Genomic DNA, 114607 nt, shown 5'->3' on the forward strand with positions numbered 1-114607 from the left:
TGAGCGTGACTGGCTCAAAAAAAATCTGCATTGTTTGGACTTAAAGGTTAAGTGTAATATGATAGAGCCTAATCATAGTTAACCACTCTGCACTGCAAGTGCAGAGCTTAATATTACGGCATGAATGCCTCATGTATGTACTAACTTAAAAGTTAGAAACTATTTGTGTATGGCTCATTTAGAAAGTGTCACAACACAAAAAGAATATATCTGTGAAGTGTAAGATTTTGTTAAAAAATATCTTATCTTATCTTTTCTTGATAAGATATTTAAAATTTATGTTGAAACGACGCACTGCAAGTGCGGGGTTTTTCTCCCAAAGTGGGACAATAAATTAACAATTATACAACAGTGTAAGTTGTTGGGTAGTAGTAGGTCAACCTACTACTATCAACCTACTGGTATTAGTGAACAAGAACTTAAGATCATGGCAATAATTGATGAGACCTATACTATGCATCCATATTATGGTATGCGACGGATGGCTAAATATTTACAAGCCCAAGGTTTTTCGGTAGGTCGTAAAGCTGTTAGACGTTACTACCAAATAATGGGTCTTGAAGCTGTTTATCCTAAAATGAATTTGAGTAAAAGAAATCAGGCACATAAAATATATCCTTATTTACTAAAAGGATTAGACATAGTATTGCCAAACCATGTTTGGAGTGCAGATATAAGTGTGCCGTGCCAAGCGGCTTGAGAGATGAAGGTAGGTCCTTCGCAGTCGATTTACAGGAATAGGCTGCAAACCACTGCATGCGGCAATTGTTTAAGGGCATTGACAAACGCTCAAAAGAAGTGGACAATGCCAATTAAAGATTGGTCAGTTGCCTTGAATCAATTTGCCATACTTTGTGGTACTGATGACCAAAAATGGGCAAATGTCGATCAAAGATGGACTAACTCTGACATCATACTTACACAATCTTTCTGATAGACCTCTTAAAAAATAATACAGGCTCAATTGATGCACGAACATTTTTTAGTTAGTCTCCCCGTCAAAAGTGCTAAAAATTAAGAAAAATTCAAAATTTAATACCTTAGCCAAAAATTCTTGTATAAAATTTGAGAGTTTAATTTTTTTGATTTAAATTTTTGGTACAAAAAGATGATTTTTAGAGAATTTTTGCATGATGATTTATTAACGATTTTGTAATTATTTGATTATTTTTTTACTGACTAATTTCTATGTAGAAAAATTTGTTTTGAGTAAATGATTCGCAATACACCGTAAGTTCAATCCTACAGCGGAAATTAACGGATTAATGACATCTCCTATTACCCCTTTCAGGTAGTTTCTGCCAACTCTACCATAACTTTTAAGAGGTTCTGTCGCATATGTTGGACAATAGAAAAAAGATTGATATAATGATCTAAAAAAGATGTTAATACCAATTGCAATAATTAACGCAGTGTTATAAAATGGTTTTTTAACTGATAAAAGGTAATCAAATAGCTAGGTTAATATTACCGCAAGGTTTTGAAGGTCATGATTTTATAAAAATGATGAAACATGAGCCGCATGGTCGAAATCGTATACGTTTATTGGCGATGTATCACCTTCAATTAGGCAAATCTTTTAAAGCCATATCTGAAATAGTGAAGTCACACTGGAAAACTGTGCAATCATGGCTCAGAAGATTTAGGAATCATGGTTTTGAAGGATTATTTGAATCACAAAGAAGCGGTGCCCCTAGGAAGATTAACACTATACAAGAGTCTGCTCTTTTTGATAAAATCAATACGCTCAGTGAAAGTAAAACTGGTGGGTATATAACTGGAAAGGAGTTACATATCATGTTACTTGAGGAATATGGTGCTAAATGTGCTTTAAAAACAGTCTACAATACTATGCACCGCCTTGGTTTTAGCTGGATTACTTCTCGTTCAATGCATCCAAAGTCAAATCAAGAGACTCAAAATACATATAAAAAAACTTTCCAGATATGTTAACAGAATTATTACCAAAAAATATCGATAGATGTAAAGTTGATATATGGTCTCAAGATGAAACTCGAGTTGGGCAACAAGGTAGCTTAACTCGTATATGGGCTAAGCGTGGCACTAGACCCCGTAAAGTTCGGCAACAGCAATTCATTTCAACATATATTTATGGAGCTGCTTGCCATGATACAGGAGAAGCTTTTGCATTAATTTTACCATATGCAAACACACAGGCAATGAATAAATTCTTAGAAGACCTTTCTCGCAGTATTCAAGGCAACCGACATATAGCTTTACTAACGGATAATGCAGGTTGGCACACAGCCAAAAAACTAACTGTGCCAAGCAATATCACTTTGATACCGCTTCCGCCCTATGCACCGGAACTTAATGCAATGGAACAAGTTTGGGAATGGATCAAGAATCATTACTTGTCTAACCAATGTTATGGTGTATATGAAGATATCGTCACTATGGCTTGTTACGCTTGGAATCAACTTGCTCATAATGTAGATTTAGTAAAATCAATTATGTATAGAGACTGGATAAATACACCGTGTTAATTATTGCAATTGGTATAAGATGTTTCGTATTACTGCAAGATTATTATCATATTTCAAAGGATTTTGTTCTTCACCAGAAGTTAACCACTCTGCACTGCAAGTGCAGAGCTTAATATTACGGCATGAATGCCTAATTTATGTACTAACTTAAAAGTTAGAAACTATTTGTGTATGGCTCATTTAGAAAGTGTCACAACACAAAAAGAATATATCTGTGAAGTGTAAGATTTTGTTAAAAAATATCTTATCTTTTCTTGATAAGATATTTAAAATTTATGTTGAAACGACGCACTGCAAGTGCGGGGTTTTTCTCCCAAAGTGGGACAATAAAATAATTGAAGCAAAAAATAAATAGAGCTTTGCTTTAAGTATCTTTAAAGGATGGATTATATAACTAAGATAAGCTAGCATAACTATTCCAAATAAGTCTACTAAAGATACCCAAAAATTTTGGTTTATAACCTCATTAGGCGAAAAACCACATTTTTGTTTTAATATGTCCCCACAATATATATAAACGAACTCAATAACAACCAGCTGAAGCTGGTGGGTTGATATCTAGACTGGAAGTCGCTATTACTCTAAAGAGATATTACTAATGCCTGTGCTATCTCTCTGATCCTAATTCTTATAAGTTACCCTGCAATACTTTTGTAGCGATATTTAGTGATCCAAACAACATGAAAGCGATGGTAAAATACAGTGTGGCTAGTCTTGTTATAATCTGTCATATATGATATTTTAATATACATGAAGAGCTTGCTCTTATGTATATTAAAATATCATATATTCAAGTTATAGTGAATTGAAATATTAGAACAAGGACTGAAGTCTTTCCCAGCTGAAGCTGGGGGTTTTAACCAAAAAGGTGACTATAAAAGCAAGGAGGTCTAGCACATTGAATTAAAAAATATGCGATTGAAGTTGAAATTGCCACTGGTTGGTTGATAATTTCTTCATTCAGCTTGTTAAATTCAATTTTATTGTCTATAAACCTATTTTTTAACATTTTTTTCTTATTCATGAATTCATTGGCTTCTTTTAAACTAGTTCTAGCAACAGAACCAATTAACGCAATGCCAGCCCCAACCCAAAAAGCTGTACGCCAGCTGAATGCATTCTGATAAATATGTGTACTAGTAAAAATTGAAGCAACTCCAAGTGCTGCTGTTGTTCCTACAGCTGAAAATACAGTTATTAAGGCAACTAATGAATATTGAATAGGTGGGCTTGAACTTTCAGTTAAATAAATTTCTGCTCCTCGTGCTTCAGCAGTTGCTGCCAAACCTTGTATCATACGACAAGTTACAAGTATCCAAGACGCACTAATCCCTATTTGAGCATAAGTCGGTACAGTTGCAATAATAACACACGAAATACCCATCAAAAAAGTAGTTATAATTACGACAGTCTTTCTACCTAAATAATCGCCAATATAACCAAACAATAATGCTCCAAAAGGTCTTAATATGTAAGTGGAAGAAAAGGCAGCAGCCGAAAGCAATGAAGTGGTAAAAGGATCATATTTGGGAAAGAATAATTCATTTAGTAATACTGCTAAATGTACATAAAGCATCAGATCAAAATACTCTAGGAACGTCCCTATTGAAAGTAATCCCACATCAATCCCACACCTACATATTGGGCTGGTGGGTTAATCGTTTCAGTTATATAAAGCTGTGCTCCTGTTATTTCTCCCATAGAAGATATGCCTTGCACGATACGGCAGATGGTCAATATCCAAGCTGCCACACTGCCTATCTGAGCATAGGTAGGGAGATTAGCTATAACAAGACAGGATGCAGACATCATGAAAGTTGTGATAATAACAGTAAATTTACGTCCTATATTATCGCCTAACCAACCAAATATTAACGCACCAACTGGCCGAAAAACAAATGTAGCGCAAAAGGCAAAAGACATCATTAAAGAGGTGGAGTGAGAATCAGTAGGTTCAAAAAATAACTCATTAAGAAACGCCGCCATATGAACATACGTCAATTTGGGATAAGGATATTGTGAACATGTAGATTAAAATCAAATTTTGTTGAAGGTTTATTTTTCTTTAATGAGTAAGCAACAAGAGTAGATAATATATGGACAAAGGAATTTATTGGTGATCTATGTCTAGTATGTTCAAGGTTCATTTTATTTTTTAGATAATCAAAAACTGTTTCAATTAAGTTACGCTTTCGAAGTAAGATTTTTTCTTTCAAATCCATTAATTTATTTTCCATATTCTTCTTAATTCCATGAATCATTTTTAAGCCTCTTTCATATAAATTTAAGAACAAATTTTGCTTAATATAACCTTTATCAGCTGCTATAATTCCAGTTAATCTTTTTGTTAACTCCGGTACTGGAACCCTATCATCTACATTGCCTTTGGTCACTTTTAATGCCATAAACTCCCCTTTATTATTGATTATTACATGTAATTTAAAACCATAAAAATACCCCATAGAGGATTTACTATGTTTGGCTAATCCTTTGTATACTTGCAGCAAAACTGCGTAACACTATCTAATTTTTTTGCTAGTATGAATTTATTGTCCCACTTTGGGAGAAAAACCCCGCACTTGCAGTGCGTCGTTTCAACATAAATTTTAAATATCTTATCAAGAAAAGAAAAGATAAGATAAGATATTTTTTAACAAAATCTTACACTTCACAGATATATTCTTTTTGTGTTGTGACACTTTCTAAATGAGCCATACACAAATAGTTTCTAACTTTTAAGTTAGTACATACATGAGGCATTCATGCCGTAATATTAAGCTCTGCACTTGCAGTGCAGAGTGGTTAACTGTATAAATTTGGGTTTCTACTATGCAAATATCACCGATTAATCAAAACTTACGCTATGTTTTATGATAAGTGGCTTTGTACTGAGATATTATTAAAATTCTTTACTATGAAAAAATGGCTTTCAGCCAAGGTTTTTAGTCATACTTGAGATAACATAGCGTAAGTTTTGTAATAAAAACTAGTTGAAAAAGTACCAGTTATATTATAACATTTGAAATATTAATAATAATGATAATTAATCAAATGAAAAAACCAAAAGTAGCGACCTTAAGTGCTGAAGAACGAGAAGAACTAATACAACATGTCAAGGAAAGTTCATTAACGGGAGATGAACAGCAAACGATAGTAGAACTTGTGAAATTTTGTAATGAGCTAATAGACAAGCTAGCATCATCAAATATCAGTATAAATAAGCTTAAGGAAATGCTGATTGGTTTTAAGGCAGATAACAAAAAAAAGATAGTTCAGATTCATTAAAAGAACCGCCAAGTGAATCTGATAACGGGAATGGTGGTAATGAAGAAGAGTGCGATAAGCCCAAAAAGATAGATCGTAGTAATTGGCAAGGTAAATATGGGTTTGATGATTATAAGGATGCGAATACCAGCTATTTAACTCCTGAGAATTTTTGTAGTGGTGATAGCTGTCCTCACTGTTGTAATGGCAAACTATATAATAGTGAAGCTAGAAAATTGCTACAATTTACAGGTAATGTGATCTGTCAACAGTTTTCCGGACAGTTTGTTTAGGCACATTTTTGCATTTTCTCGTATTGTACAGGTGATAGATAGTCATTAGTTGAATGCATCCTTATACGATTATAAAATACTTCTATATATTCAAATATGGCATATTTTGCTTCCTCCCTAGTTTTAAATTTATATTGATAAATTAGTTCTGTTTTTATAGTGTGAAAAAAGCTTTCAGCAACAGCATTATCCCAACAATTTCCTTTACCGCTCATACTCTGTATAATACCATGTTGTTTTGTAAGTTTTGAATGGCTATCAGAACAATATTGACTACCTCTATCAGTATGCCAAATAAGTCCTTTAGGTGGTTTACGTTGCCATATTGCCATTAGCAGAGCATTATTAACTAAATCAGCTTTCATGTTACTATTCATTGACCACCCTATAATTTTCCTAGAAAATAGATCAATAACGGTTGCTAAGTACAGCCAACCTTCTTCAGTTGGAACATATGTGATGTCCCCAACCCAATAACAATTAGCAGCATAGACCTTGAACTTTCTATCCAATAAATTAGGAGCAACTTGCTTATTATGACTAGAATCAGTAGTTGCTTTAAATTTATGGAAACTGGACTGATTTTTCAAGACAAATTTTTCACTAATTTTGTTTCCCATTTTACATAATTTTTAAGCTGCATTTTGTAAGTAATCAAGATACACGTTCATCGGTTTTTTATAACCAATACTTGAATGGAATCTTTGATTGTTATATTTATCCATGTATTTATCAATACCATCTTTAAGTTCTGCGATATTTTTAAAATCATTTATAAATATACAATTATATTTTAAAGTTCTAAAAAATCTTTCAATCACAATATTATCAATGCTTCTACCCTTACCGTTCATTGAGATTTGTATATTATTCTCTTTTAGAATTCCCGTATGCTCATGTCCAGTATATTGACTACCCTGATCACTATTGAATATTTGTGGTGCAGGGTATTTATTCAGTGCATCTTTTAATACATCGGTTACAAGTGATGCATCCATAGAATTAGATACTTTATAACTTAGTATTGCCTTACTATGCCAATCTATAATCGCCACAAGATACATAAATCCTCCGTTAGTTCTAATATAAGTAATGTCACCACTCCACACTTGATTAACATAAGGTACATGAATAGTTCTATTCGTTCCTGATTTGTGCCAGTACGGCTCAAGCAAATAGCTATAAATTTTATGTTGACCATCCTTCACAAAAGTAGATTGCTTTTTATGAGGATGAATAGCTTCTATACCCATTATTCCCATATATTTAAGCACCCTATCTCTGCCCACATTAAAGCCGTCTTCCAATAATTGTTTGTATATATAACGATAACCATACTCAGGGTTATCCGTATATATTTCATCTATTCTATTTAAAATATCAAGATTATATAAGCTCATTACTTTAGCTTTATAATATACTCCAGATCTGCTTATCTTTAATAGTTCACATTGCCTTGTCTTTGCTAACGTACTCAGCTTGGGGTCGACAAGACTTTTCTTATTTGATAAGTCCAAGCTGTTTAGCTTTCCCACCGCCCAGTCCCTCTCGACTGTAGCCTTACCTAATGCTTTTGCAAGTTCATCGTTTTGATTCTTAAGTTCACTAATCTGCCCTTTGTACTCACTAACAGCTTTTGCTGGCTCAAATGCCAATGACGCATTATCTAAAAATTGTCGTTTCCAGTTTTGCATAGTTTTAGCCGTTACTTCATATTTGACCGATAACTGACCTATTGTTGATTCTTCTTTTAACATCTCTAATACTATTTTAGTTTTTGCTTCTGCACTAAAATTTTTAATTTGTTTTTTACCCATTTGTTTCTCTTTAATTTTATTTATTATTCTATACTTATTGAGAAACAAAAATACCTGCTTCTTTGTCTAATTTTTTCAGTCCATTATAATGTTTGCTTTTACATACTAAACCAGCTTCATTCATTAGCCTTGCAATCCGCTTCCGACTAACAATTATACCGTGTCTAGATAGTTCCTTTTTAATGGGTCTAGATCCATAATTCCTTCTACCTTCTTGAAAAATTGTTTTAATCTTACAGGTTAAAGCATTATCTTCTTTGTCCCTATTGCATTCAGGGGTAGTTAACCATTCATAATAGCCACTACGTGATACTTTCATAAATTTGCACATAATCGCAGTTGAAAAATCACCTTTATGCTTCTTTATCCATGCGTACTTTATTGGGACTCTTTCGCAAAGTACGCGGCAGCCTTTTTTAATAGATCACGCTCCTGCGTTACCCTAGCTAAATCTTTCTTTAATCTTTTTAATTCATCATAGAGATGTTCATCTGTTCGCATTATTGATTCTTTAGGTTTGGAATATTTATCTACCCAAGTATATAGAGTATTTCTAGTAATACCTAACTCTTTAGCTGTTTGTGACACAGGTCGCTTGGACTCAATTGCTAATTTAACTGCTGACTCTTTAAATTCAGCCGGATAAACCTTTGGTTTGCTATTAGTCATTTTTGTACTTCCTTTCTGTTAATATTGTCTCCTATTAACTGTCCGGAAAACTATAACCACATCAATGCTCCAATTACAGTCAACAGATATGTAAAGAAAACGCTACGTTGTAATGCTTGTGATTATATAGTTATGAACAATAAAAATATCAACAAATGGACAAATAGTAGCAGAAGTGCAATAGTGTTACAAAAGACCTATGGTACTCCTTTCTACCGTTTATCTAGGCTGCAAAGTTTAAGTGGTGTTCCTGTGGCATATAGCTCGCTCTGGCAACAATATTTAGATGTTTGGCAAGAAGGTGGTGGAGCTGAAATTTACGGGGTATTATTGGAAATGGCTGCCGAATGTAGTTCACTGAACCTTGATGATACTAGAGCTAGGATTTTAGAAATTACTATAGCCAATAAGAAATTACGTACTCAAAATAAGAAAGGACGCAGCTGTTATACTACTACAATATGTGCTAAGACTGCAAATAATGAGGTGATAGTTTTATATTTTACCGGTAATAGGCATGGTGGAGAAAATATAGGTAACGTACTAAAGAATCGTAAGAATAGAACAGATTCTATCCAATTAATGACTGACGCAAGTAACAATAATAACCCGGTATTATCAGAAGCAGATCAAGAATTACTGGCAATAATAGTGATGATCAATTGTTTGTCACATGGTCAGAGAAAATTTACAGAGAATGAACTATATTACCCTGAAGAATGCGGATATTTTCTCAAACAAACACGAGGGATTTACCACAATGAACATCAATGTAAAGAGATGAGTCCTGAAGAAAAACTTGGGTATCATCAGGAACATAGCAGTAAATATATAGAAAACATATATAACAAAATAGACGAATTATTTAACGACAAGAAAGTTGAGCCTAATAGTAGGCTTGGACAAGCTATGAAAGAAACTGGACTGATTTTTCAAGACAAATTTTTCACTAATTTTGTTTCCCATTTTACATAATTTTTAAGCTGCATTTTGTAAGTAATCAAGATACACGTTCATCGGTTTTTTATAACCAATACTTGAATGGAATCTTTGATTGTTATATTTATCCATGTATTTATCAATACCATCTTTAAGTTCTGCGATATTTTTAAAATCATTTATAAATATACAATTATATTTTAAAGTTCTAAAAAATCTTTCAATCACAATATTATCAATGCTTCTACCCTTACCGTTCATTGAGATTTGTATATTATTCTCTTTTAGAATTCCCGTATGCTCATGTCCAGTATATTGACTACCCTGATCACTATTGAATATTTGTGGTGCAGGGTATTTATTCAGTGCATCTTTTAATACATCGGTTACAAGTGATGCATCCATAGAATTAGATACTTTATAACTTAGTATTGCCTTACTATGCCAATCTATAATCGCCACAAGATACATAAATCCTCCGTTAGTTCTAATATAAGTAATGTCACCACTCCACACTTGATTAACATAAGGTACATGAATAGTTCTATTCGTTCCTGATTTGTGCCAGTACGGCTCAAGCAAATAGCTATAAATTTTATGTTGACCATCCTTCACAGAAGTAGATTGCTTTTTATGAGGATGAATAGCTTCTATACCCATTATTCCCATATATTTAAGCACCCTATCTCTGCCCACATTAAAGCCGTCTTCCAATAATTGTTTGTATATATAACGATAACCATACTCAGGGTTATCCGTATATATTTCATCTATTCTATTTAAAATATCAAGATTATATAAGCTCATTACTTTAGCTTTATAATATACTCCAGATCTGCTTATCTTTAATAGTTCACATTGCCTTGTCTTTGCTAACGTACTCAGCTTGGGGTCGACAAGACTTTTCTTATTTGATAAGTCCAAGCTGTTTAGCTTTCCCACCGCCCAGTCCCTCTCGACTGTAGCCTTACCTAATGCTTTTGCAAGTTCATCGTTTTGATTCTTAAGTTCACTAATCTGCCCTTTGTACTCACTAACAGCTTTTGCTGGCTCAAATGCCAATGACGCATTATCTAAAAATTGTCGTTTCCAGTTTTGCATAGTTTTAGCCGTTACTTCATATTTGACCGATAACTGACCTATTGTTGATTCTTCTTTTAACATCTCTAATACTATTTTAGTTTTTGCTTCTGCACTAAAATTTTTAATTTGTTTTTTACCCATTTGTTTCTCTTTAATTTTATTTATTATTCTATACTTATTGAGAAACAAAAATACCTGCTTCTTTGTCTAATTTTTTCAGTCCATTATAGTGTTAAAAAATTAATTATTACTTGAATTTTTGGTAGGAATAATATAACTTACTTGAGTTAATAAGTTATTTAATAATATTGAAGCTTATAAAAATTAGTCAAGTATATGAAATGAAAGGAAGATAATGGATAATTTACACCAAGAGTTAAATAATTTAAAAATAGCTCAGGTTAAAAAATCAAAAATTTATGACTTTTTAAATTCTATAACAATGGTAGATATTAGTGACAAAATTCTTATAGATGTAATACCCAATGAACAAGAAGGTAACAAAATAGTAACATTAGGACGCCCCCCTGTTTTGGGTAGTTCAAAAAAACAAATGCGTCATGTTACACCATATGCATTTATAGATCATCTAGTAAAATCAAAAATCTTAGATCCAAGTATTCCACAAGAACGAAAGTTAAAAGCTTTTTTAGAACCTTTGAGGATGTTTGCATCAGAGCAACTAGGATTAAGTTTAGGTAATACGGATTATCAAAGCATACAACAAAAATTAAAAACTAATAAAGATGTTTATCATATCATATCAAAATCAAAAATACAAAAAGAGCAGGATATAAATATTTAATAGATAACGAAAAATTAGTCAAAACTATACTAGATAAAAAATTCTTTGGTCAAGTTAAAATAAAAGACTTTGAGACTAATTATACGAAAAACATCCAAAAGTTTGTTGACTATTCTATAGATATCTTACAACAAGCAATTAAAGATGAAAATACTATCAGTATTGCTTGTGAAGCTATAGGCAGACTTACACTCACAATATTTAACCAAAGAATTTACACAGCTTTTCCTGAAGAGGGAAATACTGTACCTTATGAAATTCGTTTATATGATACTGTAGCCGGAGCCAAAGACCCTAAGAACTCAAATTTTCAAGTCCTAACACAAGGTGAAGTAGTAGAGCTGCAAGAGATATATACAAAGAATCCTAAAATAAGAATTGTTAATAATGAAGGCGATAAAATTAAAAAAGTTATCAATGCTTTAGAAATAATTAATATAATTATTACATTATGTAATCGTGATGTAAATAAACCAGTCATTGAGGATCAAATAAATGAATATAAGAAATATGATTCAATAATCAAGATTAAAAAAGAATCTCTATTGATATTAGAGAAATATAATCAAGAATTCTCTACAGATGATATAGATGAACTTGTAACTCAAGGAGAAATTCTAGAGAGAGACCCGCTTTATTATCATATAGCAAAACATTTATATTATGCCTTTGATTTCAAATCCTTGGAAGATAAAGTACTTGTACCAAAAAATTTATCAGATCATAATATAACTCATGTAATCAAGGTATTTCCTTCAGCAGAAGGAGACATGCAAGCAACTTATTGTATCAAAAATGGTGATAAGTATAGGGAAGACCAAATAAACAGTGCAGTAGGTTATAATAAGAAAGCTGTATTCCGCACAGAGGAACCAAATCAATTGCTACTTATAAAAAAAGTCATAGATCATGTTTATATATCTGTACTACTGTTTTCTTCATTTATAGTTGGATTTAAAAATAGTGATGTAAATTATCCTAAAGCTATATTAGACGCTTTCTCTGAATTAATAGCACTAGATTACTCCATGGATGAAGATTCCAAAAATGATTTCTTAAACAATATTTATGTAGAATCAAATCAAATAAAAATCTTTCAAGATCTTGGTGCAGCAAATATTTCATTACTTACTACCAGTGGAGAAGTAGAATCAGCAGCATTATACGGAGAGGATATTGACTTTTTTAATTAATAAGTAATATTTATATAATAACTTTAACGAGATTTATCATGAAAAAAAATTCGAATATATATCTGCAATGGATGGATTTGTACATTTTTTGGTGGAATCAACAGATACAGGTAAGTTAGATAGAATAAAAAGTTGGATACAGAAACACTTAATTGATAAAAATCCGGATATTAGTAAAGAAGAAAAAAGTGCCTTTTTTGAAGCAGAGGAAGGGGTATTATACCAATTGCAATAATTAACGCAGTGTTATAAAATGGGTTTTTAACTGATAAAAGGTAATCAAATAGCTAGGTTAATATTACCGCAAGGTTTTGAAGGTCATGATTTTATAAAAATGATGAAACATGAGCCGCATGGTCGAAATCGTATACGTTTATTGGCGATGTATCACCTTCAATTAGGCAAATCTTTTAAAGCCATATCTGCAATAGTGAAGTCACACTGGAAAACTGTGCAATCATGGCTCAGAAGATTTAGGAATCATGGTTTTGAAGGATTATTTGAATCACAAAGAAGCGGTGCCCCTAGGAAGATTAACACTATACAAGAGTCTGCTCTTTTTGATAAAATCAATACGCTCAGTGAAAGTAAAACTGGTGGGTATATAACTGGAAAGGAGTTACATATCATGTTACTTGAGGAATATGGTGCTAAATGTGCGTTAAAAACAGTCTACAATACTATGCACCGCCTTGGTTTTAGCTGGATTACTTCTCGTTCAATGCATCCAAAGTCAAATCAAGAGACTCAAAATACATATAAAAAAACTTTCCAGATATGTTAACAGAATTATTACCAAAAAATATCGATAGATGTAAAGTTGATATATGGTCTCAGGATGAAACTCGAGTTGGGCAACAAGGTAGCTTAACTCGTATATGGGCTAAGCGTGGCACTAGACCCCGTAAAGTTCGGCAACAGCAATTCATTTCAACATATATTTATGGAGCTGCTTGCCATGATACAGGAGAAGCTTTTGCATTAATTTTACCATATGCAAACACACAGGCAATGAATAAATTCTTAGAAGACCTTTCTCGCAGTATTCAAGGCAACCGACATATAGCTTTACTAACGGATAATGCAGGTTGGCACACAGCCAAAAAACTAACTGTGCCAAGCAATATCACTTTGATACCGCTTCCGCCCTATGCACCGGAACTTAATGCAATGGAACAAGTTTGGGAATGGATCAAGAATCATTACTTGTCTAACCAATGTTATGGTGTATATGAAGATATCGTCACTATGGCTTGTTACGCTTGGAATCAACTTGCTCATAATGTAGATTTAGTAAAATCAATTATGTATAGAGACTGGATAAATACACCGTGTTAATTATTGCAATTGGTATTAGAAGGATTCCTTAGAAAAGGTGAAATACGTAAATTTCAAGATTTACTCGAAGTATTTAATGACTTTACTAAAGATAATAGTAATTTTAAAAAATTAGAATTTAAAGTGTTTACTGATGCTATTAGAGGGAGTAGAGAATTTGTTGTAAAACATAGTGAATATCATGATACTATAAAAAGTATACTAAACTCATTTGGTACTATACATGAAGGAAATCAGAAGTTAACAACTAGATTTGAAGAAGTAATTTCCTTACTGGGTGAATTAAATTCAAGTAGTCATTTAGATTTAGGTGAGGGCAGTAGTATCTCTTGATAATGCATATAGAATTAAGATGATCTAACTTCAAGGTTGTATGATTAATGCGACATAATTACAATTAATAAAAGCTAAAGGTACATATAAACTGATAAAAAAGTATATCTACTCAGCTTGTATCCAGGTAGGTTAGCGGTGACAGGGGAAGCCATCTGAAAAATTTTGAGTTTTGTCATACTATGAAGTAGTTAAGACGGGTTGTTGAAAAAGTCTAAAATGATTAAAAAATATAAACTTTTGGTTTAATAGGGTCTATCAGAAAGATTGTGTAAGTATGATATCAGAGTTAGTCCATCTTTGATCAACATTTGCCCATTTTGGCCCACCGTAACAGAACGTGCGAAAAGCGAAATCCAACACCTGTATCTCTAATCGTAATGCACTATTGACGGTAGCTACTTTTTACACATTTTGTATCTTAATTAAAATTGTCAATTACCTACAATCCCTTATATCCATTGGTTTTACAACTAATATTTAAACTTAGTCACCTTTTAAAAATTCCCCTCTCTTTTTATAGCTAAAAGTATCCTTTTTTATTTTGTGTTTTCTACTTTCATATTGGAAAGTCATTTATAACCTTATTGTACGTCCTTTGAGCATCAGTTATCGATAGCTTAGAATATATCTCTAAAGATTGCCTAGATTCATGACCAGAATAAGGTTGTATCAAAGCATCATCAATCCCTTGCTTTTTCATCCAAGTAAATAGAAAATGTCTTAATTTATGAGGAGTTATAGTATGATTCATATTGGCTTGTTGAGTATAAGTCATTAGAATCTTCCGAATGCCATCATTAATGCGTATCTGACACTTATTAAGCTCGACATCATCTGCTTTAATTTTTACCAACTCACCTACTCTAACTCCAGTATATAGCATTGTTTTTATTATTATCATGTGCTTTATATTTTGGGTATCCCACACTACATCGTAATATTTTTTTATCTCTTCATCTGAAATACTAGAGTGGCTACTTTTTATCAAATAAAACCTAGATAATACTTAGCAATCAATTGACAAACTAGGCTAAAATACATAGTGTGTCAATCACCAAAATAAAAACGTTACTTTTTGCTGTGAAAAATATTAAATTTAGAGCTAGCTTTTTGCTAACTCAATAACAACCAGCTGAAGCTGGTGGGTTGATATCTAGACTGGAAGTCACTATTACTCTAAAGAGATATTACTAACGCCTGTGCATTATCTCTCTGATCCTAACTCTTAGGTTACCCTGCAGTATTTTATAGCGATATTTAGTGATTCAAACAACATTAAAGCGATGGTAAAATACAGTGTGGCTAGTCTTGTTAAAATATCATATGTTCAAGTTATAGTGAATTGAAATATTAGAACAAGGACTAAAGTCTTTCCCAGCTGAAGCTGGGGGTTTTAACCAAAAAGGTGACTATAAAATAAGGATATCAATTTATGTAACGTTGAAGATTATTAGGGTTACAGAGAAATAAGGCTTTAAATTAGAGAAGGGCTATACAAAAAAATACCCTCTTCTGAAAAGCCTATCGGTATTATGGATATAAGGTATACTTTTCGCTTTTCGCACGTTCTGTTACGGTGGGCCTATTTCTCACAAACCCATGAAAATTACCTTAAGGCTGTATCCCTTGATCTAAAAGGGTTTCAAGGCTTCAGCAACTCATCAGTTAACAATCAATTCATCTTCTGTAAACGGCGTAGATAAAGCTCTATAGACCATTTGCGAGAAATTTCGTACCTTCCTGCAAAGACCCCCATATAGTAGTTTGTGAGTTTTATGTTATATGTTATAATGAGTAACATGTAAAACTAATTATAATGCTCAAATTTATGTCTATTACTAAGTTTCTCGATCCTAAAAATGATATTGCCTTTCGCCGTATATTTGGTTCTGAGAAGAATAAAGATATTCTTATTCATTTCATTAATGATGTGCTGGAGCTTAAAGGTAGTGATAGAATCAAAGAAGTAACATTTTTACCTACTATTCAAGAACCAGAGATTGCTTCAAAGAAGCAAAGTATAGTAGATGTATTATGCAAAGATGAAAATGGAGTGCAGCTAATTATTGAGATGCAGGTATCTCCACAAGAAGGCTTTGAGAAGAGAGCTCAGTATTATGCGGCTAAAGCCTATTCACGGCAGTTAAATAAAGGTAAGGAAGAAGGGGCTAGATATATAGATTTAAAGTCGGTAATATTTATTGCTATCAGTGATAATATTATTTTTAAAGATAAAGTGTTCTATAAGTCTGATCATATTATTTTGGATAAAGATAGCTATTCTCATGATTTAAAGGATTTTTCCTTTACTTTTATAGAGCTACCAAAGTTTAAAATCACAGATATAAATTTACTAACTAATATAATAGAGAAATGGTGTTATTTTTTTAAACATGCTAATGAAACTAGTGAATCAGATTTACGTAAGATCATAGGTTCTGATCAAGTGATAGAAAGAGCATATGAAGAATTAAACCAGTTTAATTGGACGGAAGAAGAATTGCTAACTTATGAGCAAGAGACTAAACGTATTATGGATAATAAGGCATCTGAGGATTACCTGATAAAAACTGCTAAAGCCGAAGGTAAATCTGAAGGTATCCAAATAGGTGAAACTAGAGGTATGCAGATTGGTAGAAAAGAGGAAAAATATGAAATAGCAAAAAATATGTTCTCTAATAATTACTCTATCCCTGAAATCTCTCGTATTACCGGTTTATCTATTCAGGAGATCAACAATCTGCTTAAATCCTAGTTCTGTAGTCAAAGGGGTAAGCCCTTTGACCTTGAGTTATTTTAAGAAATCTTTTACTATGGTGCATATGGTAAAATTAAGGTTGTTTGTGCTTAAATTTTATCTGCTTCCCTCAAACATTTGTCTTAAATCACTACTTGTGTTACAAAGTAGTTAAATTACCTTAGTGATTTTGATTTTATCAATACTTATTTGTAATTTAATCTTTCTTCTAAAAAATATCATCTGATTTAGAGCGTTTTTAAAGTAGTAAGTTTATACATTAACAAATCTATGTAAAACCGATATCCATTCTAAAAACAGTCTTATTTTGCTTTTTTCTTCTATTGAATTAAGAAAAAAATAAATAAAAGTTAAAAAAACCTATCAAAATTGGTATAACCACAAAAATAATTGCCTTAAGTTTCCTAGCAGATTCTTCCCGATCCAGTCAATTTTCTCTTTCTTCTTCTCTTTCAACTTGATCAGCAATATCTTTATCTAAATAATCTGCTAGCATTTTTTAACTTGGGTAAAAATTTCTACAACTGCTTTAAACTTAGCATAATATTGGCATATTACCAAACGTTTTATTTATAAAACTTATTTTTTAGGAAACGGTAATTTCCCTGTTAAAAATTCTATAGCCAGCTCCATATCATCTTTTGCTAAAATTTTATTAATAGTTAAGTCTTTACACTTATCTATTATAACCTGAGTTTGACGTAAGAAAGAACATTTAAAAATTAAGAAGGGAGGGATTATAAAGTTCTCTAATAATAATGACAAAATTGGAGAATATATTATGATCCCTCTTACGGAGATTTTCTGCTTAATTGATGATTTTTGCAAGCATTTTGATACGGAGCGAAATAAATATATATTACCAAATCCTAACCGTAAGCGTAAAGTGGGCTGCAGTATAGGACTCTCAGAGATTATTACTATTATAGTAATGTTTCACTTGAGTCACTACCGTACCTTTAAAGATTTTTATTTATGCTGCCTATGCCAAAGTTATAGAAAGGAATTTCCAAAACTTGTGAGCTATAGTCGTTTTGTTCAGTTAATGCCAATGAGCTTCATGCCCATGGTGTTACTGCTAAAAAGCCTAACAGGAAAACAAACTGGTCAATATTATATCGACTCTACTAAACTTCCTGCTTGCCATAATTTAAGAATTAATAGACATAAAGTATTCAAAGACATAGCAAAAAGAGGTAAGACTTCCACTGGGTGGTTCTTTGGCTGTAAGCTACATATTGTCATTAACAGTTGCGGAGAGATTATGAGTTTTTCTTTAACTCCTGGAAATGTCGATGATAGAGCAGTGGTGGAAAATTTAGTAGATAAATTACAAGGCTGGCTTTTTGGTGATCGTGGGTATATCAGTAAAAAACTCACTCAATCCCTTGCTAATCAAGGTTTAGAACTAATAACAAAAATTAAAAGTAATATGAAAGAAAGAATAATAGATCCTATTAAAAAGCAGTTTTTAAATAAAAGGCACATTATTGAAACCATTAATGATCAATTGAAAAACCTTTTTCATATAGACCATACAAGGCATAGATCTGTTATGAATTTTCAAACTAATGTATTAGCTGGGCTACTTGCCTATGTTTTCAAACCTAATAAAATTTCTGTAGCTTTTGGAAAATTAAACAATCTCAACCTTCATCTTGCATCAAACTGAGGTTATATTAAAAGTATAAAGAACAAGAAGAAAGTAGAGTACTTATTTGAGTCAAATTGGAATAAACCTTATTCTGAGCGTGGTATTCGGAAGATTCTAATGACTTATACTCAACAAGCCAATATGAATCATACTATAACTCCTCATAAATTAAGACATTTTCTATTTACTTGGATGAAAAAGCAAGGGATTGATGATGCTTTGATACAACCTTATTCTGGTCATGAATCTAGGCAATCTTTAGAGATATATTCTAAGCTATCGATAACTGATGCTCAAAGGACGTACAATAAGGTTATAAATAACTTTCCAATATGAAAGTAGAAAACACAAAATAAAAAAGGATACTTTTAGCTATAAAAAGAGAGGGGAATTTTTAAAAGGTGACTAAGTTTAAATATTAGTTGTAAAACCAATGGATATAAGGGGTTGTAGATAATTGACAATTTTAATTAAGACAGGAGTTTCGCACTTAGCAAAAAATATGTTAATCTAGCAAGAAAGAGTTTTAGTTAAGCATGGCAAGATCAAAATGTAGCAAAGACTTATATAAATCATTTTTACAAGCAAGTAGCGTAAGATATAGTGGTAAAGCATTATCTGAAGTAAGTCCAATAAACCTATCTCATGATAGTGCAAGTCGATGGTTAAATAGTAAGGATTTCCGCCCTAGCGGGATCTACAGAGAAGTGTCAAAATATATTGATAGGGAAGCTTCTTGTTTATTAGTGGGAGATGACACGTTATTGTCAAAGCAATACAGTAAGAAAATTGAGCTTGTACATTATCAATATTCTGGAGCTGTACATGATGTTATACCTGGTATAGGGATGGTCAACTTACTGCATTACAATGCTAAAACTGATCAATCTACCCCTGTAGATTATAGAATATATGATAAAGAAACTGATGGAAAAACAAAGAATGAGCATTTTTGTGATATGCTTACTTTAGCTAAGGAAAGAGGGATCAATCCTGATGCAGTAGTAATGGATGCGTGGTATAGCGGTTTGGAGAATTTGAAACATATACGTAATTTAGGTTGGACATGGGTTAGTAACCTAAGAAAAAATAGAAAAGTTAATCATAATGTTAGCTTAGAAAGTTTAGAGATTCCTGATGAGGGACTAAAAATTCACCTACGTGGATACGGTTGGGTTACGGTATTTAAGTTTGTGGCAAAAAATGGTCGCATTGATTACATAACAACTAACTTAGAAAATCCAACACGTGAACAAATAGAGAAAATTGTTAAGGCACGGTGGTCTATAGAAGTTTATCATCGAGAATTAAAACAAACTTGTGGTATTGAACGCTGTCAGGCACGCACGGGTCGAGCTCAGAGAAATCATATTTGCCTTGCCGTATTTGCTTGGCTCGATATGAACAAAAGGAGGATAAATGAAAAAATTACTTTATATCAACAAACTTGGGAAGTTATAAAAACATCAATTCAGAACAACATTAGATGCCTTTTAGCTGATTCGCAATTTTGCTAACTGCGAAACTCCTGTAAGATACAAAATGTGTAAAAAGTAGCTAGTCTGTCCGGCAAAACTCTATAAGTCTTATAGATAATAGGGTTTAATGGCAGAAAATAATAAAGAAATCCATAAGAAAATGTTAAAATATGCTAATAAACCTTATGGATTTCAGTCAATATGCCAATAGAAAATATTATCAAATCACAAAAACAAGGAAAACTTTTTGGTTATAAATTAAAAGAAGAATTAAACTCAAATAATAAGCTATATAAATTAAGAGAATTAATAAATTGGTCTGGTCTAGAAAAATGGTTATCAAAAAATGTTTCTATTAAGGAAACTGGACTGATTTTTCAAGACAAATTTTTCACTAATTTTGTTTCCCATTTTACATAATTTTTAAGCTGCATTTTGTAAGTAATCAAGATACACGTTCATCGGTTTTTTATAACCAATACTTGAATGGAATCTTTGATTGTTATATTTATCCATGTATTTATCAATACCATCTTTAAGTTCTGCGATATTTTTAAAATCATTTATAAATATACAATTATATTTTAAAGTTCTAAAAAATCTTTCAATCACAATATTATCAATGCTTCTACCCTTACCGTTCATTGAGATTTGTATATTATTCTCTTTTAGAATTCCCGTATGCTCATGTCCAGTATATTGACTACCCTGATCACTATTGAATATTTGTGGTGCAGGGTATTTATTCAGTGCATCTTTTAATACATCGGTTACAAGTGATGCATCCATAGAATTAGATACTTTATAACTTAGTATTGCCTTACTATGCCAATCTATAATCGCCACAAGATACATAAATCCTCCGTTAGTTCTAATATAAGTAATGTCACCACTCCACACTTGATTAACATAAGGTACATGAATAGTTCTATTCGTTCCTGATTTGTGCCAGTACGGCTCAAGCAAATAGCTATAAATTTTATGTTGACCATCCTTCACAAAAGTAGATTGCTTTTTATGAGGATGAATAGCTTCTATACCCATTATTCCCATATATTTAAGCACCCTATCTCTGCCCACATTAAAGCCGTCTTCCAATAATTGTTTGTATATATAACGATAACCATACTCAGGGTTATCCGTATATATTTCATCTATTCTATTTAAAATATCAAGATTATATAAGCTCATTACTTTAGCTTTATAATATACTCCAGATCTGCTTATCTTTAATAGTTCACATTGCCTTGTCTTTGCTAACGTACTCAGCTTGGGGTCGACAAGACTTTTCTTATTTGATAAGTCCAAGCTGTTTAGCTTTCCCACCGCCCAGTCCCTCTCGACTGTAGCCTTACCTAATGCTTTTGCAAGTTCATCGTTTTGATTCTTAAGTTCACTAATCTGCCCTTTGTACTCACTAACAGCTTTTGCTGGCTCAAATGCCAATGACGCATTATCTAAAAATTGTCGTTTCCAGTTTTGCATAGTTTTAGCCGTTACTTCATATTTGACCGATAACTGACCTATTGTTGATTCTTCTTTTAACATCTCTAATACTATTTTAGTTTTTGCTTCTGCACTAAAATTTTTAATTTGTTTTTTACCCATTTGTTTCTCTTTAATTTTATTTATTATTCTATACTTATTGAGAAACAAAAATACCTGCTTCTTTGTCTAATTTTTTCAGTCCATTATAAAATATTGGATAAATAATAAAGAAGGTTTGACCCAATTTTTAAAAATCCCAGTTAGCAATCTTGATAATAATTGGGCTGAGAGATCACTGCGTACCATTATTTTACAAAGGAAGAATTCATTATTCTTTAAAACAATCAATAGTGCTGAGATACATAGTGGTCTGTATAGTATAGTAAAGACTTGTAGTGAGAACGAGATCAATGCCTTTAAATATTTAAATTGGCTACAAGAGCAGAGTAGCAAAGCAAAGAAGCGTCCTGCGAATTATACGCCTTTTGCCTATGCAAGATATATGAATAATACGGAATTAATCGAGACAGCAGCTTAAACGACAGGAAGCCAATCATTAGAGAATTTGGCAGAACTAGGATCACCATTATGAATAAGAATGTGTAAGGTTCTATAACAAATTTGATAAGATGAATTATCAGATGGGAAAAGTTTTGCGGTAAATTTACCTTTGGATAGGCGTTTAGAGCATAGCCAAAAGCCTTGACCGTCAAAGGACAAAATTTTAATGGCAGTTCTGTTTTTATTATAGAATAAAAACAAGGAACCATTAAGAGGGTCAGAAGAAAGTTTTTGTCTACAAACAGCGATTAAGCCATCGATACCCTTGCGAAAATCGATGGCAATAGTGGCAACAAAAATAACTGACGCCGGGGTTAGTTGCAGCATAAAAATGTCTGAATTATGGTTTTTGGTTCTAGTGTTTGGATAATAAGTTTGGTACCATTTGGTTTAATAATGTGACAAGTATAGTGATTTTGTTTGGGGGCAGCTACAGGATCGGTATCTATAGAATTTAATAGTTGAAATGGGAGAAAATTAATATTTTGTTGTAGAGCTTGATTTGAAGTTGAGACAGGAGAAGTTTTGAGGGTAGGCTCATGGGCTTTTTTAATTGAACTGATTGTTGCTTTATTAATATTAAGATGTTTAGCTATCTCTTGGTAAGAATAATGATGGAGTAATTGGTAAACTAATTCCTTTAGATGGTTTGGTATAGGATCAAACTTATTAGTTTTAGTTTGACGCCAGGCTTTAAATTGCTGAGCTACTTGCTCAATAGTAATTGATGGTATTTGCATAGTATGAAACCCAAATGTATAAAAAATTCATACTAGCAAAAACATTAGATAAAGTTATGCAGTTTTGCTGCAGGTATACAATCCTTTAAAAACTTTATTGCTATAACGCCTTTTATTGTGACAAGCTTTAATCGTTGTAGAGTCAATAAACTCAATAACAACCAGCTGAAGCTGGTGGGTTGATATCTAGACTGGAAGTCGCTAATTACTCTAAAGAGATATTACTAATGCCTGTGCTATCTCTCTGATCCTAATTCTTATAAGTTACCCTGCAATACTTTTGTAGCGATATTTAGTGATCCAAACAACATGAAAGCGATGGTAAAATACAGTGTGGCTAGTCTTGTTATAATCTGTCATATATGATATTTTAATATACATGAAGAGCTTGCTCTTATGTATATTAAAATATCATATATTCAAGTTATAGTGAATTGAAATATTAGAACAAGGACTGAAGTCTTTCCCAGCTGAAGCTGGGGGTTTTAACCAAAAAGGTGACTATAAAAGGAGGGCTATAAATGTTTTCTTACTAACCTTTTCTTTCCAAATAGGATTTTTGTCTAAAGTATTGGTATCTGTATTAGTTCGTGCAAATATTGTTTTTATTCGACGTTTAGCATCAGCAAATTCAGGCGTTTCTCGCAAGGTTGTTCTAGCAATAGAACCAATCAACGCTACTATTGCCCCAATCCAAAATGCTATACGCCAATTAAAACCAAAAGAGGTAACAAGTGTTGGCACACCTAAAGCAGCCATACCTCCTAAGGCAGAAAAAGCTACTATTAATTCCACACTTGCATATTGGGCTGGCGGGTTGATTGTTTCCGTTATATAAAGTTCAGCCCCTACTACTTCGGTCATAGAAGACATACCTTACACAATGCGGCAGATTGTTACTATCCAAGAAGCTGCAACCCCTATTTGAGCATAGGTAGGAATATTAGCCATGACAAGACATGATGCAGCCATCATAAAAGTTGTGATGATAACGGTAGATTTACGTCCTATATTATCACCTAACCAACCAAATATTAATGCACCTACAGGCAGAAAAACACATGTAGTACAAAAGGCAAAAGATGTTATTAAATAGCTTGTATGAGAATCAGTGTTTTCAAAAAAAATCTCATTAAGAAGTACTGCCATATGAACATATAACATAAAGTCAAAAAATTCTAAGAAAGTACCTATAGAAAGTAACCCTATAACTTGTTTTTGTTCTTTAGTGAGGAGTCAATCATTTAATTTGTGTAAGTTCATTTTTTATTTTCCAATAAATCATATTTAAAATCTCCACAAAGTATTTCAAATTGATTTAAAGCTAAAGACCAATCTTTAATAGGCATGGTCCATTTTTTGGCTGCATTTTGTAGGGATAAAAATATTATTTTTTGAATTGACTTATCATCTGGAAACACCCCCTTATTTTTGATAATTTTTCTAATTTGACGATTTACAGATTCTATAGTGTTAGTAGTATAAATTACCTTTCTGATCTCTTCAGGAAAGGCAAAAAACGGTATTATCCCAGACCAATTACGTTGCCAAATATCAGAAATTACCGGATATTTTTTATCCCATTTTACACCAAATTGCTGAAGTTTTAAACGTGCCATTTCGTCATTATTAGCTGTATAAATTTGTTTTAGATCTGATGTGACCTCTTTTAAATCTTTATATGACACATACTTTACTGAATTGCGAACCATATGTACAATACATAATTGTACTATAGTACTCGGGAATACACTGCTTATAGCTTCTGGAAAGCCCTTTAAACCATCCACACAAGCAACATAAATTTGTTCAATTCCTCGATTCTTTAACTCAGTAACTACTTGCATCCAAAATTTAGCACCTTCATTTTTGCCTATCCAAATGCCAAGTAACTCCTTTTTCCCTTCTATATTTACAGCAAGTGCTAAATATACTGCTTTATTTATTACTATGTGATTGTCTCTAGATTTTACATAGATACAGTCCAAGTATAATATTGGATACACCCTATCTAAACAACGATTTTGCCACCTAGTTACTTCTTCTATCACCCCATCTGTTATGGTGGATATCAAGTCACCAGATACATCAGTTTGATATATTTCTTCTAAATGCCCTCGGATCTCGCTGACTGTCATACTGCGACCATAAAGGGATATCACTTTCTCATCAAATCCATTAAATCTCCTCAGCCCTTTTGGTATTAATTGAGGATTATACTCTCCTTCCCGATCTCTTGGTACTTCTACTGTCAGCTTACGACCATCCCCATCAATTACTGTCTTCTCATAGCTACCATTACGACGATTATTATCTACTTTTGGCATCTTGCTATGTTTTGAATATCCTAATTCATGATCCAACTCACTTGCTAATATTTTCTCAACTATTTGCTTCTTTAGCTGTTGAAATAAACCATCTCGACCAAATAACTCCGATGGATCTGCTTTTGATAATAATTCTTCTACTAGCTGATTACTGATGTCTAATGTATCTTTATCTGTATCTAATTTTTTAGCCATAATTCCTCCTTGCTTGCTTAAGTTACTTTTTTTACAGTAATCTCTTACTGCTTTCTTTGCAACTTACACAAACTATAGGACAGACTCTTAGTGAGATGAGTTTGGGGATAGATAACCCTGCCATCTGCTCGTACAAATTTACTCATATTAGTGTTTAAACCCTTAAGTTATATTGTCTAGAGTTGTATATAATTGTGTTAAAAAAACCCCTATAGCAATTGGCATAGGGGATGACGATTTATAGAATTGATACTACATAATTTCACAACAATAAAGCTTAGTACTTCCAGCTAGTACGGTATCTGCTTCCGAGTCAGACGTATCAGGACAAGTTTCGTACGAAGTATCATGCCGGGAAGAAGATGCCCCGTATGCGGCTTCATCCAAAATCGGTTCAACATAGTGGGCAAATGATTTCATGTCACAACCACGGCTTTCAATTGAGTCGCAATAAGAATGACCTGAACCTTTTTTTACAACATGATCAAAAGCTTTTGCTCTAGCCATTATTTCTTCCCAAGTGACATCTCTACCTGCTACTTCCTTTTCATGCTTTTTTATCTCTACTATGCACTTATCCGCTAGTTTCTGAGTTTCCTTTGAGATATCCTCATCCTCAGCCAATTCAACTGATTTTTGATCACCAAGTTTAACACCAATGGACATAGTTAAATCGACTAGAGACTCATCTTGGGTAACACCATAACCATTTATTAAACTCATCGTCAAATAAAAAGCAGTCTCTTTTACGCCTATTAGCAAGTTTAAAAATAAATCCCACGCTGTGTCTCGACTACAATCTGCAAGGGCTTTTTCTTCCGGACTAAGGGCATGGAATGACGGACGCTCCTCATTTATCCTGTCCTCCTCATAGCCTGCTTGAATTTCTGCAAAGTTGCCTTTATCGACATAGGTTTTAGTTAGATAACCATTGATAGTCTTAAGATCTTTTTCTGTTTTAGGTAGATCAACCCTTTCAAATTTAAATTTCATAATTATTTCTCCTTATTTTTAAGTTATTCCTTTGCCCTTATTAGCAAGTCTTTGTAATCTTTGACTAGTTATATTTTTCTTTTCGGTAGGAAGTGTTTGATCTTTTTGGACAGGTTTTTCATCACGAGTTTTCTCTAGTGCTTCCCTAATTCCCTTTGTTTGCAGTAACGCTTCTTTACTCAACTGTTTTTCCTGTTTTGTTTCTTGGTCATGAACCGCTAAATTAGCTGGAGTATTTATATTTTTAGTTTCAGTAATAGGATTTGATGCTTCTTGACTCAGCTGTTTTTCTTGTTGTGTTTCTTGATCATGAACCGCTAAATTAGCCGGAGTATTTATATCTTTAGTTGTAGTAGCAGGAGTTTGTTCTTGTGATGTATGTGTATCAATGATTAACTCTTTGTCTAGCCCTACCTTTTTTACTATTTCATGCAACTCATGCAATCCCTTATGCTCAGGATTTTCTTGCAACTCTTCTTTATAATCTTCTACGTGATTTTTAAAGTGTTTTCTTACTCGCCTTTTCCATAGGTTAGGATCTTGCTCTACTAATTTCTTAAAATCTTCTCTTTCACTATCTCTTTCCTTTATAGCATGTTCGGTTTTTTTTAAAGCAACAACTTTATGTTCTTTGATTGCTTGTGTATGCTCATCATTCTCTTTTTCCAAGGTTTTTTTCGTATGCTTGTCAGGACTATTCTCTAGTTTTACCAAATTCTCTGCAATTTTGTCTTCTCTATATTTAATAGAGGCTTTTGCTTCTTTTCTTATTTGATAGACTAACTTATAAGCATCACTTTCTTGTTTATCTTCTTCTTTGGCGGCTTTTCTCTCTTGGTAATTTGCATATTCACCAGCAAGTATTCTCTTTTGTTCAGCAGTTAAAGAAGAGGGTTTCTCCAGCCCTTGTTTTCGAAGATTACGATTTTTAGTTAATTGTTTATGGAAATCCTCAGAGATTGCATCATACTCTTTGACATGTTTTCTTAACTCTGCCTCTCTTGCTTCATTGGCTACTCTTTGGGCTTTTGCTAATGTCTCCGCTAAACGCTCTTGTTCCTCTCTATTTTGGCTATCTCTATCTTGAGCTATTTCATTTTCATAAAATTTAACTTTAGATTCTGCTGATGCTAATAACTCAGATATATTAAAGTCTATGCCTAACTCGCTAGCCCTTGAAAACAAACTACCAGCATTAGCTAACATTGTAATTAACAATGTTCTTGATGTAACCTGATCTATTCGAGTTTTAAGGTCGTTAAATTCTTGCCTTAAAGCTGCTTTCTCTTTATCAAAATCATCAGACATTTTATATTTTGCCATGCTATTAGGTTGATTTACGTTGCCATAATTTAATTAGAATCAATTCTAAAATATTAGTCAACTTATTTTTAATAAAAATTAATTATTTTTTATAATATAAACAATATCCAATATTCTACTTACATAACTAATATTAGTTCTGATATTTAACATTCTTTGATCTTAAGCCTATATTTTTACCACTCTCTCTTTTCCCCCTTCTAATTTGTTTATAGAATTGTGATATTGTTACAACCAAGATTTATTATTTCAATTTTCTATATTATTTTTTCTTGCTATCGTTCAACCAAATCATAATATCTATTAGTATTAGTTAACCACTCTGCACTGCAAGTGCAGAGCTTAATATTACGGCATGAATGCCTCATGTATGTACTAACTTAAAAGTTAGAAACTATTTGTGTATGGCTCATTTAGAAAGTGTCACAACACAAAAAGAATATATCTGTGAAGTGTAAGATTTTGTTAAAAAATATCTTATCTTATCTTTTCTTATCTTTTCTTGATAAGATATTTAAAATTTATGTTGAAACGACGCACTGCAAGTGCGGGGTTTTTCTCCCAAAGTGGGACAATAAAGAAGAATTTGGTAATGCTACAAGAATATTTAAAGTTTTGAATCTGACTAAAAACACTTTACCAAGAGCTGATCTTATTTTTTCACGAGATTTACTAGTACACCTAAATTTTGAAGATGCATTTAAAGTAATAGCTAATTTTAAAAAATCAGGTGCTACTTATCTATTAACAACAACATTTGTAAATAGAGGGTTAAATGAGGAGCTTAAAGAAACTTTTTGGCGTGTTTTAAACTTGCAACAACCACCGTTTAATTTTCCAAAACCAATTTTATTAGTGAATGAGGGTTGTACAGAAGCTGGGGGTTTATATTCTGATAAAAGCTTAGGACTTTGGTTATTAAAGGATATCTCATTATACCCCAATTCGGGATAAGAATTAGTTAATTCTTATCCCGAATTGCCTTTAATATAAGGAAAAATGCATTCTTAAAACGATTTTGTGAATGCATTTTAAAGCTTTCTAAAGCTAAAAACATGATTTTAAAATTAAAATACCCTGATGAATAAATACAGTTTAGACAAGTCATGTGAGGTGTTTCAATGAGCAATAGCATCTTTTACCCAAAGGTTTCACTTGTTATTCCCGTTTACAACGGTACTAATTATATGCGTGAAGCGATAGATAGTGCAGTTGCTCAGACTTATAAAAATTTAGAAATTTTAGTTGTTAATGATGGATCAAATGATAATGGTGAAACGGAACGTATAGCTTTATCTTATGGTAACAAGATTCGTTATTTTTCCAAACCAAACGGTGGGGTAGCTTCAGCCTTAAATTTGGCAATTAAAGAAATGAAAGGAGAGTCTTTTTCGTGGCTTAGTCATGATGATGTTTACAATCCAAATAAAATTGAACATCAAATTAATATACTTAATACTCTTCCCAATCGTAATACGATTATTTATGGAGGGCATGAGGTTATAGATCATAACTCTAAGTCACTGTATTTTATGAGACTAGATAAAATATTATCAGTAGAAAAATGTAATATCCCATTATTCCCTCTTATGCGAGGATTAATTCATGGATGTACTCTTTTAATACCAATAAAATATTTCCGTGAAATTGGTACTTTTGATGAAACATTATTAACTACCCAAGATTATGCACTTTGGTTTGAGTTTTTACGGATAGCACCTATTCATTTTGATGATCGTATTTTAATTAAAAGTCGCACTCATCTAGATCAAGGAACCCATAAAATTGCTAGCCACATGAATGAATGTAATGAATTATGGTCTAGGTTTCTCAGAAGGTTAACTTTAGAAGAAATGACTATAATGGAAGGATCACCTTATTTATTGTCCCACTTTGGGAGAAAAACCCCGCACTTGCAGTGCGTCGTTTCAACATAAATTTTAAATATCTTATCAAGAAAAGATAGGATATTTTTTAACAAAATCTTACACTTCACAGATATATTTTTTTGTGTTGTGACACTTTCTAAATGAGCCATACACAAATAGTTTCTAACTTTTAAGTTAGTACATACATGAGGCATTCATGCCGTATTAAGCTCTGCACTTGCAGTGCAGAGTGGTTAACTGTCCCACTTTGGGAGAAAAACCCCGCACTTGCAGTGCGTCGTTTCAACATAAATTTTAAATATCTTATCAAGAAAAGATAAGATATTTTTTTAACAAAATCTTACACTTCACAGATATATTCTTTTTGTGTTGTGACACTTTTTAAATGTACTAGTGTTTTTCTTGCAAATGCTTCTTGTTATCAAGCATCCGAACTAGCTAAGTCAATGGCTAAGGATATCTTAACCGATATTAAGGATATCTTAACCGATACAGGAGTTTCGCAGTTAGCAAAATTGCGAATCAGCTAAAAGGCATCTAATGTTGTTCTGAATTGATGTTTTTATAACTTCCCAAGTTTGTTGATATAAAGTAATTTTTTCATTTATCCTCCTTTTGTTCATATCGAGCCAAGCAAATACGGCAAGGCAAATATGATTTCTCTGAGCTCGACCCGTGCGTGCCTGACAGCGTTCAATACCACAAGTTTGTTTTAATTCTCGATGATAAACTTCTATAGACCACCGTGCCTTAACAATTTTCTCTATTTGTTCACGTGTTGGATTTTCTAAGTTAGTTGTTATGTAATCAATGCGACCATTTTTTGCCACAAACTTAAATACCGTAACCCAACCGTATCCACGTAGGTGAATTTTTAGTCCCTCATCAGGAATCTCTAAACTTTCTAAGCTAACATTATGATTAACTTTTCTATTTTTTCTTAGGTTACTAACCCATGTCCAACCTAAATTACGTATATGTTTCAAATTCTCCAAACCGCTATACCACGCATCCATTACTACTGCATCAGGATTGATCCCTCTTTCCTTAGCTAAAGTAAGCATATCACAAACATGCTCATTCTTTGTTTTTCCATCAGTTTCTTTATCATATATTCTATAATCTACAGGGGTAGATTGATCAGTTTTAGCATTGTAATGCAGTAAGTTGACCATCCCTATACCAGGTATAACATCATGTACAGCTCCAGAATATTGATAATGTACAAGCTCAATTTTCTTACTGTATTGCTTTGACAATAACGTGTCATCTCCCACTAATAAACAAGAAGCTTCCCTATCAATATATTTTGACACTTCTCTGTAGATCCCGCTAGGGCGGAAATCCTTACTATTTAACCATCGACTTGCACTATCATGAGATAGGTTTATTGGACTTACTTCAGATAATGCTTTACCACTATATCTTACGCTACTTGCTTGTAAAAATGATTTATATAAGTCTTTGCTACATTTTGATCTTGCCATGCTTAACTAAAACTCTTTCTTGCTAGATTAACATATTTTTTGCTAAGTGCGAAACTCCTGAATATTTATCATATCCTAAATGATTATTCATCTCTGACTGCAATGCCTTCTCTACAAGCCGTTTGGTTAATTGTTTTAATAAACCATCCTCTTTAAGTAATGTTGATATATCTGTATCATTATTTATTAATAAATCTATCGCTTGATTCATTGCTTCATTTTGTTTTTGGTGCATTATAATTTCTCCTTTTGTTATATTATATTTTTATATAACCTTTGAAAAATTTACACACTTATTTGTACAGAGCTAAATAAATTAATGGATTTGAAAGAAAAAATCTTACTTCGAAAGCGTAACTTAATTGAAACAGTTTTTGATTATCTAAAAAATAAAATGAACCTTGAACATACTAGACATAGATCACCAATAAATTCCTTTGTCCATATATTATCTACTCTTGTTGCTTACTCATTAAAGAAAAATAAACCTTCAACAAAATTTGATTTTAATCTACATGTTCACAATATCCTTATCCTGAATTGACGTAAGACCGTAATATTTTGTCTCTTTATTCAGGGCTCTATTTAATCTAACTCTTTCCATATTGATTATTTACACTCCTAAACCAGTTTTTACTGCTATTACCGTTAACCCCCGACATAATGCACCTTTACCAAAACCAAGCATTCTATCCCGAAGATCACCTTGTTGTTGCATCATCGCTCCTATAGCACCTGTTATAAAAATACCTACTGGATAGTAATCGTTAATCATCTTCTTTACCGGTTCAGTAGCCGCCTTCATCCCAGCATCAAGATCAATAGCCGTATACACATCAATGTTACTTAGTAACATAGGAGCAAGGTAAATTCCGGTCTTTAAAACTGAATAAATATTGCTATGATAATTTGTAGATTTTTTTTTGCATAATTTATATTCCCTCAATTGTGATTATTGATTTTCATAACTTTTAATATTGACCTATTAATTAATCTTCTTCGATTATCATGTTCTCTCTTCTTTTATTGTCCCACTTTGGGAGAAAAACCCTGCACTTGCAGTGCATCGTTTTAACATATAATATGTAGAAATGCAGTATTATAAGAAAACAAGTCATACAATATACGACTGTACCTATCATATAGTTTGGGTAACGAAGTATAGATATAAAGTATTAATAGGAGATATTGGGAGACGCACCAAAGATCTAGTACAGGAGATATGTAAAGATAATGGAGTTGAAATAATAAGAGGCAAGGTTGCCGCTAATCACGTGCATATATATGTATCAATACCTCCATATCAAAGTGTTAGCAAGCTGGTACAATATTTGAAGGGTAAGAGTTCTAGAAAGATTGTATACTTGCAGCAAAACTGCGTAACACTATCTAATTTTTTTGCTAGTATGAATTTATTGTATAAATTTGGGTTTCTACTATGCAAATATCACCGATTAATCAAAACTTACGCTATGTTTTATGATAAGTGGCTTTGTACTGAGATATTATTAAAATTCTTTACTATGAAAAAATGGCTTTCAGCCAAGGTTTTTAGTCATACTTGAGATAACATAGCGTAAGTTTTGTAGTTAACCACTCTGCACTGCAAGTGCAGAGCTTAATATTACGGCATGAATGCCTCATGTATGTACTAACTTAAAAGTTAGAAACTATTTGTGTATGGCTCATTTAGAAAGTGTCACAACACAAAAAGAATATATCTGTGAAGTGTAAGATTTTGTTAAAAAATATCTTATCTTATCTTTTCTTGATAAGATATTTAAAATTTATGTTGAAACGACGCACTGCAAGTGCGGGGTTTTTCTCCCAAAGTGGGACAATAAAAACTAGTTGAAAAAGTACCAATTATATTATAACATTTGAAATATTAATAATAATGATAATTAATCAAATGAAAAAACCAAAAGTAGCGACCTTAAGTGCTGAAGAACGAGAAGAACTAATACAACATGTCAAGGAAAGTTCATTAACGGGAGATGAACAGCAAACGATAGTAGAACTTGTGAAATTTTGTAATGAGCTAATAGACAAGCTAGCATCATCAAATATCAGTATAAATAAGCTTAAGGAAATGCTGATTGGTTTTAAGGCAGATAACAAAAAAAAGATAGTTCAGATTCATTAAAAGAACCGCCAAGTGAATCTGATAACGGGAATGGTGGTAATGAAGAAGAGTGCGATAAGCCCAAAAAGATAGATCGTAGTAATTGGCAAGGTAAATATGGGTTTGATGATTATAAGGATGCGAATACCAGCTATTTAACTCCTGAGAATTTTTGTAGTGGTGATAGCTGTCCTCACTGTTGTAATGGCAAACTATATAATAGTGAAGCTAGAAAATTGCTACAATTTACAGGTAATGCTCCAATTACAGTCAACAGATATGTAAAGAAAACGCTACGTTGTAATGCTTGTGATTATATAGTTATGAACAATAAAAATATCAACAAATGGACAAATAGTAGCAGAAGTGCAATAGTGTTACAAAAGACCTATGGTACTCCTTTCTACCGTTTATCTAGGCTGCAAAGTTTAAGTGGTGTTCCTGTGGCATATAGCTCGCTCTGGCAACAATATTTAGATGTTTGGCAAGAAGGTGGTGGAGCTGAAATTTACGGGGTATTATTGGAAATGGCTGCCGAATGTAGTTCACTGAACCTTGATGATACTAGAGCTAGGATTTTAGAAATTACTATAGCCAATAAGAAATTACGTACTCAAAATAAGAAAGGACGCAGCTGTTATACTACTACAATATGTGCTAAGACTGCAAATAAGAAACTGGACTGATTTTTCAAGACAAATTTTTCACTAATTTTGTTTCCCATTTTACATAATTTTTAAGCTGCATTTTGTAAGTAATCAAGATACACGTTCATCGGTTTTTTATAACCAATACTTGAATGGAATCTTTGATTGTTATATTTATCCATGTATTTATCAATACCATCTTTAAGTTCTGCGATATTTTTAAAATCATTTATAAATATACAATTATATTTTAAAGTTCTAAAAAATCTTTCAATCACAATATTATCAATGCTTCTACCCTTACCGTTCATTGAGATTTGTATATTATTCTCTTTTAGAATTCCCGTATGCTCATGTCCAGTATATTGACTACCCTGATCACTATTGAATATTTGTGGTGCAGGGTATTTATTCAGTGCATCTTTTAATACATCGGTTACAAGTGATGCATCCATAGAATTAGATACTTTATAACTTAGTATTGCCTTACTATGCCAATCTATAATCGCCACAAGATACATAAATCCTCCGTTAGTTCTAATATAAGTAATGTCACCACTCCACACTTGATTAACATAAGGTACATGAATAGTTCTATTCGTTCCTGATTTGTGCCAGTACGGCTCAAGCAAATAGCTATAAATTTTATGTTGACCATCCTTCACAGAAGTAGATTGCTTTTTATGAGGATGAATAGCTTCTATACCCATTATTCCCATATATTTAAGCACCCTATCTCTGCCCACATTAAAGCCGTCTTCCAATAATTGTTTGTATATATAACGATAACCATACTCAGGGTTATCCGTATATATTTCATCTATTCTATTTAAAATATCAAGATTATATAAGCTCATTACTTTAGCTTTATAATATACTCCAGATCTGCTTATCTTTAATAGTTCACATTGCCTTGTCTTTGCTAACGTACTCAGCTTGGGGTCGACAAGACTTTTCTTATTTGATAAGTCCAAGCTGTTTAGCTTTCCCACCGCCCAGTCCCTCTCGACTGTAGCCTTACCTAATGCTTTTGCAAGTTCATCGTTTTGATTCTTAAGTTCACTAATCTGCCCTTTGTACTCACTAACAGCTTTTGCTGGCTCAAATGCCAATGACGCATTATCTAAAAATTGTCGTTTCCAGTTTTGCATAGTTTTAGCCGTTACTTCATATTTGACCGATAACTGACCTATTGTTGATTCTTCTTTTAACATCTCTAATACTATTTTAGTTTTTGCTTCTGCACTAAAATTTTTAATTTGTTTTTTACCCATTTGTTTCTCTTTAATTTTATTTATTATTCTATACTTATTGAGAAACAAAAATACCTGCTTCTTTGTCTAATTTTTTCAGTCCATTATAGTCAGAGAAAATTTACAGAGAATGAACTATATTACCCTGAAGAATGCGGATATTTTCTCAAACAAACACGAGGGATTTACCACAATGAACATCAATGTAAAGAGATGAGTCCTGAAGAAAAACTTGGGTATCATCAGGAACATAGCAGTAAATATATAGAAAACATATATAACAAAATAGACGAATTATTTAACGACAAGAAAGTTGAGCCTAATAGTAGGCTTGGACAAGCTATGAAATATTGGATAAATAATAAAGAAGGTTTGACCCAATTTTTAAAAATCCCAGTTAGCAATCTTGATAATAATTGGGCTGAGAGATCACTGCGTACCATTATTTTACAAAGGAAGAATTCATTATTCTTTAAAACAATCAATAGTGCTGAGATACATAGTGGTCTGTATAGTAAAGACTTGTAGTGAGAACGAGATCAATGCCTTTAAATATTTAAATTGGCTACAAGAGCAGAGTAGCAAAGCAAAGAAGCGTCCTGCGAATTATACGCCTTTTGCCTATGCAAGATATATGAATAATACGGAATTAATCGAGACAGCAGCTTAAACGACAGGAAGCCAATCATTAGAGAATTTGGCAGAACTAGGATCACCATTATGAATAAGAATGTGTAAGGTTCTATAACAAATTTGATAAGATGAATTATCAGATGGGAAAAGTTTTGCGGTAAATTTACCTTTGGATAGGCGTTTAGAGCATAGCCAAAAGCCTTGACCGTCAAAGGACAAAATTTTAATGGCAGTTCTGTTTTTATTATAGAGTTAACCACTCTGCACTGCAAGTGCAGAGCTTAATATTACGGCATGAATGCCTCATGTATGTACTAACTTAAAAGTTAGAAACTATTTGTGTATGGTTCATTTAAAAAGTGTCACAACACAAAAAGAATATATCTGTGAAGTGTAAGATTTTGTTAAAAAAATATCTTATCTTTTCTTGATAAGATATTTAAAATTTATGTTGAAACGACGCACTGCAAGTGCGGGGTTTTTCTCCCAAAGTGGGACAATAAAAACAAGGAACCATTAAGAGGGTCAGAAGAAAGTTTTTGTCTACAAACAGCGATTAAGCCATCGATACCCTTGCGAAAATCGATGGCAATAGTGGCAACAAAAATAACTGACGCCGGGGTTAGTTGCAGCATAAAAATGTCTGAATTATGGTTTTTGGTTCTAGTGTTTGGATAATAAGTTTGGTACCATTTGGTTTAATAATGTGACAAGTATAGTGATTTTGTTTGGGGGCAGCTACAGGATCGGTATCTATAGAATTTAATAGTTGAAATGGGAGAAAATTAATATTTTGTTGTAGAGCTTGATTTGAAGTTGAGACAGGAGAAGTTTTGAGGGTAGGCTCATGGGCTTTTTTAATTGAACTGATTGTTGCTTTATTAATATTAAGATGTTTAGCTATCTCTTGGTAAGAATAATGATGGAGTAATTGGTAAACTAATTCCTTTAGATGGTTTGGTATAGGATCAAACTTATTAGTTTTAGTTTGACGCCAGGCTTTAAATTGCTGAGCTACTTGCTCAATAGTAATTGATGGTATTTGCATAGTATGAAACCCAAATGTATAAAAAATTCATACTAGCAAAAACATTAGATAAAGTTATGCAGTTTTGCTGCAGGTATACGAAAGATTCAGCAAGAATTTCCGGAATTAAAAAAGATATATTGGGGTAAACATTTATGGGCTACAGGATATTTTGTAAGAACTACAGGTAATGTCACAGATCAGATGATCAAAGCCTACATAGAAAAGCATGAAGGTAAAGATGATGCTGTGGGAGACTTTCAAGTTGAAAATTAGCTGAGGCTAAAGGCATTTATGCCGTAATATTAAGCTCTGCACTTGCAGTGCAGAGTGGTTAACTTTTCTAATATTGTTTAATTTTACTTTTTAAGTTCATATTGATTTTAATTATTACTAAACTGGCTATATATAATTAGTTAATTATTGAGCTTATAATCTAGAATTACATAAGTCAATAATAATCCGTAAATCGCATTTATTTTTTTATATGACATCAAAAAAAATTCAAAAATTTTTAGAAAAAAAATTTAAACACTTAAAACGTAATATCTTTGTAGAACAAAGTGGTATTCCTTACTCTACTATTACTCCTTTAATAAACGGTGTTAAAAATAACCCAGAACTTAATTCTCTTCTTAGAATAGCTAATTATTTCAAATGCTCTTTAGATGAAGTAACCGGTAGAACAAAATATTTACCTCCTACTAAAGGAGAATATCAATTCTCCGATATCAATATTGATGATGTCGCTAATAATTTAAGAAATTTTCTCAATAACAACCAGCTGAAGCTGGTGGGTTGATATCTAGACTGGAAGTCGCTATTACTCTAAAGAGATATTACTAATGCCTGTGCTATCTCTCTGATCCTAATTCTTATAAGTTACCCTGCAATACTTTTGTAGCGATATTTAGTGATCCAAACAACATGAAAGCGATGGTAAAATACAGTGTGGCTAGTCTTGTTATAATCTGTCATATATGATATTTTAATATACATAAGAGCAAGCTCTTCATGTATATTAAAATATCATATATTCAAGTTATAGTGAATTGAAATATTAGAACAAGGACTGAAGTCTTTCCCAGCTGAAGCTGGGGGTTTTAACCAAAAAGGTGACTATAAAAACAAAACTCCAAGAACAAAAAATGAGACCTAGTAAATTAAGTCTTAATATTGGATTTAGTAGAGATCTACTTGATAATTTCATCGGTAATAACCCTAAACAAAAATGCTTAGGTAGCTCTCCTACCGTTGCTCTTGCCAATTATTTTGATATCTCTATTGATCAAATGATTGGACGCTCTATACCTAATATCCAAAAAAAACAAGAAGTGAATCAAACTATTCCACAGTCCCTACAATCTCTTGATTCTGAAGATTTACATAGTCTCAAACAAATTAAAAGTTCTCTAATATCTCATCAACAAAAACCTCACAATAATGTTTGTAGCTCTTCTATTAAAAAACTCGAGTTGCCAATTAATTATACTGGCAAAAGCTATATTTAAAGCTGATTCCATGTGAGGCTCGATACTAAAACATTTTCAATACAAACATATTTCTAAAAAATATAGTTTTTATTGAGTGTTTTAATGTTGCAAATTAACCTCAAAAGCTCATAAAACCTAGCTCTGCTCTTATAAATTAATTGGCAACTCGGGTTAAAAAAGTGCATAAATCTAAAAATAATGTTCCTTCTAGGTAAAGTATTTATAGGTATCAAAACACCAATTTAAATCTTTGACTTAACTGGTTGTACTTCATTAACGTTTATCAGTTTATGTAGCAGACAAAATGTTACCTCTTTCTGCAGTTCCTTTAAAATTAAGTTTTTAAGTTGACTTTTTAGTATCTTTTTCTTGTTCAAGTTTACTAAGAATCTTTTTTACATACATTTCTATTTCTTCTAGGTAAAATGTTGTATGTAACATATGATCTTCTCTCTTGCTGCTAAGGATAATTAACTCTTTCAGATTGTTAAATAAGCTAGATATTTCTCCTTTAGCATTACCAAATATTGTAGCAAAATCTTTACTGATAAGATTAGTACGCTGTAAAAATCTGAAAGAAATTAATATTAATATTCCTTCAATAATAATTAGTGATAGTGTAATTCCTTGATATAACATACTTACTACCTCCCACAATATTTGTAAAAAGGCAGTATGAAATTGATATCAGAAAGAGCCTTATTAAGAATGAAGTTGATTTGACGGATAAGTTTGTTTATCATACATGTAACCTTTTAATTGACTGTAACTAGTTATCATTAGGTTAATTCGTACTAAATCTTTTATATTTTCAGATACCAACTTTGATATAAAGGATTTAGTACAAAACCAAGCTTTTAAAGTTATGAGCAAAAGCAAGGAGTATAGTTTGTTATGCAGTAGATTAAATTATATTTCCTACTCTTTTGCTCATAGGATAATTGTTTATCCTTACTTATAAGTTTATTGTCCCACTTTGGGAGAAAAACCCCGCACTTGCAGTGCGTCGTTTCAACATAAATTTTAAATATCTTATCAAGAAAAGAAAAGATAAGATATTTTTTAACAAAATCTTACACTTCACAGATATATTCTTTTTGTGTTGTGACACTTTCTAAATGAGCCATACACAAATAGTTTCTAACTTTTAAGTTAGTACATACATGAGGCATTCATGCCGTAATATTAAGCTCTGCACTTGCAGTGCAGAGTGGTTAACTAGAATCTTTTTAGGGTGTCAAGTAAAAAACACTCTAAATTTAGAGTGTTTTATATTTATAGTCACCTTTTTGGTTAAAACCCCCAGCTTCAGCTGGGAAAGACTTCAGTCCTTGTTCTAATATTTCAATTCACTATAACTTGAATATATGATATTTTAATATACATAAGAGCAAGCTCTTATGTATATTAAAATATCATATATGACAGATTATAACAAGACTAGCCACACTGTATTTTACCATCGCTTTCATGTTGTTTGGATCACTAAATATCGCTACAAAAGTATTGCAGGGTAACTTATAAGAATTAGGATCAGAGAGACAGCACAGGCATTAGTAATATCTCTTTAGAGTAATAGCGACTTCCAGTCTAGATATCAACCCACCAGCTTCAGCTGGTTGTTATTGAGTCATGCATGGCAATTGTACATCTAATACAAAAATTTTTAAAAAGGAAGCTTTTAGAAAATAGATTAACAAAAAGAGAATTCTCTAGACAAAGTGGTGTGCCGTACAATACACTCTTTCAAATTTTACATGCTTTACGTTCCAATACTAATTTAGTAACTATCATAAAAATTGCTAATTATTTTAGTTGCTCTATTGATGAAGTTGTTGGAAGGAAAAAGTATATTTCAAAAAATAATTATAACAATATTGATATTATTTTAAGTAATTATAACTTTAAGTTACGTAATTTTATTGTTTATAAGATTAAAGAACAAAATTTAAATCCTTATCAATTATCTAAGTATCTTGGATTTAGTGAAACTGTTATTTGGCAATTTATTAATGATGATAAAATTACAAGAACGTTAAATAGTTCTGTTATAGTAGCTCTTGCAGATTACTTCCAAGTTTCTATAGATGAAATGATTGGTAGGGTTAAACATACTACTACTACAGTTAACTCTTCTGATGAAAACTCTGATAAGGATATAGATTTAAATAACTTATAGCAGTTACTATCGTCCTATAGACAAATTGAGTTCTCATGCAACATTACACAAAGATTGTTTTTTAGTTACCAGTTCAATAAACTGGTAATCTAGTTTTTTGGCAATATCTTTAATAACGGAGCCATATTTATTATTAATCCAATCCCTAAGAAAGTTAGTAGGAGCAATTAAAGTCAGTTTTTGTGTGATAACATCCTCCTCTGCAGTTAATTTAGAGAACCAAGCTTTATCAATATGTTCATCAAAATTAGCAATTAACTTTTTTCTTATCTTGTACCAAATAGAATTTGGATTCAATTCTGTTAAAAAGATTTCATCTGGTAATCTTGATGAACCTAATTTTTTATAAGTAGCTGGTAATTGCTGATAAACAATTTTAACATAACCATAAACTATAAAAATAGCTTTTTCTAAATTTTGCTGTTGATAGTTAGTTAATATCAAGTCTTTTGGTAATTTGACAGTACAAGTATTAGCTAAAGTAATACATGCAAATTGTCTAGTAGATAACGATTTTAATGATAATTCAGATAATTCTCTAGTTAGAATTTCATCATTGATATCATCATTTTCAGTAATCACTAAACCAGATTTTATTTGATCATTTTCAGTAAAATTAATGCTTAGTTGATTATCATAATCAATATGAGCAACATCATGCTTTGAAGATAAACTTAATGCACTATCAACATAACAAGTAGAATGATCGAGAACATGATCAAATTTTGTTATGTTGTTTTCTTCAGATAATTCAAGATTTTGGCAAATATCATTTTTTATTTCTAGTTCTTGACTAGTTGTTTGATAGTTGGTTGCATGATAATCAAATTTTCCTTCTGTAAGTATTTGATAAGCTAGTTTTGTCTCAAACATACCAGCTATTTTTTTTCTTAATTGAGAGGAATAGCTGGTATCTATGCTATACTCTACCTCTGTTAGGTATTTTTCTTTTTGTTGCATTTCTAGTTCAGGGTCTGAAACATTGGCGGTAAATCTAAAAGTTTCATGATTAACCATCGGTGCTTGGTGTTTCTCATAACGAAAAGCTTTGCTCATATAAGCAATCATGTGATTGGTACTGGCAAATGTTTTATTAGGATCACGAATATAGAGCTTTAGTAACAACTGGTTAGCAAAGTTATTACTAAACTCTCTACTCGACAATTGGTTTAGTTTATCTACTTGCTCCTTGCTAAGAGGATAGAAGGATTTTAACGATTTAGCTTGAGTTGATGGTTTGTTATAGCTTAGTGATTTATTATGATTTGGAAAGTTGTTTGGAGGGTTAGTAGTTGATACAATAGGTATTTCTGCCATTGTATTTACCAAGCCATTTTCTATTGCAGCATTGATTTGCTCTTCTTCGTCACTTTGCTCGCTCAATTGATTCAGTAGTAGTGTTTTTTCTTGTTCTCCCTTTACTGTTTCTGATATTTCTTCTGTCGCTTTTTGTTTTGCTTCTTCTAAATTATTAGATGTTTCTGTGTCTAGAATAGATTCCTGTGTGTTGATAATAGGAAGAATAGTTTCAATGCTAACTATTTCTTGTTCTTTTTCAATAGGAATTTCTTTTTTTCTTCTTCTAAAGAATTTTTATAAAATTCAGATAACTCAGATAAATTTTCAGATGAAAAATGATTAGTTTTTGTAAAAAAACTTTTTTTGCTATCTATATTATCTAAATCTTTAGTATTTGATATAAAGTATTTATTAATATATTGACTAGAATTGCAAACATATGGGTCAGAATTGGAAACAACGCTTCCAGATGAGGATTTAGCACGATCTTTCACTTCATTTTGCAGTTGTTGTTGTATCATATCTGGTAAGGTAACAGTAATACGCCAAACAGACTTATCATGCAGATTACTATCTTCATCATCATTTTTAACAAAGAAACGTTTTCTAGTGATAAATCCTTTCGTATCTAACTCCTTTAGAGTTGTAGAGATGACAGACTTACTACAGGAGTATTTAGCTTGCAGTTCTTTGTAAGTAGTAGTTAAAGAATAACTATTAGGTGGAGCGACGTAATTAACATAATTATCTGTCTTGATGTTATCAGATGTATACATAAGCATCTCACTTAGTTCTTCAGTATTCTTAGCATAATATTGACTAGTCTCTGTAGTATTATTGTCACAATCTCTATGTTTCAAATAATATCTATACCCTATAGCATAAAAATCTAACCATAAGACTTTTGCATGTTTACTTAAGTAGTTAGAAGAAGTAATAAGTAAAAGTAGATCGTAGTTAAGTTTAATAAACATCTTAGTTCTATCAAGATAAGTTCTTTTATTTTCTAGATTAGGTAAGTAAGCGGCAGAAATACAGTTAGAATATAAAGAAGTATCACTAGAATATGTGCCAATATTAAATCTGTTGGGAGTATTAGCTAAAGAGTTAAAGACTGAATCAGGCAAAGTAGGTGTAATAGTATTTTTCTTATTCTTCCCATCCTTACTTCTGCTTCGATAAATCTCAAAGTAACCAGGAGTTTCGCAGTTAGCAAAATTGCGAATCAGCTAAAAGGCATCTAATGTTGTTCTGAATTGATGTTTTTATAACTTCCCAAGTTTGTTGATATAAAGTAATTTTTTCATTTATCCTCCTTTTGTTCATATCGAGCCAAGCAAATACAGCAAGGCAAATATGATTTCTCTGAGCTCGACCCGTGCGTGCCTGACAGCGTTCAATACCACAAGTTTGTTTTAATTCTCGATGATAAACTTCTATAGACCACCGTGCCTTAACAATTTTCTCTATTTGTTCACGTGTTGGATTTTCTAAGTTAGTTGTTATGTAATCAATGCGACCATTTTTTGCCACAAACTTAAATACCGTAACCCAACCGTATCCACGTAGGTGAATTTTTAGTCCCTCATCAGGAATCTCTAAACTTTCTAAGCTAACATTATGATTAACTTTTCTATTTTTTCTTAGGTTACTAACCCATGTCCAACCTAAATTACGTATATGTTTCAAATTCTCCAAACCGCTATACCACGCATCCATTACTACTGCATCAGGATTGATCCCTCTTTCCTTAGCTAAAGTAAGCATATCACAAAAATGCTCATTCTTTGTTTTTCCATCAGTTTCTTTATCATATATTCTATAATCTACAGGGGTAGATTGATCAGTTTTAGCATTGTAATGCAGTAAGTTGACCATCCCTATACCAGGTATAACATCATGTACAGCTCCAGAATATTGATAATGTACAAGCTCAATTTTCTTACTGTATTGCTTTGACAATAACGTGTCATCTCCCACTAATAAACAAGAAGCTTCCCTATCAATATATTTTGACACTTCTCTGTAGATCCCGCTAGGGCGGAAATCCTTACTATTTAACCATCGACTTGCACTATCATGAGATAGGTTTATTGGACTTACTTCAGATAATGCTTTACCACTATATCTTACGCTACTTGCTTGTAAAAATGATTTATATAAGTCTTTGCTACATTTTGATCTTGCCATGCTTAACTAAAACTCTTTCTTGCTAGATTAACATATTTTTTGCTAAGTGCGAAACTCCTGGTAACCTTTCTGTTCTAAGCTTTGCTGCATGGAAAATATTTCAGCAATGGAACAATCAAGCTTCTCAGCCCATTGTCTTGCAGAAAGAGTTATACTGCGTTGCTTACCTTTATTGTGATTAATGATGCTTAAACTATCAGCTATGGTGTAGAACAGTTTTTCAAGGTCACAGAGATTGGTGGTTGTAAGAATGTGTTCTAGTATGCAGGTGGTAATTGGGGTGTAGGGTTTATTGTCCCACTTTGGGAGAAAAACCCCGCACTTGCAGTGCGTCGTTTCAACATAAATTTTAAATATCTTATCAAGAAAAGATAAGAATGAATCATACAGATATTTTTTAACAAAATCTTACACTTCACAGATATATTCTTTTTGTGTTGTGACACTTTCTAAATGAGCCATACACAAATAGTTTCTAACTTTTAAGTTAGTACATACATGAGGCATTCATGCCGTAATATTAAGCTCTGCACTTGCAGTGCAGAGTGGTTAACTCTCAGTTACTAAGGTGTGTAATGAGGTAAAGTCATGTTTAGTATATTGGGATAGGTTAGTAGGAAAGTATTGATTGCTTAGATTAGGTATAGTGCTATCTATAAGCTTTTCGTGGGATGAAATTTGCATTTCTTGCTCCTTTTGGAGCTAAGAACTAAAAAAAACTTGTTTTTTACCGAGAAAGTATTAGTATATTTTCATAAATGTAAGCGGCTCAAAGCTTTATTTTTCTAATCTCCTCGGTGCTAAGTGAGTCTGTCCTATAGTTTGTGTAAGTTGCAAAGAAAGCAGTAAGAGATTACTGTAAAAAAAGTAACTTAAGCAAGCAAGGAGGAATTATGGCTAAAAAATTAGATACAGATAAAGATACATTAGACATCAGTAATCAGCTAGTAGAAGAATTATTATCAAAAGCAGATCCATCGGAGTTATTTGGTCGAGATGGTTTATTTCAACAGCTAAAGAAGCAAATAGTTGAGAAAATATTAGCAAGTGAGTTGGATCATGAATTAGGATATTCAAAACATAGCAAGATGCCAAAAGTAGATAATAATCGTCGTAATGGTAGCTATGAGAAGACAGTAATTGATGGGGATGGTCGTAAGCTGACAGTAGAAGTACCAAGAGATCGGGAAGGAGAGTATAATCCTCAATTAATACCAAAAGGGCTGAGGAGATTTAATGGATTTGATGAGAAAGTGATATCCCTTTATGGTCGCGGTATGACAGTCAGCGAGATCCGAGGGCATTTAGAAGAAATATATCAAACTGATGTATCTGGTGACTTGATATCCACCATAACAGATGGGGTGATAGAAGAAGTAACTAGGTGGCAAAATCGTTGTTTAGATAGGGTGTATCCAATATTATACTTGGACTGTATCTATGTAAAATCTAGAGACAATCACATAGTAATAAATAAAGCAGTATATTTAGCACTTGCTGTAAATATAGAAGGGAAAAAGGAGTTACTTGGCATTTGGATAGGCAAAAATGAAGGTGCTAAATTTTGGATGCAAGTAGTTACTGAGTTAAAGAATCGAGGAATTGAACAAATTTATGTTGCTTGTGTGGATGGTTTAAAGGGCTTTCCAGAAGCTATAAGCAGTGTATTCCCGAGTACTATAGTACAATTATGTATTGTACATATGGTTCGCAATTCAGTAAAGTATGTGTCATATAAAGATTTAAAAGAGGTCACATCAGATCTAAAACAAATTTATACAGCTAATAATGACGAAATGGCACGTTTAAAACTTCAGCAATTTGGTGTAAAATGGGATAAAAAATATCCGGTAATTTCTGATATTTGGCAACGTAATTGGTCTGGGATAATACCGTTTTTTGCCTTTCCTGAAGAGATCAGAAAGGTAATTTATACTACTAACACTATAGAATCTGTAAATCGTCAAATTAGAAAAATTATCAAAAATAAGGGGGTGTTTCCAGATGATAAGTCAATTCAAAAAATAATATTTTTATCCCTACAAAATGCAGCCAAAAAATGGACCATGCCTATTAAAGATTGGTCTTTAGCTTTAAATCAATTTGAAATACTTTGTGGAGATTTTAAATATGATTTATTGGAAAATAAAAAATGAACTTACACAAATTAAATGATTGACTCTGCTAAGTTTTTTATAAGACTCTTAGCACCTTTTTATTTTTTATATTGTTCTTTATTTGCAATCTTTGCTAATATATCTTCTGTTTTTGTCATCCTTTCTTTTTCTAAAAATTCTCTAGCTGCACGTATTAACCATGCAGTACGGGTAATATAGTTTATAGCACATATTTGATCTATTTCTTCTGTTAAACTTTTAGGAAATTTAATAGTGAAAGCTTGTGTTTCTTCTTTTTTTATTGCCACAGTTTTAAATATATTAGATTTTTTCTTTATATGATTTTAAATATATACATATATTGATCAATTAATATTACTTTTTTAAAGTAAGTGAAAATAAAACTTACTAAGTTATAATAAGTGTTGTTTTACTGCTACAGTTACTTGTTATTATATTCTTTTTTTTGTTAATATCAAATTACAATAGTTTTATAATTTATAAAGTATAAATTATAAAACTATTAAATATAGTAGTTTTTATTAGATGAGTCAGGTACTTAAAAGTGTAAATAATGTCATAAAAATATGGTAATGTCCTTGCATTTTTAAGTAATATATAAATTATAAAATGTACTTTACAAATTGTATAATATTAAATAATATTTAAATTATTCCAATAAGATTATTTTTGATAAAAAATCATTAACTTATTAGAGAAAAATATGAAAACTAAAGTTATTACTCTTACAACAAGTAAAGGTGGAGCAGGTAAATCTACTCTAGTTAGAAATCTAGCTTCTTACTGGATTAATATAGAAATGAAAGTTGTAGTAATAGATGCTGATCCTCAAGGTAGTCTAATTAATAGACATGATCCCAATGGGCTACTTAGTAAATTAGTAGTAGTTGCTGAACCAGAAGAAAATGTATCCAATCTAATTGAAGATTTTCGAGAACAATATAATTATGTGATAGTAGATACTGGTGGTTTTAGAAATAGGACTACAGTAAGAGCTTTGATTTCTACTGACTTAGCAATTATTCCATTAAAACCTTCAGCGGATGATGTAGCGGGAGCGTTAGAAACTTATAATTTAATAAAAGAATTGAATAATACACCGGAGCGTATAGCCTCACCTATAAAATATAGAATGCTTATAACAATGAGTCAGCAAAATACAGTTATTGTTAGGCATGTTAGGTCCGAACTAGAACAATTAGGTTACTTAGTAATGAAATCAGAAATGTATCATAGGGTTGCCTACCCTGAAGCTGTTGTAAATGGACTATCACCGTGTATTACTGATCCTGAAGGACCAGCAGCAAGGGATGTAAATCAAATAGTAAGAGAATTAAATGAGGTATTATAAATTATACTTTATAAAGTATAATTTATAATTAATTAAATATAAGTAATAATATGAGCAGTAAGCAATTAAAGTCAATATTAAGTCAAATACCATCTGCAACAGCACAAGGGGAGAAAGAATATTTTAAAGAAGAGCTGCCAAAAGAAATAATAGGAGCTATTAAGTCAGAGAAATCATTAGAAGAGCTTGATAGAATAGTAGCACAAGTACCTAAAGTTTTAAAAGAAGAAATTAAGCATTATGTTAAAAGCCACAAGGGAGAGACTGAAAGAACAGTAGTTTTAAAAGCTTTAAAACTTATGGGATTTAATGTTCCTAGTAATTGGTTGATTGATAAAAGGTCATTTAGATAAAGTGGTTGATATTTAATCTCAACCACTTGGTTCTGTCGCATATGTTGGACAGTTAACCACTCTGCACTGCAAGTGCAGAGCTTAATATTACGGCATGCATGCCTCATGTATGTACTAACTTAAAAGTTAGAAACTATTTGTGTATGGCTCATTTAGAAAGTGTCACAACACAAAAAGAATATATCTGTGAAGTGTAAGATTTTGTTAAAAAATATCTTATCTTATCTTTTCTTGATAAGATATTTAAAATTTATGTTGAAACGACGCACTGCAAGTGCGGGGTTTTTCTCCCAAAGTGGGACAATAAAAAAAAAGATTGATATAATGATCTAAAAAAGATGTCAAGATGTTTCGTGTTACTGCAAGATTATTACCATATTTCAAAGGATTTTGTTCTTCACCAGAAATAATAATGTTATTTGTCTATATGAAATGCCGATTTTCTTTAAGTTATCGAGATTTGGAAGAAATGATGAGTATAAGGGGAGCAAAAATTGATCATTCTACATTACAAAGATGGGTTATAAGATTTGTACCATTGATAGATCAGATGGTTAGAAAAAGAAAGAAGCCAGTTGGTAGTAGTTGGAGAATGGATGAAAGTTATATTAAATTAAACGGTAAATGGATTTATTTATATAGAGCACTGGATAGTCTTGGTAATACTGTAGACTTTCTGCTACGTAAGCATAGAGACAAGCCTGCAGCACTTGCATTTTTTCGTAAAGCCTTCAGAGAGAATAATTTTCCTGAGAAAGTAGTAATTGATAAAAGCGGTAGTAATACGGCTGCTCTTAATGATTTAAATACAGAAGTTCCTGAAGATTATAAAGTCTCCCCGTCAAAAGTGCTAAAAATTAAGAAAAATTCAAAATTTAATACCTTAGCCAAAAATTCTTGTATAAAACTTGAGAGTTTAATTTTTTTGATTTAAATTTTTGGTATAAAAAGATGATTTTTAGAGAATTTTTGCATGATGATTTATTAACGGTTTTGTAATTATTTGATTATTTCTTTACTGACTAATTTCTATGTAGAAAAATTTGTTTTGAGTAAATAATTCGCAATACACCGTAAGTTCAATCCTACAGCAGAAATTAACGGATTAATGACATCTCCTATTACCCCTTTCAGGTAGTTTCTGCCAACTCTACCATAACTTTTAAGATGCCCTATTATCGGTTCTATAGCACTTCGCCTCTTGAGCATTGCCTTATCATCTGACGATAGTTTCTTCTTGCAATATGGGCTATACACTTTGCCCTTCTCCTTAAAATTATTCCCCTTATAGCCTGAGTCAACAAAGGTTCGTATACTTGCAGCAAAACTGCGTAACACTATCTAATTTTTTTGCTAGTATGAATTTATTGTATAAATTTGGGTTTCTACTATGCAAATATCACCGATTAATCAAAACTTACGCTATGTTTTATGATAAGTGGCTTTGTACTGAGATATTATTAAAATTCTTTACTATGAAAAAATGGCTTTCAGCCAAGGTTTTTAGTCATACTTGAGATAACATAGCGTAAGTTTTGTAATAAAAACTAGTTGAAAAAGTACCAATTATATTATAACATTTGAAATATTAATAATAATGATAATTAATCAAATGAAAAAACCAAAAGTAGCGACCTTAAGTGCTGAAGAACGAGAAGAACTAATACAACATGTCAAGGAAAGTTCATTAACGGGAGATGAACAGCAAACGATAGTAGAACTTGTGAAATTTTGTAATGAGCTAATAGACAAGCTAGCATCATCAAATATCAGTATAAATAAGCTTAAGGAAATGCTGATTGGTTTTAAGGCAGATAACAAAAAAAAGATAGTTCAGATTCATTAAAAGAACCGCCAAGTGAATCTGATAACGGGAATGGTGGTAATGAAGAAGAGTGCGATAAGCCCAAAAAGATAGATCGTAGTAATTGGCAAGGTAAATATGGGTTTGATGATTATAAGGATGCGAATACCAGCTATTTAACTCCTGAGAATTTTTGTAGTGGTGATAGCTGTCCTCACTGTTGTAATGGCAAACTATATAATAGTGAAGCTAGAAAATTGCTACAATTTACAGGTAATGCTCCAATTACAGTCAACAGATATGTAAAGAAAACGCTACGTTGTAATGCTTGTGATTATATAGTTATGAACAATAAAAATATCAACAAATGGACAAATAGTAGCAGAAGTGCAATAGTGTTACAAAAGACCTATGGTACTCCTTTCTACCGTTTATCTAGGCTGCAAAGGAAACTGGACTGATTTTTCAAGACAAATTTTTCACTAATTTTGTTTCCCATTTTACATAATTTTTAAGCTGCATTTTGTAAGTAATCAAGATACACGTTCATCGGTTTTTTATAACCAATACTTGAATGGAATCTTTGATTGTTATATTTATCCATGTATTTATCAATACCATCTTTAAGTTCTGCGATATTTTTAAAATCATTTATAAATATACAATTATATTTTAAAGTTCTAAAAAATCTTTCAATCACAATATTATCAATGCTTCTACCCTTACCGTTCATTGAGATTTGTATATTATTCTCTTTTAGAATTCCCGTATGCTCATGTCCAGTATATTGACTACCCTGATCACTATTGAATATTTGTGGTGCAGGGTATTTATTCAGTGCATCTTTTAATACATCGGTTACAAGTGATGCATCCATAGAATTAGATACTTTATAACTTAGTATTGCCTTACTATGCCAATCTATAATCGCCACAAGATACATAAATCCTCCGTTAGTTCTAATATAAGTAATGTCACCACTCCACACTTGATTAACATAAGGTACATGAATAGTTCTATTCGTTCCTGATTTGTGCCAGTACGGCTCAAGCAAATAGCTATAAATTTTATGTTGACCATCCTTCACAGAAGTAGATTGCTTTTTATGAGGATGAATAGCTTCTATACCCATTATTCCCATATATTTAAGCACCCTATCTCTGCCCACATTAAAGCCGTCTTCCAATAATTGTTTGTATATATAACGATAACCATACTCAGGGTTATCCGTATATATTTCATCTATTCTATTTAAAATATCAAGATTATATAAGCTCATTACTTTAGCTTTATAATATACTCCAGATCTGCTTATCTTTAATAGTTCACATTGCCTTGTCTTTGCTAACGTACTCAGCTTGGGGTCGACAAGACTTTTCTTATTTGATAAGTCCAAGCTGTTTAGCTTTCCCACCGCCCAGTCCCTCTCGACTGTAGCCTTACCTAATGCTTTTGCAAGTTCATCGTTTTGATTCTTAAGTTCACTAATCTGCCCTTTGTACTCACTAACAGCTTTTGCTGGCTCAAATGCCAATGACGCATTATCTAAAAATTGTCGTTTCCAGTTTTGCATAGTTTTAGCCGTTACTTCATATTTGACCGATAACTGACCTATTGTTGATTCTTCTTTTAACATCTCTAATACTATTTTAGTTTTTGCTTCTGCACTAAAATTTTTAATTTGTTTTTTACCCATTTGTTTCTCTTTAATTTTATTTATTATTCTATACTTATTGAGAAACAAAAATACCTGCTTCTTTGTCTAATTTTTTCAGTCCATTATAAAGTTTAAGTGGTGTTCCTGTGGCATATAGCTCGCTCTGGCAACAATATTTAGATGTTTGGCAAGAAGGTGGTGGAGCTGAAATTTACGGGGTATTATTGGAAATGGCTGCCGAATGTAGTTCACTGAACCTTGATGATACTAGAGCTAGGATTTTAGAAATTACTATAGCCAATAAGAAATTACGTACTCAAAATAAGAAAGGACGCAGCTGTTATACTACTACAATATGTGCTAAGACTGCAAATAATGAGGTGATAGTTTTATATTTTACCGGTAATAGGCATGGTGGAGAAAATATAGGTAACGTACTAAAGAATCGTAAGAATAGAACAGATTCTATCCAATTAATGACTGACGCAAGTAACAATAATAACCCGGTATTATCAGAAGCAGATCAAGAATTACTGGCAATAATAGTGATGATCAATTGTTTGTCACATGGTCAGAGAAAATTTACAGAGAATGAACTATATTACCCTGAAGAATGCGGATATTTTCTCAAACAAACACGAGGGATTTACCACAATGAACATCAATGTAAAGAGATGAGTCCTGAAGAAAAACTTGGGTATCATCAGGAACATAGCAGTAAATATATAGAAAACATATATAACAAAATAGACGAATTATTTAACGACAAGAAAGTTGAGCCTAATAGTAGGCTTGGACAAGCTTGATCTGTCAACAGTTTTCCGGACAGTTTGTTTAGGCACATTTTTGCATTTTCTCGTATTGTACAGGTGATAGATAGTCATTAGTTGAATGCATCCTTATACGATTATAAAATACTTCTATATATTCAAATATGGCATATTTTGCTTCCTCCCGAGTCAATCATTTAATTTGTGTAAGTTCATTTTTTATTTTCCAATAAATCATATTTAAAATCTCCACAAAGTATTTCAAATTGATTTAAAGCTAAAGACCAATCTTTAATAGGCATGGTCCATTTTTTGGCTGCATTTTGTAGGGATAAAAATATTATTTTTTGAATTGACTTATCATCTGGAAACACCCCCTTATTTTTGATAATTTTTCTAATTTGACGATTTACAGATTCTATAGTGTTAGTAGTATAAATTACCTTTCTGATCTCTTCAGGAAAGGCAAAAAACGGTATTATCCCAGACCAATTACGTTGCCAAATATCAGAAATTACCGGATATTTTTTATCCCATTTTACACCAAATTGCTGAAGTTTTAAACGTGCCATTTCGTCATTATTAGCTGTATAAATTTGTTTTAGATCTGATGTGACCTCTTTTAAATCTTTATATGACACATACTTTACTGAATTGCGAACCATATGTACAATACATAATTGTACTATAGTACTCGGGAATACACTGCTTATAGCTTCTGGAAAGCCCTTTAAACCATCCACACAAGCAACATAAATTTGTTCAATTCCTCGATTCTTTAACTCAGTAACTACTTGCATCCAAAATTTAGCACCTTCATTTTTGCCTATCCAAATGCCAAGTAACTCCTTTTTCCCTTCTATATTTACAGCAAGTGCTAAATATACTGCTTTATTTATTACTATGTGATTGTCTCTAGATTTTACATAGATACAGTCCAAGTATAATATTGGATACACCCTATCTAAACAACGATTTTGCCACCTAGTTACTTCTTCTATCACCCCATCTGTTATGGTGGATATCAAGTCACCAGATACATCAGTTTGATATATTTCTTCTAAATGCCCTCGGATCTCGCTGACTGTCATACCGCGACCATAAAGGGATATCACTTTCTCATCAAATCCATTAAATCTCCTCAGCCCTTTTGGTATTAATTGAGGATTATACTCTCCTTCCCGATCTCTTGGTACTTCTACTGTCAGCTTACGACCATCCCCATCAATTACTGTCTTCTCATAGCTACCATTACGACGATTATTATCTACTTTTGGCATCTTGCTATGTTTTGAATATCCTAATTCATGATCCAACTCACTTGCTAATATTTTCTCAACTATTTGCTTCTTTAGCTGTTGAAATAAACCATCTCGACCAAATAACTCCGATGGATCTGCTTTTGATAATAATTCTTCTACTAGCTGATTACTGATGTCTAATGTATCTTTATCTGTATCTAATTTTTTAGCCATAATTCCTCCTTGCTTGCTTAAGTTACTTTTTTTACAGTAATCTCTTACTGCTTTCTTTGCAACTTACACAAACTATAGGACAGACTCTTCCTCCCTAGTTTTAAATTTATATTGATAAATTAGTTCTGTTTTTATAGTGTGAAAAAAGCTTTCAGCAACAGCATTATCCCAACAATTTCCTTTACCGCTCATACTCTGTATAATACCATGTTGTTTTGTAAGTTTTGAATGGCTATCAGAACAATATTGACTACCTCTATCAGTATGCCAAATAAGTCCTTTAGGTGGTTTACGTTGCCATATTGCCATTAGCAGAGCATTATTAACTAAATCAGCTTTCATGTTACTATTCATTGACCACCCTATAATTTTCCTAGAAAATAGATCAATAACGGTTGCTAAGTACAGCCAACCTTCTTCAGTTGGAACATATGTGATGTCCCCAACCCAATAACAATTAGCAGCATAGACCTTGAACTTTCTATCCAATAAATTAGGAGCAACTTGCTTATTATGACTAGAATCAGTAGTTGCTTTAAATTTATGTTTGCTTTTACATACTAAACCAGCTTCATTCATTAGCCTTGCAATCCGCTTCCGACTAACAATTATACCGTGTCTAGATAGTTCCTTTTTAATGGGTCTAGATCCATAATTCCTTCTACCTTCTTGAAAAATTGTTTTAATCTTACAGGTTAAAGCATTATCTTCTTTGTCCCTATTGCATTCAGGGGTAGTTAACCATTCATAATAGCCACTACGTGATACTTTCATAAATTTGCACATAATCGCAGTTGAAAAATCACCTTTATGCTTCTTTATCCATGCGTACTTTATTGGGACTCTTTCGCAAAGTACGCGGCAGCCTTTTTTAATAGATCACGCTCCTGCGTTACCCTAGCTAAATCTTTCTTTAATCTTTTTAATTCATCATAGAGATGTTCATCTGTTCGCATTATTGATTCTTTAGGTTTGGAATATTTATCTACCCAAGTATATAGAGTATTTCTAGTAATACCTAACTCTTTAGCTGTTTGTGACACAGGTCGCTTGGACTCAATTGCTAATTTAACTGCTGACTCTTTAAATTCAGCCGGATAAACCTTTGGTTTGCTATTAGTCATTTTTGTACTTCCTTTCTGTTAATATTGTCTCCTATTAACTGTCCGGAAAACTATAACCACATCATCGTCGTAATGGTAGCTATGAGAAGACAGTAATTGATGGGGATGGTCGTAAGCTGACAGTAGAAGTACCAAGAGATCGGGAAGGAGAGTATAATCCTCAATTAATACCAAAAGGGCTGAGGAGATTTAATGGATTTGATGAGAAAGTGATATCCCTTTATGGTCGCGGTATGACAGTCAGCGAGATCCGAGGGCATTTAGAAGAAATATATCAAACTGATGTATCTGGTGACTTGATATCCACCATAACAGATGGGGTGATAGAAGAAGTAACTAGGTGGCAAAATCGTTGTTTAGATAGGGTGTATCCAATATTATACTTGGACTGTATCTATGTAAAATCTAGAGACAATCACATAGTAATAAATAAAGCAGTATATTTAGCACTTGCTGTAAATATAGAAGGGAAAAAGGAGTTACTTGGCATTTGGATAGGCAAAAATGAAGGTGCTAAATTTTGGATGCAAGTAGTTACTGAGTTAAAGAATCGAGGAATTGAACAAATTTATGTTGCTTGTGTGGATGGTTTAAAGGGCTTTCCAGAAGCTATAAGCAGTGTATTCCCGAGTACTATAGTACAATTATGTATTGTACATATGGTTCGCAATTCAGTAAAGTATGTGTCATATAAAGATTTAAAAGAGGTCACATCAGATCTAAAACAAATTTATACAGCTAATAATGACGAAATGGCACGTTTAAAACTTCAGCAATTTGGTGTAAAATGGGATAAAAAATATCCGGTAATTTCTGATATTTGGCAACGTAATTGGTCTGGGATAATACCGTTTTTTGCCTTTCCTGAAGAGATCAGAAAGGTAATTTATACTACTAACACTATAGAATCTGTAAATCGTCAAATTAGAAAAATTATCAAAAATAAGGGGGTGTTTCCAGATGATAAGTCAATTCAAAAAATAATATTTTTATCCCTACAAAATGCAGCCAAAAAATGGACCATGCCTATTAAAGATTGGTCTTTAGCTTTAAATCAATTTGAAATACTTTGTGGAGATTTTAAATATGATTTATTGGAAAATAAAAAATGAACTTACACAAATTAAATGATTGACTCGCAGGTATACAAAGGTTCTTGCTACTTCAACTCCTGTTAATTCTTTTACAACCTCTACAGTCTCCGATAATGTATGACCATCATATGGATTGCCATGAAAAGATTTTGCCCCTAATACAAAGTTACCCCGACCACTTACTGCTATCGAAACCTTATTACCAAACTCGTATGGCTTGTTTAATTTCCCTTTACCAATGCACTCTACCTCCGGTGCATGAAAACTATATAATATTTTATAGTCACCTTTTTGGTTAAAACCCCCAGCTTCAGCTGGGAAAGACTTCAGTCCTTGTTCTAATATTTCAATTCACTATAACTTGAATATATGATATTTTAATATACATAAGAGCAAGCTCTTATGTATATTAAAATATCATATATGACAGATTATAACAAGACTAGCCACACTGTATTTTACCATCGCTTTCATGTTGTTTGGATCACTAAATATCGCTACAAAAGTATTGCAGGGTAACTTATAAGAATTAGGATCAGAGAGACAGCACAGGCATTAGTAATATCTCTTTAGAGTAATAGCGACTTCCAGTCTAGATATCAACCCACCAGCTTCAGCTGGTTGTTATTGAGATTGCTTGGCATATGTTTCATTTAACTTGATGCCTAAGGCATGACATAGCTTTACTAGCTCTATTCTTGCCTTGTCCATCAAATACACATCATGGGGATACTTAATATTCTTAATTTGTACAGTAGTATCAACGATTATCGATGCTAAGTCTTTTTTTTTACTACACCTGCTTTGCATCCGATTCTTATCAGCTCTTTTAATATCTCATTGTAGCCATCTTCTCCTAATATAGTACGAAACCAACGGATACTAGCTTCTGATATTTCAGCATCTTTCTGCAAATATTCCCAACCACAAAAATACTGCCAATATACGTTCTCTATTAACTCTTCCTCAGTTGCTGCATCTGACAGGTTATACATCGCTTGCAGCATAGTCACCCCAAGTAACAGGCGGTGACATCTGCGATTCCTACCAAATTTCTTAATATCAACATTCGCTGACAACCATTCCTCTAAACTAGACCAATTTATTAATGATCTTAATTTATATAATTTATTGTCCCACTTTGGGAGAAAAACCCCGCACTTGCAGTGCGTCGTTTCAACATAAATTTTAAATATCTTATCAAGAAAAGATAGGATATTTTTTAACAAAATCTTACACTTCACAGATATATTTTTTTGTGTTGTGACACTTTCTAAATGAGCCATACACAAATAGTTTCTAACTTTTAAGTTAGTACATACATGAGGCATTCATGCCGTAATATTAAGCTCTGCACTTGCAGTGCAGAGTGGTTAACTATTGTGGTTTAATTCTTCGGTCAGTTTGTAACCAAAAAGCTGTCCTTGTCTTTGCAACTTTGTTATATTTTCTATCGGCATTAATCAGATAATCCTTAAGTTTTTTGCCAATATTATAGCTTTTTCTTATGGATTCTCTATATATTTTTATCTGCTAAGTATATTATATATTATCCTTCTAGACTTTTGACGGGGAGACTATAAAATTAAGGTTATTCAGAAAAAATACCTAAATAATCTTGTAGAACAAGATCATAGGTTTATCAAAAAACGAACAAAGCCAATGCTTGGTTTTAAGAACTTTCATTCTGCAGAAATGACTATTACCGGTATAGAAAATGTTCGTATGATGCAAAAAAGACAAATAATTGGAGCTAATGATAATCTTTCTACTTTTGAGAATTTTACCATGTTAATGGTATCATAATGTCCAAAATATGAGTTTCGATGATTTTGATATAACACGATTTATAGATACGACAGAACCTCTATAAATCATACTACAGCAAGATTGTTAAAACTAAGGTTTTAGACATTATGATGCCATTAACATAGCAAAATTCTCAAAAGTAGAAAGATTATCATTAGCTCCAATTATTTGTCTTTTTTGCATCATACGAACATTTTCTATACTGGTACATAAGGTAATTTCTTTGTGGTGCTATTGTCTACTGTTATATCGAGTTCTTTACGAATATGTCTAAATAATTCTCTCAAGTAATTATAATCTGGTTGTTCCTTTTTTAAATCCTTCAAAAAGTATTTGGCTTTTTCTCTTACAGGAGTACGGTTTATTATTGTCATCGGTAATACCCCGACCCAGCTTGCGAATATATTAATATACGTTGGTTAAAATCAATTGGGAACAAACCGTATGGATTAATATGCGTTGAAAGTAACGGTGTTAATGCCCTGTAATCTTCAGGAGTCAGTTTGTTTCGCCAGTGAGGCTCAGATAATACTTGCTGAATAAGAAGAGTATTAATATAGACAATACAAGCTTGTAATAAATGTAGACATAATATTGATAATTCTTGATCACCAATCTTGTTTGTTGTGAGCTCTCCTAGTTTCCCATAGAAAATAAAATCCATTATATAATTTAAGCGTTCTACTACATTCAACCCTTCATTGATTTCAATTCTAAGATCTTCTGAATCTAGGTATTTACATAGAAAAATACTTTTATTTGCTTTACCAATTTCTAACAAAGTTCTATATACAGGATGTTCGTAATTATTATTACTAAAACGTTTTACTAGTACATCAGGTTCTACAATACCCAATTTTAATGCTACAAGATGTTTAACAACTTCATTGTAATTCTCCTCAATTAATTTCCAATTGATACCACCTTTAATTATTTCAGAAATATATTGGTATTTCCATTTATCTCCAGATGCAACCCCATAAAGTTTTTGTTTATTTATTGCTTTTAATCTAGGTAGTAAATCAAAATCAAGTAAGTAGCTAATAGCAAAACCTATCCCACTTTGACCATGAGTATCAACAAATACTCTGTTCATGTTCATCTCTGTATCATGATCAATTATACCTTTAATCATTGATCCTACTTCTGAAGATGAACAACTTTTTAATTGTGAATAAATACATAATGATTTCTTATCAACATGCCAATAAATCATTACTCCTCGACCTTGATAACGGTGATGCCACTCATTAATAAGATTTTGATCCCAACTACTTATCTTTGTTGAATCGCATGCTACTGATGTTGTTGCTTCTCCCCAAATATCTGCATTACGTATTTTGAGAATATTGTTAATAATTAGACGAATAGAGTTTCTAACATTTGTAGCATTAATATACCTCTTCTTAATATAACGTAAATCGCTGTAATTAACATCACCATTGGCAATACTTATTCTCTTCAATCCTGTATTGCTACCTATACCATATAAACACAATAAAAGTCTTTTTCTAAGGCCTGACGGTTCAATACTACTACTTTTAGCAATAGTTTCCATTTGCTGTGTAAAATTGGTAAGTAGATCAGTTTCTTTTAAAATATCAATAAGGTTTATACTTGACCACCTACCTGTAATTTCCTTTTGTAGTGCAATGATGTTATTTGGATCTTTTTGTGCTTCTGATGGGGTAATAGTAATATTCTTCCCAACAGTACTTGTCTTGATTTTAACAAGATTATTATTAGGTATTTTGCTATTTAGATTTTCTAAACCCCTTTCTAAGGCATTTTGTAACTTTGTAATAAACTCCTTATCATCTAAAGGTAGACCAAGTTCTTGATAATATTGTTGCTTTTTTTGTTCAAAATCTTTTGGTATATCTTCTTCAGGATTTCTATATCGATAACTTCTTTTAATCCATATTGCTTTGAAGTTTAAAAAACGCTTCAATTCTTCTAAAACGGCAAGCTCATAGTTATATTTATTAACTTTAATCACATCTTTATCTACTTGAACAACCATTGGATGCCAATTTGTAGGTATTATACCTTCAATAGGCGGCTCCGTTTCATAATACTCTGAGTCTGATTCATTCCAGTACTTATTAATAAATTCAACAGCTTTTAAAATCGGTTGATAACTAGAGTGATCTTCTTTTAACTGAAAAGTTTGTAGTATTGGTAGTAGTGTGGTTCTACTTCCATACGCATACTTTAAATGAATCTTATTTTGTACCTGTTGTTGATACCATTTACCGCGTTGCTGTAAATCAGTAATTATTGCTTCTAGTTTTTCTTTAGAAACTTCAGGGTAAATCTTATCTTCAATTGTACTTTTAGGATTGTTAATTGATAAAGATGCTAATTTCTCTAGAATATCAAATTTTCCATCAACACGCTTAACCTCCTTTACAATATAGTTATCTACGTATTTTTCAGAACTAGAACGCATACGTTTTATAAGCTTAATTAATGTATCAGCTAAACTATCTAATATTAGCTGCAATCTTATATAACAGAATATTGCCATAGTCGCATATTTTGCCACAGGGCTAAACTCTAAAATATTACTAGGCGATAAAGCCATGATACGATCATAATATTTCAGCAGTAATTTTCTATCTACTAAATCTACAATCGATTTGGGCAAAGTAATTTGTTTTAATAAAGCGATCTTATCCAAAGCAAAATTAACATTTTTTAGCCTAACCCCGGGTATATCATTTTTCAACTCTGATAATTCTATAATACCATTCTTTGACTGTTCGTTTTGTTCAAGGATTTGGTCAATCAAATAACAGTTATCTTGACTTAAACTTTTAAATATCTTTTCAAAAAGTTTTTGTTCAAATTGATGCTGTGCTGAAGCAACATAACGATCCAACTATTTTTTCTTGAATAGTACAATTTTATTTTGGTCAAAAAATAACCTAGTCTGCTCCATTAATAATTCATTAGATGGATAATGAGGTAGAATATTATTTGTTAGATATTCTGTAAATATTAAAACGAAACTGGACTGATTTTTCAAGACAAATTTTTCACTAATTTTGTTTCCCATTTTACATAATTTTTAAGCTGCATTTTGTAAGTAATCAAGATACACGTTCATCGGTTTTTTATAACCAATACTTGAATGGAATCTTTGATTGTTATATTTATCCATGTATTTATCAATACCATCTTTAAGTTCTGCGATATTTTTAAAATCATTTATAAATATACAATTATATTTTAAAGTTCTAAAAAATCTTTCAATCACAATATTATCAATGCTTCTACCCTTACCGTTCATTGAGATTTGTATATTATTCTCTTTTAGAATTCCCGTATGCTCATGTCCAGTATATTGACTACCCTGATCACTATTGAATATTTGTGGTGCAGGGTATTTATTCAGTGCATCTTTTAATACATCGGTTACAAGTGATGCATCCATAGAATTAGATACTTTATAACTTAGTATTGCCTTACTATGCCAATCTATAATCGCCACAAGATACATAAATCCTCCGTTAGTTCTAATATAAGTAATGTCACCACTCCACACTTGATTAACATAAGGTACATGAATAGTTCTATTCGTTCCTGATTTGTGCCAGTACGGCTCAAGCAAATAGCTATAAATTTTATGTTGACCATCCTTCACAGAAGTAGATTGCTTTTTATGAGGATGAATAGCTTCTATACCCATTATTCCCATATATTTAAGCACCCTATCTCTGCCCACATTAAAGCCGTCTTCCAATAATTGTTTGTATATATAACGATAACCATACTCAGGGTTATCCGTATATATTTCATCTATTCTATTTAAAATATCAAGATTATATAAGCTCATTACTTTAGCTTTATAATATACTCCAGATCTGCTTATCTTTAATAGTTCACATTGCCTTGTCTTTGCTAACGTACTCAGCTTGGGGTCGACAAGACTTTTCTTATTTGATAAGTCCAAGCTGTTTAGCTTTCCCACCGCCCAGTCCCTCTCGACTGTAGCCTTACCTAATGCTTTTGCAAGTTCATCGTTTTGATTCTTAAGTTCACTAATCTGCCCTTTGTACTCACTAACAGCTTTTGCTGGCTCAAATGCCAATGACGCATTATCTAAAAATTGTCGTTTCCAGTTTTGCATAGTTTTAGCCGTTACTTCATATTTGACCGATAACTGACCTATTGTTGATTCTTCTTTTAACATCTCTAATACTATTTTAGTTTTTGCTTCTGCACTAAAATTTTTAATTTGTTTTTTACCCATTTGTTTCTCTTTAATTTTATTTATTATTCTATACTTATTGAGAAACAAAAATACCTGCTTCTTTGTCTAATTTTTTCAGTCCATTATAAAAAACAGTTATGGTTTTAGACCAAAGCGATCTGCGGCGGATGCAATTGAACAATGCTGTAATTGCTTGTGCAGGAAAAACTCAGCCTCGTGGATATTTGAGGGTGATATTAAATCCTTCTTTGATCAAGTGAGTTTTAACTGGCTAGAAAATAATGTTCTTATGGATAAAGTCATCCTTAAGAAATTTTTACGAGCTGGTTATATAGAAAAGGCTAGTTTAGTAGCAACAATTCAAGGAGTACCTCAAGGTGGGATAATTTCACCAAGCCTTGCACTGATAGCCCTATCGAGGTTAGAAGAGAGACTTGCCAAATATTTCAAAAGGAATCGTGGAAAAATCCATGCGATTATCTACGCTGATGATTTTGTTATTACTGGCGAGTCAAAGGAAATATTGGAAAATGAAGTCATACCACTAGTGAAAAACTTCTTGGCTGAACGTGGGCTACAATTATCACTCGAAAAGTCTCGTATTACTAATATAAGTCAAGGATTTGAGAGCCTTTCTAATTAAGTGTGTAAATTTTTCATAGGGCTTAAATTCTACCTTCAAATTTTATCAAAAAGTGAGCCATAGCTGCGTTCCAGTTTGGAATCGGCATAACCCATTTCTTGGTCATATAATCAATTGCCAAATACAAGGTCTTAAAAACGGCATTATCATTTGGAAAAACCCGTTTATTCTTAGTAACCTTACGTAATTGGCTATTGACAGATTCTACACTATTAGTTGTGTATATTACTTTCCTTATCGCCTCAGGGTATCCTAGAAAAACCATTAAATTTTCCCAATGAACATACCAAGATTTAGCAATTTGTGGATACTGTTTACTCCATTTAGCTTCAAAAGATTCTAAAGCAAGATGTGCTTCTTCCTCTGTGCTAGCAGTATATATAGGCTTTAAATCAGCCGCTAATTCTTTTCGGTCTTTATATGATACATATTTTAAACTATTTCTAATCTGATGTACAATACATAATTGATGTTCGGTTTTCGGAAAAACTGCTTCTATTGCCTCAGACATACCGGTTAAATTATCACTGCAAGCAATAAGCATGTCTTGCATACCTCTGTTCTTCATCTCAGTAAAATTACCAAGCCAAAATTTCGCTCCTTCATTTTCACTGATCCACAATCCTAAAATATCCTTCCTTCCAGATAAATCAATACCTAATGCTACATATACAGACTTATTGATAATTCGTTTATCTTGACGTACTTTTACTACTAAACAGTCAAAAAATACTATAGCATATACTCGATCCAATGGTCGGCTTTGCCATATCTTGACATCCTCAATTACATCATCAGTAATTTGACTTATCAAACTTTCGCTAACGTCAGCTCCATACAATTCTTGCATTTGAATCTTAATATCAGATAAGCTCATTCCTTTAGCGTATAATGATATTATTTTATCATCAAATCCTTCAATACGTCTTTGACGCTTCGGAATTAATGCAGGTTCAAATGTACTACTTCTATCCCTTGGAACCTCAATCTCTACAACTCCATTATTTGTTACTAGATTCTTTACATTCCTACCATTACGAACATTATCACTATCAGTATGACAATATTTATCATATCCTAAATGATTATTCATCTCTGACTGCAATGCCTTCTCTACAAGCCGTTTGGTTAATTGTTTTAATAAACCATCCTCTTTAAGTAATGTTGATATATCTGTATCATTATTTATTAATAAATCTATCGCTTGATTCATTGCTTCATTTTGTTTTTGGTGCATTATAATTTCTCCTTTTGTTATATTATATTTTTATATAACCTTTGAAAAATTTACACACTTATTTGTACAGAGCCGGATTTGATTTTCTTGGTTTTCATATTCGTAAATACGGTAAGAAGTTAAAATTTCTTACGAAGCCTACAAAGGCTTCTGTAAAGTCTTTTCTCGCTGATATCAAAGCTACAATCAGAACTAACTTTGGATCAACAACAGAGGACTTGATCCGACTGTTAAACCCAAAGATGATTGGTTGGAGTAACTACTACAGGAGTTTCGCAGTTAGCAAAATTGCGAATCAGCTAAAAGGCATCTAATGTTGTTCTGAATTGATGTTTTTATAACTTCCCAAGTTTGTTGATATAAAGTAATTTTTTCATTTATCCTCCTTTTGTTCATATCGAGCCAAGCAAATACAGCAAGGCAAATATGATTTCTCTGAGCTCGACCCGTGCGTGCCTGACAGCGTTCAATACCACAAGTTTGTTTTAATTCTCGATGATAAACTTCTATAGACCACCGTGCCTTAACAATTTTCTCTATTTGTTCACGTGTTGGATTTTCTAAGTTAGTTGTTATGTAATCAATGCGACCATTTTTTGCCACAAACTTAAATACCGTAACCCAACCGTATCCACGTAGGTGAATTTTTATACCAATTGCAATAATTAACGCAGTGTTATAAAATGGGTTTTTAACTGATAAAAGGTAATCAAATAGCTAGGTTAATATTACCGCAAGGTTTTGAAGGTCATGATTTTATAAAAATGATGAAACATGAGCTGCATGGTCGAAATCGTATACGTTTATTGGCGATGTATCACCTTCAATTAGGCAAATCTTTTAAAGCCATATCTGCAATAGTGAAGTCACACTGGAAAACTGTGCAATCATGGCTCAGAAGATTTAGGAATCATGGTTTTGAAGGATTATTTGAATCACAAAGAAGCGGTGCCCCTAGGAAGATTAACACTATACAAGAGTCTGCTCTTTTTGATAAAATCAATACGCTCAGTGAAAGTAAAACTGGTGGGTATATAACTGGAAAGGAGTTACATATCATGTTACTTGAGGAATATGGTGCTAAATGTGCGTTAAAAACAGTCTACAATACTATGCACCGCCTTGGTTTTAGCTGGATTACTTCTCGTTCAATGCATCCAAAGTCAAATCAAGAGACTCAAAATACATATAAAAAAACTTTCCAGATATGTTAACAGAATTATTACCAAAAAATATCGATAGATGTAAAGTTGATATATGGTCTCAGGATGAAACTCGAGTTGGGCAACAAGGTAGCTTAACTCGTATATGGGCTAAGCGTGGCACTAGACCCCGTAAAGTTCGGCAACAGCAATTCATTTCAACATATATTTATGGAGCTGCTTGCCATGATACAGGAGAAGCTTTTGCATTAATTTTACCATATGCAAACACACAGGCAATGAATAAATTCTTAGAAGACCTTTCTCGCAGTATTCAAGGCAACCGACATATAGCTTTACTAACGGATAATGCAGGTTGGCACACAGCCAAAAAACTAACTGTGCCAAGCAATATCACTTTGATACCGCTTCCGCCCTATGCACCGGAACTTAATGCAATGGAACAAGTTTGGGAATGGATCAAGAATCATTACTTGTCTAACCAATGTTATGGTGTATATGAAGATATCGTCACTATGGCTTGTTACGCTTGGAATCAACTTGCTCATAATGTAGATTTAGTAAAATCAATTATGTATAGAGACTGGATAAATACACCGTGTTAATTATTGCAATTGGTATTAGTCCCTCATCAGGAATCTCTAAACTTTCTAAGCTAACATTATGATTAACTTTTCTATTTTTTCTTAGGTTACTAACCCATGTCCAACCTAAATTACGTATATGTTTCAAATTCTCCAAACCGCTATACCACGCATCCATTACTACTGCATCAGGATTGATCCCTCTTTCCTTAGCTAAAGTAAGCATATCACAAAAATGCTCATTCTTTGTTTTTCCATCAGTTTCTTTATCATATATTCTATAATCTACAGGGGTAGATTGATCAGTTTTAGCATTGTAATGCAGTAAGTTGACCATCCCTATACCAGGTATAACATCATGTACAGCTCCAGAATATTGATAATGTACAAGCTCAATTTTCTTACTGTATTGCTTTGACAATAACGTGTCATCTCCCACTAATAAACAAGAAGCTTCCCTATCAATATATTTTGACACTTCTCTGTAGATCCCGCTAGGGCGGAAATCCTTACTATTTAACCATCGACTTGCACTATCATGAGATAGGTTTATTGGACTTACTTCAGATAATGCTTTACCACTATATCTTACGCTACTTGCTTGTAAAAATGATTTATATAAGTCTTTGCTACATTTTGATCTTGCCATGCTTAACTAAAACTCTTTCTTGCTAGATTAACATATTTTTTGCTAAGTGCGAAACTCCTGCGATATTAAGATTAGTGTAATTATGCCAATTTATAATAGAGTTGATTTGGCAATTGAGTCTATAAAAAGTGTTATTGCCCAAACTCATAAGTGTTTTGAGTTGATTTTAGTAGATGATGGCTCTGAAGATGATGTATCTAGGTTGATTGAGGAGTGCAATAAAGATAGTAGAATTAAATATATTCGTAAGGAAAATACAGGACCAGCAGCGGCACGTAATCTAGGTATTAAACATGCATCTGGGCAGTACATAGCGTTCATTGATTCTGATGATTTGTTTTATGACAATAAACTTGAGGTTCAATTGAAGTTTATGGAGGATAATAGTTTGTTATTCTCACATACTTCTTACCATAGGATAGATTGGGCTGGAAATTTGATAAAATATATAAGCTCTGGTACTTTTAGCAAGCAAGTCTTTCCAAACATTATTACTAAATGTCCAATAGCAATGTCTAGTGTGATAGGAAAAACCTCCCTTTTTATGTCAAACAAATTCCCTGAAAATATAAAGATTGGTGAAGATATATGTTTGTGGATATCTATAGCAAGCAAACATGATATAGAAGCAATTGATTTAGCCTTATCATGTGTTAGGGTTAATTATGGAATTAGTAATTGTTTCAATAATAAAAAAATGACAATAAGGTTAATTAATATTTCCTTATTTGTTATGAATGATGAATATTTAAGTCAATTTGATAAGCAAGTTAAACCTTTACTATTATCCGCAACAAAGATACCTAGCTTTTCATCAAGTAAATTAGTTAACCACTCTGCACTTCAAGTGCAGAGCTTAATATTACGGCATGAATGCCTCATGTATGTACTAACTTAAAAGTTAGAAACTATTTGTGTATGGCTCATTTAGAAAGTGTCACAACACAAAAAGAATATATCTGTGAAGTGTAAGATTTTGTTAAAAAATATCTGTATGATTCATTCTTATCTTTTCTTGATAAGATATTTAAAATTTATGTTGAAACGACGCACTGCAAGTGCGGGGTTTTTCTCCCAAAGTGGGACAATAAAATTTAATGACGTACCTACTGTATTATTTAAGAGTTACAAACCTAATATAATAGTACAATTAATTTTGATGATCGTAAGATCACTGCGTGTAGATGGTTTTAGAATAACATGGGACAAAATTTGTAAGAAACTAGGTATACTCCAATGATGGTTTTGATACTGTCTTAAGAGTCAAGCATTAAATTAGGATTAAAGTAATTCTTCAGTAACCCAAGCTCCTCCTACTTTACTCTCAAAAGAGCAATTAAAATCAATTTATTTGCAGCTTTTCAGTGGAGAAAATGCTAGTATAGTCTTAGAAGATTTAGCCTACATGAGTGGTGTGTATCGCAGCAATTTCATGCGGCAAGAAAGCAACTACACCGCTTTCAATGAAGGCATGCGAGCTTTGTTTTTGTACATATGCTTGCAAGCGTCTAGAGATGATGGAGTTGATAATGAGGATAGCTTATGAGTACGAATAGTAAAACATTGGTATCGTTAGACTATGCGATTAAATATCTACTCAAAGATAAAGGTGATTATGAAATAATCGAAGGCTTTATTTCGGCTATCCTTAAAGATGCTGGTTACTTACCAGTAAAAATCACCGCTTTACTAGAGAGTAAGAGTAATAAAGAACGTAAAGACTTAAAGAAAAGCATAGCTGACGTTATCGTTGAAGACCAGCAAGGTCATAAATATATTGTGGAAATAGATCGTTCAACTACCCACACTTTTCTCCACAAAGCTTGCTTTAATAGTTGTCGGTTGATTGTTAATAATATCAGCTCAGATCAGGATTATAGTGATATCAAAAAAATATTTCATATCAACTTAATATATTTCGTGTTGAGCGATATAAGCTCTCCATTATATCACGGTCAAACTATATTTAGAAAAATGGACAGGGAACATCCAGTAGACTTACATCTTGCTGATATGGGTTATAGGTTTTTTGATGTTCACAATGTATTTCCTGAATATTTTGTTATTTCCGTACCGCTTTTTGATGGTATTATAAAAGATGAGTTGGATGAGTGGTTATATTTTGCCAAACATTCTGAGGTTAAAGATGATTTTAAGTCGCCTTATATGAAGAAAGTAGCAGAACGTCTGAGTGTTCTAAAAATGACTCCAGAAGAACGTCAGCACTATCAGAATTATGTCAATGAATCGCTAAAAGAACGTGATTATATAGTTGCAGCTAGAACTGAAGGTAGAGCTGAAGAAAAAATAGCAATGGCAAAAAAAATGCTAAAAGAAAATTTTTCTATAGAAACTATAAGTAGAATAATAGAACTATCCATAGAAGAAATAGAAGTGCTACGTGAGAATTTGGCTGAAGACACAACTACTGTACTTGACGAAAATTAAATAGGAAGGGTATTGAATTGCTGTATTGGAAAAATAGAACGACCGTTGTTCATAACTGTTGAAAGTTAAAAAAGATATTATTTTTGTAAAAACATATTAGTGGAAGAAATTTTTGGTATATACTGCAAAAAATTGAAGAATTTAGAAGAGAAAATTCTATGTGGAGCAAAAACACTAACATTAGTATGATAGTTATGTGGTCAAAACGATGTCATAGTTGGTTAACAATAATATTTTGTTTAATAATTAACAGCTATTCAACTATTCATGCTTCCAATACAAATATTGAAAATAGATTTGCAACAAGGATTGCTATTGTAGATATACACTCTATTCTAGAACATTCTGTAGCAATCCAGTCTATAAGAAAATCTGTAGACCAAATAAGCGAAAAAATTCAACAATATCTATCAAAGAAGGATGGAGAACTAAAAGAAATAGAGAATCTATTAATGGAAAAACGTAATTCTTTAAGTGAATCAGCTTTTGAACAAGAATTTAGTCTTTTTGAAAAGAAAATAAATATAGCACAAAAAGAAATACGAGATAGAAAAGTACGACTTGAGCAAGCTCATGCTGAGGGTATAGGGAAAGTACAAGAAGCAATAACAAAAATTATAAGTACTTTAGCAGAAAAGTATAATCTTGATCTAGTTATACCTAGTACTCAAATTTTATTTGCTAAAAATAGTCTAAATATTACGCAAGAAGTGATAGCAGAACTAAATAATAAATTAAAACATGTTACAATTAAATACGAATAATTTGTTATAGAGGTTTATCAATGACAGAATTTACTCCTATTACAGTAGCTTATGGTGATGGTATAGGTCTAGAAATAATGCAAGCCGTACTGTATATTTTAAAAGAAGCTGAAGCAAGAATACGTATAGAGGTAGTGGAAGTAGGAGAAAAATTATACCAAAAGCACTATACCTCAGGGATAGCAGAAGATACTTGGCAATCATTAGCAAGAACTAAGGTGCTTCTAAAAGCTCCTATTACCACTCCTCTAGGTGGTGGGTATAAAAGCTTAAATGTAACTCTTAGAAAAGCCCTATCTCTTTATGCCAATATTCGCACTGCTATTTCTTATGCTCCTTTTGTTAAGACACTGCATCCAAACCTAAATGTGGTTATAGTACGGGAAAATGTTGAAGATTTATATGCAGGCATCGAATATCGTCAGACTCACAATGTCTATGAATCTCTTAAACTAATTAGCCGGGTTGGTAGTGAAAGAATTATTAGATATGCTTTTGAGTATGCGATAAAGAACAATCGTAAAAAGGTTACATGTTTCAGTAAAGATAATATTATGAAAATGTCTGACGGGATTTTTCATAAAGTTTTTGAGGAAATTGCTAATGAATATAAGCAAATTCAAAGTGATTATTACCTTATAGATATCGGCACCGCAAGACTAGCAACTCAGCCGGAATTATTTGACGTCGTTGTAACTTCAAATCTGTATGGTGATATTACATCGGACGTATCTGCAGAAATTTCTGGTTCGCTAGGACTCGCTGGCTCTGCTAATATAGGTCAAAATTATGCTTTATTTGAAGCTGTACATGGCTCTGCCCCAGATATTGCCGGTCGCAACCTAGCTAATCCTTCTGGTTTACTTAACGCAGCAATTATCATGCTAATTCATATCGGGCAACAGGATATTGCTACATTAATAGAAAATGCTTGGAAAAAAACCATTGAGGACGGAGTCCATACTGGAGACATTTACAATGAAGAAATATCTAGCAAAAAAGTTGGTACTAAGGAATTTGCTGATGAAGTAGTAAAAAGACTAGGGATCAAACCTTCTACCCTCAGAGTAGCGGCATATTCATCACCAGTTACCCAACAACAAACTAGTGAGCAGATATATTCGATTAATAGTAAAGAGGTTAAAGAATTGGTAGGTAGTGATGTATTCATCCAAATGACAGCGTTGACTGCTCATGAGGTAGCAGAAAAAATTCAAACTGTCAGTTTAGGTGACTTAGAATTAAAAACCGTATCTTCCATGGGACTTAAATTATGGCCTAGGGACGAGAGATTTGAATTATTATCAGATCATTGGTGTTGCCGTTTTATGGCAAAGAAGGATGGAGAAAAAATAACACATTCATCTATAGTCCATTTACTTGAATCGCTAAGCCAGGCAAAAATAGATTTTATTAAAATTGAGAATCTCTTTGAATTTGATGGGAAAGCGGGTTACTCGCTTGCTCAAGGAGAATAGAATATTTATGTTTTTTGTTATTGGTTATGGATTAATCTTACTCGGAATTATAGCAATATTTTCTGGTATTGTTGGACTGTTCAGGTTTCCTGACTTTTATACAAAAATTCATGCTACCAGTGTAATTGAATGTTGTGGAGTACCTTTATCACTTGTTGGTCTTGCCTTTTTACAGCATGATTTTACTAGCTCTTTTAAATTAGTTTTTGCTGCCATATTGATTTTAATATTAAACCCGGTATCTACTCATGCAATTAGTAAGGCTTCCCTATTAGCCTCAAATAACCAAAAAGAATTAAAATGATTGATCGTTTATTTATTATACCAGACATAATAAATTTCCAACTAGCTAGTTGGTTACTTACGGTAATATTGATAATGCTTGTCGTCATATCCATTAAGCTGATATTTTGTAACTCTTTATTAGAAACAGTGATCATAAGCTCTGTATTTAGCTTACTTATTGGTTTATCATATCTTCTTATGGACGCTCCCGACGTGGCAATGACTGAAGTAGCTCTAGGTAGCTGTTTGTCTAGCTGTGTTTTCCTAAGCTTTCTTACTAGATTGCAAGACATACAGAAATGTGATCTTAAACCAACACGAGTAATAAGTTCATCAATTATATGTTTAATATTCATAGTAACATTTAGCTTTGCAGGACTTGATTTACTAGAATATGGATATATAGATTCTCCTATGCAAAGTCACTTAACCAAATATTATATTGAAAATACTAAAAGTGATATTGGTATTCCCTCTTTTGTAGCAGCACTACTAGCTAGTTACAGAGGTTATGATACTCTTGGAGAAACGGCAGTCATTTTAATTGCTGGAATATCGGTATTATTGCTATTTTCACAAAAAAGTAATGAACATGCTTAAAGATTTTATCATTATAAAACATTCTACTCTTTTTATCTTACCTTATATATTTTTATATGGTCTATATATTCAAATTAATGGTGATGCATCACCAGGAGGTGGATTCCAAGCTGGGGCTATATTTGCTTCTATGATAATTGGTTTTGATTTAGTTCATGGTCAGTTTAAATTAAAACAATATTTTTCTACTGATTTACTAGTTGCTATGGCTACTATCGGGGTACTTATCTATGCCATGACCGGTATGGTATCAATATTATTCGACGATAATTGCTTAAACTACTATTCTCTTGCAAATAATAAATTATTAGCTCAACATATTGGTATCTTTATCATTGAAATTGGCGTTGGACTTTGCGTTGCATCGGTTATGTGTTTAATATATTCCATAATGAGATATGCATAAACTAATACAGCTAATAAAATGGGAATATTTAATTCAAAATCGTATTAATAATCTTAGCAAATATCTATTTATATTTTTTTTATTTTGTATTTTCAGCACTGCTTTAATCAATGACCAAGCAGATATTAAGAAATTTGGGGTTATTTTTTCAGTAATTTTTTTACCAATAGCTCTAATTGGCTTCTCTAGTCTAATATTAAAGCAAGATGTGGAGGATGGAAGTTTAGAGCTACTATTATCCAGTTTCAGTGAGAGTGAGATTGTTACATCTAAATTATTTGCTATATTTTTTAGTTCGCTTACTAGCTCTTTATTAAATATCCCGATAATTTATATTATTTTTGATCTTGATCTAATAACAGTAACCTATCTTTTTATCACTCTAACTTTGCTATTAACATTGTCCAGTAGCCTACTAGTTTTAATTGGATCTATTCAAAGCTATTTTAGGTCAAATACTAACCTGCTAGCAATATTAATCATGCCACTATTAATACCCAACATAATACTTACCGGTCTTGTTTTACAAAATCTTGAGAATATAAGTCTAATTTTTGTTATGATTGGTATCAATATGCTTCTTTTACCAACCATATTTTATCTCTCATCGTATCTAATTAAGAATATTTACAACATTTAATTTTTATTATACACCATACTGCCCCTGCACTAATAAAAAAATTGTTATTTTTTTATTATTCATGTAATTTAGTCGTAGTTTTTTAACCATTTTTTGGTAGTTATATATGTGGCAAGCTTTAAGAAGACTAATAGCAGCTAACCCTATGGGGGTGTTTTTATGGAGTATCATAGCTAAATGGTACTTTATGATAGCAGTTGCCTCTTTGATAGTATTATTTTGGGTAGCCAAGGGTCTTGAACAAATTGGATTTATAAAATATATGACCAATGCTACAATTGAAATTCTTGATACATCTAAATCAATTGCACAAAACTGTACTACAAAATTAGGTCCCAACTTTGAGAGCTTAACCAATTTTTGGAAATGTTTAGGAGACCCGCCAAAATACGAGATTAGAGAAAAAGAAACAGGTGAAAAAGTTTTAGAGGAGGGATTAAATAAGTTACTACCTAAAGACGGAACTGTACCGGAAATGCTTCCTTATCGTAATCCTTATGATTCTCCTAGCGATTTTACAGATAGTGATGGTAAATAAACCAAATTAATATTTGGCTAAAATCATGTTTTTAGCTTTAGAAAGGTTTAAAATGCATTCGTGTTAGCCGCTTTAAGAATGCATTTTTCCTTATAAGCAAAATTAGGGTAATACTTCACTGTTAATTGTTGAATTGTTGAAGCTACCCTTGATTTTTTGTTACTTTTCCAGTAGTTTATTATATTAAATATAATAATAAATATCAAATTTATGCAAAAAGTGAAAGCCACTACTATAGAACCTAGCTTCTATAGTTGCACTCATTATAAAATAATTCCCTACTTCAAGTAGTTGTGAAAATAACTATTGAAGTAGAAGAGGTATACTAGTCAGTTTATGTCAAATACTAATGATTATGATAAGGCAACTCGTAGGGATTTTATAACCTTAACTGCCGGCAGTATGGTTGTGGTTGGAGCTGCATGTGCTACCTACCCTCTTGTTGATTCATTCAACCCTTCAGCGGATGTTCTTGCCCTATCTTCAATAGAAGTGGATTTATCTCACATACAACCAGGTCAAACTCTTACTGTTAAATGGCAAGGTAAACCGGTTTTTATTACTAACAGGACTCCCGAAAAAATTGCTGAAGCAAGAAATGTAAACCTTTCCGAGTTAATAGATCCCGAACTTGATCAAGTACGAGTTAAAGCTGGACATGATAAATGGTTAGTAACTATTGGCATTTGTACACATTTAGGTTGTGTACCACTTGCAAACCAAGGAGATTATGATGGTTGGTTTTGTCCATGCCACGGCTCTCAATACGACTCATCTGGTCGTGTTCGTAAAGGACCAGCTCCTTTAAATTTGACTGTCCCACCATATGAGTTTATTTCCGATACAAAAATTAAAATTGGATAGTTATTTATGAATGAAACTAATGATCCTAAAAAATCAAATCCCGTTATAGAATGGATAGACTATAGACTACCTGTTTTCTCGTTCCTTAAACATTTAGGCGAATACCAAACACCCAAAAATTTAAGTTACCTATGGAACTTAGGGTCAATAGCTGGTATCGCTTTAGTAATTCAGATAATCACTGGCATTATTTTGGCTATGCATTATACTCCCCATGTCGATTACGCCTTCGAGAGTGTCGAGAAAATTATGCGTAATGTCAATTATGGCTGGTTAATACGTTATATACATTCAGTTGGAGCATCAATGTTTTTTGCTGCAGTTTATCTACACATCTGTAGAGGATTGTATTATGGCTCATACAAAAAACCTAGAGAATTATTATGGCATATAGGCATAATAATTTTTCTTACCATGATGGCTACTGCCTTTATGGGATATGTGTTACCTTGGGGACAAATGAGTTACTGGGGAGCAACTGTAATCACCAATTTATTTTCAGCTATACCTATTATTGGCAAATCGATAGTTACTTGGCTTTGGGGAGGATTTTCAGTTGATAACCCTACACTTAACAGATTCTTTGCTTTACATTATTTATTGCCGTTTATTATAGTAGCTTTAGTACTACTTCATTTAGTAGCACTACATATTCATGGATCAAATAACTCTAAAGGGATCGATGTTAAGTCATCTAAAGATACTATTCCTTTTCATCCGTATTATACGGTAAAGGACTTCGTTGGATTCGGTGTTTACTTTTTAATATTTGCCTTTTTTGTCTTTTATCAACCAAATTATCTAGGGCATCCTGACAATTACATACCAGCTAACCCTTTAGTTACTCCGGCTCATATAGTTCCAGAATGGTATTTTCTGCCATTTTATGCCATTTTACGGGCAGTACCATCAAAGCTAGGCGGGGTAATATTGATGTTTTCTAGTATTTTGCTATTATTTGTCTTACCTTGGCTTGATAGCTCAAAAGTTAGGAGTAGCAATTATAGACCAATGTTCCGCATAGCTTTTTGGCTGTTCATATTTGATTGTTTGGTACTTGGATATCTTGGAGGACAACCAGCAGAAGAACCTTATATTACCTTAAGTCGATTTGCTGCTACTTACTATTTCTTTCATTTTCTCATTGCAGTGCCACTAATTAGCAAGTATGAAAAAACTCTGCCATTACCGGATTCTATATGAAAGATCAGAAAATTATGGCTAACCCAATTAACATTACTCCGTCATTGCGAGAAGCTACTTTAGTAGCGATGAAGCAAAAAGGAATGATTAGGAATGGATTGCTTCGTTGGCTTATGCCTACTCGCAATGACATTAGTATTAAGTTTTTCCTGTGTTTATTAATTTTGTTAATATCAAATATTGTTACCGCCAACGACGATGCACTACCTACAAAAAAGATTGCTTGGCCATTTGATGGAGTTTTTGCTAGCGTTGATAGGAAAGCTGCACAGCGTGGCTTCCAAGTCTATAAAGAAGTATGTAGCGTGTGTCATGGTCTTTATAATTTATATTACCGTAATCTTAAAGAGCTAGGATTTTCAGATGAAGAAATTAAAGAAATAGCCAAAAATTATACTGTACAAGATGGTCCAAATGATGCAGGAGAAATGTTCGAAAGACCTGCCCTACCCTCCGATCCATTTGTTCGTCCCTACCCTAATGAACAAGCAGCAAGAGCTGCTAACAATGGAGCAGACCCACCTGATTTATCGTTGATTATCAAAGCAAGACCTGATGGAGCAAATTATTTATATTCTATACTTACTGGTTATAGTGATCCTCCTGAAAATTTTAAACTAATGCCAGGATTAAATTACAACCCATATTTCCCACATAGTCAGATTGCCATGCCAGCTCCTTTGTCAGATGGACAAGTAAAGTATATAGACGGAACAAACTCATCAGTCGAACAAATGGCTATGGATGTTACGATATTTTTACAATGGGCTGCTGAACCTGAAATGGAAAACCGCAAATCCATGGGTTTGAAAGTGACGATGTTCTTAGTAATTTTTATAATTTTCTTCTATATCTCTAAAAATAGAATTTGGAAGAATCTAGAAACAGAAGAGTATAAATAACAAATCTTTAGGTTCTTATATCTTAAAACATGTTATAAGTAGTTAGTCTGTCCGGCAAAACTCTATAAGTCTTATAGATAATAGGGTTTAATGGCAGAAAATAGTTAACCACTCTGCACTGCAAGTGCAGAGCTTAATATTACGGCATGAATGCCTCATGTATGTACTAACTTAAAAGTTAGAAACTATTTGTGTATGGCTCATTTAGAAAGTGTCACAACACAAAAAGAATATATCTGTGAAGTGTAAGATTTTGTTAAAAAATATCTGTATGATTCATTCTTATCTTTTCTTGATAAGATATTTAAAATTTATGTTGAAACGACGCACTGCAAGTGCGGGGTTTTTCTCCCAAAGTGGGACAATAAAGAAATCCATAAGAAAATGTTAAAATATGCTAATAAACCTTATGGATTTCAGTCAATATGCCAATAGAAAATATTATCAAATCACAAAAACAAGGAAAACTTTTTGGTTATAAATTAAAAGAAGAATTAAACTCAAATAATAAGCTATATAAATTAAGAGAATTAGTTAACCACTCTGCACTGCAAGTGCAGAGCTTAATATATAATGGACTGAAAAAATTAGACAAAGAAGCAGGTATTTTTGTTTCTCAATAAGTATAGAATAATAAATAAAATTAAAGAGAAACAAATGGGTAAAAAACAAATTAAAAATTTTAGTGCAGAAGCAAAAACTAAAATAGTATTAGAGATGTTAAAAGAAGAATCAACAATAGGTCAGTTATCGGTCAAATATGAAGTAACGGCTAAAACTATGCAAAACTGGAAACGACAATTTTTAGATAATGCGTCATTGGCATTTGAGCCAGCAAAAGCTGTTAGTGAGTACAAAGGGCAGATTAGTGAACTTAAGAATCAAAACGATGAACTTGCAAAAGCATTAGGTAAGGCTACAGTCGAGAGGGACTGGGCGGTGGGAAAGCTAAACAGCTTGGACTTATCAAATAAGAAAAGTCTTGTCGACCCCAAGCTGAGTACGTTAGCAAAGACAAGGCAATGTGAACTATTAAAGATAAGCAGATCTGGAGTATATTATAAAGCTAAAGTAATGAGCTTATATAATCTTGATATTTTAAATAGAATAGATGAAATATATACGGATAACCCTGAGTATGGTTATCGTTATATATACAAACAATTATTGGAAGACGGCTTTAATGTGGGCAGAGATAGGGTGCTTAAATATATGGGAATAATGGGTATAGAAGCTATTCATCCTCATAAAAAGCAATCTACTTCTGTGAAGGATGGTCAACATAAAATTTATAGCTATTTGCTTGAGCCGTACTGGCACAAATCAGGAACGAATAGAACTATTCATGTACCTTATGTTAATCAAGTGTGGAGTGGTGACATTACTTATATTAGAACTAACGGAGGATTTATGTATCTTGTGGCGATTATAGATTGGCATAGTAAGGCAATACTAAGTTATAAAGTATCTAATTCTATGGATGCATCACTTGTAACCGATGTATTAAAAGATGCACTGAATAAATACCCTGCACCACAAATATTCAATAGTGATCAGGGTAGTCAATATACTGGACATGAGCATACGGGAATTCTAAAAGAGAATAATATACAAATCTCAATGAACGGTAAGGGTAGAAGCATTGATAATATTGTGATTGAAAGATTTTTTAGAACTTTAAAATATAATTGTATATTTATAAATGATTTTAAAAATATCGCAGAACTTAAAGATGGTATTGATAAATACATGGATAAATATAACAATCAAAGATTCCATTCAAGTATTGGTTATAAAAAACCGATGAACGTGTATCTTGATTACTTACAAAATGCAGCTTAAAAATTATGTAAAATGGGAAACAAAATTAGTGAAAAATTTGTCTTGAAAAATCAGTCCAGTTTCATATTACGGCATGAATGCCTCATGTATGTACTAACTTAAAAGTTAGAAACTATTTGTGTATGGCTCATTTAGAAAGTGTCACAACACAAAAAAATATATCTGTGAAGTGTAAGATTTTGTTAAAAAATATCCTATCTTTTCTTGATAAGATATTTAAAATTTATGTTGAAACGACGCACTGCAAGTGCGGGGTTTTTCTCCCAAAGTGGGACAATAAATTGGTCTGGTCTAGAAGAATGGTTATCAAAAAATGTTTCTATTAAGAGATTTGGTAGAAATAGAAAATGTCATAGAGTGATGCTTGGTGTAACGATGCTACAAGCAATGTATAATTTTTCAGATTCATTAGCAGAGGAAGAACTAAAAGAAAACATGTATTGGCAATATTTCTGTGGGTGGGAATATATAGAAACAGATATAGCGATGTCGGAAACTAGCATAAGAAGATTTCGTAATTTATTAGGTGAATCTGGATATAACGAGATATTAGCAGAGTTGATAAGAGTTGGAATAAGAACTAACACAATTAAAAAAAAAGATTTGGAATTGATAATTGCTGATACAACGGTACAAATTAAGAATATCAAGCACCCACATGATGTTTATTTAATGGATAAAGCTAGGCTTAGTATTGTGAAGCTTTGCCAAAGTTTGGGTATAAGTTTAAACGAAACCTACGCTAGAACCTATAAGCGAGATATAATAAAGCTCTGGAAGTATAAAGAGCATAGCAAAGCCAAGAAGCGTTGGAAAATAATGAAGCATTTAAAAACATTACTTGGTCGTTTGGTTAGAATATGTGAGCGTGAGATAAAAAATCAGAAATTAAACTTATCTATTAGAGATCAAGAAGTATTGAAAAAAGTAAAACAAATACATAGCCAATCTGTTTTAAAAAGAGAAGAGAAAAAGCAATACAAAGAACAGAATAAAATATTGTATAGTTTTCATGCCCCTGAGGTAGAGTGTATAGGGAAGGGAAAACGAAACAAGCCATATGAGTTTGGCAATAAAGTTGCGGTAGTAGTCAGTGGTCGTAGAAATTTTGTACTGTCAGCAAAATCGTTTCATAATAATCCTTATGATGGTCATACATTGCAGCAGAGTTTTGAAGCGGTAGAAAATGTAACTGGAATAAAGATAAAAAAATCGTTTGTTGATCTTGGTTATACTGGCAGCAATGTTAAAGAGAAGAGTAAGGTATATACCCCAAAAACTCGGAAAAAGTTATTGAAAGAAGACAAGTGTATGATCAGGAGACGCAGTGCTATAGAACCAATAATAGGGCATTTGAAACAATATGGCAGGATGGGCAGAAACTTCTTGAAGGGTGTGATAGGAGATGTGATCAATCCAATAATCTCTGCTATAGGTTTGAATTTACGATGTATTGCCAATCATTTACACATCATGCCTAACTCTACATAAAAAAATTATCATTAAAAAACTTGCTAAACGATTAAAAAAAATCGTTAACAATAAGCTCATGTAAAAATTTTACTAAAACAGAAATTTTTCACTCAATAACAACCAGCTGAAGCTGGTGGGTTGATATCTAGACTGGAAGTCGCTATTACTCTAAAGAGATATTACTAACGCCTGTGCATTATCTCTCTGATCCTAACTCTTAGGTTACCCTGCAGTATTTTATAGCGATATTTAGTGATTCAAACAACATTAAAGCGATGGTAAAATACAGTGTGGCTAGTCTTGTTAAAATATCATATGTTCAAGTTATAGTGAATTGAAATATTAGAACAAGGACTAAAGTCTTTCCCAGCTGAAGCTGGGGGTTTTAACCAAAAAGGTGACTATAAAATTGAAAACAATTTTTAATTTTAGTGCAAATATTAGAATTTTTTTTGTAAAAATTTTATTCAATCATAGATTATGGGGGGCTTTAAATATTTTTGGCGGACGGACTAGTTATAACATGTTTTAAGATATAAGAACCTAGTTATCCTGAATTCGCGTAAATTACCGCATATTAAACCTATCATAAGTAATCTTATTCTCTACCGATTCAATCAATGTATCAGAGAATTCTTGCACGAAATCTTGCCTTACCATACCCAACCTCTTCTTAAGCCACGATTGTTTAGCAGATATATATTTAATAGTTACATCACCATATTTCTGTTTTATGAAACTATACATATCATCTATACCATCAATTAAACCAAAATCAACTGCAGTTTCCCCAGACCAAAATGCTCCATTAAATAAAATATCATCTTCTTGTGTTAACTTACCAATACGACGCTCCTTAACATGATCTATAAAATGCTCGTGAATCTGTTTTTGTATATGCTTAATAATTTCAATATCTTCTTCTTGCACTGGTTGAAATGGATCGAGAATAGATTTATTTTTACCTTCTGTATAAACCCTCCTTTCTACTCCAAGCTTATTGATAGCAACAGGAAAACCAAAACCAGCCGAAACCACCCCTATACTACCAATAATTGAACTCTTAGATGCATATATTTGGTCACCAATACAAGCCAGCCAATATCCACCAGATGCTGCTACATCTTCTACAAAACTATAAATTGGTATTTTCTTTTCCCCAGCTAATGACCTTATACGTTTACTAATCAGTTCAGATTGTACAGGTGAACCACCCGGAGAATTGATAGTTAAACACAAAGCTTTAAGATTTTTGATCTCAAAAGCTTTGTCAATTAACTCATGTAGCGATTCTATGCTAAGCCCTGATTTTACTGAGCTTACTTTACCTATAACCCCACTAAGGCGAAGAACAGCAATTACCGGCTTTGATGCATTAGAACCTATTCTAGGTAGTAATGAAAGTAATTGATCTAACTTACCTATTTGACGTTTAGCAATTACCTGATCAAATTTTGCCTCAGCAATTAAACTTTTATTATGTTCTATGTACATTAGTTACTCCTTATTATCGTTTTTAGAAACATTATTTTCCTCATTATTCTGTTGTATTTTTGGTTTTTCATCTTTGTTTTCCTGCTCTTCAGCCTTTAACTGTTTATTAACCGGTTGATTAAGCGTTTGTTCCCGGTAACTATTTTTAGGTTCTGGGTGGTTTCCAGGAATATTTGACAAAATAATATTGCGAATTTCTTCATCATACCAATTAATAGTACCAACAAAACTTACTAACATTTTTCCATCTGGATTAATTAGAATAGCAGTTGGTAGACCAACTATTGAAAAAGCTTTAAATAGTTGATTCTTAAAATCATGGTAAATTGGCAGATATCTTATATCATAATCTTTATAATATTTTTGGATAATTTCTATTCCTTGGTAGTCTTGTGATACAGGGATTATTGCAAATGGCAATTTTCTAAAATCTTTTTGCAATACATCTAAATCCGGCATTTCTTTAATACAAGATGCACACCATGTTGCCCAAAATACCAATAATATCGTTTTTCCTTCAAAATTATCAAGAGAATATTTTTCTCCTTTATCATCAAAGAAAACCACCGTATCAGGAACACTAGATAAATCAAGCATTTTAACACCTGATTTGATCTGATCTAATGCAAAACTATTAGTGCTGATCAACAAATATGTTACAATCAAAAAAAATCGTTTACTATATTTTCTAATATGCATATAAATAACAAATATATTTCCAATTAATTTATTGATCATAATGAAAAACAATATTTTTTTACCTCTAATATTATTAAGCTGCTTAATCTTAACTTCTTGTGGATTAAAAAAACCATTAGAAAACCCCCCTCCAGAAAATCCAGTTGCAGAATATTGTTGCGGAGGGTGTGAAAACTCAAAACATTAATATCTTTTGAAAGTTCGTCCCGGCATTACTACGTCAAATTCGTACGTTTTAATGCCATCTAGTGCAGTGGACAAAACATGACTAACTTCTCCGCAATTTTCTAAATTAACCCTTGAATTAGATAAATATAGCTTTGTTTGTAGCTGTCCAAGAACTAAGTGGTTGACTCTAATGTTTACATTAGGCGTTTCACGCAAAATTCCACTAGGATATATAGTAATAAAATAAAATTCTCCTTTATTATTAGTAGTAGCAATGCCAGATCCGGTAAAACTTGATTTACTTACAAGGTTTAGCATCTTTTTATTGATACAAGTACGAAGTGGTATGTATGGATATTTTCCGTCAGTTCCAACCTGCCATAAATATATTTTTGCATCTGCTACTGGAACGCAATCTTGGTCTAATAATCTACCCTTTACTATAATTTTTGTACCACGATAGACTGCTTGTTGTCCTGTCTTTCTAAGTAAGTTATTGGATAATTGGAATTCTTCCGGTTCGTAATCATTCATTGCACTCTTACTGATCTTACAACAATTAAGCTTATTAGGGTAAAACTTAGATTCACTGGCTATAGCAATAGTGGAATACAAACAGATTAAAAATAATAAATTTTTCATTTTTTACCATTTATGTTTAATAACTTACCCCATTTGGGATAAGAATTAGTTAATTCTTATCCCAAATTCACGTAACTTCTATTAGAAGATGGATATTCTACATTTTCTTATAGAGATTTAAATTATCGTATCCTTTATTCTTTTACAACTATATTAACCTCAGTTTTGGATTAAAATTAAAAATTTTAATCCAAAACTGGCTATAATATCAGAAAAATACATTCTTGAAGCACTTACTAATAAATACATTTTAATCTATTATCGCTAATAATCTTATTTTTATTGGTATAAAAATAAGATTATTAGCAAATGAAATATTTAACAATCAGGCGTCAAACCGCTTTAAGCCTGATTGTTTACATTCTCATTCCAATTTCGGATTAATAAAATTAATCCGAAATTGAGGTTACATTATATTTATTTTGTTAATTTAAAGAACAGGGCTATCCTTTACATCACGTGGTTCTTATGGTACACTAAAGCTAAACTACTTGAAATAGTAAAAAACTCAATAACAACCAGCTGAAGCTGGTGGGTTGATATCTAGACTGGAAGTCGCTATTACTCTAAAGAGATATTACTAATGCCTGTGCTATCTCTCTGATCCTAATTCTTATAAGTTACCCTGCAATACTTTTGTAGCGATATTTAGTGATCCAAACAACATGAAAGCGATGGTAAAATACAGTGTGGCTAGTCTTGTTATAATCTGTCATATATGATATTTTAATATACATGAAGAGCTTGCTCTTATGTATATTAAAATATCATATATTCAAGTTATAGTGAATTGAAATATTAGAACAAGGACTGAAGTCTTTCCCAGCTGAAGCTGGGGGTTTTAACCAAAAAGGTGACTATAAAATCATTTATGAAAACACACTTAAAACAAACTATTATTGGCACAATGTTAGCTTTATTTCTTTTTCCAACTGCCACAATTGCAAGGAATGGAGACTATCCCAAAACTGTGCAAGAAAGAAAGATGGATGAAATGGGGTCGATAGTTGGAGGAGAAGGCTTGGTGTTTAGACCAAGTAGAATCAAAAATGAATCTACCAAAACTGTAGGCTGTAACGTTAATAAATATTTATGGCAAGCTTCTATAGAAACTTTAAGTTTTGTGCCTCTTGCTTCAACCGATTCAGTCGGTGGAGTCATTATTACTGAATGGTATAGTCCAAAAGGACAAACAAATTTTCGATTTAAAATAAATATTTTTATTAAAGATAACGTTATTAGTCCGGATGCCATCCAAGTAAAAATATTTGAACAAACACTTAAAAATGGTAATTGGCTAGACAATCATACTACTTCAGACCTAGCTAATAGTATAGAAGATAAAATTTTAAGAAAATCTAGAGAATTATATATTAGTGCTGAAAGAAAAGAATGATATACTTGCTACAATAAGGATAGTTTACGATACAAATTATGAGAGATATTGAAAAGAAATGGCAAAGAATTTGGCTTGAGGAAAAAGCTTTTGCTGCAACAAACGATAGCGACAAGCCTAAATATTATGTACTTGAAATGTTACCCTACCCTTCTGGAAAGATTCATGTCGGGCATTTACGTAACTATTCTATCGGAGATTGCATAGCTCGTTTTATGCAATCACAAGGCTATAACGTATTACACCCTATGGGTTGGGATGCTTTCGGCTTGCCAGCAGAAAATGCTGCCATTAACAATAACTCTAATCCTAAAGATTGGACTTATTCAAACATCGCAACTATGCGAGATCAGCTAAAATCCATTGGCTTTTCATATGATTGGTCACGAGAAATAACAACTTGTGATCCAGATTATTATAAGCATGAACAAAAATTCTTTTTAGAACTCTATGAGAGAGGTTTAGCATACCAAAAAAAATCTTTAGTCAATTGGGATCCTGTAGATAATACTGTGTTAGCTAACGAACAAGTAGTAGATGGTCGTGGATGGCGTTCAGGTGCTTTAGTTGAGAAGAAATATTTAAAACAATGGTTTTTAAAAATTACTAATTATGCTGAGGAGCTATTAAATGAAATTTCGAAACTAGATTTTTGGCCTGATTCTGTTAAATCTATGCAAGAAAAATGGATAGGCAAATCGGAAGGAGTAAATTTTAGTTTTAAAATACAGGATCATGATGCCAATATTGAAGTGTTTTCTACTAGACTAGAAACTATCTTTGGAGCAAGCTTTGTTGCGATAGCCTATAATCACCCAATAATTGAGCAATTAGTAGATAAAAATGATGCTATAATATCTTTCATTGAAAAATGTTCGCAATTAGACACTAATGTTGTAGTAGATAAAGCTGAAAAAGAAGGGGTATTTACTGACCTTTTTGCTATTCACCCATTTGATCCTACAATTATTATTCCTGTGATAATAACAAATTTTGTACTAATGGATTATGGGACTGGAGCAGTTTTTGGATGCCCAGCACATGATGAAAGAGATCATGCATTAGCAAAGAAAATGGGATTACCAATAAAGCAAGTAGTAATTAATAAGGATGTTCCAATAGACGTACACTCGGAATCTTACACTGGTGATGGTATCATGATCAACTCAGATTTTTTGAATAATCTTGCTATCCAAGATGCTAAACAAAAATCTATAAAAGAACTTGAAAAACGTGGTTTAGGCAAACGTACCATTAACTACCGACTAAAAGATTGGGGAGTGTCTAGGCAAAGATTTTGGGGCTGCCCTATTCCGATAATATATTGTTTGACTTGTGGAATCGCACCAGTACCTAAAGAACAATTGCCGATAACCCTGCCAAACGATGTTACATTTGATGACCATGGCAATCCTCTTGATTCACACTCTACTTGGAAACATACTAATTGCCCAAAATGTCAGAAACCAGCTATTCGTGAAACTGACACGTTAGATACATTTTTTGAGTCTTCTTGGTATTTTACCCGTTATTGTAATGTAGATGCAAAAGATATGACTGACAAACAAGCCTGTGATTATTGGTTACCTGTTGATCAGTATATTGGTGGAATTGAACATGCAGTAATGCATCTTCTTTATGCAAGGTTTTTCACTAAAGTAATGAACGAACAAGGCTATCTTAGTATTCGTGAACCCTTTCATAGTTTGCTGACTCAAGGTATGGTGTTACATGCTACCTATAAAGACGCCAATAATAATTGGTTGTATCCAAATGAGGTAACAAAACAATCTAATAAGTGGGTTCATAAAAATACAGGGGAAGAAGTATTTCAAGGGCGAATAGAAAAAATGAGTAAATCCAAAAAGAATGTCGTGGATTTAGAGTCAATATTGACCAACCATGGTGCAGATGCTATCCGGCTATTTGTACTCTCTGATAGCCCACCGGAGAAAGATTGTGAATGGTCGACAAATGGTCTTGAAGGGTGCAGCCGTTTTATCAGTAAGTTAGAAAATATGGCTGAGATACTAATTAATAATAAAATAACAGAGACTCCTAAAAATAGGCTGAATAAACTAACAAAGCTTACTCATCATACTATTAAGCATGTTACCAGCGAGATAAGGGAGTTTAAGCTAAATAAAGCCATAGCAAGGATGCGGGAACTATTTAATGCTTTGTCAGATGAAATATCTAAGGGCAAGGAAGCTAATATTGATAGTGTTAAAGAAGGTTTCAGCATCTTGATTATATTACTTAACCCATTCATTCCACATATTACAGAGGAAATTTGGCAAAAATTAGGTAAAAAGCAAAGATTATATCAAACCCCTTGGCCTTCTTTCGACGAATCATTGTTGGAACTAGAATCTTATATCATGGGTATCCAAGTTAATGGTAAACTGAGGGCTACGCACGAATTTGCTAATGTAACGAGCAATATTGAAATTCAGAATATGGTAATGCAATTACCCGAGATACAGAAACATTTAAGCGGTAAAGAGCCTAAGAAAATTATCATAATACCCTCGAAAATAGTAAATATCATGGTGTGAATAAGGATGAAAGGAAATGTTAATAAAAGATGCTACTGTTAAAACACCGAAACAAAAAGAATCTGCGTTAGACAGTATGCTTGTTTCGTTATTTGCCGGTGCAGGTGGTATGGATATTGGTTTTGCAAAAGCTGGGTTCAAGACAATTTGGGCAAATGAATATGACAAAACAATTGCTCCTTCTTATCAAAACTACTTTCCTGAATCAAAGTTTGATGGGCGTTCTATTTTGGATATTCCAAATAAAGATATTCCATTTGGTGCAACTGGTGTCATTGGTGGGCCGCCATGTCAATCATGGTCAGAAGCTGGTGCTAGGCGTGGAATTGACGATTTAAGAGGTCAATTATTTCATGAATATATAAGGATTATTAGACATGTACAACCAAAGTTTTTTGTTGCAGAAAATGTTCATGGAATAATCCATTCAAGAAATATTAAATCCTTTATGAATATCATAGATATGTTCAAAAAAGAAAACTATGAGGTTAGTTGGAAATTGTTAAAAGCAAGTGACTATGGTGTGGCACAAGATCGAGAGCGTGTTTTTATAATTGGCTATCACAAATCTTTGAACAAAAAATTTGAGTTTCCTAAACCTTTGGGAAACAAAGTTACTTTAAAACAGGTGATAGGTGACCTAGCTGATCTAAAAGTTGGAACAACTAGAAAAGTTAAAAATCATGAGCTAATTGATTCTGGTTATTCCCCAATTTTTATGTCGAGAAATCGAGTGCGAGGTTGGGATGAGCAATCATTTACTATTTTAGCAACAGATAGGCATATTCCATTTCATCCACAAGCTCCTAAAATGATAAAAGTTGACGGACAAGAGTTGAGAAAGTTTGCTCTTGGTTATGAAAACAAATATCGAAGATTAACCGTTCGAGAATGTGCACGAATTCAGACATTTCCAGATGATTATGAGTTCATTTATACCAATATCAGAAATGGCTATAAAATGGTTGGTAATGCTGTACCAGTAAATTTAGCATATTGGGTAGCCAAATCAATTAGAAAAGATTTGGGTGGTAATGGCTACGCAAACAAATAATGGCAGAGCTTTTGAGTGGGCAGTGGGTTTAGTACTTAAATTACAAACCAATATGCCAATTGCGGAAAATGCCTATTCAGAAATTAATGAGAAAGCATTTTATGGAATAGCAGACAGGGAGAAATCTGATTTGCTAAATGCTGCTACTATTGCCATCGAGCATATTATGTTGAAAGAAAAGATTATCATAATACCCTCAAAAATATTAAACATTGTAGTATAAAGGATGATGGGTAAAATTCATGTTATAGCAAGGGCTTATATAAAAGATAACGACTATATATTAGTAGCAAATAGTGGTAAGCATCTATTTCTTCCAGGAGGACATGTTAAGTATGGAGAAGCGATTTACAGAGCATTATCACGAGAACTAGCAGAAGAAATTGAAATATCTAGTCCGTCCGCCAAAAATATTTAAAGCCCCCCATAATCTATGATTGAATAAAATTTTTACAAAAAAAATTCTAATATTTGCACTAAAATTAAAAATTGTTTTCAATTTTATTGAAAAATTTCTGTTTTAGTAAAATTTTTACATGAGCTTATTGTTAACGATTTTTTTTAATCGTTTAGCAAGTTTTTTAATGATAATTTTTTTATGTAGAGTTAGGCATGATGTGTAAATGATTGGCAATACATCGTAAATTCAAACCTATAGCAGAGATTATTGGATTGATCACATCTCCTATCATACCAATTGCAATAATTAACGCAGTGTTATAAAATGGTTTTTTAACTGATAAAAGGTAATCAAATAGCTAGGTTAATATTACCGCAAGGTTTTGAAGGTCATGATTTTATAAAAATGATGAAACATGAGCCGCATGGTCGAAATCGTATACGTTTATTGGCGATGTATCACCTTCAATTAGGCAAATCTTTTAAAGCCATATCTGAAATAGTGAAGTCACACTGGAAAACTGTGCAATCATGGCTCAGAAGATTTAGGAATCATGGTTTTGAAGGATTATTTGAATCATAAAGAAGCGGTGCCCCTAGGAAGATTAACACTATACAAGAGTCTGCTCTTTTTGATAAAATCAATACGCTCAGTGAAAGTAAAACTGGTGGGTATATAACTGGAAAGGAGTTACATATCATGTTACTTGAGGAATATGGTGCTAAATGTGCTTTAAAAACAGTCTACAATACTATGCACCGCCTTGGTTTTAGCTGGATTACTTCTCGTTCAATGCATCCAAAGTCAAATCAAGAGACTCAAAATACATATAAAAAAACTTTCCAGATATGTTAACAGAATTATTACCAAAAAATATCGATAGATGTAAAGTTGATATATGGTCTCAGGATGAAACTCGAGTTGGGCAACAAGGTAGCTTAACTCGTATATGGGCTAAGCGTGGCACTAGACCCCGTAAAGTTCGGCAACAGCAATTCATTTCAACATATATTTATGGAGCTGCTTGCCATGATACAGGAGAAGCTTTTGCATTAATTTTACCATATGCAAACACACAGGCAATGAATAAATTCTTAGAAGACCTTTCTCGCAGTATTCAAGGCAACCGACATATAGCTTTACTAACGGATAATGCAGGTTGGCACACAGCAAAAAAACTAACTGTGCCAAGCAATATCACTTTGATACCGCTTCCGCCCTATGCACCGGAACTTAATGCAATGGAACAAGTTTGGGAATGGATCAAGAATCATTACTTGTCTAACCAATGTTATGGTGTATATGAAGATATCGTCACTATGGCTTGTTACGCTTGGAATCAACTTGCTGATAATGTAGATTTAGTAAAATCAATTATGTATAGAGACTGGATAAATACACCGGAGTCTGTCCTATAGTTTGTGTAAGTTGCAAAGAAAGCAGTAAGAGATTACTGTAAAAAAAGTAACTTAAGCAAGCAAGGAGGAATTATGGCTAAAAAATTAGATACAGATAAAGATACATTAGACATCAGTAATCAGCTAGTAGAAGAATTATTATCAAAAGCAGATCCATCGGAGTTATTTGGTCGAGATGGTTTATTTCAACAGCTAAAGAAGCAAATAGTTGAGAAAATATTAGCAAGTGAGTTGGATCATGAATTAGGATATTCAAAACATAGCAAGATGCCAAAAGTAGATAATAATCGTCGTAATGGTAGCTATGAGAAGACAGTAATTGATGGGGATGGTCGTAAGCTGACAGTAGAAGTACCAAGAGATCGGGAAGGAGAGTATAATCCTCAATTAATACCAAAAGGGCTGAGGAGATTTAATGGATTTGATGAGAAAGTGATATCCCTTTATGGTCGCGGTATGACAGTCAGCGAGATCCGAGGGCATTTAGAAGAAATATATCAAACTGATGTATCTGGTGACTTGATATCCACCATAACAGATGGGGTGATAGAAGAAGTAACTAGGTGGCAAAATCGTTGTTTAGGAGTCAATCATTTAATTTGTGTAAGTTCATTTTTTATTTTCCAATAAATCATATTTAAAATCTCCACAAAGTATTTCAAATTGATTTAAAGCTAAAGACCAATCTTTAATAGGCATGGTCCATTTTTTGGCTGCATTTTGTAGGGATAAAAATATTATTTTTTGAATTGACTTATCATCTGGAAACACCCCCTTATTTTTGATAATTTTTCTAATTTGACGATTTACAGATTCTATAGTGTTAGTAGTATAAATTACCTTTCTGATCTCTTCAGGAAAGGCAAAAAACGGTATTATCCCAGACCAATTACGTTGCCAAATATCAGAAATTACCGGATATTTTTTATCCCATTTTACACCAAATTGCTGAAGTTTTAAACGTGCCATTTCGTCATTATTAGCTGTATAAATTTGTTTTAGATCTGATGTGACCTCTTTTAAATCTTTATATGACACATACTTTACTGAATTGCGAACCATATGTACAATACATAATTGTACTATAGTACTCGGGAATACACTGCTTATAGCTTCTGGAAAGCCCTTTAAACCATCCACACAAGCAACATAAATTTGTTCAATTCCTCGATTCTTTAACTCAGTCAGGAGTTTCGCACTTAGCAAAAAATATGTTAATCTAGCAAGAAAGAGTTTTAGTTAAGCATGGCAAGATCAAAATGTAGCAAAGACTTATATAAATCATTTTTACAAGCAAGTAGCGTAAGATATAGTGGTAAAGCATTATCTGAAGTAAGTCCAATAAACCTATCTCATGATAGTGCAAGTCGATGGTTAAATAGTAAGGATTTCCGCCCTAGCGGGATCTACAGAGAAGTGTCAAAATATATTGATAGGGAAGCTTCTTGTTTATTAGTGGGAGATGACACGTTATTGTCAAAGCAATACAGTAAGAAAATTGAGCTTGTACATTATCAATATTCTGGAGCTGTACATGATGTTATACCTGGTATAGGGATGGTCAACTTACTGCATTACAATGCTAAAACTGATCAATCTACCCCTGTAGATTATAGAATATATGATAAAGAAACTGATGGAAAAACAAAGAATGAGCATTTTTGTGATATGCTTACTTTAGCTAAGGAAAGAGGGATCAATCCTGATGCAGTAGTAATGGATGCGTGGTATAGCGGTTTGGAGAATTTGAAACATATACGTAATTTAGGTTGGACATGGGTTAGTAACCTAAGAAAAAATAGAAAAGTTAATCATAATGTTAGCTTAGAAAGTTTAGAGATTCCTGATGAGGGACTAAAAATTCACCTACGTGGATACGGTTGGGTTACGGTATTTAAGTTTGTGGCAAAAAATGGTCGCATTGATTACATAACAACTAACTTAGAAAATCCAACACGTGAACAAATAGAAAAAATTGTTAAGGCACGGTGGTCTATAGAAGTTTATCATCGAGAATTAAAACAAACTTGTGGTATTGAACGCTGTCAGGCACGCACGGGTCGAGCTCAGAGAAATCATATTTGCCTTGCTGTATTTGCTTGGCTCGATATGAACAAAAGGAGGATAAATGAAAAAATTACTTTATATCAACAAACTTGGGAAGTTATAAAAACATCAATTCAGAACAACATTAGATGCCTTTTAGCTGATTCGCAATTTTGCTAACTGCGAAACTCCTGTCAGTAACTACTTGCATCCAAAATTTAGCGGCTCTGTACAAATAAGTGTGTAAATTTTTCAAAGGTTATATAAAAATATAATATAACAAAAGGAGAAATTATAATGCACCAAAAACAAAATGAAGCAATGAATCAAGCGATAGATTTATTAATAAATAATGATACAGATATATCAACATTACTTAAAGAGGATGGTTTATTAAAACAATTAACCAAACGGCTTGTAGAGAAGGCATTGCAGTCAGAGATGAATAATCATTTAGGATATGATAAATATTGTCATACTGATAGTGATAATGTTCGTAATGGTAGGAATGTAAAGAATCTAGTAACAAATAATGGAGTTGTAGAGATTGAGGTTCCAAGGGATAGAAGTAGTACATTTGAACCTGCATTAATTCCGAAGCGTCAAAGACGTATTGAAGGATTTGATGATAAAATAATATCATTATACGCTAAAGGAATGAGCTTATCTGATATTAAGATTCAAATGCAAGAATTGTATGGAGCTGACGTTAGCGAAAGTTTGTTAAGTCAAATTACTGATGATGTAATTGAGGATGTCAAGATATGGCAAAGCCGACCATTGGATCGAGTATATGCTATAGTATTTTTTGACTGTTTAGTAGTAAAAGTACGTCAAGATAAACGAATTATCAATAAGTCTGTATATGTAGCATTAGGTATTGATTTATCTGGAAGGAAGGATATTTTAGGATTGTGGATCAGTGAAAATGAAGGAGCGAAATTTTGGCTTAGTAATTTTACTGAGATGAAGAACAGAGGTATGCAAGACATGCTTATTGCTTGCAGTGATAATTTAACCGGTATGTCTGAGGCAATAGAAGCAGTTTTTCCGAAAACCGAACATCAATTATGTATTGTACATCAGATTAGAAATAGTTTAAAATATGTATCATATAAAGACCGAAAAGAATTAGCGGCTGATTTAAAGCCTATATATACTGCTAGCACAGAGGAAGAAGCACATCTTGCTTTAGAATCTTTTGAAGCTAAATGGAGTAAACAGTATCCACAAATTGCTAAATCTTGGTATGTTCATTGGGAAAATTTAATGGTTTTTCTAGGATACCCTGAGGCGATAAGGAAAGTAATATACACAACTAATAGTGTAGAATCTGTCAATAGCCAATTACGTAAGGTTACTAAGAATAAACGGGTTTTTCCAAATGATAATGCCGTTTTTAAGACCTTGTATTTGGCAATTGATTATATGACCAAGAAATGGGTTATGCCGATTCCAAACTGGAACGCAGCTATGGCTCACTTTTTGATAAAATTTGAAGGTAGAATTTAAGCCCTATGAAAAATTTACACACTTAATTAGAAAGGCTCAATTTAGCACCTTCATTTTTGCCTATCCAAATGCCAAGTAACTCCTTTTTCCCTTCTATATTTACAGCAAGTGCTAAATATACTGCTTTATTTATTACTATGTGATTGTCTCTAGATTTTACATAGATACAGTCCAAGTATAATATTGGATACACCCTATCTAAACAACGATTTTGCCACCTAGTTACTTCTTCTATCACCCCATCTGTTATGGTGGATATCAAGTCACCAGATACATCAGTTTGATATATTTCTTCTAAATGCCCTCGGATCTCGCTGACTGTCATACCGCGACCATAAAGGGATATCACTTTCTCATCAAATCCATTAAATCTCCTCAGCCCTTTTGGTATTAATTGAGGATTATACTCTCCTTCCCGATCTCTTGGTACTTCTACTGTCAGCTTACGACCATCCCCATCAATTACTGTCTTCTCATAGCTACCATTACGACGATTATTATCTACTTTTGGCATCTTGCTATGTTTTGAATATCCTAATTCATGATCCAACTCACTTGCTAATATTTTCTCAACTATTTGCTTCTTTAGCTGTTGAAATATATAATGGACTGAAAAAATTAGACAAAGAAGCAGGTATTTTTGTTTCTCAATAAGTATAGAATAATAAATAAAATTAAAGAGAAACAAATGGGTAAAAAACAAATTAAAAATTTTAGTGCAGAAGCAAAAACTAAAATAGTATTAGAGATGTTAAAAGAAGAATCAACAATAGGTCAGTTATCGGTCAAATATGAAGTAACGGCTAAAACTATGCAAAACTGGAAACGACAATTTTTAGATAATGCGTCATTGGCATTTGAGCCAGCAAAAGCTGTTAGTGAGTACAAAGGGCAGATTAGTGAACTTAAGAATCAAAACGATGAACTTGCAAAAGCATTAGGTAAGGCTACAGTCGAGAGGGACTGGGCGGTGGGAAAGCTAAACAGCTTGGACTTATCAAATAAGAAAAGTCTTGTCGACCCCAAGCTGAGTACGTTAGCAAAGACAAGGCAATGTGAACTATTAAAGATAAGCAGATCTGGAGTATATTATAAAGCTAAAGTAATGAGCTTATATAATCTTGATATTTTAAATAGAATAGATGAAATATATACGGATAACCCTGAGTATGGTTATCGTTATATATACAAACAATTATTGGAAGACGGCTTTAATGTGGGCAGAGATAGGGTGCTTAAATATATGGGAATAATGGGTATAGAAGCTATTCATCCTCATAAAAAGCAATCTACTTCTGTGAAGGATGGTCAACATAAAATTTATAGCTATTTGCTTGAGCCGTACTGGCACAAATCAGGAACGAATAGAACTATTCATGTACCTTATGTTAATCAAGTGTGGAGTGGTGACATTACTTATATTAGAACTAACGGAGGATTTATGTATCTTGTGGCGATTATAGATTGGCATAGTAAGGCAATACTAAGTTATAAAGTATCTAATTCTATGGATGCATCACTTGTAACCGATGTATTAAAAGATGCACTGAATAAATACCCTGCACCACAAATATTCAATAGTGATCAGGGTAGTCAATATACTGGACATGAGCATACGGGAATTCTAAAAGAGAATAATATACAAATCTCAATGAACGGTAAGGGTAGAAGCATTGATAATATTGTGATTGAAAGATTTTTTAGAACTTTAAAATATAATTGTATATTTATAAATGATTTTAAAAATATCGCAGAACTTAAAGATGGTATTGATAAATACATGGATAAATATAACAATCAAAGATTCCATTCAAGTATTGGTTATAAAAAACCGATGAACGTGTATCTTGATTACTTACAAAATGCAGCTTAAAAATTATGTAAAATGGGAAACAAAATTAGTGAAAAATTTGTCTTGAAAAATCGGCTCTGTACAAATAAGTGTGTAAATTTTTCAAAGGTTATATAAAAATATAATATAACAAAAGGAGAAATTATAATGCACCAAAAACAAAATGAAGCAATGAATCAAGCGATAGATTTATTAATAAATAATGATACAGATATATCAACATTACTTAAAGAGGATGGTTTATTAAAACAATTAACCAAACGGCTTGTAGAGAAGGCATTGCAGTCAGAGATGAATAATCATTTAGGATATGATAAATATTGTCATACTGATAGTGATAATGTTCGTAATGGTAGGAATGTAAAGAATCTAGTAACAAATAATGGAGTTGTAGAGATTGAGGTTCCAAGGGATAGAAGTAGTACATTTGAACCTGCATTAATTCCGAAGCGTCAAAGACGTATTGAAGGATTTGATGATAAAATAATATCATTATACGCTAAAGGAATGAGCTTATCTGATATTAAGATTCAAATGCAAGAATTGTATGGAGCTGACGTTAGCGAAAGTTTGATAAGTCAAATTACTGATGATGTAATTGAGGATGTCAAGATATGGCAAAGCCGACCATTGGATCGAGTATATGCTATAGTATTTTTTGACTGTTTAGTAGTAAAAGTACGTCAAGATAAACGAATTATCAATAAGTCTGTATATGTAGCATTAGGTATTGATTTATCTGGAAGGAAGGATATTTTAGGATTGTGGATCAGTGAAAATGAAGGAGCGAAATTTTGGCTTGGTAATTTTACTGAGATGAAGAACAGAGGTATGCAAGACATGCTTATTGCTTGCAGTGATAATTTAACCGGTATGTCTGAGGCAATAGAAGCAGTTTTTCCGAAAACCGAACATCAATTATGTATTGTACATCAGATTAGAAATAGTTTAAAATATGTATCATATAAAGACCGAAAAGAATTAGCGGCTGATTTAAAGCCTATATATACTGCTAGCACAGAGGAAGAAGCACATCTTGCTTTAGAATCTTTTGAAGCTAAATGGAGTAAACAGTATCCACAAATTGCTAAATCTTGGTATGTTCATTGGGAAAATTTAATGGTTTTTCTAGGATACCCTGAGGCGATAAGGAAAGTAATATACACAACTAATAGTGTAGAATCTGTCAATAGCCAATTACGTAAGGTTACTAAGAATAAACGGGTTTTTCCAAATGATAATGCCGTTTTTAAGACCTTGTATTTGGCAATTGATTATATGACCAAGAAATGGGTTATGCCGATTCCAAACTGGAACGCAGCTATGGCTCACTTTTTGATAAAATTTGAAGGTAGAATTTAAGCCCTATGAAAAATTTACACACTTAATTAGAAAGGCTCGAAAAATCAGTCCAGTTTCATAAACCATCTCGACCAAATAACTCCGATGGATCTGCTTTTGATAATAATTCTTCTACTAGCTGATTACTGATGTCTAATGTATCTTTATCTGTATCTAATTTTTTAGCCATAATTCCTCCTTGCTTGCTTAAGTTACTTTTTTTACAGTAATCTCTTACTGCTTTCTTTGCAACTTACACAAACTATAGGACAGTGATCTGTCAACAGTTTTCCGGACAGTTTGTTTAGGCACATTTTTGCATTTTCTCGTATTGTACAGGTGATAGATAGTCATTAGTTGAATGCATCCTTATACGATTATAAAATACTTCTATATATTCAAATATGGCATATTTTGCTTCCTCCCTAGTTTTAAATTTATATTGATAAATTAGTTCTGTTTTTATAGTGTGAAAAAAGCTTTCAGCAACAGCATTATCCCAACAATTTCCTTTACCGCTCATACTCTGTATAATACCATGTTGTTTTGTAAGTTTTGAATGGCTATCAGAACAATATTGACTACCTCTATCAGTATGCCAAATAAGTCCTTTAGGTGGTTTACGTTGCCATATTGCCATTAGCAGAGCATTATTAACTAAATCAGCTTTCATGTTACTATTCATTGACCACCCTATAATTTTCCTAGAAAATAGATCAATAACGGTTGCTAAGTACAGCCAACCTTCTTCAGTTGGAACATATGTGATGTCCCCAACCCAATAACAATTAGCAGCATAGACCTTGAACTTTCTATCCAATAAATTAGGAGCAACTTGCTTATTATGACTAGAATCAGTAGTTGCTTTAAATTTATGTTTGCTTTTACATACTAAACCAGCTTCATTCATTAGCCTTGCAATCCGCTTCCGACTAACAATTATACCGTGTCTAGATAGTTCCTTTTTAATGGGTCTAGATCCATAATTCCTTCTACCTTCTTGAAAAATTGTTTTAATCTTACAGGTTAAAGCATTATCTTCTTTGTCCCTATTGCATTCAGGGGTAGTTAACCATTCATAATAGCCACTACGTGATACTTTCATAAATTTGCACATAATCGCAGTTGAAAAATCACCTTTATGCTTCTTTATCCATGCGTACTTTATTGGGACTCTTTCGCAAAGTACGCGGCAGCCTTTTTTAATAGATCACGCTCCTGCGTTACCCTAGCTAAATCTTTCTTTAATCTTTTTAATTCATCATAGAGATGTTCATCTGTTCGCATTATTGATTCTTTAGGTTTGGAATATTTATCTACCCAAGTATATAGAGTATTTCTAGTAATACCTAACTCTTTAGCTGTTTGTGACACAGGTCGCTTGGACTCAATTGCTAATTTAACTGCTGACTCTTTAAATTCAGCCGGATAAACCTTTGGTTTGCTATTAGTCATTTTTGTACTTCCTTTCTGTTAATATTGTCTCCTATTAACTGTCCGGAAAACTATAACCACATCACAGACTCTTGTTTAGATAGGGTGTATCCAATATTATACTTGGACTGTATCTATGTAAAATCTAGAGACAATCACATAGTAGTTAACCACTCTGCACTGCAAGTGCAGAGCTTAATATTACGGCATGAATGCCTAATGTATGTACTAACTTAAAAGTTAGAAACTATTTGTGTATGGCTCATTTAGAAAGTGTCACAACACAAAAAGAATATATCTGTGAAGTGTAAGATTTTGTTAAAAAATATCTGTATGATTCATTCTTATCTTTTCTTGATAAGATATTTAAAATTTATGTTGAAACGACGCACTGCAAGTGCGGGGTTTTTCTCCCAAAGTGGGACAATAAATAAAGCAGTATATTTAGCACTTGCTGTAAATATAGAAGGGAAAAAGGAGTTACTTGGCATTTGGATAGGCAAAAATGAAGGTGCTAAATTTTGGATGCAAGTAGTTACTGAGTTAAAGAATCGAGGAATTGAACAAATTTATGTTGCTTGTGTGGATGGTTTAAAGGGCTTTCCAGAAGCTATAAGCAGTGTATTCCCGAGTACTATAGTACAATTATGTATTGTACATATGGTTCGCAATTCAGTAAAGTATGTGTCATATAAAGATTTAAAAGAGGTCACATCAGATCTAAAACAAATTTATACAGCTAATAATGACGAAATGGCACGTTTAAAACTTCAGCAATTTGGTGTAAAATGGGATAAAAAATATCCGGTAATTTCTGATATTTGGCAACGTAATTGGTCTGGGATAATACCGTTTTTTGCCTTTCCTGAAGAGATCAGAAAGGTAATTTATACTACTAACACTATAGAATCTGTAAATCGTCAAATTAGAAAAATTATCAAAAATAAGGGGGTGTTTCCAGATGATAAGTCAATTCAAAAAATAATATTTTTATCCCTACAAAATGCAGCCAAAAAATGGACCATGCCTATTAAAGATTGGTCTTTAGCTTTAAATCAATTTGAAATACTTTGTGGAGATTTTAAATATGATTTATTGGAAAATAAAAAATGAACTTACACAAATTAAATGATTGACTCATACACCGTGTTAATTATTGCAATTGGTATCACACCCTTCAAGAAGTTTCTGCCCATCCTGCCATATTGTTTCAAATGCCCTATTATTGGTTCTATAGCACTGCGTCTCCTGATCATACACTTGTCTTCTTTCAATAACTTTTTCCGAGTTTTTGGGGTATATACCTTACTCTTCTCTTTAACATTGCTGCCAGTATAACTATAATGGACTGAAAAAATTAGACAAAGAAGCAGGTATTTTTGTTTCTCAATAAGTATAGAATAATAAATAAAATTAAAGAGAAACAAATGGGTAAAAAACAAATTAAAAATTTTAGTGCAGAAGCAAAAACTAAAATAGTATTAGAGATGTTAAAAGAAGAATCAACAATAGGTCAGTTATCGGTCAAATATGAAGTAACGGCTAAAACTATGCAAAACTGGAAACGACAATTTTTAGATAATGCGTCATTGGCATTTGAGCCAGCAAAAGCTGTTAGTGAGTACAAAGGGCAGATTAGTGAACTTAAGAATCAAAACGATGAACTTGCAAAAGCATTAGGTAAGGCTACAGTCGAGAGGGACTGGGCGGTGGGAAAGCTAAACAGCTTGGACTTATCAAATAAGAAAAGTCTTGTCGACCCCAAGCTGAGTACGTTAGCAAAGACAAGGCAATGTGAACTATTAAAGATAAGCAGATCTGGAGTATATTATAAAGCTAAAGTAATGAGCTTATATAATCTTGATATTTTAAATAGAATAGATGAAATATATACGGATAACCCTGAGTATGGTTATCGTTATATATACAAACAATTATTGGAAGACGGCTTTAATGTGGGCAGAGATAGGGTGCTTAAATATATGGGAATAATGGGTATAGAAGCTATTCATCCTCATAAAAAGCAATCTACTTCTGTGAAGGATGGTCAACATAAAATTTATAGCTATTTGCTTGAGCCGTACTGGCACAAATCAGGAACGAATAGAACTATTCATGTACCTTATGTTAATCAAGTGTGGAGTGGTGACATTACTTATATTAGAACTAACGGAGGATTTATGTATCTTGTGGCGATTATAGATTGGCATAGTAAGGCAATACTAAGTTATAAAGTATCTAATTCTATGGATGCATCACTTGTAACCGATGTATTAAAAGATGCACTGAATAAATACCCTGCACCACAAATATTCAATAGTGATCAGGGTAGTCAATATACTGGACATGAGCATACGGGAATTCTAAAAGAGAATAATATACAAATCTCAATGAACGGTAAGGGTAGAAGCATTGATAATATTGTGATTGAAAGATTTTTTAGAACTTTAAAATATAATTGTATATTTATAAATGATTTTAAAAATATCGCAGAACTTAAAGATGGTATTGATAAATACATGGATAAATATAACAATCAAAGATTCCATTCAAGTATTGGTTATAAAAAACCGATGAACGTGTATCTTGATTACTTACAAAATGCAGCTTAAAAATTATGTAAAATGGGAAACAAAATTAGTGAAAAATTTGTCTTGAAAAATCAGTCCAGTTTCCTATCTAGACACGGTATAATTGTTAGTCGGAAGCGGATTGCAAGGCTAATGAATGAAGCTGGTTTAGTATGTAAAAGCAAACATAAATTTAAAGCAACTACTGATTCTAGTCATAATAAGCAAGTTGCTCCTAATTTATTGGATAGAAAGTTCAAGGTCTATGCTGCTAATTGTTATTGGGTTGGGGACATCACATATGTTCCAACTGAAGAAGGTTGGCTGTACTTAGCAACCGTTATTGATCTATTTTCTAGGAAAATTATAGGGTGGTCAATGAATAGTAACATGAAAGCTGATTTAGTTAATAATGCTCTGCTAATGGCAATATGGCAACGTAAACCACCTAAAGGACTTATTTGGCATACTGATAGAGGTAGTCAATATTGTTCTGATAGCCATTCAAAACTTACAAAACAACATGGTATTATACAGAGTATGAGCGGTAAAGGAAATTGTTGGGATAATGCTGTTGCTGAAAGCTTTTTTCACACTATAAAAACAGAACTAATTTATCAATATAAATTTAAAACTAGGGAGGAAGCAAAATATGCCATATTTGAATATATAGAAGTATTTTATAATCGTATAAGGATGCATTCAACTAATGACTATCTATCACCTGTACAATACGAGAAAATGCAAAAATGTGCCTAAACAAACGAGCCTTTCTAATTAAGTGTGTAAATTTTTCATAGGGCTTAAATTCTACCTTCAAATTTTATCAAAAAGTGAGCCATAGCTGCGTTCCAGTTTGGAATCGGCATAACCCATTTCTTGGTCATATAATCAATTGCCAAATACAAGGTCTTAAAAACGGCATTATCATTTGGAAAAACCCGTTTATTCTTAGTAACCTTACGTAATTGGCTATTGACAGATTCTACACTATTAGTTGTGTATATTACTTTCCTTATCGCCTCAGGGTATCCTAGAAAAACCATTAAATTTTCCCAATGAACATACCAAGATTTAGCAATTTGTGGATACTGTTTACTCCATTTAGCTTCAAAAGATTCTAAAGCAAGATGTGCTTCTTCCTCTGTGCTAGCAGTATATATAGGCTTTAAATCAGCCGCTAATTCTTTTCGGTCTTTATATGATACATATTTTAAACTATTTCTAATCTGATGTACAATACATAATTGATGTTCGGTTTTCGGAAAAACTGCTTCTATTGCCTCAGACATACCGGTTAAATTATCACTGCAAGCAATAAGCATGTCTTGCATACCTCTGTTCTTCATCTCAGTAAAATTACTAAGCCAAAATTTCGCTCCTTCATTTTCACTGATCCACAATCCTAAAATATCCTTCCTTCCAGATAAATCAATACCTAATGCTACATATACAGACTTATTGATAATTCGTTTATCTTGACGTACTTTTACTACTAAACAGTCAAAAAATACTATAGCATATACTCGATCCAATGGTCGGCTTTGCCATATCTTGACATCCTCAATTACATCATCAGTAATTTGACTTAACAAACTTTCGCTAACGTCAGCTCCATACAATTCTTGCATTTGAATCTTAATATCAGATAAGCTCATTCCTTTAGCGTATAATGATATTATTTTATCATCAAATCCTTCAATACGTCTTTGACGCTTCGGAATTAATGCAGGTTCAAATGTACTACTTCTATCCCTTGGAACCTCAATCTCTACAACTCCATTATTTGTTACTAGATTCTTTACATTCCTACCATTACGAACATTATCACTATCAGTATGACAATATTTATCATATCCTAAATGATTATTCATCTCTGACTGCAATGCCTTCTCTACAAGCCGTTTGGTTAATTGTTTTAATAAACCATCCTCTTTAAGTAATGTTGATATATCTGTATCATTATTTATTAATAAATCTATCGCTTGATTCATTGCTTCATTTTGTTTTTGGTGCATTATAATTTCTCCTTTTGTTATATTATATTTTTATATAACCTTTGAAAAATTTACACACTTATTTGTACAGAGCCAAACAAACTGTCCGGAAAACTGTTGACAGATCAGTTTGATATATTTCTTCTAAATGCCCTCGGATCTCGCTGACTGTCATACCGCGACCATAAAGGGATATCACTTTCTCATCAAATCCATTAAATCTCCTCAGCCCTTTTGGTATTAATTGAGGATTATACTCTCCTTCCCGATCTCTTGGTACTTCTACTGTCAGCTTACGACCATCCCCATCAATTACTGTCTTCTCATAGCTACCATTACGACGATTATTATCTACTTTTGGCATCTTGCTATGTTTTGAATATCCTAATTCATGATCCAACTCACTTGCTAATATTTTCTCAACTATTTGCTTCTTTAGCTGTTGAAATAAACCATCTCGACCAAATAACTCCGATGGATCTGCTTTTGATAATAATTCTTCTACTAGCTGATTACTGATGTCTAATGTATCTGTATCTAATTTTTTAGCCATAATTCCTCCTTGCTTGCTTAAGTTACTTTTTTTACAGTAATCTCTTACTGCTTTCTTTGCAACTTACACAAACTATAGGACAGACTCCGGGACAGAGTTGGTTAAATTTTTATAAATTAGATAAGAGTCTAAAAGGTTTTGAAATATTCAGGAGTTTCGCAGTTAGCAAAATTGCGAATCAGCTAAAAGGCATCTAATGTTGTTCTGAATTGATGTTTTTATAACTTCCCAAGTTTGTTGATATAAAGTAATTTTTTCATTTATCCTCCTTTTGTTCATATCGAGCCAAGCAAATACGGCAAGGCAAATATGATTTCTCTGAGCTCGACCCGTGCGTGCCTGACAGCGTTCAATACCACAAGTTTGTTTTAATTCTCGATGATAAACTTCTATAGACCACCGTGCCTTAACAATTTTCTCTATTTGTTCACGTGTTGGATTTTCTAAGTTAGTTGTTATGTAATCAATGCGACCATTTTTTGCCACAAACTTAAATACCGTAACCCAACCGTATCCACGTAGGTGAATTTTTAGTCCCTCATCAGGAATCTCTAAACTTTCTAAGCTAACATTATGATTAACTTTTCTATTTTTTCTTAGGTTACTAACCCATGTCCAACCTAAATTACGTATATGTTTCAAATTCTCCAAACCGCTATACCACGCATCCATTACTACTGCATCAGGATTGATCCCTCTTTCCTTAGCTAAAGTAAGCATATCACAAAAATGCTCATTCTTTGTTTTTCCATCAGTTTCTTTATCATATATTCTATAATCTACAGGGGTAGATTGATCAGTTTTAGCATTGTAATGCAGTAAGTTGACCATCCCTATACCAGGTATAACATCATGTACAGCTCCAGAATATTGATAATGTACAAGCTCAATTTTCTTACTGTATTGCTTTGACAATAACGTGTCATCTCCCACTAATAAACAAGAAGCTTCCCTATCAATATATTTTGACACTTCTCTGTAGATCCCGCTAGGGCGGAAATCCTTACTATTTAACCATCGACTTGCACTATCATGAGATAGGTTTATTGGACTTACTTCAGATAATGCTTTACCACTATATCTTACGCTACTTGCTTGTAAAAATGATTTATATAAGTCTTTGCTACATTTTGATCTTGCCATGCTTAACTAAAACTCTTTCTTGCTAGATTAACATATTTTTTGCTAAGTGCGAAACTCCTGATATTAATTGCATCTTCTAACAATAAGGCTGTTGAAAATATTAGTGCTGAATTACCTACAGGAGTTTCGCAGTTAGCAAAATTGCGAATCAGCTAAAAGGCATCTAATGTTGTTCTGAATTGATGTTTTTATAACTTCCCAAGTTTGTTGATATAAAGTAATTTTTTCATTTATCCTCCTTTTGTTCATATCGAGCCAAGCAAATACGGCAAGGCAAATATGATTTCTCTGAGCTCGACCCGTGCGTGCCTGACAGCGTTCAATACCACAAGTTTGTTTTAATTCTCGATGATAAACTTCTATAGACCACCGTGCCTTAACAATTTTCTCTATTTGTTCACGTGTTGGATTTTCTAAGTTAGTTGTTATGTAATCAATGCGACCATTTTTTGCCACAAACTTAAATACCGTAACCCAACCGTATCCACGTAGGTGAATTTTTAGTCCCTCATCAGGAATCTCTAAACTTTCTAAGCTAACATTATGATTAACTTTTCTATTTTTTCTTAGGTTACTAACCCATGTCCAACCTAAATTACGTATATGTTTCAAATTCTCCAAACCGCTATACCACGCATCCATTACTACTGCATCAGGATTGATCCCTCTTTCCTTAGCTAAAGTAAGCATATCACAAAAATGCTCATTCTTTGTTTTTCCATCAGTTTCTTTATCATATATTCTATAATCTACAGGGGTAGATTGATCAGTTTTAGCATTGTAATGCAGTAAGTTGACCATCCCTATACCAGGTATAACATCATGTACAGCTCCAGAATATTGATAATGTACAAGCTCAATTTTCTTACTGTATTGCTTTGACAATAACGTGTCATCTCCCACTAATAAACAAGAAGCTTCCCTATCAATATATTTTGACACTTCTCTGTAGATCCCGCTAGGGCGGAAATCCTTACTATTTAACCATCGACTTGCACTATCATGAGATAGGTTTATTGGACTTACTTCAGATAATGCTTTACCACTATATCTTACGCTACTTGCTTGTAAAAATGATTTATATAAGTCTTTGCTACATTTTGATCTTGCCATGCTTAACTAAAACTCTTTCTTGCTAGATTAACATATTTTTTGCTAAGTGCGAAACTCCTGACCTAGTTTAAAAGCTATTGCAAACGATGCGAATGATTTGCGTTATTTTACAGTTCTATCTGATTTAGTATTTGGATGCAAAAGTTGGGGTTTGATTTCAGCAGTACTTGGAAATATTACTAATTGTAATAATTTTAGTAAAAATTTTTGGTGGAATAATGATCTTGGGCTTTTAACATATTTAGCAGAAGCAAGCGGAATACCACAGATATTTGAAATTACAGATCCAAAAACCGGCAAAATCCTTGAACGTAGAAAACCGAGAATTATTGAAGAAAGTGATCCCCCACATAATCACAGTGATGCTTTAAGACGTTGGAGACAAGCTAGTACAGATTTTAAACATGTATTATACCAATTGCAATAATTAACACGGTGTATTTATCCAGTCTCTATACATAATTGATTTTACTAAATCTACATTATGAGCAAGTTGATTCCAAGCGTAACAAGCCATAGTGACGATATCTTCATATACACCATAACATTGGTTATACAAGTAATGATTCTTGATCCATTCCCAAACTTGTTCCATTGCATTAAGTTCCGGTGCATAGGGCGGAAGCGGTATCAAAGTGATATTGCTTGGCACAGTTAGTTTTTTGGCTGTGTGCCAACCTGCATTATCCGTTAGTAAAGCTATATGTCGGTTGCCTTGAATACTGCGAGAAAGGTCTTCTAAGAATTTATTCATTGCCTGTGTGTTTGCATATGGTAAAATTAATGCAAAAGCTTCTCCTGTATCATGGCAAGCAGCTCCATAAATATATGTTGAAATGAATTGCTGTTGCCGAACTTTACGGGGTCTAGTGCCACGCTTAGCCCATATACGAGTTAAGCTACCTTGTTGCCCAACTCGAGTTTCATCCTGAGACCATATATCAACTTTACATCTATCGATATTTTTTGGTAATAATTCTGTTAACATATCTGGAAAGTTTTTTTATATGTATTTTGAGTCTCTTGATTTGACTTTGGATGCATTGAACGAGAAGTAATCCAGCTAAAACCAAGGCGGTGCATAGTATTGTAGACTGTTTTTAACGCACATTTAGCACCATATTCCTCAAGTAACATGATATGTAGTTCCTTTCCAGTTATATACCCACCAGTTTTACTTTCACTGAGCGTATTGATTTTATCAAAAAGAGCAGACTCTTGTATAGTGTTAATCTTCCTAGGGGCACCGCTTCTTTGTGATTCAAATAATCCTTCAAAACCATGATTCCTAAATCTTCTGAGCCATGATTGCACAGTTTTCCAGTGTGACTTCACTATTGCAGATATGGCTTTAAAAGATTTGCCTAATTGAAGGTGATACATCGCCAATAAACGTATACGATTTCGACCATGCGGCTCATGTTTCATCATTTTTATAAAATCATGACCTTCAAAACCTTGCGGTAATATTAACCTAGCTATTTGATTACCTTTTATCAGTTAAAAAACCATTTTATAACACTGCGTTAATTATTGCAATTGGTATGAGACCATCAAGGCTTGGCCTTTAGATTTAGTATAAAATAAAAAGTTATCATATATAACTTCTTTGGCTTGACGGTCAAAGGAGAAAATATATGACAACATATGAAAGTTTAAATCATTCTAAATGGGATTGCAAATATCATATTGTGTTTATTCCAAAGTGTCGTAAAAAAGAATTGTACGGGAAGGTTAGAAAATATCTTGGGAACCTATTCCATGAGTTAGCTTTTCAACGTGGGAGCAAGATCATAGAGGGGCATATGGTACAAGATCATGTGCATATGCTCATCAAGATTCCTCCTAAATATTCTGTAGCTCAAGTAATAGGCTATATCAAGGGGAAAAGTGCTATAGCCGTTGCTAGGCAGTTTGGTGGACGAAAACGTAATTTTAATGGAGAAAAGTTGTGGGCTAGAGGTTATGCGGTCTCAACTGTAGGATTTGAAGAGAATCAGATCAAACACTACATTAAGAATCAAGAGCAACTTGATAGTTTAGGCTCTGACGAATCAAGAGCAACTTGATAGTTTAGGCTCTGACGAATCAGGAGAATTTTAATTAACAATGGCAGCCCTTTGGGCTGCTCATAACCGTCAAGCCCCTCGCTTTGCGAGGGCGTTCTGACTACGGATAGGAATCTTTGGCTTAATGAACGAATTGGAACAATACACACTGTACAAGGACGAGAAGCTGAAGCAGTAATACCAATTGCAATAATTAACGCAGTGTTATAAAATGGTTTTTTAACTGATAAAAGGTAATCAAATAGCTAGGTTAATATTACCGCAAGGTTTTGAAGGTCATGATTTTCTCAATAACAACCAGCTGAAGCTGGTGGGTTGATATCTAGACTGGAAGTCGCTATTACTCTAAAGAGATATTACTAACGCCTGTGCATTATCTCTCTGATCCTAACTCTTAGGTTACCCTGCAGTATTTTATAGCGATATTTAGTGATTCAAACAACATTAAAGCGATGGTAAAATACAGTGTGGCTAGTCTTGTTAAAATATCATATGTTCAAGTTATAGTGAATTGAAATATTAGAACAAGGACTAAAGTCTTTCCCAGCTGAAGCTGGGGGTTTTAACCAAAAAGGTGACTATAAAAATGATGAAACATGAGCCGCATGGTCGAAATCGTATACGTTTATTGGCGATGTATCACCTTCAATTAGGCAAATCTTTTAAAGCCATATCTGAAATAGTGAAGTCACACTGGAAAACTGTGCAATCATGGCTCAGAAGATTTAGGAATCATGGTTTTGAAGGATTATTTGAATCACAAAGAAGCGGTGCCCCTAGGAAGATTAACACTATACAAGAGTCTGCTCTTTTTGATAAAATCAATACGCTCAGTGAAAGTAAAACTGGTGGGTATATAACTGGAAAGGAGTTACATATCATGTTACTTGAGGAATATGGTGCTAAATGTGCTTTAAAAACAGTCTACAATACTATGCACCGCCTTGGTTTTAGCTGGATTACTTCTCGTTCAATGCATCCAAAGTCAAATCAAGAGACTCAAAATACATATAAAAAAACTTTCCAGATATGTTAACAGAATTATTACCAAAAAATATCGATAGATGTAAAGTTGATATATGGTCTCAAGATGAAACTCGAGTTGGGCAACAAGGTAGCTTAACTCGTATATGGGCTAAGCGTGGCACTAGACCCCGTAAAGTTCGGCAACAGCAATTCATTTCAACATATATTTATGGAGCTGCTTGCCATGATACAGGAGAAGCTTTTGCATTAATTTTACCATATGCAAACACACAGGCAATGAATAAATTCTTAGAAGACCTTTCTCGCAGTATTCAAGGCAACCGACATATAGCTTTACTAACGGATAATGCAGGTTGGCACACAGCCAAAAAACTAACTGTGCCAAGCAATATCACTTTGATACCGCTTCCGCCCTATGCACCGGAACTTAATGCAATGGAACAAGTTTGGGAATGGATCAAGAATCATTACTTGTCTAACCAATGTTATGGTGTATATGAAGATATCGTCACTATGGCTTGTTACGCTTGGAATCAACTTGCTCATAATGTAGATTTAGTAAAATCAATTATGTATAGAGACTGGATAAATACACCGTGTTAATTATTGCAATTGGTATAATGCTAGTATTAGGGGCTCAAGCACCAAACCAAAATAAAACTCGGATATGGGCAGGTAAATCTCCTAATATCTTAAATGTGGCAGTTACTAGGGCTAAAGAAGTTATCTATGTTATAGGAAATAAGAGTTTATGGAAAGAAACAGGAGTATTCAGAGAACTAGACTGCAGAATAGATTGATGTGTTCAGCCCATCAGCTTCAACTTGTTGCTAATTGATAGTTGTTTTTAACGTTTGATTTTAGATTTTTAGATTTAAATGCTGTGTAACTCTGCACAAAAACTTTTCTGTTACTTTTCTATTAGTTTTCTATTGCTCTTACACCAAAGTTGCCGAAATACGACCACAAAAAAACTATCAATTCTTTAAACAAAAAAATAGGCAAGACGAAATCGATCATTAATATAGAAACCTTCACAACCTAAAAATTAAGTTGAATATAAACTATTAACAAGCTAATATGCAAGGTACTAAAAATTAGATACAATATTAGATAAAATAAAATGATTACTATTACTTTTCCAGATAGAACGCAAAAACAATTTGAAAAAAATATTACGGGATTGGAGATAGCTAGTCAAATTTCTACTTCTCTAGCAAAGAATGCTTTGGTTGTTGAAGTAAATAACGAGCTAAAGGACTTAAGTTTACCTATAGAATCTGATTGTAATTTGAGGATTCTAACCTATAAAGATTCTGAATGTTTAGAGGTAATACGCCATGATGCTGCTCATATAACGGCAGAAGCAGTTAAAGAATTATTTCCAAATGTCCAAGTGACCATAGGTCCAGCTATCGAAAATGGCTTTTTTTATGATTTTGCTAAAGATAAACCGTTTGCCCCGGAAGATTTGCTGATGATAGAAGCAAAAATGCATGAAATCGTCAAAAGAAACGAAAATATCACTAGAGAAGTATGGAATCGCGATCAAGCCATAGAATTCTTTAAGTCAATAGACGAGCATTATAAAGCCGAGATAATTTCAGAGATTCCAGCAAGTGAGGATATTACCTTATACCGCCAAGGTAACTTTGTTGATCTTTGCCGTGGTCCGCATAGCCCGTCAACTGGCTTCATCAAACATTTTAAACTAATGAAAGTGGCTGGAGCGTATTGGCGTGGTGATAGTAAAAATCCTATGTTACAAAGAATCTATGGGACAGCTTGGGCAACAAAAGAACAGTTAGACAACTACCTTTATATGATTGAAGAGGCAGAAAAGCGTGATCATAGAAAATTAGGTCGAGAGCTTGGATTGTTTCACTTTCAGGAAGAAGCTCAAGGTATGGTATTTTGGCATGATAAAGGTTGGAGTATATATCGCATTATCGAGCAATATATCAGAAATAAAATCAGAAAAACTGGATATATCGAGGTGAAAACTCCTGTGCTTGTTGATAAAAGCCTGTGGGAAGCTTCTAGTCACTGGGAAAAATTTAGGGAGGACATGTTTGCTCTAAATCTTGCTGATGATAAAACATTAGCCATGAAACCAATGAATTGCCCATGTCATGTGCAGATTTTTAAGCAGGGTATCAAAAGTTATCGAGACTTACCACTACGTATGTCTGAATTTGGTTTATGTCATAGAAATGAAGCATCTGGTGCATTGCATGGTCTGATGAGAGTAAAGGCTTTTCGACAAGATGATGCACATATTTTTTGTACTGAGGAACAAATTAACAGTGAGACAGTAAAGTTTTTTAGCCTCTTAACCGAGGTTTATAAGGATTTTGGTTTTTCTGATATTAAAATTAAATTCTCAGATCGTCCTAAAATACGAGCTGGCAGCGATGAAGTTTGGGATAAAGCAGAAAATGCTCTAAGAAATGCCGTAAAAGAAGCCGGTTATTCTTATATATTAAATCCCGGTGATGGTGCGTTTTATGGACCAAAACTAGACTTTTGTCTTAAAGATTCAATAGGTAGAGAATGGCAGTGCGGCACTCTGCAAGTTGATTTTGTTTTACCGGAACGTCTTGACGCTCATTATATTACTGTAAGCGGTGAGAAAAAGAGACCAGTAATGTTGCATAGAGTTGTAATTGGTTCTTTTGAACGGTTTATAGGCATATTAATTGAAGAATATGCTGGACGCTTTCCTTTATGGTTAGCCCCTGTACAAGTAGCTATTGCCACCATTACAAGTGACTTAAATGACTATGCATTGGAAGTACACAAATTGTTGATTAGTGAAGGAATACGGTCAGATGTCGATATTTCGCCTGAAAAGATTAATTATAAAATACGCTATTTTTCTAATAATAAAGTACCTATAATAGCCGTTGTTGGTAAACAAGAAATGCTAAATAATACTGTGACTATAAGACAACTAGGATCAGAGCAGCAGGAAATTATTTCTCTACAAAATCTAGTAAAGCTTGTAAAAGATCAGAATATTCGCTATTTAACATAAATACGCGAATTTGGGATAAGAATTTGTCAATTCTTATCCCAGGGGTATAATGGAAGCAACTGTGTCGTACGTGTAAAAAGTACACAAAAACACAACAATAACTAATAACAATTTTTATGGAGAAAATATCATTTCTGGAATTAAGAATAGTAATTTTCCTAAGGCTAATAGGGAAATTAGGGCTAGTCAAGTTCGTTTAGTCGATGAGAATGGTGAGATGCTTGGCATCGTTAGCATCAAGAATGCTCTAGAACAAGCTGAAAAAGCTGGTTTAGATTTGGTAGAAATTTCACCAAATGCCGAACCACCTGTTTGTAAGATTTTGGATTTTGGTAAATTTAAATATGAGAGTAAAAAGCGTGTCCAAGACAGTAGGAAAAAACAAAGGGTTATTGTCCTTAAAGAAATGAAGTTTAAGCCAAACATTAGTCAAGGTGATTTTAATGTGAAACTTCGTAAGATCAAAGATTTTTTGAAGGAAGGTGACAAAGTAAAAATTTCTCTATGGTTTAAAGGCAGAGAGATTATCCATAACGATATTGGTATGAAGTTATTTGACCGCATATCGTTAGAACTAGAGGGCTTAGCTAAGATTGATTCCGCTCCTAAAATGGAAGGTAAACAGATAATTATGTTAGTCAGCCCTGATCCAAGTAAAATACCAACTAATTAGAACTATTTATGCCAATTAAAATTCTAATGCCTGCTTTATCTCCAACTATGACTGAAGGAAATATTGCAAAATGGCTTAAAAAAGAAGGGGATAAAGTTGTTCCAGGAGATGTTGTAGCAGAAATAGAAACAGATAAAGCTACTATGGAAGTGGAAGCTGTAGAAGAGGGAATTTTTGCTAAAATAATTGTGCCGCAAACAGACAATGTGCCGGTGGGTTCGCTTATCGCTGTATTACTTGAAGATGGTGAAGATGCAAACTTATTGGATAGTTTTATAGCAAGTAGTGATAATTCTGCTAAACCATCTACAGGACCAGTAATATCTATAGAAGAAACTAAGCCGGTTAAGTACGATCAGCAACCGCAAACAATGAATGTGAAAGCTTTAGGCAGGATATATGCTTCGCCTTTGGCTAAAAGACTAGCTGCTATTGATAATATCGATCTGTCAAATATTCAAGGTAGTGGACCACATGGCAGAATAATTAAAAAAGATGTATTATCCTACTTAGTGCTACCCACAAATAGTGGTAAGATTAGGGCGGTGAACAGAAATCACGAGGAGTACAGATCAGTCCCCAATAATAATATCCGTAAAATTATTGCTAAACGTTTGCTTGAATCTAAACAAACCATCCCACATTTCTATCTTTCAATAGAATGTAACATGGATAAGTTATTGGACATTAGAGAAGATATAAATAAATCGCTTATAGAAGAGAGTAAAATTAAAATTACGGTTAATGATTTTGTTATTTTAGCAGTAGCAAAAGCTTTAAAAGCCGTCCCAGAAGCAAATGTTAGCTGGGATGAGTCTGCTATTCGGTATTATAATAATGTTGATGTATCGGTTGCTGTGGCAATTGATAATGGTCTTATAACGCCTATAGTCAGAAATGCCGATCAAAAAGATATAATTACATTATCGCAAGAATTACAAACTCTTATAAAAAAGGCTCGAGATAATAAACTAACTCCTGAAGAATTTCAGGGTGGAAGTTTTTCTGTCTCTAACTTAGGTATGTACGGTATTAAGAACTTCAGTGCTATAATAAATCCGCCACAAAGCTGTATCCTAGCAATAGGAGCAAGCTCAAAACGTGCAATAGTTGAAAATAATCAGATAAAAGTCGCTACTATCATGGATGTTACTCTTTCTTCTGATCACAGAGTTGTTGATGGTGCTGTTGGAGCTAAATTTTTAGCTTCATTTAAAAAATTTATGGAGAGTCCTGCGTTAATGCTCATATAACGTTTGATTGACACCCTACCCTCACCATAACTTAAAACTTAAATCATAGAATAAATTATGAGTTTTTCCGATAATCTAGCAAAAATCTTGAATAAACATGAAGAATTATCGAAAAAGTTGGCCACTGGTATAGTCGGAGATGAGTTTATAAAAGCATCGAAGGAATATGCCGAGCTAGAGCCTATTGTTCAAACAATTAATGAATATAATAAATCTGTATCTGAATTGCATGACATCAAAGAGATGGCTCAAGAAGCAAATTTGGACAATGATACACAGACGATGATATATGATGAGGTGCATCGTTTAGAGATACTGATGCCTAAATTAGAAAGGGCAGTAAAACTCTCTTTGTTGCCAAAAGATGAAGCTGATACAAAAAATGCTATTATTGAGGTAAGAGCTGGTAGTGGTGGAGAAGAAGCAGCGTTATTTGCTGCAACTTTATTTAATATGTATCACAGATACGCCGAATTAAAAAGCTGGCGTTTTGAAATATTATCAATCTCAGATACTGGTATTGGTGGATATAAAGAAGCGTCAGCACTAATTCAAGGACGAGATGTGTTTTCCAAACTTAAATTCGAATCAGGTGTACACCGAGTGCAAAGAGTTCCTGAGACTGAGTCAAGTGGGAGGATACATACTTCTGCGGCTACCGTTGCTGTCTTACCTGAAGCAGAAGATGTAGACATTAAGATCGATGACAAAGATTTACGAATTGATACATATCGGGCATCGGGTGCTGGCGGACAACATGTCAATACCACCGAATCAGCCGTAAGGATTACCCATTTACCAACTGGTATTGTTGTTGCCTTACAAGATGAAAAATCACAGCATAAAAATAAAGCTAAGGCTATGAAAATTCTTCGTTCTAGAGTTTATGAAGCAGAGCGATATAAAAAAGATATGGAAAGAGCCGAAGTGCGTAAAGGTCAAGTTGGTTCTGGTGATAGGTCAGAAAGAATTCGCACCTATAACTTTCCACAAGGTCGAGTTTCTGACCATAGAATTAACTTAACTCTTTATAAAATAGAAGATATTGTAAAAAACGGGCAATTAGATGACTTTATTGAAGCTTTGATATCAGCTGATGAAGCAAGAAAACTTTCAGAAGTTTAGGTTATATACAATGCAAATCTTATATTTTTTAACTTAATTTTTAGAGGGATTAGAGCAACTAAGCAAACAGTTATATTGCCATCAAGATTATTTATTGCTCCTGTTATTTTCTTGTTACTTTATATAAAAGGATTTTCTAATAATGTACAAGACTTAATATTATTTTGTATATTGCTAATTATCTCAATTATTATTAATTGGCGATTTTGTGACAAACTTCTTATACAGGTTAATAATAATTTAATAATTATTCCAGGTTCATGGCAACCTCTTATATTGATACTTATCATTTTTTCACTCAATAACAACCAGCTGAAGCTGGTGGGTTGATATCTAGACTGGAAGTCGCTATTACTCTAAAGAGATATTACTAATGCCTGTGCTGTCTCTCTGATCCTAATTCTTATAAGTTACCCTGCAATACTTTTGTAGCGATATTTAGTGATCCAAACAACATGAAAGCGATGGTAAAATACAGTGTGGCTAGTCTTGTTATAATCTGTCATATATGATATTTTAATATACATAAGAGCTTGCTCTTATGTATATTAAAATATCATATATTCAAGTTATAGTG

General features: G+C 32.8%; 137 protein-coding genes and 18 pseudogenes (1 of these 155 running past the window's edge). 92 read left to right on the forward strand and 63 right to left on the reverse strand.

Annotated elements, in window-relative coordinates:
* The 7 genes from AAHN00_RS01640 to AAHN00_RS01670 all read left to right on the forward strand — a co-directional run.
* Positions 1–82 carry the 3' portion of a transposase gene (locus AAHN00_RS01640; RefSeq protein WP_342271928.1) on the forward strand. Its footprint begins 248 nt before the window's first position, so the window shows 82 of its 330 coding nt (coding positions 249–330); its start codon lies beyond the left edge, outside the window; its stop codon occupies positions 80–82.
* Between the two features lie 103 nt (positions 83–185).
* Positions 186–338, forward strand: coding sequence for a hypothetical protein (locus tag AAHN00_RS01645; RefSeq protein WP_342271929.1), 153 nt, complete (start codon positions 186–188; stop codon positions 336–338).
* 23 nt (positions 339–361) lie between these two features.
* Entirely contained in the window at positions 362–700 is a 339-nt protein-coding gene (locus AAHN00_RS01650) for an IS3 family transposase (protein WP_342272717.1), read from the forward strand.
* A gap of 803 nt (positions 701–1503) precedes the next feature.
* Complete coding sequence (locus tag AAHN00_RS01655) at positions 1504–1953, forward strand: helix-turn-helix domain-containing protein (protein ID WP_342271056.1); 450 nt, start codon at positions 1504–1506, stop codon at positions 1951–1953.
* Positions 1947–2507, forward strand: a complete 561-nt coding sequence (locus AAHN00_RS01660; protein WP_342270961.1) for an IS630 family transposase — start codon at positions 1947–1949, stop codon at positions 2505–2507. Before AAHN00_RS01655 ends, AAHN00_RS01660 begins: the two co-directional genes overlap by 7 nt.
* 19 nt (positions 2508–2526) lie before the next feature.
* The gene (locus tag AAHN00_RS01665) at positions 2527–2658 is read left to right on the forward strand and encodes a hypothetical protein (protein ID WP_342271930.1); all 132 of its coding nucleotides are present in this window, start codon (positions 2527–2529) and stop codon (positions 2656–2658) included.
* A 36-nt stretch (positions 2659–2694) separates the two neighbouring features.
* A complete protein-coding gene (locus AAHN00_RS01670) occupies positions 2695–2862 on the forward strand; it encodes a hypothetical protein (protein ID WP_342271931.1) in 168 nt (55 codons plus the stop codon).
* Positions 2863–3381: 519 nt separating this feature from the next.
* Here the strand turns inward: AAHN00_RS01670 and AAHN00_RS01680 are convergent.
* The 3 genes and pseudogenes from AAHN00_RS01680 to AAHN00_RS01690 all read right to left on the reverse strand — a co-directional run.
* Positions 3382–4149, reverse strand: a pseudogene (locus AAHN00_RS01680) (MFS transporter); the annotation flags it as partial.
* Entirely contained in the window at positions 4110–4493 is a 384-nt protein-coding gene (locus AAHN00_RS01685) for an MFS transporter (protein ID WP_342271932.1), read from the reverse strand. The gene AAHN00_RS01685 and the pseudogene AAHN00_RS01680, both read right to left, overlap by 40 nt.
* Before the next feature lie 11 nt (positions 4494–4504).
* Positions 4505–5014, reverse strand: coding sequence for an IS982 family transposase (locus AAHN00_RS01690; RefSeq protein ID WP_410521403.1), 510 nt, complete (start codon positions 5012–5014; stop codon positions 4505–4507).
* Positions 5015–5558: 544 nt separating this feature from the next.
* Between AAHN00_RS01690 and AAHN00_RS01695 the strand changes: the two genes are divergently transcribed.
* Positions 5559–5792 carry a hypothetical protein gene (locus AAHN00_RS01695; protein ID WP_250310741.1) on the forward strand — a complete coding sequence of 78 codons (234 nt, stop codon included), beginning with the start codon at positions 5559–5561 and terminating at the stop codon, positions 5790–5792.
* A 268-nt stretch (positions 5793–6060) separates the two neighbouring features.
* On the opposite strand, the pseudogene AAHN00_RS01700 reads toward AAHN00_RS01695, so the two are convergent.
* The 4 genes and pseudogenes from AAHN00_RS01700 to AAHN00_RS01715 all read right to left on the reverse strand — a co-directional run.
* A pseudogene (locus AAHN00_RS01700) lies at positions 6061–6630 on the reverse strand (IS3 family transposase); the annotation flags it as partial.
* A gap of 66 nt (positions 6631–6696) precedes the next feature.
* Complete coding sequence (locus AAHN00_RS01705; RefSeq protein ID WP_342270888.1) at positions 6697–7881, reverse strand: IS3 family transposase; 1185 nt, start codon at positions 7879–7881, stop codon at positions 6697–6699.
* A 34-nt stretch (positions 7882–7915) separates the two neighbouring features.
* Positions 7916–8200: an IS3 family transposase gene (locus AAHN00_RS01710; protein ID WP_342271933.1), complete on the reverse strand. Its 285-nt coding sequence runs from the start codon at positions 8198–8200 to the stop codon at positions 7916–7918.
* Between the two features lie 59 nt (positions 8201–8259).
* Positions 8260–8550, reverse strand: coding sequence for a transposase (locus AAHN00_RS01715; protein ID WP_342270937.1), 291 nt, complete (start codon positions 8548–8550; stop codon positions 8260–8262).
* Between the two features lie 24 nt (positions 8551–8574).
* Here AAHN00_RS01715 and AAHN00_RS01720 point away from each other — a divergent pair, with 24 nt between their 5' ends.
* Positions 8575–9525, forward strand: a complete 951-nt coding sequence (locus AAHN00_RS01720) for an IS66 family transposase (RefSeq protein ID WP_342271934.1) — start codon at positions 8575–8577, stop codon at positions 9523–9525.
* Between the two features lie 3 nt (positions 9526–9528).
* Here AAHN00_RS01720 and AAHN00_RS01725 read toward each other — a convergent pair whose 3' ends face one another.
* Entirely contained in the window at positions 9529–10713 is a 1185-nt protein-coding gene (locus tag AAHN00_RS01725; protein ID WP_342270912.1) for an IS3 family transposase, read from the reverse strand.
* A gap of 214 nt (positions 10714–10927) precedes the next feature.
* Between AAHN00_RS01725 and AAHN00_RS01730 the strand changes: the two genes are divergently transcribed.
* From AAHN00_RS01730 to AAHN00_RS01755, 6 genes are all read left to right on the forward strand, one after another.
* Positions 10928–11377, forward strand: a complete 450-nt coding sequence (locus AAHN00_RS01730) for a hypothetical protein (protein ID WP_342271935.1) — start codon at positions 10928–10930, stop codon at positions 11375–11377.
* 545 nt (positions 11378–11922) lie between these two features.
* Positions 11923–12570 (forward strand): hypothetical protein, encoded by a 648-nt coding sequence (locus tag AAHN00_RS01735; protein WP_342271936.1) that lies wholly within the window; start codon positions 11923–11925, stop codon positions 12568–12570.
* 67 nt (positions 12571–12637) lie between these two features.
* Entirely contained in the window at positions 12638–12805 is a 168-nt protein-coding gene (locus AAHN00_RS01740; RefSeq protein ID WP_342271937.1) for a hypothetical protein, read from the forward strand.
* Positions 12806–12904: 99 nt separating this feature from the next.
* On the forward strand, positions 12905–13354 hold the full coding sequence (locus AAHN00_RS01745; RefSeq protein ID WP_342270962.1) for a helix-turn-helix domain-containing protein: 450 nt from the start codon (positions 12905–12907) through the stop codon (positions 13352–13354).
* On the forward strand, positions 13348–13908 hold the full coding sequence (locus AAHN00_RS01750) for an IS630 family transposase (protein WP_342270961.1): 561 nt from the start codon (positions 13348–13350) through the stop codon (positions 13906–13908). The genes AAHN00_RS01745 and AAHN00_RS01750 overlap by 7 nt, the downstream gene beginning before the upstream one ends.
* Before the next feature lie 3 nt (positions 13909–13911).
* Complete coding sequence (locus AAHN00_RS01755) at positions 13912–14241, forward strand: hypothetical protein (protein WP_342271938.1); 330 nt, start codon at positions 13912–13914, stop codon at positions 14239–14241.
* A gap of 559 nt (positions 14242–14800) precedes the next feature.
* Here AAHN00_RS01755 and AAHN00_RS01760 read toward each other — a convergent pair.
* Positions 14801–15232 (reverse strand): site-specific integrase, encoded by a 432-nt coding sequence (locus AAHN00_RS01760; RefSeq protein WP_342271939.1) that lies wholly within the window; start codon positions 15230–15232, stop codon positions 14801–14803.
* Positions 15233–16072: 840 nt separating this feature from the next.
* Here AAHN00_RS01760 and AAHN00_RS01765 point away from each other — a divergent pair.
* The 5 genes from AAHN00_RS01765 (at position 16073) to AAHN00_RS01780 (ending at position 20554) form a co-directional block, all read left to right on the forward strand.
* Positions 16073–16999: an Rpn family recombination-promoting nuclease/putative transposase gene (locus AAHN00_RS01765; RefSeq protein ID WP_342271940.1), complete on the forward strand. Its 927-nt coding sequence runs from the start codon at positions 16073–16075 to the stop codon at positions 16997–16999.
* A gap of 784 nt (positions 17000–17783) precedes the next feature.
* Complete coding sequence (locus AAHN00_RS01770; protein WP_342270939.1) at positions 17784–18674, forward strand: IS982 family transposase; 891 nt, start codon at positions 17784–17786, stop codon at positions 18672–18674.
* A 15-nt stretch (positions 18675–18689) separates the two neighbouring features.
* The gene (locus AAHN00_RS14940) at positions 18690–18992 is read left to right on the forward strand and encodes a tyrosine-type recombinase/integrase (protein ID WP_410521466.1); all 303 of its coding nucleotides are present in this window, start codon (positions 18690–18692) and stop codon (positions 18990–18992) included.
* Between the two features lie 200 nt (positions 18993–19192).
* Positions 19193–20173, forward strand: a complete 981-nt coding sequence (locus AAHN00_RS01775) for a transposase (protein WP_342271025.1) — start codon at positions 19193–19195, stop codon at positions 20171–20173.
* 162 nt (positions 20174–20335) lie between these two features.
* Positions 20336–20554, forward strand: coding sequence for a hypothetical protein (locus tag AAHN00_RS01780; protein ID WP_342271941.1), 219 nt, complete (start codon positions 20336–20338; stop codon positions 20552–20554).
* Between the two features lie 3 nt (positions 20555–20557).
* Here AAHN00_RS01780 and AAHN00_RS01785 read toward each other — a convergent pair whose 3' ends face one another.
* A complete protein-coding gene (locus tag AAHN00_RS01785) occupies positions 20558–21742 on the reverse strand; it encodes an IS3 family transposase (protein ID WP_342270888.1) in 1185 nt (394 codons plus the stop codon).
* Between the two features lie 85 nt (positions 21743–21827).
* Between AAHN00_RS01785 and AAHN00_RS01790 the strand changes: the two genes are divergently transcribed.
* Positions 21828–22160, forward strand: coding sequence for an IS66 family transposase (locus tag AAHN00_RS01790; protein ID WP_342272718.1), 333 nt, complete (start codon positions 21828–21830; stop codon positions 22158–22160).
* Here the strand turns inward: AAHN00_RS01790 and tnpB (AAHN00_RS01795) are convergent.
* The 7 genes and pseudogenes from tnpB (AAHN00_RS01795) to AAHN00_RS01820 form a co-directional block, all read right to left on the reverse strand.
* Positions 22157–22510: an IS66 family insertion sequence element accessory protein TnpB gene (gene tnpB / locus AAHN00_RS01795; RefSeq protein WP_341752109.1), complete on the reverse strand. Its 354-nt coding sequence runs from the start codon at positions 22508–22510 to the stop codon at positions 22157–22159. The two genes, AAHN00_RS01790 and tnpB (AAHN00_RS01795), sit on opposite strands and share 4 nt — an antisense overlap.
* Positions 22498–22923: a hypothetical protein gene (locus AAHN00_RS01800; protein ID WP_342271013.1), complete on the reverse strand. Its 426-nt coding sequence runs from the start codon at positions 22921–22923 to the stop codon at positions 22498–22500. Before AAHN00_RS01800 ends, tnpB (AAHN00_RS01795) begins: the two co-directional genes overlap by 13 nt.
* A gap of 60 nt (positions 22924–22983) precedes the next feature.
* A pseudogene (locus AAHN00_RS14945) lies at positions 22984–23079 on the reverse strand (transposase); the annotation flags it as partial.
* A gap of 345 nt (positions 23080–23424) precedes the next feature.
* A pseudogene (locus tag AAHN00_RS01805) lies at positions 23425–24132 on the reverse strand (MFS transporter).
* 50 nt (positions 24133–24182) lie between these two features.
* The gene (locus tag AAHN00_RS01810; RefSeq protein ID WP_342271942.1) at positions 24183–25445 is read right to left on the reverse strand and encodes an IS256 family transposase; all 1263 of its coding nucleotides are present in this window, start codon (positions 25443–25445) and stop codon (positions 24183–24185) included.
* A 252-nt stretch (positions 25446–25697) separates the two neighbouring features.
* Positions 25698–26438, reverse strand: a complete 741-nt coding sequence (locus AAHN00_RS01815; protein WP_342271943.1) for a hypothetical protein — start codon at positions 26436–26438, stop codon at positions 25698–25700.
* 18 nt (positions 26439–26456) lie between these two features.
* A complete protein-coding gene (locus AAHN00_RS01820; RefSeq protein WP_342271944.1) occupies positions 26457–27761 on the reverse strand; it encodes a hypothetical protein in 1305 nt (434 codons plus the stop codon).
* Between the two features lie 420 nt (positions 27762–28181).
* Between AAHN00_RS01820 and AAHN00_RS01825 the strand changes: the two genes are divergently transcribed.
* Together AAHN00_RS01825 and AAHN00_RS01830 are read left to right on the forward strand one after the other, a co-directional pair.
* Entirely contained in the window at positions 28182–28715 is a 534-nt protein-coding gene (locus AAHN00_RS01825) for a hypothetical protein (protein WP_342271945.1), read from the forward strand.
* A 167-nt stretch (positions 28716–28882) separates the two neighbouring features.
* Positions 28883–29674 (forward strand): annotated as a pseudogene (locus tag AAHN00_RS01830) (glycosyltransferase); the annotation flags it as partial.
* Here the strand turns inward: AAHN00_RS01830 and AAHN00_RS01835 are convergent.
* The 4 genes from AAHN00_RS01835 to AAHN00_RS01850 all read right to left on the reverse strand — a co-directional run bounded on the left by AAHN00_RS01835 (position 29638) and on the right by AAHN00_RS01850 (position 31372).
* Positions 29638–29799: a hypothetical protein gene (locus tag AAHN00_RS01835; RefSeq protein ID WP_342271266.1), complete on the reverse strand. Its 162-nt coding sequence runs from the start codon at positions 29797–29799 to the stop codon at positions 29638–29640. The pseudogene AAHN00_RS01830 and the gene AAHN00_RS01835 sit on opposite strands and share 37 nt — an antisense overlap.
* 20 nt (positions 29800–29819) lie before the next feature.
* Complete coding sequence (locus AAHN00_RS01840; protein ID WP_342271946.1) at positions 29820–29960, reverse strand: hypothetical protein; 141 nt, start codon at positions 29958–29960, stop codon at positions 29820–29822.
* Positions 29961–30156: 196 nt separating this feature from the next.
* Positions 30157–31137, reverse strand: a complete 981-nt coding sequence (locus AAHN00_RS01845) for a transposase (protein ID WP_342271947.1) — start codon at positions 31135–31137, stop codon at positions 30157–30159.
* Between the two features lie 22 nt (positions 31138–31159).
* Positions 31160–31372: a hypothetical protein gene (locus AAHN00_RS01850; protein WP_410521404.1), complete on the reverse strand. Its 213-nt coding sequence runs from the start codon at positions 31370–31372 to the stop codon at positions 31160–31162.
* Positions 31373–31447: 75 nt separating this feature from the next.
* On the opposite strand from AAHN00_RS01850, the pseudogene AAHN00_RS01855 reads away from it, so the two are divergent.
* Positions 31448–31681, forward strand: a pseudogene (locus tag AAHN00_RS01855) (transposase); the annotation flags it as partial.
* A gap of 69 nt (positions 31682–31750) precedes the next feature.
* On the opposite strand, the gene AAHN00_RS01860 reads toward AAHN00_RS01855, so the two are convergent.
* Together AAHN00_RS01860 and AAHN00_RS01865 are read right to left on the reverse strand one after the other, a co-directional pair.
* Positions 31751–32083 (reverse strand): hypothetical protein, encoded by a 333-nt coding sequence (locus AAHN00_RS01860; protein WP_342271948.1) that lies wholly within the window; start codon positions 32081–32083, stop codon positions 31751–31753.
* 43 nt (positions 32084–32126) lie between these two features.
* Positions 32127–32255, reverse strand: a complete 129-nt coding sequence (locus tag AAHN00_RS01865; protein ID WP_342271949.1) for a hypothetical protein — start codon at positions 32253–32255, stop codon at positions 32127–32129.
* Here AAHN00_RS01865 and tnpA (AAHN00_RS01870) point away from each other — a divergent pair.
* The 4 genes and pseudogenes from tnpA (AAHN00_RS01870) to AAHN00_RS01885 all read left to right on the forward strand — a co-directional run.
* Positions 32229–32513: pseudogene (tnpA, locus tag AAHN00_RS01870) on the forward strand (IS200/IS605 family transposase); the annotation flags it as partial. The gene AAHN00_RS01865 and the pseudogene tnpA (AAHN00_RS01870) overlap by 27 nt on opposite strands.
* Positions 32514–32833: 320 nt before the next feature.
* Positions 32834–32992, forward strand: coding sequence for a hypothetical protein (locus tag AAHN00_RS01875; RefSeq protein WP_342271950.1), 159 nt, complete (start codon positions 32834–32836; stop codon positions 32990–32992).
* A 57-nt stretch (positions 32993–33049) separates the two neighbouring features.
* The gene (locus AAHN00_RS01880; RefSeq protein ID WP_250310741.1) at positions 33050–33283 is read left to right on the forward strand and encodes a hypothetical protein; all 234 of its coding nucleotides are present in this window, start codon (positions 33050–33052) and stop codon (positions 33281–33283) included.
* Between the two features lie 215 nt (positions 33284–33498).
* A complete protein-coding gene (locus AAHN00_RS01885; RefSeq protein ID WP_342271951.1) occupies positions 33499–33948 on the forward strand; it encodes a hypothetical protein in 450 nt (149 codons plus the stop codon).
* Positions 33949–33998: 50 nt separating this feature from the next.
* On the opposite strand, the gene AAHN00_RS01890 is transcribed toward AAHN00_RS01885, so the two are convergent.
* Positions 33999–35183, reverse strand: coding sequence for an IS3 family transposase (locus AAHN00_RS01890; RefSeq protein ID WP_342270912.1), 1185 nt, complete (start codon positions 35181–35183; stop codon positions 33999–34001).
* Between AAHN00_RS01890 and AAHN00_RS01895 the strand changes: the two genes are divergently transcribed.
* Positions 35184–35690, forward strand: a complete 507-nt coding sequence (locus AAHN00_RS01895) for an IS66 family transposase (protein ID WP_342271952.1) — start codon at positions 35184–35186, stop codon at positions 35688–35690. It begins immediately after the preceding gene.
* Entirely contained in the window at positions 35665–35832 is a 168-nt protein-coding gene (locus AAHN00_RS01900; protein WP_342271953.1) for a hypothetical protein, read from the forward strand. Before AAHN00_RS01895 ends, AAHN00_RS01900 begins: the two co-directional genes overlap by 26 nt.
* Here AAHN00_RS01900 and tnpB (AAHN00_RS01905) read toward each other — a convergent pair.
* The 3 genes and pseudogenes from tnpB (AAHN00_RS01905) to AAHN00_RS01910 all read right to left on the reverse strand — a co-directional run.
* Positions 35829–36032, reverse strand: a pseudogene (gene tnpB, locus AAHN00_RS01905) (IS66 family insertion sequence element accessory protein TnpB); the annotation flags it as partial. The gene AAHN00_RS01900 and the pseudogene tnpB (AAHN00_RS01905) overlap by 4 nt on opposite strands.
* Positions 36033–36343: 311 nt before the next feature.
* Positions 36344–36430, reverse strand: a pseudogene (locus AAHN00_RS14950) (hypothetical protein); the annotation flags it as partial.
* Positions 36418–36843 carry a hypothetical protein gene (locus tag AAHN00_RS01910; protein WP_342271013.1) on the reverse strand — a complete coding sequence of 142 codons (426 nt, stop codon included), beginning with the start codon at positions 36841–36843 and terminating at the stop codon, positions 36418–36420. The gene AAHN00_RS01910 and the pseudogene AAHN00_RS14950, both read right to left, overlap by 13 nt.
* Before the next feature lie 78 nt (positions 36844–36921).
* Between AAHN00_RS01910 and AAHN00_RS01915 the strand changes: the two are divergent.
* From AAHN00_RS01915 to AAHN00_RS01925, 3 genes and pseudogenes are all read left to right on the forward strand, one after another.
* A pseudogene (locus AAHN00_RS01915) lies at positions 36922–37098 on the forward strand (transposase); the annotation flags it as partial.
* A 211-nt stretch (positions 37099–37309) separates the two neighbouring features.
* The gene (locus AAHN00_RS01920; RefSeq protein ID WP_342271954.1) at positions 37310–37624 is read left to right on the forward strand and encodes a helix-turn-helix transcriptional regulator; all 315 of its coding nucleotides are present in this window, start codon (positions 37310–37312) and stop codon (positions 37622–37624) included.
* Between the two features lie 313 nt (positions 37625–37937).
* Positions 37938–38333, forward strand: a complete 396-nt coding sequence (locus tag AAHN00_RS01925) for a hypothetical protein (RefSeq protein WP_342271955.1) — start codon at positions 37938–37940, stop codon at positions 38331–38333.
* Between the two features lie 324 nt (positions 38334–38657).
* On the opposite strand, the gene AAHN00_RS01930 is transcribed toward AAHN00_RS01925, so the two are convergent.
* Both AAHN00_RS01930 and AAHN00_RS01935 read right to left on the reverse strand, forming a co-directional pair.
* Positions 38658–38954, reverse strand: a complete 297-nt coding sequence (locus AAHN00_RS01930; RefSeq protein WP_342271956.1) for a hypothetical protein — start codon at positions 38952–38954, stop codon at positions 38658–38660.
* A gap of 316 nt (positions 38955–39270) precedes the next feature.
* Positions 39271–39426 (reverse strand): hypothetical protein, encoded by a 156-nt coding sequence (locus tag AAHN00_RS01935; RefSeq protein ID WP_342271957.1) that lies wholly within the window; start codon positions 39424–39426, stop codon positions 39271–39273.
* Positions 39427–39951: 525 nt separating this feature from the next.
* Here AAHN00_RS01935 and AAHN00_RS01940 point away from each other — a divergent pair.
* On the forward strand, positions 39952–40494 hold the full coding sequence (locus AAHN00_RS01940) for a helix-turn-helix transcriptional regulator (RefSeq protein WP_342271958.1): 543 nt from the start codon (positions 39952–39954) through the stop codon (positions 40492–40494).
* 33 nt (positions 40495–40527) lie between these two features.
* Here the strand turns inward: AAHN00_RS01940 and AAHN00_RS01945 are convergent, their stop codons facing one another.
* The 4 genes from AAHN00_RS01945 to AAHN00_RS01960 form a co-directional block, all read right to left on the reverse strand.
* Positions 40528–41877, reverse strand: a complete 1350-nt coding sequence (locus AAHN00_RS01945; protein ID WP_342271959.1) for a DnaA N-terminal domain-containing protein — start codon at positions 41875–41877, stop codon at positions 40528–40530.
* Positions 41878–42032: 155 nt separating this feature from the next.
* The gene (locus AAHN00_RS01950; protein ID WP_342271960.1) at positions 42033–42920 is read right to left on the reverse strand and encodes a hypothetical protein; all 888 of its coding nucleotides are present in this window, start codon (positions 42918–42920) and stop codon (positions 42033–42035) included.
* 82 nt (positions 42921–43002) lie between these two features.
* Positions 43003–43983 carry a transposase gene (locus AAHN00_RS01955; RefSeq protein WP_342271025.1) on the reverse strand — a complete coding sequence of 327 codons (981 nt, stop codon included), beginning with the start codon at positions 43981–43983 and terminating at the stop codon, positions 43003–43005.
* Positions 43984–44240: 257 nt separating this feature from the next.
* Entirely contained in the window at positions 44241–44429 is a 189-nt protein-coding gene (locus tag AAHN00_RS01960) for a hypothetical protein (protein WP_342271961.1), read from the reverse strand.
* Between the two features lie 447 nt (positions 44430–44876).
* On the opposite strand from AAHN00_RS01960, the gene AAHN00_RS01965 reads away from it, so the two are divergent.
* Positions 44877–46139, forward strand: a complete 1263-nt coding sequence (locus AAHN00_RS01965; RefSeq protein WP_342270914.1) for an IS256 family transposase — start codon at positions 44877–44879, stop codon at positions 46137–46139.
* 59 nt (positions 46140–46198) lie between these two features.
* Here AAHN00_RS01965 and AAHN00_RS01970 read toward each other — a convergent pair whose 3' ends face one another.
* Entirely contained in the window at positions 46199–46408 is a 210-nt protein-coding gene (locus AAHN00_RS01970; RefSeq protein ID WP_342271962.1) for a hypothetical protein, read from the reverse strand.
* Between the two features lie 416 nt (positions 46409–46824).
* On the opposite strand from AAHN00_RS01970, the gene AAHN00_RS01975 reads away from it, so the two are divergent.
* The 4 genes from AAHN00_RS01975 (at position 46825) to AAHN00_RS01990 (ending at position 48759) form a co-directional block, all read left to right on the forward strand.
* Positions 46825–47472: a ParA family protein gene (locus AAHN00_RS01975; RefSeq protein WP_342271963.1), complete on the forward strand. Its 648-nt coding sequence runs from the start codon at positions 46825–46827 to the stop codon at positions 47470–47472.
* 50 nt (positions 47473–47522) lie between these two features.
* Positions 47523–47825: a hypothetical protein gene (locus AAHN00_RS01980; protein ID WP_342271964.1), complete on the forward strand. Its 303-nt coding sequence runs from the start codon at positions 47523–47525 to the stop codon at positions 47823–47825.
* Between the two features lie 159 nt (positions 47826–47984).
* A complete protein-coding gene (locus AAHN00_RS01985) occupies positions 47985–48158 on the forward strand; it encodes a hypothetical protein (RefSeq protein WP_342271965.1) in 174 nt (57 codons plus the stop codon).
* A 13-nt stretch (positions 48159–48171) separates the two neighbouring features.
* A complete protein-coding gene (locus AAHN00_RS01990) occupies positions 48172–48759 on the forward strand; it encodes an IS6 family transposase (protein ID WP_342271966.1) in 588 nt (195 codons plus the stop codon).
* Positions 48760–48878: 119 nt separating this feature from the next.
* On the opposite strand, the pseudogene AAHN00_RS01995 reads toward AAHN00_RS01990, so the two are convergent.
* Positions 48879–49034 (reverse strand): annotated as a pseudogene (locus tag AAHN00_RS01995) (IS5/IS1182 family transposase); the annotation flags it as partial.
* 403 nt (positions 49035–49437) lie between these two features.
* On the opposite strand from AAHN00_RS01995, the gene AAHN00_RS02000 reads away from it, so the two are divergent.
* Together AAHN00_RS02000 and AAHN00_RS02005 are read left to right on the forward strand one after the other, a co-directional pair.
* Positions 49438–49671 carry a hypothetical protein gene (locus AAHN00_RS02000; protein ID WP_250310741.1) on the forward strand — a complete coding sequence of 78 codons (234 nt, stop codon included), beginning with the start codon at positions 49438–49440 and terminating at the stop codon, positions 49669–49671.
* 215 nt (positions 49672–49886) lie between these two features.
* Positions 49887–50090, forward strand: a complete 204-nt coding sequence (locus AAHN00_RS02005; protein WP_342271968.1) for a hypothetical protein — start codon at positions 49887–49889, stop codon at positions 50088–50090.
* Between the two features lie 50 nt (positions 50091–50140).
* Here AAHN00_RS02005 and AAHN00_RS02010 read toward each other — a convergent pair whose 3' ends face one another.
* Positions 50141–51325 (reverse strand): IS3 family transposase, encoded by a 1185-nt coding sequence (locus tag AAHN00_RS02010; RefSeq protein WP_342270912.1) that lies wholly within the window; start codon positions 51323–51325, stop codon positions 50141–50143.
* A 107-nt stretch (positions 51326–51432) separates the two neighbouring features.
* Here AAHN00_RS02010 and AAHN00_RS02015 point away from each other — a divergent pair, with 107 nt between their 5' ends.
* Entirely contained in the window at positions 51433–52092 is a 660-nt protein-coding gene (locus tag AAHN00_RS02015) for an IS66 family transposase (protein WP_342271969.1), read from the forward strand.
* A gap of 28 nt (positions 52093–52120) precedes the next feature.
* On the opposite strand, the pseudogene AAHN00_RS02020 reads toward AAHN00_RS02015, so the two are convergent.
* The 4 genes and pseudogenes from AAHN00_RS02020 to AAHN00_RS02035 form a co-directional block, all read right to left on the reverse strand.
* Positions 52121–52246 (reverse strand): annotated as a pseudogene (locus AAHN00_RS02020) (IS3 family transposase); the annotation flags it as partial.
* A 22-nt stretch (positions 52247–52268) separates the two neighbouring features.
* Positions 52269–53531 carry an IS256 family transposase gene (locus tag AAHN00_RS02025; RefSeq protein ID WP_342270914.1) on the reverse strand — a complete coding sequence of 421 codons (1263 nt, stop codon included), beginning with the start codon at positions 53529–53531 and terminating at the stop codon, positions 52269–52271.
* A gap of 72 nt (positions 53532–53603) precedes the next feature.
* On the reverse strand, positions 53604–54407 hold the full coding sequence (locus AAHN00_RS02030; protein WP_342272719.1) for an IS3 family transposase: 804 nt from the start codon (positions 54405–54407) through the stop codon (positions 53604–53606).
* Complete coding sequence (locus tag AAHN00_RS02035; RefSeq protein ID WP_342270937.1) at positions 54365–54655, reverse strand: transposase; 291 nt, start codon at positions 54653–54655, stop codon at positions 54365–54367. The genes AAHN00_RS02030 and AAHN00_RS02035 overlap by 43 nt, the downstream gene beginning before the upstream one ends.
* 74 nt (positions 54656–54729) lie before the next feature.
* On the opposite strand from AAHN00_RS02035, the pseudogene AAHN00_RS02040 reads away from it, so the two are divergent.
* Positions 54730–55767: pseudogene (locus AAHN00_RS02040) on the forward strand (IS256 family transposase); the annotation flags it as partial.
* Between the two features lie 60 nt (positions 55768–55827).
* Here AAHN00_RS02040 and AAHN00_RS02045 read toward each other — a convergent pair.
* The 3 genes and pseudogenes from AAHN00_RS02045 to AAHN00_RS02055 form a co-directional block, all read right to left on the reverse strand.
* Positions 55828–56034, reverse strand: a pseudogene (locus AAHN00_RS02045) (IS5/IS1182 family transposase); the annotation flags it as partial.
* A 339-nt stretch (positions 56035–56373) separates the two neighbouring features.
* Positions 56374–56559 carry a hypothetical protein gene (locus AAHN00_RS02050; RefSeq protein WP_342271970.1) on the reverse strand — a complete coding sequence of 62 codons (186 nt, stop codon included), beginning with the start codon at positions 56557–56559 and terminating at the stop codon, positions 56374–56376.
* Positions 56526–57035: a transposase gene (locus AAHN00_RS02055; protein ID WP_342271971.1), complete on the reverse strand. Its 510-nt coding sequence runs from the start codon at positions 57033–57035 to the stop codon at positions 56526–56528. The genes AAHN00_RS02050 and AAHN00_RS02055 overlap by 34 nt, the downstream gene beginning before the upstream one ends.
* A gap of 295 nt (positions 57036–57330) precedes the next feature.
* Here AAHN00_RS02055 and AAHN00_RS02060 point away from each other — a divergent pair.
* Positions 57331–57555 (forward strand): annotated as a pseudogene (locus tag AAHN00_RS02060) (DDE-type integrase/transposase/recombinase); the annotation flags it as partial.
* Positions 57556–57928: 373 nt separating this feature from the next.
* Here AAHN00_RS02060 and AAHN00_RS02065 read toward each other — a convergent pair.
* Together AAHN00_RS02065 and AAHN00_RS02070 are read right to left on the reverse strand one after the other, a co-directional pair.
* On the reverse strand, positions 57929–60442 hold the full coding sequence (locus AAHN00_RS02065; RefSeq protein ID WP_342271972.1) for a Tn3 family transposase: 2514 nt from the start codon (positions 60440–60442) through the stop codon (positions 57929–57931).
* 189 nt (positions 60443–60631) lie between these two features.
* A complete protein-coding gene (locus tag AAHN00_RS02070; protein ID WP_342270912.1) occupies positions 60632–61816 on the reverse strand; it encodes an IS3 family transposase in 1185 nt (394 codons plus the stop codon).
* 85 nt (positions 61817–61901) lie between these two features.
* Here AAHN00_RS02070 and AAHN00_RS02075 point away from each other — a divergent pair, with 85 nt between their 5' ends.
* Positions 61902–62420 carry a reverse transcriptase domain-containing protein gene (locus AAHN00_RS02075; protein ID WP_342272720.1) on the forward strand — a complete coding sequence of 173 codons (519 nt, stop codon included), beginning with the start codon at positions 61902–61904 and terminating at the stop codon, positions 62418–62420.
* Between the two features lie 22 nt (positions 62421–62442).
* Here AAHN00_RS02075 and AAHN00_RS02080 read toward each other — a convergent pair whose 3' ends face one another.
* Positions 62443–63657: an IS256 family transposase gene (locus tag AAHN00_RS02080; protein WP_342270921.1), complete on the reverse strand. Its 1215-nt coding sequence runs from the start codon at positions 63655–63657 to the stop codon at positions 62443–62445.
* A 62-nt stretch (positions 63658–63719) separates the two neighbouring features.
* On the opposite strand from AAHN00_RS02080, the gene AAHN00_RS14955 reads away from it, so the two are divergent.
* On the forward strand, positions 63720–63971 hold the full coding sequence (locus AAHN00_RS14955; RefSeq protein ID WP_410521467.1) for a group II intron maturase-specific domain-containing protein: 252 nt from the start codon (positions 63720–63722) through the stop codon (positions 63969–63971).
* On the opposite strand, the gene AAHN00_RS02085 is transcribed toward AAHN00_RS14955, so the two are convergent.
* Positions 63937–64323 carry a transposase gene (locus AAHN00_RS02085; protein WP_342272721.1) on the reverse strand — a complete coding sequence of 129 codons (387 nt, stop codon included), beginning with the start codon at positions 64321–64323 and terminating at the stop codon, positions 63937–63939. The genes AAHN00_RS14955 and AAHN00_RS02085 overlap by 35 nt on opposite strands.
* A gap of 98 nt (positions 64324–64421) precedes the next feature.
* On the opposite strand from AAHN00_RS02085, the gene AAHN00_RS02090 reads away from it, so the two are divergent.
* Together AAHN00_RS02090 and AAHN00_RS02095 are read left to right on the forward strand one after the other, a co-directional pair.
* The gene (locus AAHN00_RS02090; protein ID WP_342271578.1) at positions 64422–64871 is read left to right on the forward strand and encodes a helix-turn-helix domain-containing protein; all 450 of its coding nucleotides are present in this window, start codon (positions 64422–64424) and stop codon (positions 64869–64871) included.
* Entirely contained in the window at positions 64865–65425 is a 561-nt protein-coding gene (locus AAHN00_RS02095; protein ID WP_342270961.1) for an IS630 family transposase, read from the forward strand. Before AAHN00_RS02090 ends, AAHN00_RS02095 begins: the two co-directional genes overlap by 7 nt.
* Here AAHN00_RS02095 and AAHN00_RS02100 read toward each other — a convergent pair.
* The gene (locus AAHN00_RS02100; protein ID WP_342271973.1) at positions 65391–66053 is read right to left on the reverse strand and encodes a transposase; all 663 of its coding nucleotides are present in this window, start codon (positions 66051–66053) and stop codon (positions 65391–65393) included. The two genes, AAHN00_RS02095 and AAHN00_RS02100, sit on opposite strands and share 35 nt — an antisense overlap.
* An 82-nt stretch (positions 66054–66135) precedes the next feature.
* Here AAHN00_RS02100 and AAHN00_RS14960 point away from each other — a divergent pair.
* From AAHN00_RS14960 to AAHN00_RS02185, 18 genes and pseudogenes are all read left to right on the forward strand, one after another.
* Positions 66136–66567 (forward strand): annotated as a pseudogene (locus tag AAHN00_RS14960) (glycosyltransferase family 2 protein); the annotation flags it as partial.
* Between the two features lie 30 nt (positions 66568–66597).
* Positions 66598–66951: a hypothetical protein gene (locus AAHN00_RS02105; RefSeq protein ID WP_342271974.1), complete on the forward strand. Its 354-nt coding sequence runs from the start codon at positions 66598–66600 to the stop codon at positions 66949–66951.
* Between the two features lie 36 nt (positions 66952–66987).
* The gene (locus AAHN00_RS02110; protein WP_342271975.1) at positions 66988–67293 is read left to right on the forward strand and encodes a hypothetical protein; all 306 of its coding nucleotides are present in this window, start codon (positions 66988–66990) and stop codon (positions 67291–67293) included.
* A gap of 302 nt (positions 67294–67595) precedes the next feature.
* Positions 67596–68501, forward strand: a complete 906-nt coding sequence (locus tag AAHN00_RS02115) for an Rpn family recombination-promoting nuclease/putative transposase (RefSeq protein WP_342271976.1) — start codon at positions 67596–67598, stop codon at positions 68499–68501.
* A 194-nt stretch (positions 68502–68695) separates the two neighbouring features.
* Positions 68696–69265 (forward strand): OmpH family outer membrane protein, encoded by a 570-nt coding sequence (locus AAHN00_RS02120; protein ID WP_342271977.1) that lies wholly within the window; start codon positions 68696–68698, stop codon positions 69263–69265.
* Between the two features lie 20 nt (positions 69266–69285).
* On the forward strand, positions 69286–70743 hold the full coding sequence (locus tag AAHN00_RS02125; protein WP_342271978.1) for an NADP-dependent isocitrate dehydrogenase: 1458 nt from the start codon (positions 69286–69288) through the stop codon (positions 70741–70743).
* A 7-nt stretch (positions 70744–70750) separates the two neighbouring features.
* Positions 70751–71047: a Na+/H+ antiporter subunit G gene (locus AAHN00_RS02130; RefSeq protein ID WP_342271979.1), complete on the forward strand. Its 297-nt coding sequence runs from the start codon at positions 70751–70753 to the stop codon at positions 71045–71047.
* Positions 71044–72034, forward strand: a pseudogene (locus tag AAHN00_RS02135) (DUF4040 domain-containing protein). The gene AAHN00_RS02130 and the pseudogene AAHN00_RS02135 overlap by 4 nt, the downstream one beginning before the upstream one ends.
* The gene (locus tag AAHN00_RS02140) at positions 72027–72674 is read left to right on the forward strand and encodes a heme exporter protein CcmB (protein ID WP_341747740.1); all 648 of its coding nucleotides are present in this window, start codon (positions 72027–72029) and stop codon (positions 72672–72674) included. The pseudogene AAHN00_RS02135 and the gene AAHN00_RS02140 overlap by 8 nt, the downstream one beginning before the upstream one ends.
* Positions 72675–72780: 106 nt before the next feature.
* On the forward strand, positions 72781–73212 hold the full coding sequence (locus AAHN00_RS02145; protein ID WP_342271980.1) for a DUF2670 domain-containing protein: 432 nt from the start codon (positions 72781–72783) through the stop codon (positions 73210–73212).
* Between the two features lie 336 nt (positions 73213–73548).
* Positions 73549–74076 (forward strand): ubiquinol-cytochrome c reductase iron-sulfur subunit, encoded by a 528-nt coding sequence (gene petA, locus AAHN00_RS02150; protein WP_342271981.1) that lies wholly within the window; start codon positions 73549–73551, stop codon positions 74074–74076.
* Between the two features lie 6 nt (positions 74077–74082).
* Positions 74083–75279 carry a cytochrome b/b6 gene (locus AAHN00_RS02155; RefSeq protein ID WP_342271982.1) on the forward strand — a complete coding sequence of 399 codons (1197 nt, stop codon included), beginning with the start codon at positions 74083–74085 and terminating at the stop codon, positions 75277–75279.
* A gap of 131 nt (positions 75280–75410) precedes the next feature.
* Complete coding sequence (locus AAHN00_RS02160; protein ID WP_410521468.1) at positions 75411–76181, forward strand: cytochrome c1; 771 nt, start codon at positions 75411–75413, stop codon at positions 76179–76181.
* A 211-nt stretch (positions 76182–76392) separates the two neighbouring features.
* Entirely contained in the window at positions 76393–76572 is a 180-nt protein-coding gene (locus tag AAHN00_RS02165) for a hypothetical protein (protein WP_342271011.1), read from the forward strand.
* Positions 76573–76606: 34 nt separating this feature from the next.
* Entirely contained in the window at positions 76607–76804 is a 198-nt protein-coding gene (locus AAHN00_RS02170; protein ID WP_342271983.1) for a hypothetical protein, read from the forward strand.
* A gap of 34 nt (positions 76805–76838) precedes the next feature.
* On the forward strand, positions 76839–78023 hold the full coding sequence (locus AAHN00_RS02175; RefSeq protein ID WP_342270912.1) for an IS3 family transposase: 1185 nt from the start codon (positions 76839–76841) through the stop codon (positions 78021–78023).
* Between the two features lie 122 nt (positions 78024–78145).
* Positions 78146–78349, forward strand: a complete 204-nt coding sequence (locus tag AAHN00_RS02180) for a hypothetical protein (RefSeq protein WP_342270887.1) — start codon at positions 78146–78148, stop codon at positions 78347–78349.
* The gene (locus tag AAHN00_RS02185) at positions 78252–79514 is read left to right on the forward strand and encodes an IS5 family transposase (RefSeq protein ID WP_342272688.1); all 1263 of its coding nucleotides are present in this window, start codon (positions 78252–78254) and stop codon (positions 79512–79514) included. Before AAHN00_RS02180 ends, AAHN00_RS02185 begins: the two co-directional genes overlap by 98 nt.
* A gap of 549 nt (positions 79515–80063) precedes the next feature.
* Here AAHN00_RS02185 and AAHN00_RS02190 read toward each other — a convergent pair.
* From AAHN00_RS02190 to AAHN00_RS02200, 3 genes are all read right to left on the reverse strand, one after another.
* Complete coding sequence (locus AAHN00_RS02190; RefSeq protein WP_342271984.1) at positions 80064–80990, reverse strand: S49 family peptidase; 927 nt, start codon at positions 80988–80990, stop codon at positions 80064–80066.
* Between the two features lie 3 nt (positions 80991–80993).
* Entirely contained in the window at positions 80994–81689 is a 696-nt protein-coding gene (locus AAHN00_RS02195; RefSeq protein ID WP_342272723.1) for a TlpA disulfide reductase family protein, read from the reverse strand.
* A 183-nt stretch (positions 81690–81872) separates the two neighbouring features.
* Complete coding sequence (locus AAHN00_RS02200) at positions 81873–82499, reverse strand: dioxygenase (protein ID WP_342271985.1); 627 nt, start codon at positions 82497–82499, stop codon at positions 81873–81875.
* 871 nt (positions 82500–83370) lie between these two features.
* Between AAHN00_RS02200 and AAHN00_RS02205 the strand changes: the two genes are divergently transcribed.
* The 9 genes from AAHN00_RS02205 to AAHN00_RS02245 all read left to right on the forward strand — a co-directional run bounded on the left by AAHN00_RS02205 (position 83371) and on the right by AAHN00_RS02245 (position 89955).
* On the forward strand, positions 83371–83895 hold the full coding sequence (locus tag AAHN00_RS02205; RefSeq protein ID WP_410521469.1) for a DUF3576 domain-containing protein: 525 nt from the start codon (positions 83371–83373) through the stop codon (positions 83893–83895).
* Positions 83896–83933: 38 nt separating this feature from the next.
* Positions 83934–86453 (forward strand): leucine--tRNA ligase, encoded by a 2520-nt coding sequence (gene leuS, locus AAHN00_RS02210; protein WP_342271986.1) that lies wholly within the window; start codon positions 83934–83936, stop codon positions 86451–86453.
* Between the two features lie 16 nt (positions 86454–86469).
* A complete protein-coding gene (locus AAHN00_RS02215) occupies positions 86470–87507 on the forward strand; it encodes a DNA cytosine methyltransferase (RefSeq protein ID WP_342271987.1) in 1038 nt (345 codons plus the stop codon).
* The gene (locus tag AAHN00_RS02220) at positions 87488–87730 is read left to right on the forward strand and encodes a hypothetical protein (RefSeq protein WP_342271988.1); all 243 of its coding nucleotides are present in this window, start codon (positions 87488–87490) and stop codon (positions 87728–87730) included. Before AAHN00_RS02215 ends, AAHN00_RS02220 begins: the two co-directional genes overlap by 20 nt.
* 6 nt (positions 87731–87736) lie before the next feature.
* Positions 87737–87925 (forward strand): NUDIX domain-containing protein, encoded by a 189-nt coding sequence (locus AAHN00_RS02225; protein WP_342271989.1) that lies wholly within the window; start codon positions 87737–87739, stop codon positions 87923–87925.
* A 387-nt stretch (positions 87926–88312) separates the two neighbouring features.
* Positions 88313–88489: a helix-turn-helix domain-containing protein gene (locus AAHN00_RS02230; RefSeq protein WP_342271050.1), complete on the forward strand. Its 177-nt coding sequence runs from the start codon at positions 88313–88315 to the stop codon at positions 88487–88489.
* A gap of 93 nt (positions 88490–88582) precedes the next feature.
* Positions 88583–88762 (forward strand): winged helix-turn-helix domain-containing protein, encoded by a 180-nt coding sequence (locus AAHN00_RS02235; protein WP_342272629.1) that lies wholly within the window; start codon positions 88583–88585, stop codon positions 88760–88762.
* Positions 88756–89325, forward strand: a complete 570-nt coding sequence (locus AAHN00_RS02240; RefSeq protein WP_342271990.1) for an IS630 family transposase — start codon at positions 88756–88758, stop codon at positions 89323–89325. The genes AAHN00_RS02235 and AAHN00_RS02240 overlap by 7 nt, the downstream gene beginning before the upstream one ends.
* Before the next feature lie 72 nt (positions 89326–89397).
* Positions 89398–89955: a transposase gene (locus AAHN00_RS02245; protein ID WP_342271991.1), complete on the forward strand. Its 558-nt coding sequence runs from the start codon at positions 89398–89400 to the stop codon at positions 89953–89955.
* Here the strand turns inward: AAHN00_RS02245 and AAHN00_RS02250 are convergent.
* Positions 89935–90531, reverse strand: coding sequence for an IS256 family transposase (locus AAHN00_RS02250; RefSeq protein ID WP_342271992.1), 597 nt, complete (start codon positions 90529–90531; stop codon positions 89935–89937). The genes AAHN00_RS02245 and AAHN00_RS02250 overlap by 21 nt on opposite strands.
* A 39-nt stretch (positions 90532–90570) precedes the next feature.
* On the opposite strand from AAHN00_RS02250, the gene AAHN00_RS02255 reads away from it, so the two are divergent.
* Both AAHN00_RS02255 and AAHN00_RS02260 read left to right on the forward strand, forming a co-directional pair.
* On the forward strand, positions 90571–91551 hold the full coding sequence (locus AAHN00_RS02255; RefSeq protein WP_342271025.1) for a transposase: 981 nt from the start codon (positions 90571–90573) through the stop codon (positions 91549–91551).
* A 117-nt stretch (positions 91552–91668) separates the two neighbouring features.
* Positions 91669–92883 carry an IS256 family transposase gene (locus AAHN00_RS02260; RefSeq protein ID WP_342271993.1) on the forward strand — a complete coding sequence of 405 codons (1215 nt, stop codon included), beginning with the start codon at positions 91669–91671 and terminating at the stop codon, positions 92881–92883.
* A gap of 22 nt (positions 92884–92905) precedes the next feature.
* Here the strand turns inward: AAHN00_RS02260 and AAHN00_RS02265 are convergent, their stop codons facing one another.
* Positions 92906–93586: a transposase gene (locus tag AAHN00_RS02265; protein WP_342271994.1), complete on the reverse strand. Its 681-nt coding sequence runs from the start codon at positions 93584–93586 to the stop codon at positions 92906–92908.
* On the opposite strand from AAHN00_RS02265, the gene AAHN00_RS02270 reads away from it, so the two are divergent.
* Positions 93572–94756, forward strand: coding sequence for an IS3 family transposase (locus AAHN00_RS02270; protein WP_342270912.1), 1185 nt, complete (start codon positions 93572–93574; stop codon positions 94754–94756). The two genes, AAHN00_RS02265 and AAHN00_RS02270, sit on opposite strands and share 15 nt — an antisense overlap.
* Before the next feature lie 126 nt (positions 94757–94882).
* Entirely contained in the window at positions 94883–96097 is a 1215-nt protein-coding gene (locus AAHN00_RS02275) for an IS256 family transposase (RefSeq protein ID WP_342270921.1), read from the forward strand.
* A 283-nt stretch (positions 96098–96380) separates the two neighbouring features.
* On the opposite strand, the gene AAHN00_RS02280 is transcribed toward AAHN00_RS02275, so the two are convergent.
* Together AAHN00_RS02280 and AAHN00_RS02285 are read right to left on the reverse strand one after the other, a co-directional pair.
* Positions 96381–97283, reverse strand: coding sequence for an IS3 family transposase (locus tag AAHN00_RS02280; protein ID WP_342272567.1), 903 nt, complete (start codon positions 97281–97283; stop codon positions 96381–96383).
* Positions 97241–97531 (reverse strand): transposase, encoded by a 291-nt coding sequence (locus AAHN00_RS02285; protein WP_342270937.1) that lies wholly within the window; start codon positions 97529–97531, stop codon positions 97241–97243. Before AAHN00_RS02285 ends, AAHN00_RS02280 begins: the two co-directional genes overlap by 43 nt.
* Before the next feature lie 24 nt (positions 97532–97555).
* On the opposite strand from AAHN00_RS02285, the gene AAHN00_RS02290 reads away from it, so the two are divergent.
* Positions 97556–97747 carry a hypothetical protein gene (locus tag AAHN00_RS02290; RefSeq protein WP_342271995.1) on the forward strand — a complete coding sequence of 64 codons (192 nt, stop codon included), beginning with the start codon at positions 97556–97558 and terminating at the stop codon, positions 97745–97747.
* A 195-nt stretch (positions 97748–97942) separates the two neighbouring features.
* Positions 97943–98623 (forward strand): annotated as a pseudogene (locus AAHN00_RS02295) (IS256 family transposase); the annotation flags it as partial.
* A gap of 11 nt (positions 98624–98634) precedes the next feature.
* Here AAHN00_RS02295 and AAHN00_RS02300 read toward each other — a convergent pair.
* Positions 98635–98937 (reverse strand): hypothetical protein, encoded by a 303-nt coding sequence (locus tag AAHN00_RS02300; RefSeq protein ID WP_342272735.1) that lies wholly within the window; start codon positions 98935–98937, stop codon positions 98635–98637.
* On the opposite strand from AAHN00_RS02300, the gene AAHN00_RS02305 reads away from it, so the two are divergent.
* Together AAHN00_RS02305 and AAHN00_RS02310 are read left to right on the forward strand one after the other, a co-directional pair.
* Positions 98938–100122 (forward strand): IS3 family transposase, encoded by a 1185-nt coding sequence (locus tag AAHN00_RS02305; protein ID WP_342270912.1) that lies wholly within the window; start codon positions 98938–98940, stop codon positions 100120–100122. It begins immediately after the preceding gene.
* Positions 100123–100134: 12 nt separating this feature from the next.
* Entirely contained in the window at positions 100135–100839 is a 705-nt protein-coding gene (locus tag AAHN00_RS02310; protein WP_342271996.1) for an IS3 family transposase, read from the forward strand.
* Between the two features lie 44 nt (positions 100840–100883).
* Here AAHN00_RS02310 and AAHN00_RS02315 read toward each other — a convergent pair whose 3' ends face one another.
* From AAHN00_RS02315 to AAHN00_RS02330, 4 genes are all read right to left on the reverse strand, one after another.
* Positions 100884–102098: an IS256 family transposase gene (locus AAHN00_RS02315; protein ID WP_342271993.1), complete on the reverse strand. Its 1215-nt coding sequence runs from the start codon at positions 102096–102098 to the stop codon at positions 100884–100886.
* Positions 102099–102156: 58 nt separating this feature from the next.
* On the reverse strand, positions 102157–102630 hold the full coding sequence (locus AAHN00_RS02320) for a transposase (RefSeq protein WP_342271997.1): 474 nt from the start codon (positions 102628–102630) through the stop codon (positions 102157–102159).
* A gap of 162 nt (positions 102631–102792) precedes the next feature.
* Positions 102793–103773 carry a transposase gene (locus tag AAHN00_RS02325; protein ID WP_342271025.1) on the reverse strand — a complete coding sequence of 327 codons (981 nt, stop codon included), beginning with the start codon at positions 103771–103773 and terminating at the stop codon, positions 102793–102795.
* Between the two features lie 132 nt (positions 103774–103905).
* Positions 103906–104886 carry a transposase gene (locus AAHN00_RS02330; RefSeq protein WP_342271025.1) on the reverse strand — a complete coding sequence of 327 codons (981 nt, stop codon included), beginning with the start codon at positions 104884–104886 and terminating at the stop codon, positions 103906–103908.
* 97 nt (positions 104887–104983) lie between these two features.
* Here AAHN00_RS02330 and AAHN00_RS02335 point away from each other — a divergent pair, with 97 nt between their 5' ends.
* On the forward strand, positions 104984–105313 hold the full coding sequence (locus AAHN00_RS02335; RefSeq protein ID WP_342271998.1) for a hypothetical protein: 330 nt from the start codon (positions 104984–104986) through the stop codon (positions 105311–105313).
* On the opposite strand, the gene AAHN00_RS02340 is transcribed toward AAHN00_RS02335, so the two are convergent.
* A complete protein-coding gene (locus tag AAHN00_RS02340; RefSeq protein WP_342271999.1) occupies positions 105314–105874 on the reverse strand; it encodes an IS630 family transposase in 561 nt (186 codons plus the stop codon).
* A complete protein-coding gene (locus tag AAHN00_RS02345; RefSeq protein ID WP_342270962.1) occupies positions 105868–106317 on the reverse strand; it encodes a helix-turn-helix domain-containing protein in 450 nt (149 codons plus the stop codon). The genes AAHN00_RS02340 and AAHN00_RS02345 overlap by 7 nt, the downstream gene beginning before the upstream one ends.
* Positions 106318–106523: 206 nt before the next feature.
* Between AAHN00_RS02345 and tnpA (AAHN00_RS02350) the strand changes: the two genes are divergently transcribed.
* The 8 genes from tnpA (AAHN00_RS02350) to prfA all read left to right on the forward strand — a co-directional run bounded on the left by tnpA (AAHN00_RS02350) (position 106524) and on the right by prfA (position 114030).
* Complete coding sequence (tnpA, locus tag AAHN00_RS02350) at positions 106524–106955, forward strand: IS200/IS605 family transposase (protein WP_342272000.1); 432 nt, start codon at positions 106524–106526, stop codon at positions 106953–106955.
* 586 nt (positions 106956–107541) lie between these two features.
* Complete coding sequence (locus AAHN00_RS02355) at positions 107542–107991, forward strand: helix-turn-helix domain-containing protein (RefSeq protein WP_342271056.1); 450 nt, start codon at positions 107542–107544, stop codon at positions 107989–107991.
* Positions 107985–108545, forward strand: coding sequence for an IS630 family transposase (locus tag AAHN00_RS02360; protein WP_342270961.1), 561 nt, complete (start codon positions 107985–107987; stop codon positions 108543–108545). Before AAHN00_RS02355 ends, AAHN00_RS02360 begins: the two co-directional genes overlap by 7 nt.
* Complete coding sequence (locus AAHN00_RS02365) at positions 108539–108742, forward strand: hypothetical protein (protein ID WP_342272001.1); 204 nt, start codon at positions 108539–108541, stop codon at positions 108740–108742. The genes AAHN00_RS02360 and AAHN00_RS02365 overlap by 7 nt, the downstream gene beginning before the upstream one ends.
* Before the next feature lie 323 nt (positions 108743–109065).
* Positions 109066–110979 (forward strand): threonine--tRNA ligase, encoded by a 1914-nt coding sequence (gene thrS / locus AAHN00_RS02370; RefSeq protein ID WP_342272002.1) that lies wholly within the window; start codon positions 109066–109068, stop codon positions 110977–110979.
* A gap of 139 nt (positions 110980–111118) precedes the next feature.
* Positions 111119–111652 (forward strand): translation initiation factor IF-3, encoded by a 534-nt coding sequence (infC, locus tag AAHN00_RS02375; protein ID WP_342260410.1) that lies wholly within the window; start codon positions 111119–111121, stop codon positions 111650–111652.
* A gap of 8 nt (positions 111653–111660) precedes the next feature.
* Complete coding sequence (locus AAHN00_RS02380) at positions 111661–112905, forward strand: pyruvate dehydrogenase complex dihydrolipoamide acetyltransferase (RefSeq protein ID WP_342272003.1); 1245 nt, start codon at positions 111661–111663, stop codon at positions 112903–112905.
* A gap of 57 nt (positions 112906–112962) precedes the next feature.
* A complete protein-coding gene (gene prfA, locus AAHN00_RS02385) occupies positions 112963–114030 on the forward strand; it encodes a peptide chain release factor 1 (RefSeq protein WP_341755580.1) in 1068 nt (355 codons plus the stop codon).
* A 119-nt stretch (positions 114031–114149) separates the two neighbouring features.
* Here prfA and AAHN00_RS02390 read toward each other — a convergent pair whose 3' ends face one another.
* Positions 114150–114320, reverse strand: a complete 171-nt coding sequence (locus AAHN00_RS02390; protein WP_342272004.1) for a hypothetical protein — start codon at positions 114318–114320, stop codon at positions 114150–114152.
* Positions 114321–114607 lie beyond the last annotated feature (287 nt).

Origin of the sequence: Candidatus Tisiphia endosymbiont of Parasteatoda lunata, from assembly GCF_964030955.1 — a bacterium.
In the GTDB taxonomy this organism is placed as follows: Bacteria; Pseudomonadota; Alphaproteobacteria; order Rickettsiales; family Rickettsiaceae; genus Tisiphia.

Coding starts and splice junctions, on each gene's coding strand:
- AAHN00_RS01655 (WP_342271056.1), top strand. CDS start 1,504: ATGATGAAACATGAGCCGCATGGTCGAAATCGTATACGTTTATTGGCG.
- AAHN00_RS01660 (WP_342270961.1), top strand. CDS start 1,947: ATGTTAACAGAATTATTACCAAAAAATATCGATAGATGTAAAGTTGAT.
- AAHN00_RS01665 (WP_342271930.1), top strand. CDS start 2,527: ATGTTTCGTATTACTGCAAGATTATTATCATATTTCAAAGGATTTTGT.
- AAHN00_RS01685 (WP_342271932.1), bottom strand. CDS start 4,493: ATGGCGGCGTTTCTTAATGAGTTATTTTTTGAACCTACTGATTCTCAC.
- AAHN00_RS01695 (WP_250310741.1), top strand. CDS start 5,559: ATGAAAAAACCAAAAGTAGCGACCTTAAGTGCTGAAGAACGAGAAGAA.
- AAHN00_RS01705 (WP_342270888.1), bottom strand. CDS start 7,881: ATGGGTAAAAAACAAATTAAAAATTTTAGTGCAGAAGCAAAAACTAAA.
- AAHN00_RS01710 (WP_342271933.1), bottom strand. CDS start 8,200: ATGAAAGTATCACGTAGTGGCTATTATGAATGGTTAACTACCCCTGAA.
- AAHN00_RS01715 (WP_342270937.1), bottom strand. CDS start 8,550: ATGACTAATAGCAAACCAAAGGTTTATCCGGCTGAATTTAAAGAGTCA.
- AAHN00_RS01725 (WP_342270912.1), bottom strand. CDS start 10,713: ATGGGTAAAAAACAAATTAAAAATTTTAGTGCAGAAGCAAAAACTAAA.
- AAHN00_RS01730 (WP_342271935.1), top strand. CDS start 10,928: ATGGATAATTTACACCAAGAGTTAAATAATTTAAAAATAGCTCAGGTT.
- AAHN00_RS01740 (WP_342271937.1), top strand. CDS start 12,638: ATGGATGGATTTGTACATTTTTTGGTGGAATCAACAGATACAGGTAAG.
- AAHN00_RS01745 (WP_342270962.1), top strand. CDS start 12,905: ATGATGAAACATGAGCCGCATGGTCGAAATCGTATACGTTTATTGGCG.
- AAHN00_RS01750 (WP_342270961.1), top strand. CDS start 13,348: ATGTTAACAGAATTATTACCAAAAAATATCGATAGATGTAAAGTTGAT.
- AAHN00_RS01765 (WP_342271940.1), top strand. CDS start 16,073: ATGTCTATTACTAAGTTTCTCGATCCTAAAAATGATATTGCCTTTCGC.
- AAHN00_RS01770 (WP_342270939.1), top strand. CDS start 17,784: ATGATCCCTCTTACGGAGATTTTCTGCTTAATTGATGATTTTTGCAAG.
- AAHN00_RS01775 (WP_342271025.1), top strand. CDS start 19,193: ATGGCAAGATCAAAATGTAGCAAAGACTTATATAAATCATTTTTACAA.
- AAHN00_RS01780 (WP_342271941.1), top strand. CDS start 20,336: ATGCCAATAGAAAATATTATCAAATCACAAAAACAAGGAAAACTTTTT.
- AAHN00_RS01785 (WP_342270888.1), bottom strand. CDS start 21,742: ATGGGTAAAAAACAAATTAAAAATTTTAGTGCAGAAGCAAAAACTAAA.
- tnpB (WP_341752109.1), bottom strand. CDS start 22,510: ATGCTGCAACTAACCCCGGCGTCAGTTATTTTTGTTGCCACTATTGCC.
- AAHN00_RS01800 (WP_342271013.1), bottom strand. CDS start 22,923: ATGCAAATACCATCAATTACTATTGAGCAAGTAGCTCAGCAATTTAAA.
- AAHN00_RS01810 (WP_342271942.1), bottom strand. CDS start 25,445: ATGGCTAAAAAATTAGATACAGATAAAGATACATTAGACATCAGTAAT.
- AAHN00_RS01815 (WP_342271943.1), bottom strand. CDS start 26,438: ATGAAATTTAAATTTGAAAGGGTTGATCTACCTAAAACAGAAAAAGAT.
- AAHN00_RS01820 (WP_342271944.1), bottom strand. CDS start 27,761: ATGGCAAAATATAAAATGTCTGATGATTTTGATAAAGAGAAAGCAGCT.
- AAHN00_RS01835 (WP_342271266.1), bottom strand. CDS start 29,799: ATGGCTCATTTAGAAAGTGTCACAACACAAAAAAATATATCTGTGAAG.
- AAHN00_RS01845 (WP_342271947.1), bottom strand. CDS start 31,137: ATGGCAAGATCAAAATGTAGCAAAGACTTATATAAATCATTTTTACAA.
- AAHN00_RS01850 (WP_410521404.1), bottom strand. CDS start 31,372: ATGCACCAAAAACAAAATGAAGCAATGAATCAAGCGATAGATTTATTA.
- AAHN00_RS01865 (WP_342271949.1), bottom strand. CDS start 32,255: ATGACTTGTTTTCTTATAATACTGCATTTCTACATATTATATGTTAAA.
- AAHN00_RS01880 (WP_250310741.1), top strand. CDS start 33,050: ATGAAAAAACCAAAAGTAGCGACCTTAAGTGCTGAAGAACGAGAAGAA.
- AAHN00_RS01890 (WP_342270912.1), bottom strand. CDS start 35,183: ATGGGTAAAAAACAAATTAAAAATTTTAGTGCAGAAGCAAAAACTAAA.
- AAHN00_RS01910 (WP_342271013.1), bottom strand. CDS start 36,843: ATGCAAATACCATCAATTACTATTGAGCAAGTAGCTCAGCAATTTAAA.
- AAHN00_RS01920 (WP_342271954.1), top strand. CDS start 37,310: ATGACATCAAAAAAAATTCAAAAATTTTTAGAAAAAAAATTTAAACAC.
- AAHN00_RS01930 (WP_342271956.1), bottom strand. CDS start 38,954: ATGTTATATCAAGGAATTACACTATCACTAATTATTATTGAAGGAATA.
- AAHN00_RS01940 (WP_342271958.1), top strand. CDS start 39,952: ATGGCAATTGTACATCTAATACAAAAATTTTTAAAAAGGAAGCTTTTA.
- AAHN00_RS01955 (WP_342271025.1), bottom strand. CDS start 43,983: ATGGCAAGATCAAAATGTAGCAAAGACTTATATAAATCATTTTTACAA.
- AAHN00_RS01965 (WP_342270914.1), top strand. CDS start 44,877: ATGGCTAAAAAATTAGATACAGATAAAGATACATTAGACATCAGTAAT.
- AAHN00_RS01975 (WP_342271963.1), top strand. CDS start 46,825: ATGAAAACTAAAGTTATTACTCTTACAACAAGTAAAGGTGGAGCAGGT.
- AAHN00_RS01980 (WP_342271964.1), top strand. CDS start 47,523: ATGAGCAGTAAGCAATTAAAGTCAATATTAAGTCAAATACCATCTGCA.
- AAHN00_RS01990 (WP_342271966.1), top strand. CDS start 48,172: ATGTTTCGTGTTACTGCAAGATTATTACCATATTTCAAAGGATTTTGT.
- AAHN00_RS02000 (WP_250310741.1), top strand. CDS start 49,438: ATGAAAAAACCAAAAGTAGCGACCTTAAGTGCTGAAGAACGAGAAGAA.
- AAHN00_RS02010 (WP_342270912.1), bottom strand. CDS start 51,325: ATGGGTAAAAAACAAATTAAAAATTTTAGTGCAGAAGCAAAAACTAAA.
- AAHN00_RS02025 (WP_342270914.1), bottom strand. CDS start 53,531: ATGGCTAAAAAATTAGATACAGATAAAGATACATTAGACATCAGTAAT.
- AAHN00_RS02035 (WP_342270937.1), bottom strand. CDS start 54,655: ATGACTAATAGCAAACCAAAGGTTTATCCGGCTGAATTTAAAGAGTCA.
- AAHN00_RS02050 (WP_342271970.1), bottom strand. CDS start 56,559: ATGCAAAGCAGGTGTAGTAAAAAAAAAGACTTAGCATCGATAATCGTT.
- AAHN00_RS02055 (WP_342271971.1), bottom strand. CDS start 57,035: ATGGCTCATTTAGAAAGTGTCACAACACAAAAAAATATATCTGTGAAG.
- AAHN00_RS02070 (WP_342270912.1), bottom strand. CDS start 61,816: ATGGGTAAAAAACAAATTAAAAATTTTAGTGCAGAAGCAAAAACTAAA.
- AAHN00_RS02080 (WP_342270921.1), bottom strand. CDS start 63,657: ATGCACCAAAAACAAAATGAAGCAATGAATCAAGCGATAGATTTATTA.
- AAHN00_RS02090 (WP_342271578.1), top strand. CDS start 64,422: ATGATGAAACATGAGCTGCATGGTCGAAATCGTATACGTTTATTGGCG.
- AAHN00_RS02095 (WP_342270961.1), top strand. CDS start 64,865: ATGTTAACAGAATTATTACCAAAAAATATCGATAGATGTAAAGTTGAT.
- AAHN00_RS02100 (WP_342271973.1), bottom strand. CDS start 66,053: ATGGCAAGATCAAAATGTAGCAAAGACTTATATAAATCATTTTTACAA.
- AAHN00_RS02105 (WP_342271974.1), top strand. CDS start 66,598: ATGTCAAACAAATTCCCTGAAAATATAAAGATTGGTGAAGATATATGT.
- AAHN00_RS02115 (WP_342271976.1), top strand. CDS start 67,596: ATGAGTACGAATAGTAAAACATTGGTATCGTTAGACTATGCGATTAAA.
- AAHN00_RS02120 (WP_342271977.1), top strand. CDS start 68,696: ATGTGGTCAAAACGATGTCATAGTTGGTTAACAATAATATTTTGTTTA.
- AAHN00_RS02125 (WP_342271978.1), top strand. CDS start 69,286: ATGACAGAATTTACTCCTATTACAGTAGCTTATGGTGATGGTATAGGT.
- AAHN00_RS02130 (WP_342271979.1), top strand. CDS start 70,751: ATGTTTTTTGTTATTGGTTATGGATTAATCTTACTCGGAATTATAGCA.
- AAHN00_RS02140 (WP_341747740.1), top strand. CDS start 72,027: ATGCATAAACTAATACAGCTAATAAAATGGGAATATTTAATTCAAAAT.
- AAHN00_RS02145 (WP_342271980.1), top strand. CDS start 72,781: ATGTGGCAAGCTTTAAGAAGACTAATAGCAGCTAACCCTATGGGGGTG.
- petA (WP_342271981.1), top strand. CDS start 73,549: ATGTCAAATACTAATGATTATGATAAGGCAACTCGTAGGGATTTTATA.
- AAHN00_RS02155 (WP_342271982.1), top strand. CDS start 74,083: ATGAATGAAACTAATGATCCTAAAAAATCAAATCCCGTTATAGAATGG.
- AAHN00_RS02170 (WP_342271983.1), top strand. CDS start 76,607: ATGCCAATAGAAAATATTATCAAATCACAAAAACAAGGAAAACTTTTT.
- AAHN00_RS02175 (WP_342270912.1), top strand. CDS start 76,839: ATGGGTAAAAAACAAATTAAAAATTTTAGTGCAGAAGCAAAAACTAAA.
- AAHN00_RS02180 (WP_342270887.1), top strand. CDS start 78,146: ATGGCTCATTTAGAAAGTGTCACAACACAAAAAAATATATCTGTGAAG.
- AAHN00_RS02190 (WP_342271984.1), bottom strand. CDS start 80,990: ATGTACATAGAACATAATAAAAGTTTAATTGCTGAGGCAAAATTTGAT.
- AAHN00_RS02195 (WP_342272723.1), bottom strand. CDS start 81,689: ATGCATATTAGAAAATATAGTAAACGATTTTTTTTGATTGTAACATAT.
- AAHN00_RS02200 (WP_342271985.1), bottom strand. CDS start 82,499: ATGAAAAATTTATTATTTTTAATCTGTTTGTATTCCACTATTGCTATA.
- AAHN00_RS02205 (WP_410521469.1), top strand. CDS start 83,371: ATGAAAACACACTTAAAACAAACTATTATTGGCACAATGTTAGCTTTA.
- leuS (WP_342271986.1), top strand. CDS start 83,934: ATGAGAGATATTGAAAAGAAATGGCAAAGAATTTGGCTTGAGGAAAAA.
- AAHN00_RS02215 (WP_342271987.1), top strand. CDS start 86,470: ATGTTAATAAAAGATGCTACTGTTAAAACACCGAAACAAAAAGAATCT.
- AAHN00_RS02220 (WP_342271988.1), top strand. CDS start 87,488: ATGGCTACGCAAACAAATAATGGCAGAGCTTTTGAGTGGGCAGTGGGT.
- AAHN00_RS02225 (WP_342271989.1), top strand. CDS start 87,737: ATGGGTAAAATTCATGTTATAGCAAGGGCTTATATAAAAGATAACGAC.
- AAHN00_RS02230 (WP_342271050.1), top strand. CDS start 88,313: ATGATGAAACATGAGCCGCATGGTCGAAATCGTATACGTTTATTGGCG.
- AAHN00_RS02240 (WP_342271990.1), top strand. CDS start 88,756: ATGTTAACAGAATTATTACCAAAAAATATCGATAGATGTAAAGTTGAT.
- AAHN00_RS02245 (WP_342271991.1), top strand. CDS start 89,398: ATGGCTAAAAAATTAGATACAGATAAAGATACATTAGACATCAGTAAT.
- AAHN00_RS02255 (WP_342271025.1), top strand. CDS start 90,571: ATGGCAAGATCAAAATGTAGCAAAGACTTATATAAATCATTTTTACAA.
- AAHN00_RS02260 (WP_342271993.1), top strand. CDS start 91,669: ATGCACCAAAAACAAAATGAAGCAATGAATCAAGCGATAGATTTATTA.
- AAHN00_RS02270 (WP_342270912.1), top strand. CDS start 93,572: ATGGGTAAAAAACAAATTAAAAATTTTAGTGCAGAAGCAAAAACTAAA.
- AAHN00_RS02275 (WP_342270921.1), top strand. CDS start 94,883: ATGCACCAAAAACAAAATGAAGCAATGAATCAAGCGATAGATTTATTA.
- AAHN00_RS02285 (WP_342270937.1), bottom strand. CDS start 97,531: ATGACTAATAGCAAACCAAAGGTTTATCCGGCTGAATTTAAAGAGTCA.
- AAHN00_RS02305 (WP_342270912.1), top strand. CDS start 98,938: ATGGGTAAAAAACAAATTAAAAATTTTAGTGCAGAAGCAAAAACTAAA.
- AAHN00_RS02310 (WP_342271996.1), top strand. CDS start 100,135: ATGGGAAACAAAATTAGTGAAAAATTTGTCTTGAAAAATCAGTCCAGT.
- AAHN00_RS02315 (WP_342271993.1), bottom strand. CDS start 102,098: ATGCACCAAAAACAAAATGAAGCAATGAATCAAGCGATAGATTTATTA.
- AAHN00_RS02320 (WP_342271997.1), bottom strand. CDS start 102,630: ATGGCTAAAAAATTAGATACAGATACATTAGACATCAGTAATCAGCTA.
- AAHN00_RS02325 (WP_342271025.1), bottom strand. CDS start 103,773: ATGGCAAGATCAAAATGTAGCAAAGACTTATATAAATCATTTTTACAA.
- AAHN00_RS02330 (WP_342271025.1), bottom strand. CDS start 104,886: ATGGCAAGATCAAAATGTAGCAAAGACTTATATAAATCATTTTTACAA.
- AAHN00_RS02340 (WP_342271999.1), bottom strand. CDS start 105,874: ATGTTAACAGAATTATTACCAAAAAATATCGATAGATGTAAAGTTGAT.
- AAHN00_RS02345 (WP_342270962.1), bottom strand. CDS start 106,317: ATGATGAAACATGAGCCGCATGGTCGAAATCGTATACGTTTATTGGCG.
- tnpA (WP_342272000.1), top strand. CDS start 106,524: ATGACAACATATGAAAGTTTAAATCATTCTAAATGGGATTGCAAATAT.
- AAHN00_RS02355 (WP_342271056.1), top strand. CDS start 107,542: ATGATGAAACATGAGCCGCATGGTCGAAATCGTATACGTTTATTGGCG.
- AAHN00_RS02360 (WP_342270961.1), top strand. CDS start 107,985: ATGTTAACAGAATTATTACCAAAAAATATCGATAGATGTAAAGTTGAT.
- thrS (WP_342272002.1), top strand. CDS start 109,066: ATGATTACTATTACTTTTCCAGATAGAACGCAAAAACAATTTGAAAAA.
- AAHN00_RS02380 (WP_342272003.1), top strand. CDS start 111,661: ATGCCAATTAAAATTCTAATGCCTGCTTTATCTCCAACTATGACTGAA.
- prfA (WP_341755580.1), top strand. CDS start 112,963: ATGAGTTTTTCCGATAATCTAGCAAAAATCTTGAATAAACATGAAGAA.
- AAHN00_RS02390 (WP_342272004.1), bottom strand. CDS start 114,320: ATGATAAGTATCAATATAAGAGGTTGCCATGAACCTGGAATAATTATT.